The sequence below is a fragment of the Sinomonas notoginsengisoli genome (genome assembly GCF_021554725.1).
Taxonomy (GTDB): domain Bacteria; phylum Actinomycetota; class Actinomycetes; order Actinomycetales; family Micrococcaceae; genus Sinomonas; species Sinomonas notoginsengisoli.
The window spans coordinates 1-111,045 of sequence record NZ_JAIZDP010000008.1 but is presented as its reverse complement, the minus strand read 5'-3'; the positions used below and the strand labels follow the sequence as shown (position 1 = coordinate 111,045).

Below are 111,045 nucleotides of genomic sequence, written 5' to 3'. Positions count from 1 at the left end.
TGGCCATCTTGGTCAGCGGCTTGGCGATGGACTCGATGTCCACGGCCTGGAAGTCCTCCTTGTGCAGCTTCGCGACGGGCGCCTGGCCCGTGAAGCACAGCATCGGGATGGAGTCCGCCTGGGCCGCGTAGAGGCCGGTGATCATGTCGGTGCCCGCAGGGCCCGAGGTGCCGAGGCAGACGCCGATGTTGCCGGCCTTGGCACGGGAGTAGCCGTCCGCCATGTGCGAGGCGCCCTCGACGTGGCGGGCGAGCGTGTGGCGGATGCCGCCGTGGGCCCTCATGGCCGAGTACAGCGGGTTGATCGCGGCGCCGGGCAGGCCGAAGGCCTCAGTGGCGCCCTCCTTCTCCAGGATGGCGACGATCGCGTCGACAGTGCGCATCTTTGCCATGTCGAAAGCTCCTTTGGGATACAAAAAGTGAGGAAGGTGGGGGTGGGAAAGGGGCCGGCCCCGAGGTTGCGCGCCCGGGGCCGGCTGTCTGTGGGGAGGCGCACCCTCGAAAGGGGTGGCGCACGACGGCGACGGGTCGGCGTCGTGCGTCAGCTCGCCTCTGCGAGGACTACCTACTCCTTGCCGGAGAGCTCGGCCGTGAGCTTGAAGAGGCCCGAGTGGTCGAGGCCGCCGTCACCGCGGGCCACGAGGGCGGAGACGAGCTGGGCGACTGCCGCACCGAGCGGGACGACGACGCCGGCCTCCCGCGCGGCCGAGGTCACGATGCCGAGGTCCTTGCTGTGGAGGGCGAGTCGGAAGCCCGGGTCGAAGTTGCGGTCCAGCATCTTCTGGCCCTTCTGGTCCAGGACCTTGGAGCCGGCGAGGCCGCCTCCGAGGACCTTGAGGGCGGCGTCAGTGTCCACGCCGTAGGCCTCGAGGAAGACGATGGCTTCCGAGAGCGCCTGGATGTTGACCGCGACGATGAGCTGGTTCGCAGCCTTGACTGTCTGGCCCGAGCCGGAGGGGCCAACGTGGACGATGGTCTTGCCCACGGCCCTCAGGATCGGGAGCGCGGCGTCGAAGTCCGCTTTCTCGCCGCCGACCATGATGGACAGCACAGCGTCGATGGCGCCCTGCTCACCGCCGGAGACGGGGGCGTCGAGGGGGCGGAGGCCGGCTTCGCGGGCGTCGGCGGCGAGGCGCGCGGCGACATCGGGACGGATCGAGGAGGCGTCGATCCACAGGGCGCCCTTCGTGGCGTTCGCGAACACGCCGTCCTTGCCGTCGGCGACGCCGGAGACGACACTCTCGACGTCGGGGGAGTCTGGGACCATCGTGATGACGACCTCGGCGTCCTTGACGGCGTCCGCGACGCTCGAGGCGCCCTTGCCGCCCTCGGCGACGAGCTTGTTGACCTTGTCCTCGCTGCGGTTGTAGCCGGTGACCGTGTGGCCGGCCTTGACGAGGTTGACGGCCATGGGAAGGCCCATGATGCCGAGGCCGATGACTGCAATGTTACTCATGAGAATCTCCTTGGGGCGTCTGGGTGGGCGGGGCCGTGCGGGCAGCTCAGGCGACGGGGCGGATGGCCCACTTGAAGGCCTCTGCCTGGGGGGCCTTGTACTCGAGGCCGATGTACCCGGTGTAGCCGAGCTCGCGGGAGCGAGAGACCCACTCGCCGAGGGGGAGCTCGCCGGTGCCGGGGGCGCCGCGGCCGGGGTTGTCGGCGATCTGGATGTGGCCGAAGTCCTTGGCGTGCTCCTCGATGACGGCGGCGACGTCGTCGCCGTTGACCGCGAGGTGGTAGAAGTCCGCGAGGAGCTTGACGTTCTCCACACCCGCCTCCTTGGTCTTGGCGATGACGCCGAGGGCGTCCGCGGCGGTCTTGAGCGGGTAGGCCGGCGTGCCGGACACCGGTTCGAGCAGGACGGTACCGCCGACCTTCGCCACGCCCTGCGCCGCGGCGACGAGGTTGTTCAGCCCGAGCTCGTCCTGCTCCTGAGGCGTGAACTCGTCCCGGCGGTTGCCGTAGAGCGCGTTGAACGCCGTGGTGCCGGCGCGCTCGGCGATGCCGACGACAACGTCGATGTTGTCCGTGAACTCGCCGGAACGGCCCTTCCACGACACGAGGCCGCGATCGCCAGCGGGCATATCCCCGGCGAAGAAGTTCAGGCCCGAGAGCTGCACGCCCGCATTGTCCAGCGCCGCGATGAACGCATCGACGTCCTTGTCCGCGGGGACGGCCTCGGCGAAGGGCCACCAGAACTCGACGGCGTCGAACCCTGCGGCCTTCGCGGCGCCCGGACGCTGGAGCAGGGGCAGCTCGGTCAGGAGGATGGAGCAGTTCACCGTGTACGTCATGATTGGGCCCTTCTCAGTCAAGGTTCACGAAACCGATTCTCGGATCTGATATTCCAGATCGTGGAAGAAAAATATCTCTGAATGAAAGTTTAGGTCCGGATGTGATCCAGGTCAACCCGATTGGATACCAAATACCTGGTGCTTCACCTACTGGCTGACCGATGCGGTGTCGGGCAATGATGGAGGCATGGCCACGTACAGAGCAATAGAGCATTCCTCGAGCAAGGACCCCAACGACTGGGGCCGCGCGATGGCGGTAGCCCTCAAGCGCCTTCTCGAGGAGGCCCAGACCGACCGCAGCTACCTTGAGCACCAGCACCTGATCGGCCAGGACATCGTGATGCGCATCGAGGCCGAGGAAGGCGGCGTATGCGTGCACCTGAGCTGGCGGCCGCAGAACCAGGACGATGCACCGAAGGACGAGGACGAGACGGCAGCCGGAGCACGCGACGACGAGGGCTCGTCGGAAGTCGCCGAGGGCTCCGGCCGAGGCGGGTGACTTTCGTCGGCCTCGGCCTCGGCCGCGGCGGCGGCCGGCCCACTCGCGAGGGGCGCGCAGCCGGCGCCGTGTGCGGGGTACCCGAAAGGTTCAGGGGCGGAGGGTCCGCCAGCCTACGGCCGCAACGCCGAGCAGCACCCCGGTTGCCCCGAAGACTCCCGCTGACCCGAACCCGGCCGCGAGCAGGCCCACGGCCGGCGGGATGAGCGCCTGGCCGAGCCGGTTGGCCGTGATGCGGGCCGCGAGCCACGTCGCCGCGGTGCCTGCCGGCGCCGCGAGCGTGACCACGGTCATGGTGAGCGGCTGAACGATCCCGAGCGCATACCCTGCCGCCACGAGCACCAGGGCCAGCGCCCATACGGGCAGGGGGGCCGCGATCACGAGGACGCCTGCTGCACCGGCTGCGGTTCCCCACAGGATGAGCTGCGGCCGCCCGAACCGCGTGACGAGGCGGCCCATCGCCAGCCGCGAGGCCATGGTCGCCACGGCACGGCCGGTCAGGAGTGTTCCGACGACCGCCGCCGGCACGCCGCGGTCGACACCGAGCGCCGGCAGGTACACCTGGATCAGGTCGATCGAGCACAGGACCATCATGGACACCCCGATCGAGGCCACGAGCGGGCGCCGGGCGTCTGGATCCGCTGCAAGGGCCGCCCGCATGCCGAGCCGTGGGGGGCCGACAACGGCGCGGCCGGCGTCCCATGCCTCCGCCGCCGCGGGCGGTTCCCGCCGCAGCGCGATCGGCAGCGTGACGGCGAGCATGCCCACCGCGGCGGCGAGGTACCACCCGAACAGCTGGCCGGTGTCTGGGAGGACGGCACCGCCGCCCACAACGGCGAGGAGCGACGGCGCGACCGCCTGGCCCGCCGAGCCGGTGAACGTGTAGATGCCGAACAGCGAGTCGAGGCGCCTTCGCTGGCCTGCATCGGCTGAGGTCGAGGCGATCCGGCTCTGCTCGCCGAGGAGGCTGATGAGATGGCCGAGGCCGAGCGCGACGTTCCAGCCGAGAAGCCACCACACGTCCGGCGTCGCCGCGAGCAGCCCGATCCCAGATACCACCATGAGCCCCGCACCGGCGAGCAGCAGCGCGCGGCCGTGGCCGGCGTCGTCCATCCGCCCCACCCAGACCGCGGCGAGGAGTGGAAGGAGGGAGAAACTCGCGACCACGAGCCCGAGCAGCGCCGGGTCCACGCCGAGCTCGAGGGCCCGGTAGGAGGCCGTAGGACGCACGGTGTACACGGCGAGCTGCAGGAAGAATGCGTGCGCGAGCACGGCCCAGGGGTAGCGGCGTTCGGTCATGGTCATGGCGAACCAACCGTAGCCGGTGCGGTGGGAGCCTGAGGCATGGGGGCCCCGGCGCGGGCGGCATGAGAGCAGCCGCAGACCGGATGTCGCACGCCCATCCCTTGATGCCGGCCGCCGTGGGGTGAAACGGTGGAGGCATGGGACGCCTCATAGTTCAGGAATCGCTCAGCGCCGATGGCTTCGCGGCAGACGCCACTGGGTCCATCTCCTTCATGGAGTCCTTCACCGGCGGCTCCGCCGAGGACTTCGCCCGGCGGCAACTGGCGCTCATCGAGGGGCTCGGTTCGATCGTGATGGGCGCACGGACGTACGAGGGGTTCTCCGCGTTCTGGCCGACCGACGATGCCGCGGATGAGCTCATCGCGCCAGCCTTCAACGCGCTCGATCGGTACGTGTTCACCCGTTCGCACACCGAGGCCCCCTGGGGGTCACTCGGCGATTGCAAGGTGGTGGCGGGGGACACGGGAGACACGATCCGCCGCATCAAGGCCGAATCCGAGGGGGATATCGGGTGCTGGGGGAGCCTGGACCTCGTAGCGGAGCTGCTTGGGCTGGGCGAGGTCGACGAACTCCGCCTTGTCATCGCCCCGTCGATGATCGGCGAGGGGCGCCGGTTCGGGCCAAAAGCCCCGGTGCAGCTCGAGCTGGTGGACTCTGGAACGTTTGACGGCGCGTTGGTTGAGTTGGTCTACAAGGTCAGCCCCGCGCGCTTAAGGGAGCCCTGAGGCATGGCCACCGAGGACGATGTGCGGCAGCTGTGCCTGACGCTGCCCGGTGTGACCGAGCGGCCCAGCTGGAATCAGCCCGCGTGGTTCGCCAAGACCCTGTTCGCCAGGATCTGGGAGCCCGGGGTCGTCACGCTCAAGACCGAGGAGCGGGAGGCGCTCGCGGCCACGGACCGGGAGACTTTCTACTGGGAGATCCCGCATCACCTGAACTCCCCGCAGATCGTCCTCGTCCGGCTCGAGCGGATCTCCCGCGGCGAGCTCGGCGAGATGATCCAGGAGTCCTACCGGATTGCCGGCGGTTCGGGCAGCGGGGACTGACCCGTCACTCAGGGGACGTGCGCGTCAGGTGAGCTTCACCTGGCGGTTGACGTCCTTGTAGAGGAGATAGCGGAATTCCCCCGGGCCGCCCGCATAGCAGGCCTGCGGGCAGAAGGCGCGCAGCCACATGAAGTCGCCGGCCTCGACCTCGACCCAGTCGTTGTTGAGCAGGTACATGGCCTTGCCCTGGAGCACGTACAGGCCATGCTCCATGACGTGGGTCTCGGGGAACGGGATGACGCCCCCGGGCTGGAAGGTCACGATATTCACGTGCATGTCGTGCGCCAGGTCGTCTGGGTCCACGAAGCGCGTTGTCTTCCAGACCCCGTTCACATCCGGCATCTCGCGAGGGGCGACCTCGGCATCCGAGGTCACGAAGCTCTTTGCCTCGTATCCCTCGAGCCGCTCGTACGCCTTGCGGACCCAGTGGAAGGAGACCGGCGCCCCTGAGACGTTCTCGAGGCCCCACGCGTCGCCGGCGGCGAGGTACGCGTAGCCGCCCTCCTCGAGCGCGTGCACCTCGCCGTTGAGCGTGAGGTTGACCTTGCCGTTGACTACGAACACGACGCCCTCGACCCCGGGCTCGAACTCGGCCTTCGGTGCGCCGCCACCCGGGCCGATCTCCACGATGAGCTGGGAGAACGTGGTCGCGAAGCCCGAGATCGGGCGTGCGATGATCCATGAGCGGGTGTTCGTGAAGCCCGGGAGGTTGCTCGTGACGATGTCCGTCAGCACGCCCTTCGGGATGACCGTGTAGGCCTCGGTGACGATCGCCCGCTCGGTGGTGAGGTGCGTCTGCGGCGGCAGGCCGCCTTCGGGGTAGTAGTACTTGCCCATGCGGGCCTCCTTCTAGTTCTTGGCGCCGGCGCCTGCGGCATGGTGGTCCTGCGCCAGGCGAGGATGCGCGAGGCGTGTCAGCTCGAGCTCAGTGAGTCCTGTCGAGGCCAGGACCTCGTCCGCGTCAGCAGCGCCGCACTGGACGCCGCGGAGCACGAACGCCGCGAGCGCACGGGCCGTGGCGGGCTCGTCAAGGACAGCCCCCACAGTCTGCTGCACGTAGTTGCGCAGTCGGGTCGTCGCGGCCTCGAGGCCCTCACGGTAGAACGCGTACGTGGCGATGTACCGGGTGGGCAGCTGATGCGCGTGCAGGTCCCAGCCCTGGTAGTAGCCACGGTCGAGGCTCCGGCGCACGAGGCGGGCGTGGAGCGCCCAGGCCTCCTCGCGCTGCGCTGCGTCCCCGAGCGGGAGGATGTTCGTGGAGCCGTCGGAGAGGCGGACGCCCGTCCCGGCTACCGCGAGCTGCATGACCTCCTTGGCAAAGTCCGCGACCGGGTGCTCCATCGACTGGTAGGCCGCGGCGATCTGCAGCGAGGCTGAGTAGTCGTACGTACCGTAGTGCAGTGCCGTGATGCGGCCGTCCGCGAGGTGCGGCAGCTGCGCGACCGGGTGGGTTCCGTCCGAGCCGATGATGAGCTGCGGCGTCTCCACCTGGACCTCGAACCCGAGCCGCCCCTGAGGTAGGGCGAGGGCAGATTCGAGGCGCTCGACGGCGAACACCATCGCCTTGACCTGGTCCACCGTGGTGACCTTGGGCAGCGTGAGGATGAGTCCGTCGCCCAGGGCTGCGAGCGCGCCGTTCTGGGCGAGGCGGGCGACGAACAGCTCGAGTGTGCGCAGGCCGCGTCGGCGGGTGGGCTCTTCGAAGCACTTGAAGCGGATGCCGATGAACGGCGTCGTGCTTGCCGTACCTTCCGCTGCTGCGGCAACTGCGGCGGCGACTGAATCCGCCGCGCGCACGGCCTCGGCGTCCTCGACCTCGTCCGGCTCCGCGCCGAAGGCAGCCGCCTTGCCCGGGGCGAGGTAGCCGTCCTCGAAGTCGATGCGCAGGTCCTCGATCGGCTCGGACTTCAGCTTCGCCTCGACTCGCGGCGCGACCTCGGCCGCGAGGGAAGGAGCGAGCCCCACGCGGCGGGCCAGGGCCTCGAGACCGCCGGCACCGTCCGCGGCCTCCAGCGCCGCGGCGCCCCACTCCGCAGCGAGCTGCGGGGTGAAGCGGTCCGCAGGCACGTAGACCGTGTGGACGGGCTGGCGGGTCCCCGAGTCGCCGGGGTATGCCTCGGCGAGCAGCCGGTCGGTGTCGGCGAGGCTGGCGTCGATGCGGTCGAGGTCGGCGTCGTCGAACACGCGCGCCGGGAGGCTCGCGTTCGCGTGGGGCTCGTTCATTCAGCCCACCAGCTCGTAGGCCGGGGTGGTGAGGAAGTCCGTGAAATCCGCGGACAGCACGATGTCCGCGATGAGGCGGCTGGCCGGCTCGTAGAACTTCGCGAACATCTGCGGGTCAACCTCGCCGCGGAGGCGTTCGGTCTCCTCAGCGAGGACCTGCTCGACGAGCTCGTGGGTCACCGTGTTGCCGGTGTCCGCGAGGACCACCTTGTTGTGGATCTGCTGCCATACCTGCGAGCGGGAGATCTCCGCGGTCGCGGCGTCCTCCATGAGGTTGTGGATCGCCACGGCGCCATTGCCCGAGAGCCACACCGCCGTGTAGGCGACGGCCACGTAGAGGTTCAGGCGCAGGCCGGCCTCGGTGGCCTCGCCCTCGGTCGCCGAGACGTTGAGGAGGTCCTCCGCCGTGACGCTCACTTCGGGGCGCTGACGGTCCACCTGGTTCGGCTTGTCGCCGAGCACAGCATCGAAGACCTCCTGGCAGGTCGACACGAGGTCCGGGTGGGCCACCCAGGAGCCGTCGAAGCCGTCGGTGGCCTCGCGGGTCTTGTCCGCGCGGACCTTCTCGATCGCGGCGGCCGTGGTCTCCGGCTCCTTGCGGTTCGGGATGAACGCCGCCATGCCGCCCATCGCGAAGGCGCCGCGCTTGTGGCACGTCTGGACGAGGAGCTCAGTGTACGCGCGCATGAACGGGGCGGTCATGACCACCGAGGCGCGGTCCGGGAGCGTAAACTTCTCGCCCGCATCGCGGAAGTACTTGATGATGCTGAAGAGGTAGTCCCAGCGGCCCGCATTGAGACCCGAGGCATGGTCACGGAGCTCGTAGAGGATCTCGTCCATCTCGAACGCGGCCGGGATCGTCTCGATGAGCACGGTGGCGCGGATGGTGCCCTGGGGGATGCCGAGGTAGTCCTGGGCGAAGGCGAACACGTCATTCCACAGGCGCGCCTCGAGGTGGCTCTCCATCTTCGGCAGGTAGTAGTACGGGCCCCGTCCGGACGCGATCAGGGGCTTGGCCACGTGGAAGAAGTGGAGGCCGAAGTCAACGAGTGCGCCGATGGCGGGCTCACCGTCGATCAGAACATGGCGCTCCTCCATGTGCCAGCCGCGCGGGCGGGTGATCACCACGGCGAGCGGTGCGTCCTTGCGCAGCGAGTACTCCTTGCCCTCGGGAGAAGTGTAGGAGAGCGTGCCGTTCGCAGCGTCGCGGAGGTTGATCACGGAATCGACCACGTTGGCCCAGTGTGGGCTCGAGGCGTCCTCCATATCCGCGAGCCACACCTTGGCGCCGGAGTTGAGGGCGTTGATCGCCATTTTGGCCGGGCTCGCGGGACCGGTCATCTCGACGCGGCGGTCAAGCAGCGGGGCCGGGGCCTCGGCGACCTTCCAGTCGCCGCCGCGGACATCGGCGGTCTCGGGCAGGAAATCGAGCCGACCGGTGCTCGCCGCCTCGGCGCGGCGGGTCTTGCGAGCCTTGAGCCGGGCATTGCGCTCGGCAGCAAAGCGCTTGTGGAGCTCCTCGACGAAAGCGAGCGCCTCATCGGTGAGGATCTCGTGAGCGCCCGCGATCGGCGCATTGTCGGTGACAGTGATGGCCATAGCCATTCTCCTTCTTCTCCCGGTGTCCGGGTTTCTCCCTCGGCCTGTGGAATTGCTTCTGCGGACTACGCCTGAGCGGCGGCCACGATCGCGGCCGCAACGTCCTGGGCGACGTGCGGATCGAACACGCTCGGCACGATGAAGCTCGCGTTGAGCTCCTCGTCCGAGACGCGGCCTGCGATGGCCTGGGCCGCAGCCACCAGCATCTTAGGGGTGATGTCGGCCACGCCAGCGTCGAGCAGACCGCGGAAGACTCCCGGGAACGCGAGCACGTTGTTGATCTGGTTCGGGAAGTCGCTGCGTCCGGTGGCGACGACGGCGGCGGTGTCCGCGGCGGCGACCGGGTCCGTCTCGGGGTCCGGGTTGGCCATCGCGAACACGATCGCGTTCTCGGCCATCGTGGCGACTTCCTCCGGGCCGAACAGGTTCGGTGCCGAGACGCCGATGAACACGTCCGAGCCCTTGAGCGCTTCGACGAGCGTGCCCGAGAAGGCCTGGGGGTTGGTGTTCTCGGCAACCCAGATGCGGTGCGCGTCCGTGAGCTCCCGGCCCTTGTGGATGGCGCCCTTGCGGTCGCACGCGATGATGTTCCGCGCCCCCTGTGCCTGAAGGAGCTGGATGATCGCGTTGCCTGCGGCGCCGACGCCGGAGACGACGATGCGGACGTCCTCGATCTTCTTGTTCACGAGCTTGAGGGCGTTCACGAGGGCCGCGAGCGTGACGATGGCAGTGCCGTGCTGGTCGTCGTGGAAGACCGGGATGTCGAGCTCCTCGCGCAGGCGGGCCTCGATCTCGAAGCAGCGTGGGGCCGCGATGTCCTCGAGGTTCACGCCGCCGTATACAGGGGCGATCGCCTTGACAATCTTGATGATCTCCTCGGTGTCCTTCGTGTCGAGGCAGACCGGCCATGCGTCCACATTGGCGAACTGCTTGAACAGCGCGGCCTTGCCTTCCATGACCGGCAGGGCGGCCGCGGGGCCGATGTCCCCGAGGCCGAGCACGGCGGTGCCGTCGGTGACCACCGCGACGGTGTTGCGCTTGACCGTGAGGCGGCGCGCGTCCTCGGGGTTCTCGGCGATGGCACGGCAGACGCGGGCGACGCCGGGGGTGTACGCGCGCGAGAGGTCGTCCCGGTTGCGGAGGGGAACCTTCGGGACGACCTCGAGCTTGCCGCCAAGGTGCATGAGGAAGGTGCGGTCGGAGACCTTGCGGACCGTCACGCCCTCGAGCGCCTCGAGCGCCTCGGCGACCTTCTCGGCGTGCTGCTCGGAGGTGGTGTTGCAGGTGATGTCGACGACGACGCCGTCGTGGTGCGACTCGCTGATGTCCAGTGCGGTAACGGGGGCTCCGGCCGCCGCGACAGCGGCGGCGAGCTCGCTGGTAATGCTGATGCGGCTGGGGGCGTCGACGCGGAGGGTGATGGAGTTGCCGGGGCTGGGACTCGCCATTGATCGTCCTTCGGTCTGGAGGCCTCAGCCTCGCTAGTATTTCCGTACTACGGATATTATTCTCTGTATCTTGGAAAAAACAAGTCCCTCTGACCGCCCGATGCCTACCTTTGCAGGGGTCCTTGCGGTATCGTGGAAAGGCCGCAGGTTTCCGGGATGCGGATAATTTTTGTCGGAATCTTCGGCTGCACCCCAGGAGGAACCATGGCAGAGAAGGCATCTGGCGGCGTCCAGTCCGTAGAGCGTGTCTTCGAGCTCCTCGAGCTCATCACCGACGCAGGTGGGGATGTGACGCTCAGCGAGCTCTCGTCGTCGACCGAACTCCCGCTGCCCACGATCCACCGCCTCCTGCGCACGCTCGTCTCGCTCGGCTATGTCCGCCAGCTCCCGAACCGGCGCTATGCGCTGGGCCCACGGCTCATCCGCCTCGGCGAGGGCGCGAACAAGCAGCTGGGCGCCCTCGCGCGGCCGCAGCTGAAGATGCTCGTGGACCGCTTGGGCGAGACCTCCAACATGGCCGTGCTGGACTCGGACATGGTCATCTATGTGGCCCAGGTCCCTTCGCCGCACGCGATGCGCATGTTCACCGAGGTGGGCCGCCGGGCCCACACCCATGACACCGGCGTGGGCAAGGCGATCCTCGCCCAGCTCGACGACGACCAGGTCCGCTCGATCGTCGCGCGGCGGGGCATGCCGACCCCGACCTCGTACAGCCTCGGGGATGTCGATTCGCTCCTGTCCGACCTCGACAAGATTCGTGCCCGCGGGTATGCGATCGACGAGCAGGAGCAGGAGATCGGCGTCCGCTGCTTCTCCATGGCCGTGCCCAACGCACCGACTCCCACGGCGATCTCGGTCTCGGGGCCCGTGTCCCGCGTGGACGAGTCCTTCGGCGACCGCGCCGTCCCGCTCCTGCGCGAGGCCGCAGCGCACATCTCTGCGGAGCTCAACCGCGCCTGACGATCCGCGCGCCGCGGGGCTGGGGCACAAGCAAAAATCCTTGACCCCTCGTGGGGTGTCGCGTAGGCTTTCATACATCAAGAAAACTTTTCCGTTATACGAAATTTCTGCAAGGACGGACGGAGAGGCAAACGCGATGACCACTGACCAAGAGCCTAGGAAGGGGAGAACAATGTCCACCACGACCTTCACGCGTCCATCCACCGGGGAGGCATCCGTCCTCCCGCAGGCGCCGGCAGAGCGCTACATTCCCACAGTCACCGGCGTCGATCCAGACCTCGCTGTCCAAGCGGACCGCCACCAGGACAACGGCTGGGTGTCTCGCCTGCCGGTCCTCGGCTGGTTCATCGCCCGCTGACCGCTCCAGGCTGCCGCCGTGCTCCACGGTGCCACTTCGCCGCAACGGCCCCGCAACCGCTCAGGTGCGGGGCCGTTCGCATCGGCCGTACGGGCGTCCCTGGCAGATAGACCGAGCCTCTGGGACGAAAGCCTCTGACGCCACCGCCCGGCCTGCGTTCTGATGGAGCCATGGCCGCGAAAGAGCAGGGACGGTCTCCACGCGCGGGCGCCATGCCCGGGATCATCGTCAACGGTGCAATGCTCGGCCTTGCCAACATGTGGCCGGGCTGGTGGGCTGTGCCTTTCCTGACCTCGAGCACAGCTCAGGTCATGGGAGCCGTGAACTCCGTGTGGATCGCCGCTATCGTGGCGAACGCGGTGTACCTCGTCGCGGGCTCGGCGGTGGTCCGCGCTCTGGGTGGGATCGTGGTGGCCATCTTCGGGCTCGTGGCCCTCTTCCGGATCTGGGACCTCTTCCCCTTCGACTTCCCGGACAGCTCATTCGACTGGGCACTCGCAGCCAGGATTCTGCTTGTCATCGCCATCGTCGGCTCGTTCATCGGGATCATCGCGCAATTGGTTGCGCTCGTGCGCGCGCTCGCGGGTCTCGGGCGAAAGGGCCGTGTCGCCCACCCGTGACGTCGTGGGGCCGCCCGCGTTTCCCGTAGTGCCCGGCGCACCCGCGCCGCCGGGGAACTGGGTAGGCTCTCCAGTCAACACGTCCAACCTCTCCCTGCTCGGGTACGGTGCGCCGGGTAGGGGTCGGATCGCAGACAGGAGGCCCTCATGGGAGAGCGCGCGACACCGCGTGTAGCAGTAGTGACCGGAGCAGGCAGCGGAATCGGTCGTGCCGTTGTGCAGCGCCTCCTGGCGGACGGGTGGCACGTGGTGCTCGCAGGCCGCCGGGAAGGCCCGCTGAAGGAGACGGCCGGTACCGAAGGCGTCATCGACGGAGACCACACGCTCGTGGTGCCTTGCGACGTGACCCAGCCCGCCGACGTCGAGCGGCTCTTCGCACAGACGGTCCGTGTCTTCGGGCGCCTGGACGTGCTCTTCAACAACGCAGGCACGTTCGGACCGTCCGGAGACGTCGGGGAGATCGACGTTTCCGCCTGGGAGTCCACGGTCGCCGTGAACCTCACCGGAAGCTTCCTGTGCGCGGCCGCTGCGTTCCGCACCATGAAGGCGCAGGTGCCGCAGGGCGGACGGATCATCAATAACGGCTCGATCTCTGCGCATTCTCCTCGGCCCAAATCGGCCGCGTACACAACGACGAAGCACGCGATCACGGGCCTGACCAAGAGCATCGAGCTCGACGGCCGGGCCTACGGCATCACTGCTGGCCAGATTGACATTGGCAACACGCGCACGGAGATCATGACCACCCTCGGCGTAGGCGAGGGTGCGCTGCAGGCCGACGGGTCGCGGCGGGTCGAGCCCACGTTCGACGTCGAGGAGGCCGCCAGGGCGGTCGCCTTCATGGCCTCCTTGCCTCGCGAGGCGAGTGTGGGCAGCCTGCTCATCACGGCTGCTGGCATGCCGTTCGTGGGCCGCGGCTAGGACGGAATGCTCAGGCGAGCGGCAGGTACTCGCTCAGGTCCGTCCGGGTGCCCGAGGCGGTGAGCTTCCCCGAAGCAAGCGCCTCGGGCCATCCGAGCCCGCCAGTAGCGAGCGCAAGCCACGTCTCGGCGTCCGTCTCCACCACGTTCGGGGGCGTTCCCCGCGTGTGCCGCGGCCCCTCGACGCACTGCGCGACCCCAAACGGCGGGACGCGCACCTCGACCGAGTTGCCTGGCGCTCGCGCGGCGAGCTCCTCGAGGAGGAAGCGCACCGCGGTCGCAAGAGTCTGCCGCGATGGGCTGTCCTGGCCCGAGCGCGGGGCGCGCCAGGCAGCGACGGCGGCGCGGCCGGCGTCGTGCGCGATCCTGCGGCGCCCAGCCATGCGAGTTCCTCCTACGAAGCCCAGCGAGTCTAGTCCAGCAGGGCCGAAACGGCGCGGCCGAGCCGGATGCGGCCGACTTGCCGTCCCCCGCCCATGACGGGTTCGACGACGCGTTCCAGGACGCGGGCCACGTCGGGGACGTCCACGGCGTCCGCCGCGGCGAGCATCGTCAGGCCCACGAGGGTCGTGGCACGGACGTTGCCGTCGAGGACCTTGACCGCAACCGTGGCACCCTGGGGCGTCGCGAGGACGAGCAGGCCCTCTGCGCCCACCTTGGCCAGGACACCGAGCTCCTCCATGACCACTGTGTTTGCACGGTCGTGGCCCTGCACAGCCCAGGGGTAGTCGAGCATCGACGTGGCGACGGTCGCGGCTCGGGCGTTGGCGTCCTCGTCTCCCGGGGACTTGGCGAGGCGGGAGAAGGCACGGGCGAGCCCGTGGAGGGACAGCGCCGCGACTGGGGCGCCGCATCCATCGATCCCCAGATGGGCGATGAGCTCCTCGGCGTACTCTTCGATTGTTGCCCGGATGCGCTGCTGGAGCGGATGGTTCGGCTCGAGGTAGTTGCGGCGGTCCCAGCCGTTCTCGGCGCAAGCCCAGAGGAACGCCGCGTGCTTGCCGGAGCAGTTGTGCGCGAGCCGGCGCTTGCCCTGGCCCGAACGCGCCAACCATGCGTGCGCGTTCTCATCCCTCGGCCACTCGGCCGGGCACAGCAGGTCGGTCTCCCTCAGCCCCGCCGCGTGGAGCATGCCCTCGACGACATCCATATGGTCGAGGGACCCAATATGCGAGGCACACGCGAGTGCCACCTGGGTGCCACGCAGCGGGACGCCTGTCTGCATGGACGCGAGCGCCTGGAGGGGCTTGAGGGTGGACCGCGCAAACACGGGGGTGCGGATGTCGCCGAGCTCTGTGACGACCGTGCCATCGCCCGCAAGCACCACCGCCGAGCCCAGGTGGCGGGACTCGATGAAGCCGCTGCGCTCGATCACGGCGAGCTCCACGGCGTCGTCCGCGGTGAAGGTTGCGTGGGCCATGGCCACAGTCTAGGGGCGCGCGCGGGCGCAGCTGTGATGCGACGGGCGAATCACGGGTGCGCCGCGCATGGGGCGCCCGATACCCTTGGGGCGTGAAGGTTCTCGTGATCGGCCCCGGTGGCCGCGAACACGCCATCGTCCGTTCCCTCCTCGCCGATCCGAGTGTGACCGAGGTACACGCTGCTCCCGGCAACGCCGGGATCGCCCAGGCGGTCCCCACTTACCCAGTCGACGCGAGCGATCCAGCGGCTGTGACCGCGCTCGCGACGTCCCTCGGAGCGGACCTCGTGGTGGTCGGACCGGAGGCTCCGCTCGCGGCGGGGGTAGCCGACGCGGTCCGTGCGGCCGGGATTCCCGTGTTCGGCCCGAGCAGGGAGGCCGCCCAGCTCGAGGCATCCAAGGCCTTCGCGAAGCAGGTCATGGCTGAGGCCGGTGTGCCCACCGCGATGGCCCGCGTCGCCGCCAACGCCGAGGAGGCCGCAGACGCCCTCGATGCCTTCGGCGCCCCGTACGTGGTCAAGGACGACGGCCTTGCGGCGGGCAAGGGCGTTGTCGTGACCTCCGACCGTGACGCCGCGCTCGCGCACGCGCAGGCCTGCTTCGATGCCGGCGGCTCGGTGGTCATCGAGGAGTTCCTCGACGGTCCCGAGGTTTCCCTCTTTGTGCTCTCCGACGGGCACACCGTGGTGCCGCTCGCGCCCGCGCAGGACTTCAAGCGCATCTTCGACGACGACGAGGGGCCCAACACCGGCGGGATGGGCGCGTACAGCCCCCTCGAATGGGCTCCGGAGGGCCTCGTCGCCGAAGTGGTGGACCGCGTTGCGCGGCCGACCATCGAGGCCATGGCCCAGCGCGGCACGCCCTTCGTGGGTGTCCTGTACTGCGGCCTCGCCCTCACCTCGCGCGGCACGCGCGTCATCGAGTTCAACGCCCGCTTCGGCGACCCCGAGACACAAGCCGTCCTGGCCCGCCTCAGGACGCCGCTCGGCGGGCTCCTCCACGCGGCCGCAACGGGCCGCCTCGAGACGGTAGAAGGCCTGCGGTGGGCGCCCGAGGCCGCGGTCGCCGTCGTGCTCGCATCGCAGAACTACCCAGACAAGCCACGCACCGGCGGCCGGATCCGCGGGCTGAAGAAGGCGGGGGCCCTCGACGGCGTGCATGTCCTGCACGCGGGGACCGCGCTCGACGAGGAGGGCAAGACTGTCTCCTCAGGCGGCCGCGTCCTCGCGGTCGTGGCGCTTGGCGAGGACCTCACGCACGCGCGGGAGAGGGCGTACGAGGGCGTCGAGCTCATCACCCTCGAGGGCGGCCAATACCGCCACGACATTGCCGCAAAGGCGGCGCGCGGGGAGATCAACGTCCCAGGAGTCACGAACAGCGCCGGAACGGGGGCCGAGAGATGACGAGCGAGAACACGAAGGGCTACCAGGCTGAGGTCGTCGAGCTGCCGGGATGGAGACACATCTACTCCGGCAAGGTGCGCGACCTGTACGAGCCGGCCGACGCGGAGCCGGGGGAGTCGGAGAGCGTGCTCGTGGTCGCGAGCGACCGCCTCTCCGCCTACGACTACGTCCTCCGCAGCACAATCCCGGACAAGGGCCGCATCCTGACCCAGCTCAGCCTTTGGTGGTTCGAGCAGCTCAACGTCCCCAACCATGTGCTCGGCTCGACGGTCGACGACGGCGTCCCCGCCGAGGTGGTTGGCCGCGCCATGATCTGCCGCCGCCTCGAGATGTATCCGGTGGAGTGCATCGCGCGCGGCTACCTCACGGGCTCAGGGCTGGCCGAGTACCGCGAGTCCGGCACCGTGTGCGAGATCCCGCTTCCCGAGGGCCTCGTAGACGGCTCTCGGCTGCCCCAAGCGATCTTCACGCCGTCCGCGAAGGCAGAGTTCGGGGAGCACGACCAGAACATCACGTATGCCGATGTCACCGGCATGGTGGGGGACGAGGCCGCTGCACAGCTCCGGGACCTCACTCTCGAGATCTACCGGGAGGCCGAGCGGATCGCGCGGGAGCGCGGCATCATCCTCGCGGACACGAAGGTCGAGTTCGGCGTCGATCCGGCCAACGGCTACATCACGTTGGGCGACGAGGTGCTCACGCCGGACTCGTCGCGCTTCTGGGATGCCGCCTCATGGGACCCGGGCCACGCCCAGCCCTCGTATGACAAGCAGTTCGTCAGGGACTGGCTGACCTCCGCGGAGTCCGGCTGGGACCGCACCTCGACGCAGGAGCCTCCCACGCTGCCCGAAGACGTGGTCGACCGCACCCGCGCCCGCTACGTCGAGGCGTACGAGCGTCTCACCGGCCGTACGTTCAGCTGACGACGTCCTTCGCTGCATCCTTCTGGGCGCGCTGGGCAGCCAACCGGATCTCCAGGATCGCGTCCATGGTCTGCTGGACCTTGTCCGACGCGCCTGCGTAGCTGAACTGCTCGCGGGCGTCGTTGAGGAGCTCCAGCGCCTCGTCGTTCTGGCCGAGCGCCTTGAGCGCGCGCCCGTAGAGGAGGGCGACCTCGCCTGCCGTATGGCGGCCAAGGGCGGCCTTCTCCGCGTGGATCATGCGCAGGAGCTCGATGGCCTCCGAGATCTGGCCGTTGAGGTAGAACCACCGGGCGCGGATGAAGCGCACTTCGAGCTGCTCGGCGTGCGATCCGCCGACGATGCTGAGGGCGAGCTCAGCGCGCTCGATCGCCGCGAGAGTCTCGGGCTCGATGATGCCGCCCGAAAGCCGGACAGCAGCGGACGCCTTGTTGAAGCGTGCCCAGAGCTCGATGTCATTCGCGGGGGAGAGGAGCTTGGCCGCGCGCTCGTGGTGCTTGACCCCCTCGTCGTAGTCGGCCCGCATGAAGGCGACGTTGCCGATCACCCATTCGATCTCGCCGGCGAGCTGCCCCATCGAGTCCTCGTCGATGAGGGTCGCGAGGATCCGGCACTGGTCCCAGGCCTCCTCGAGCCGACCGCTCTCGGCGAGCGCCGCGATGAGCGCCCTCAGGGCCCCGATGTAGATGGTGGATCCCGCCGGGAGCTCGGCCCCGAGCCGCACCGCCTCACGGGCGTGCTCGACCGCTGTCCCGAGCTGCCCCAGACCGTGGCATACCGCGGCAAGCATTTGGCGAGCACGCACCGCGAGCCCAGCTGACTCCGCGACGATCGGGTGCTCGAGGAGATGTTGCACGATTCGCTGGCATTCGGCGAGCTCGCCCTGCTTCATCAGGCACTCGGCCTGCATGTAGGTCATGTTCCACCACGCGCTGTTGTTCTTCCCGTCGAGCGCGAATTGGGCGGCGGTGGCGGCGTGGGTGGCGGCCTGCGCGTAGTCCCGCAGGTCCCAGGCCTGCCGCGCGTACAGGCCGGCGAGGACGTATTCGGCGTCGTTGGCGCTCACGGGCTGGCTCCAGGCCTCGAGCGCCTTCGGAGCGAGCTCAAGGCGCCGGGCGAGCTCTTGGATCACATCGGCCGTCGGTTCACGCCGCCCGGTCTCCAAGAGTGAGATGTAGCTGGGTGAGTACAGGTCCTTGCCGAGTTCGGCTTGCGTGAGCCCGCGTTCTAGACGCTCGGCCCGCAGCTTCTCACCGAATCCACTGCCCACTCTTACCTCCTGGCCCGCCCGGGACCTCACGAACCCGGGTTGTCTGCGTCTGTTATGTCCATCATGAGGCGTCCCCGGCCGACAGTTCTCCTTGACAGGCAATGTGGGAGACATTTTACTGGGCACGTCAATCATGGCAAAGCACGCTCTGCCCGAATAGTCGCACCCGTCCCCGAAAAGTGCGGGGACTGAATCTTTAAGGACACGATCATGCTGAAGAAATTGACTGCTGCACTCGCGCTTGGTGGAGCACTTGCCATTTCCGGCGTCGCTGGCGCGCCGACGGCCATCGGCAATTGGCCCGACCCGATGCAAATCGACGCCATCGGCAACTGGCCCGATCCCATGTCGGTGACCGGCGACGACATCGCGAGCTCGCCCAACCCCCTGTAGACGCGGCGGCGAGTTTCCGCCGCACCTACAGCGAAGGCTCCGCAGCACGTGCTGCGGAGCCTTCTGTGGTCGGGATGACAGGATTTGAACCTGCGACCTCTTCGTCCCGAACGAAGCGCGCTACCAAGCTGCGCTACATCCCGATCCATCGCCCGGGCCAAGCCCGAAGCAACTCATCCAGAGTACCCGATCCGACCATGAAGGTGAAATCGAGCGGGCCACGTTCGGGGTCGGTGCGGCGCTCAGAGAGGCCTCCGCGGGGTACCCCCTCAGCGCCGAGGGAACGCCGAAAGTGGAAGGTCTCCAGAGAGAGCCGCCGCTACTTGAGCGAGTCCCTCCACGCCCCATGCAGTGCGGCGAATCGCCCGCCTTCGGCCAGAAGCTCTGCGGGGGTGCCGTCCTCGACGATGCGCCCGCCATCCACCACGAGGACCCGATCCGCGATCTCGACCGTCGAGAGCCGGTGGGCGATGATCACCGCCGTGCGGGCGCCGTCAGGCGAGTCGGCCGCGGTAGGCGAGCCCTCGCCGTCGTGCGCTGAGGCGGCCCTCACCGCGGGCGCATCCCCACCGCCCAAGAGCTTCGCGAGGCCGGCCTGCACGAGCCGCTCAGAGGGGATGTCCAACGAGCTTGTCGCCTCGTCCAGGATCAGCACGGCGGGACTCGCAAGGACGGCCCTCGCGAACGAGATGAGCTGCCTCTGGCCGGCGGACACCCGGCCGCCTCGCTTCGTGACATCCGTGTCATACCCCTCGGGCAGGTCAGAGATGAACCCGTGCGCGCCCACCGCCCGCGCCGCAGCCTCGATTTCCGCCCGCGATGCCCCGGGTCGCCCGATGGCGATGTTGTCCGCAACGGAGCCCGAGAACAGGAACGCCTCTTGGGTGACCATGACGACGGCGCGCCGCAGATCTCGGGTCGACAGCCGGCGGAGGTCGACGCCGTCGAGCGTCACGGCACCCGAGGAAGGGTCGTAGAAGCGGGCGAGGAGCTTCGCGATCGTCGACTTCCCTGCGCCCGTCGCCCCGACGAGCGCGACCGTCTGCCCCGCGGGGATCCGCAGGGTGAACTCGGGCAGCACCTCGGGTCCCGACCCGTATGAGAAGGCGACCGACTCGAACGCTATGTCCCCGCGCGCAGCGGGAAGCGCTATGGGGTCCCGCGGCGGCTGCACTCGAGGCACCTCCTCGAGCAGCCCTGAGACCTTCTCGAGCGCAGCCTGGGCGCTCTGGAACGAGTTGTAGAACATCGCTATGGTCTCGAGCGGGCTGAAGAACCGCTTCGTCGAGAGGACGACGGCGAGCAGCACGCCCACGGCGAGGCCACCCTCCAGTACTCGGAACGCGGCGACAAGCAGGATCACGGCCACCGTCACGTTGCCCGTGAGCACGAGCCCGGGCTGGAAGATGCCGTTCAGCATGACGGAGCGCTGGGTTGCGGCGGCGAAGTCGTCGGCGAGCTCCCTCTACTCTGTGCTGTTGGCGCGTTCCTTGCGGAACGCTTTGACGGCACGGATCCCGGTCATCGTCTCGACGAAATGCACAATGAGCCGGGCGGAGACCACTCGTGAGGCCCGGTACGCGCGCTGCGATCGCACTTGGTACCACCGCGCGAGGAGCGTCATCGGCACCGCGGCGGCGAGCATGATGAGCCCGGACGGCCAGTCCAGCGCGAACACCGTGGCCGCCGTGAACACCATGAACAAGAGTCCGGACGCGAGAGCGCTCACTCCTGAGTCGAGGAGCTCGCGCAGCGACTCGAGATCCGAGGTCTGCCGCGAGATGATCCTCCCCGAGGTGTACGTGTCATGGAAGTCCAGGCTCAGCCGCTGGGTGTGTCGGAAGACCCAGAGACGCAGGTCCAGGAGCATCGCCTGGCTGAGCCTCGCCGTGGACGTCACGTAGCCGGCAGTAAGCAGCGCCGTCGTGAGCGCGGCGGCGAGGTACGCGCCGCCCGCGAGCCACACGAGTGCGGAGTTGCCCGAGACGAGCGCAGGCAGGGCGCGATCGATCCCGAACGCGATGATCGCGGGACCCGCCGCACGCGTGGCCTGCGAGATGACCACCATCGCGAGGGTTGCCCACAGCCGGGCCCGAACAGGGCGTATGAGGTCGCCTAGGAGCTTCAGCGAGCGACGCCGGACGGCGCGGCTCGCCTCGCGCGTGAGGTCGACCGCATCCTCGCCGCGTGTGCCGAGGGCTGGATGGGTCATCGGGCCTCAGCCTCCTTGGGAGAAGATCCTGTCCAGATCGGGCTCGTGGTCCTTGTCGAGATCGCGCGGCTCCGCCGGGAGGCTCGCGATCACCCATCGATAGTGCTCGCTGCGGGCCAGGAGCTCGGCGTGCGTGCCCACGTCCTCGATCACACCGCCGCGCAGGAGCGCGACCCGGTCCGCGAGGGCCACGGTGGAGGGGCGATGCGCCACGATGAGCGTGGTGGTGTGCGCGAGGGCCTCTCCGAGCCGGGCCGACACACGTTCCTCGGTGGCCACATCGAGCGCCGAAAGCGGGTCGTCGAGTACCAGAACCGAGGGACGCACGGCGATTGCCCGGGCAAGTGCGATCCGCTGCCGCTGTCCCCCGGAGAGGCTCAGGCCCTCCTCGCCGATCCGGGTGTCGAGCCCGTCGGGCAGCGAGTACGCGAACTGGGCCTGAGCGATGTCGAGGGCTTCCCCGAGGAGGGCCTCGGCGCCCGGACCGGCCTGGACAGGGGCGCCGAGCAGGACATTCTCACGCACCGAGGAGGAGAAGAGCGTGGTGTCCTCGAACGCGACCGCCACGAGTCGGCGCAGTTCGGCCAGCGGCAGCGCGCGGATGTCCACACCGTCGATCTCCACCCCGCCGCGTGCGACGTCGTAGAGCCGGGGGACCAGGGCGAGCAGCGTGCTCTTGCCAGTGCCTGTGGCTCCGACCAGAGCCATCGTCTCGCCGGGGCGGATCTCGAGGCTGATCCCGCGCAGGACCTCCCGGGGCCCGGCAGAGGGCGACCCTGTGCGCGATGGCGAGCGGGCGCCGTCATGCGCGGGATCGCCGAACGCGAAGTGCACGTCACGGAAGGCCAGAGCGCCCTTCGGCTCGGCGATGTGCCGCGGGGAAGCAGGCTCAGCCACCGTGTTCTGGGCGTCCATGACCTCGAAATGCCGGTCCACCGCGGACTTTGCCGTGAGCGCCATGCCCACGAGCATTCCGCTCGCTTCGACGGGTTGCGCGACCGCCGCGGCCGTGGCGAAGAACGCCGCAAGCGAGCCGATGCTCAACTGCCCGCTGGCCGTGAGCCACATCCCCGTCACAAGCCCGACGCCGAGTGCGAGCTCGGGCAGGAGCGTGACCATGAGGCTGAACTGGGCTTGATGGCGTGCCTTGGCGACCTCGGTCCCGCGCAACTGCTGCGCCTGTTCGGTGAAGCCCTCGAGCGCCTCCCGGCCCCGGCCGAACGCCTTGAGCACCCGGATGCCGTGCACGGATTCCTCGACGGCCGTTGCGAGATCGCCAGCCTGGTCCTGGCTTCGTCGCGTGGCGAGGGAGAAGCGCCGTCGGAACACGGCTCCGTACACCATGATCGGCACCGCGGCGGTGAGGAAGATGAGTGCAAGCTGCCAGGAGAGCGTGAACAGGAGTGCGACGCCGAGTGCCACCGTGCTGACCGAGGCCACGAGGAAGATCGCGCCGAACGCGAGCCAGCGGCGGAGAAAGCCGAGGTCGGCGACTGATCGTGAGAGCAGCTGGCCTGAGCCCCAGCGGTCGTGGAACGAGACCGGGAGGTCCTGCAGGTGCTCGTACAGCGCAACACGCATCTGCCGTTCGAGGCCGATGCTCGGCTCGATCACGAGCACCCGGCGGAGGTAGCTCATGCTCGCCTCGAGCGCGCCGAGGAGAAGCACGACGCCGGCCGCTCCCCACACCGCGGACGGCTCGGTTCCGCTGCGCACGAGTTCATCGATCACCAAGCGCAGCACCTGCGGAACGGCGAGCGCGAGTGCAGACGCCACGAGGGCGACGACGAGGCCCAGGAGCAGCCGCGGCGCAATGGGCCGTACGAGCGGCGCGAGGCGCCCGATCGAGGCCCAGTAGGACGTCTGCACTGCGGTGTTCCCTGCAGCGGGGGCGTGCTGTGGCATGCCTTGGCTCACCCCTCGTAGCTTCGGAGCAGTCAGCTGTGGCAACTACCCTACGCCCGCGGGCCCGACCTCGATCACGTCCGTGGCGCCAGCGTGAGCAGCGCGGCCTCTGGGCGGCAGGCGATGCGGATGGGTGCGAACCGTGAGGTGCCGATGCCGCCGGAGACGTTCAGCGGGACCGCATGTCCGTTGTTCTCCCATTCGGTCAGGCCCTTGGCGCGCCACGTCGGCAGATCGCAGTTGGAGACGAGCGCGCCATAGCCGGGGAGGCAGATCTGGCCACCGTGGGTGTGCCCGGCGAGGATCAGGTCCGCGCCCGCGTCAGAGAAGTGGTCCAGAACCCGCTGGTACGGGGCGTGGATGACCGCCACCTTCACGTGGGGCCTGTCCTGGTGGCCCGAGGCCCCCCGGGGCCAGTCCGCGTACCGTTCGCGTCTCAAGTGCGGATCGTCGACGCCTGAGAAGTCGAAGCGCACGCCGTTGAGGTTCATGGACTGGGACCGGTTGGTCAGGTTGAGCCAGCCCGCGGCGCCGAATCCCGTGAAGAGGCGGCGCCAGTCCAGCTCGACGCGGCGTGGGAGGGGCCGGCGCGACGAGGGCCCGAGCAGGTATGCGGCAGGGTTCTTCTTCACCGGCGCGTAGTAGTCGTTTGAGCCGGGGACGAACACGCCGGGGAATCGCAGGAGCGGCCGGAGGGTCTCGAGGAGCGGCACCACGGCGTCGAGATGGCTCAGGTTGTCGCCAGTGTTCACGACCAGGTCCGGCTGGAGGTTGGCCAGCGAGGCCAACCAGCGGGCCTTCGCGGTCTGGCTCGGCACGAAGTGGATGTCGCTCAGGTGCAGGACCCGGAGTGGACGGGCGCCCGGGGGAAGGATGGAGACCGTCTCCCTGCGGAGCGTGAACTGGTCCTTCTCCCACCAGCCGTACGCTGCGGCCGCCGCCCCAGCGCTTAGGCCCAGACCGGTGAGGAGTGCCGTACGGCGCGCGGCGGCGCCAAGGGCAGTGCTGACTGCGCCCACCGCGTCAGCCGTTGCCCTTGCCCTTGGTGGGCTGGGGGACGGGCTGTGGGATCTGGGCCGGTGGGTTCGGTGCAGGCGGGATCTGGGCCGGTGGGTTCGGTGCAGGCGGGATCTGGGCCGGCGGGATCTGGGCAGGTGGGTTCGGGGCAGGTGGGTTCGGGGCGGGCTGGTTCCCGTTGCTCTGCTGCTGGGACTGCGGCGGTGCGGACTGCGACGGCGTCGAGGAGTTGCCGGTGATCAAATTCTGCGGCGGTGCATCGAAGTTGCCGTGGTCGTACAGGGGCGCGGCGGCCTGCATGTACCGTGCCCATTGCGGGCCCGCGATGTATGCGCCATCGACCGACTTGTACAACTTCCCGTTGACGATCACGTTCTGGCCGACCTTGTCCGCGATGCCGCCCGTGGCGACGCCGAAGAAGGATGCCGTCGCGACGCCGCGCGTGTAGCCGACCACCCAGGTCTGGTTGTTGAACTGGTTGGTACCGGTCTTCGCGGCAGCGGGGGCGCCGACGTCGATGAACTTGCCGGAGGCGTCCTTGATATTGCGGCCCGAGCCCTTGGCCAGGACGTCCTGCAGGACGTTCGTGGCGGCCTTCGCCACATCAGGCTTGACCGCGCCCTGCTGGCACGTGGGCGCCTGGCCGCCAATCTTCTTGCCCTGCGAGTCCGTCACCTCCGTGATGGACATTGGCTGGCAGAACGTTCCATTGCCTGCGAACGTCGCAAAGGCGTTGGCCATCGTCATTGGGGACACGTTGGAGCCACCGAGGAGGTTGCCGAGGGTCGCAAGATCGAGCTTCTGGTCCTTGCCGGTACCGAGGTGGAGCCCGATTGCGTCTGCGGCACGCTGAATGTCGCAGTAGTCGTTCAGGCCCGCTGCGGTGGCGAAGGTCGCGGTATTGATGGACTGGTAGATGCCCTCGCGGACAGTCATCGGACGGTACCAGTCATCTTCATCGTTCTGCAGGTCCAGCGAGTCCTTGACCGTGCTGTCATACCAGCCCTGAACATGCTTGCACGTGGTCTTCCACTTGTAGTCGATCGGATAACGCCTCTTGGAGGCGTCGACGACCTGGTTGGTGGGCTTCCCTTCGCTGAGCCAGGCTGCGAGCGTCACGGGCTTCATCGTTGAACCGGGCTGCATACCGCCGACGCCGCCGACGTCATTTCCGTCCTTGTCCGCGGAATCGACATTGAAGTTGTACACGGTGACGTAGTCCTTGCCCTGACCCGGGAGCATGCGAGTGTTCTGGGCCATCGAGAGGACCTTGCCCGAGCCCGGCTCGATCGACACGAGCGAGGCACCCCACGGCCACGCACCGTTGTTCGCTCCCGCCGTCGAGTCAACCTCGGCCTGTGCGGGGGTCTGGAGGCGCGTGTCGAGCGTCGTCTTGATGGTGAGGCCACCACGGACCACCTTGGCGAGCCGCTCCTTCTCATCGGCGCCATAGGCCGGGTCGTTGAGGATCTGGTGCAGGACGTAGTCGCAGAAGTACTGGGCCGTCGCCGCGTACTGGCAGCCCTGCTTCGGCGGGTTGACCTTGGTCTCCACCGGGGCTGCCACAGCGTCGTCATGCTGCTTCTTGTCGATCTTGCCGTGCTCGAGCATCGCATCGAGCACGAGATCACGCCGCTTCTTCGCGTTGTCAGGATGGGTGATCGGATCGTACGCCGAGGGGCTGTTGACGAGCCCTGCGAGCAGGGCCGCCTGCGGCAGGGTCAGGTTCTTGGCATCCGTGGAGAAGAAGTACTGGCTCGCGGCCTGGACGCCGTAGGCGTTGGCGTTGAAGAACACGATGTTCAGATAGCCCTCGAGCACCTGGTCCTTCGTGAACTTCTTCTCGAGCGCGATCGCGAGCTTCATCTCGCGCAGCTTGTCACCCACACCCTTGTTCAGGCCATTGAGGAGGACCTCATCGTCCTTGCCCTGGGCCACGAGGTTCTCGTTGATGACGTTGTTGACGTACTGCTGCGTCAAAGTCGACGCGCCCTGTTTGTTGCCCCTTGCATTCGCTGCGAGGGCGCGAAGGATGCCGGTCGTGTCCACGCCACCGTGGTCGTAGAACCGGTAGTCCTCGATGGCCACGATGCCGTCCTTAATGAACGGCGACATCTGGTCCAACGCGACCTTGGTGCGATTCTCGGAGAACAGCGTGGCGATCTGGCTGCCGTCCGCCGCGAGGATCTTGGTCACCTGCCCCGGTGGCTCGACCGTGAGCTCGCTCGGCAGGCTGTCGAAGAACTGCACCGAACCGTTGGCAGCGCTTCCCGTCACCGCCGCGGCGGGCACCATGAGGCCTGCGACGAGCACGCCACAGATCGCGCTCACCCCAAGGAACGCGAGGATTTTGCCCAAGGTGGTGGCCGTGTCAAAGACAGGGTTCTTGCCAGACGCCATGTGTTCCAGTCTAACTGGAGGGACTACTCTGGCCTCATGACCCCCTGGGAATACGCCACCGTGCCCCTCATCGTCCATGCCACGAAGCAGATTCTCGACCAGTGGGGAGAGGACGGATGGGAACTCGTCCAGGTCGTCTCCGGACCCGGCGGCAACGGCCTCGTCGCGTACATGAAGAGGGAGAAGCAGGCATGAGCGAGCAGATCGGATCCGCCCCCGCAGAGGTGAGCAGCGCCGTCGAACGGCGCCTCGCCGATCTCGGCCTGAGCCTGCCCGAGGTCGCCGCGCCGGTCGCCGCGTACGTCCCGGCGGTCGTGACCGGATCCACGGTCTACACCTCGGGCCAGCTCCCATTCGTAGAGGGTCAGATGCCTGCCACCGGCAAGGTTGGCGCCGAGGTGAGCGCCGAGGACGCCAAGAACTACGCCCAGGTCTGCGTCGTCAACGCGCTCGCCGCAGTCAAGGCCCAGATCGGGGACCTCGACCGCGTGACGCGGATCGTCAAAGTCGTGGGCTTCGTGGCCTCCGACCCACAGTTCACGGGCCAGCCCGGCGTTGTCAACGGCGCCTCGGAGCTGCTCGGCAAGATCTTCGGCGAGGCGGGCACGCACGCCCGCTCTGCCGTGGGCGTCGCGGTTCTCCCGCTCGACGCACCAGTGGAGGTTGAGCTGATTGCCGACTTCGCATAGGCGCCGTTTCACCCTGCCGAAGCGCCTGCAGGGCGCGGCACGCAGCTGGCTCGAGGAAGCGGACCGCGCTGCCCGCAAACCCCGTCTCGCCTCGTCGGTCGCGCTGGTGCGGGATGCGCCGGACGGCACCGAGACGTGGCTCACCTACCGCGCGGCCGATTCGCCCCTGGGCGTTGTCGCCTTCCCCGGCGGGTCGGTCGAGAATGCGGACCAGGACTCGTTCGACTGGTTCGGGCCTTCGGTCGGACAGTGGGCCGAGCTGCTCGGAACGGACGACTACGCCTTAGCGCGCGTCCATGTAGTCGCCGCGATTCGCGAGCTCTTCGAGGAAACCGGCGTGCTCCTGGCCGGCTCGGACGAGTCCGTGGTGGTTGAGGGGACAAGCACAGCCGACTGGGTTCGCGCGCGGGAGGCGCTCGCAGACCAGGAGATCGGGTTCGCGGACCTCCTTGCCAAGCGCGGACTTGGGCTGCGGACCGACCTGCTCCGCTCGCTCGTTCATTGGGTGACTCCCAACTTCGCTCACCGGCGCTTCGACACGCGCTACTTCGCCGCGACCCTGCCCGTGGGGCAGACTCCCACTCTGCTGCCCAGCAAGGGCGTGTGGGGCCAATGGGTCAGCGCGGGCAAGGTCATGGCAGAGAAGGACACAACCGCCCTCGGCGACGAGATAGGCCAGCCTGACACGCGGGGACTCGTGCTCCCGGAGCTGCTCGTGCCCGCGACGGAGATCATCCTCACAAAAATGGGCAAGGCCAAGGGCTGCATCGCGTACCTGAGCATCAAGAGGAGCAATCATCTCTATCAGGCCGAGCTGGTGGAGGAGGACGGCCAGCTCTACCTCGAGGTCGAGGCGCCAGGCGGGGTGGCCCCGCCAACCGAGGCACTGCGCGTCGTCCAGCCATAGGCTCCGACAGCAAGCACTCGGCAAGCGTCGAGAAGAACAGGAGCCGAGCCCCGAAGGGCCCGGCTCCTGTCATGTCAGAGGTCGTGGCTCAGCCCGACCGCGGTCAGCGCGAGCGCTGGCGCAGGCGCTGCATGTCCAGGATCACGACGGCGCGCGCCTCCAGACGGATCCAGCCTCGCTGCACGAACTCAGCGAGGGCCTTGTTGACGGTCTCGCGGGAGGCGCCGACGAGCTGGGCCAGCTCCTCCTGGGTGAGCTCGTGGGCCACGAGCACACCGTCGGTTGCCGGACGGCCGAAGCGGTCCGCAAGGTCGAGGAGGGCCTTCGCCACGCGGCCAGGGACGTCCGAGAAGACGAGGTCCGAGAGCGAGTCGTTGGTGCGGCGCAGACGGCGGGCAAGCGCCTGCAGGAGCTGGGCAGAGACCTCCGGACGGGACCGGAGGAGCGCCACGAGCGCCTCGTTCTTCAGCCCCGCGAGACGGGTCTCCGAAACGGCCGTGGCGGTCGCGTTGCGGGGAGCCGGGTCGAAGAGGGCCATCTCGCCGAACAGCTCACCCGGGCCGAGGATCGCGACGAGGGATTCGCGCCCGTCAGGGGACGTGCGGCCCAGCTTCACCTTGCCGGAGACGATGAAGTAGAGCTGGTCGCCCTGATCGCCTTCCCGGAACACCGACGCGCCGCGGGAGAGGTCCACCTCGGTCAGCTCGTCCGTCAGCAGACGGAAGCCTTCGTCGTCGAGCGTGGCGAAGAGGGGTGCGCGGCGCAGTACCTCGAGATCCAATTCATTCTCCTAGTGTCGGTGGCGTTCATATGCTTGCGCTTGGCTCATTGTTTCAGATGTGCGGCATGTTTTGTGACGAACTTGGCATGCGACACAGCGATGGCCCCGCGCAATGGGGCTTGAGCACAGCGGCGGAGCGTGGGTGAGCCCTCAGCCGGGGCTCAGGACGCGCCGGTAGAATCCGAGGGTGAACCTCCTGGACGTCCTTCTCATGCTCGTCCTCGTGGGCTACCTGCTCAACGGAATTCGCGCCGGCTTCGTGGTGAGCCTCGGCGGGATCCTCGGTTTCGTGGTGGGCGGGATCGCCGCGTTCTTCGCGGTTCCGATCGTGAGCGGCTGGCTCGGCGATGCCGGGTGGAAGGCCGCCGGCATCATCATCACCGCAATCCTTCTCATGGCGGCGGGCAATGCCGCTGGTTCAGCCGTGGGCCACCGGATCCGGCGGGCGATCCGCTGGAAGGGGATGAGCGCCGTCGACCGCGGCCTGGGCGGCCTCGTGAGCGTGGGCATTGCTGCGCTCGTCATCTCGATGACGGCTTTCACCGTCTCCAGCATCGGCGTCCCGGTCCTCACGCAGCAGATCGCCGGCTCGGCGGTGGTGCGAGCGATCGACGACGCCACACCGGACCCGGTGAAGGAGCAGGGCGCCGCCCTGCGCGCCTTTGTGATCGGCGACGGGCTGCCCAAGCTCATCTCGGGCATGGCACCGGCGCAGCCGGTCCCGGTGCCAAAGTCGGTGGACACTAGTGGGCTCCGTGCCTCCGCGCCGTCCATCCTGCGGATCACCGGCACCGCATACCAGTGCGGTCAGAACCAGACTGGATCCGGCTTCGCGGTGTCGCCCGACCGCATCGTCACCAACGCCCACGTTGTGGCAGGCGTGGGGGAGCCCGTCGTCGAGCTTCCGGGCGGGGGCGCGCGGAGCGGACGCGTGGTGTACTTCGACGCAGTGCACGATCTCGCTGTCATCGCGGTGGACGGACTCCGCGTGGCACCCCTCGCGCTGACCGGCACCAGCCCCGCCGGGACGTCCGCCGCTTTCGGCGGGTACCCGCTCGGCGGGCCGTACCAGCTGCGTCCCGCAGCCATCCAGGGCACGACGACGGTGCTCGCCCCGGACATCTACGGCGCCAACGAGGTGCCCAAGCGGGTCTATCAGATCTCCGGGAACGTCCAACAGGGCAACTCCGGCGGCCCCCTCCTGACCCTCGACGGGCAGGTGACCGGCGTTGTCTTCGCGAAGAGCGAATCGACGGCTGACGTCGGCTACGCCATCACGATGGAGGAGCTCGCGCCCGTCGCCGCGCAGGCCGGCGGGCTCACCCAGCCCGTCCAGCCTGGGGCGTGCACGCGGAAGTAGTCTCCCTCCGCGGCATCGGTGCGCTCAGACGTCCATCGGCTTGCGGGTATGCGTGAGGTCCGCGAGAAACTCGATCGCGAAGCGGTAGCCGAGCACGCCCGCGCCCACGATGACCGCCTGCGCGATGTCGCTGAGATAGGAGTGGTGGCGGAACGGCTCGCGCGCGTGCACGTTCGTGATGTGGACCTCGACGAGGGGCAGTTGGACCGCCGCGATGGCGTCCCGGATCGCCACCGACGTGTGTGTGTACGCACCCGCGTTGAGCACGATCCCGAGTGCGGTGGTCCGCGCGGCATGGATCGCGTCCACAATTGCGCCCTCGTGGTTCGACTGGAAGCACTCCGCCGCGAGCCCCTGCGCCTCGGCGGCCTCTCGACACAGGCCTTCGACGTCTGCGAGCGTGTGCGTGCCGTACTTCTCGGGCTCGCGGGTACCGAGCAGGTTGAGGTTGGGGCCGTTGATGACCAGGACCGTGCCGCGGGGATTCTGCTCCGTCATGGATTCACTCTAGGCGGTTGCCCCCTAGTCCTTCCCTCTATGTCCTGGGCGGTCTATCCTTGCGGATGTTCCTGGGGAACGGGGAGCATGCACCCTGGTTCGGCGAATCTCGGCGCCGAAGCGGTTGAGCGTCTGCTGGGAGCGCACGACGCCGCGCGGCTGGCCTGCGCCGTTGGCGCGCGTGGCGTCTCTGAGCCGGACGTTCCCGCTGGAGGAACCTGGCCCCGCTGCCTCTCGTGAGGAGCGTTCCCTTGTCATCCCGCAAACCATTCCGCACCCCCGCCGCGGTGCTCACAGCGCTCGTGACCCTGATCATCGGCCTCTTGGGTATTGCGCCAGCCCAGGCTGCTGTCTCAACCAACCCCAACGCGCAGACCTGGCAGGTCCTCGTCGGCAACCAGACCCCGGACATGGCCATCCAGGGCATGAGGTTCCTGCCCGGCGAGATCTGGATCCACCAGACCGACTCGATCAAGTTCGTGTCCAACAGCGCGGAGATCCACACCGTCAGCTACGGCACGCCGCCGCTGCCGCCAACGTCACGCGAGAATCTGGAAGCTGACGCCTTCACACCCGTAGGCGGGCCGGTCTTCGATCCCACGGCACCATGGACCAACTCGGGCATCATCGCGCCGCCTGTTCCAGGGGCGCCGTTCATTCAGTCGTACCAGCTCAAGTTCGCCGCCCCCGGCACCTTCACCTTCTACTGCCTCATCCACAGCAAGGTGATGAACATCGTGGTCCACGTCCTGCACAAGCAGGCCACACTGCCCCACACCCAGGCGTACTACGACGGGCAGGCAAGCGTTCAGAGCGCGCAGGTCATCGCTGACGGCAAGGCGCTGTGGGCCAGCACGGCCGCCAAGGCAAGCCCGACCCATGTGTTCGCGGGCGCAGCGGACGGCCAAGCGATGGTCATGCGCTTCATCCCGTCGCTGGACACCGTGCGGAACGGTACCACCGTGACGTTCGACATGAGCGCGAATCAGGTGCTCGTCCCGCACACTGTGACATTTACAACGCTCATGCAGGGTGGGAAGCTCGTTGACTCCGGCACACTCCTGCCCGCGCCCGCGGGGCCCCGGGCCTTCAACGTGACCTTCGACCAAATAGGCAGGTGGCACTATCTCTGCGAGTTCCATGACGACATGGGCATGGTCGGCGACGTCGTAGTGACGCCATAGCGGCCATCCCGTCTCAAGAGACGACCGCGGCGCCCCACCCGTGAGGGTGAGGCGCCGCCGTCGTGCGCGGTTCTGACTCCGCTCAACCAGTGCTAGTTGCGGAGGTCCTCCGCGATCTTCTGCATCACCGTCGGGTCCGCGAGGGTCGTGGCGTCGCCGGGGTCGCGGCCCTCGGCCACGTCCTTGAGGAGGCGGCGCATGATCTTGCCCGAGCGGGTCTTGGGCAGCTCGGGAACTACGAGGATGTGACGCGGCTTGGCGATGGGGCCGATCTCGTGGCCCACGTGCGTCCGGAGCGTCTGGACGATGGCGTCTGTGGCGTCCTCACCGGTCGGGAGGTCGGCCTCGCCTCGGAGGATCACGAACGCCACCACGGCCTGGCCAGTGGTCTCGTCTGCGGCGCCGACCACGGCAGCCTCGGCGACCCACGGGTGCGAGACGAGCGCCGACTCGATCTCCGTGGTGGAGAGGCGGTGGCCGGAGACGTTCATGACGTCATCGACGCGGCCCAGGAGCCAGATGTCCCCGTCGTCGTCCTTCTTCGCCCCGTCGCCGGCGAAGTACGTGCCCTCGAAGCGGGACCAGTAGGTGTCTTTGAACCGCTCCGGGTCGCCCCAGATGGTGCGGAGCATGGACGGCCAGGGCTCGCGGACCACGAGGAAACCGCCGTGTCCATTCGGGACGGAATTGCCGGCCTCGTCCACGACGTCCACGGCGATGCCCGGAAGCGGCACCTGGGCCGAGCCCGGCTTCGTCGCGGTCACCCCCGGGAGCGGGGCGACCATGATCGCACCTGTCTCCGTCTGCCACCACGTGTCCACAATCGGGGCTGTGTTGCCGCCGATGGCCCCGCGATACCACATCCATGCCTCGGGGTTGATGGGCTCGCCCACGGAGCCGAGGACGCGGATCGAGGACAAGTCGTACTGGGCGGGGATGTCCGACCCCCACTTCATCATGGTCCGGATCGCCGTCGGGGCGGTGTACAGGATGGAGACCTTGTACTTCTGCACAATCTCCCACCAGCGGCCTTGGTGTGGGGAGTCCGGGGTGCCCTCGTAGATGACCTGGGTCGCGCCGTTGACCAGCGGGCCGTACGTGACGTAGGAGTGGCCGGTGACCCAGCCGATGTCCGCAGTGCACCAGTAGACGTCGGTCTCGGGCTTGAGATCGAACACCGCCGAATGCGTGAACGCGCACTGGGTCAGGTAGCCGCCGGTGGTGTGCAGGATGCCCTTGGGCCTTCCCGTGGTGCCCGAGGTGTAGAGGATGTAGAGCGGGTGCTCGGCATCGTGGCCCACAGCCGTGTGCTCGGGCGAGGCGGAGTCCATGACCTCGGACCAGCGCAGGTCTCGGCCCTCGGTCCAGGCCACATCCTGCTTGTTCCGCTCCACGACGACTACGTGCTCTACCGTGTGGCCGGACTCCGACAGGGCCTCGTCCACGGCCGGCTTGAGTGGGGAGGGCTTGCCGCGGCGGAAGGTGCCGTCTGCGGTGACGACGAGCTTGGCCTCGGCGTCGTCGATGCGCGAGCGCAGCGCCTCTGCCGAGAACCCACCGAACACGACCGAGTGGATCGCGCCGATGCGCGCGCACGCGAGCATCGTCACGACAGCCTCGGGGATCATCGGCAGGTAGACCGCCACCCGGTCGCCCTTGGCCACGCCGAGGGCCTCGAAGGCGTTCGCCGCGCGCTTGACCCGCTCGGTCAGGTCCGCGTAGGTGATGGTCTCGGTGTCTCCGGGCTCGCCCTCGAAGTGGATGGCGACTCGGTCGCCGAGACCAGCCTCGACATGGCGGTCCAGCGCGTTGTAGGCGGCGTTGACCTCCCCGCCCACGAACCACTTCGCGAACGGAGGATTCGACCAGTCGAGTGTCTGAGTGAAGTCCTTGGACCACGTCAGGTGCTTGCGCGCCTGTTCCGCCCAGAACGCAACCCGGTCCGCATTCGCCTCTGCGTAGATCTCCTCGTGGACGTTCGCCACCGCCGCGAACTCCTGGGACGGGGCGAACTGCCGCTCCTCGCGCAGCAGGTTCTCGAAGGCGTCTCCCCTGACGGTTTCGTTGGACATGGATGCCCTTTCGACTCGATCCTCGCGTGTTCCAGCCCACCGCTGCAGCCCCCGAGTGACGCCGCCGCTGGCAGACATCGCATGTGAGGCCGCGCGCATCGGCTGCCTGCGTCCACAGTAACGCCAACGGGGTCGCGGCGACGTTGCGTGCATCACATTATGGCGCTGGGCGGCCGGTTTGCTGCGGCAGACGGTAGAGGCCCGACGGCGAGCGGCGGCCACCCGCGGCCATCCTCCACAGCCTTCATGCACCCCACCGCGCTAGGTAGGCCGGAGCCGATGTGACTAGGCTGAATCTCAAGACCGAAGGAGTGACTCATGTCTGATTCCAGCAAGAGCCCGTCCGCGGGGCACCACAACGCGTCAGTGCTCGGGCCATTCACCGTCCGCGACCTGACGCTCTTCGGAGGCGTGCTCGTCACGTTCGTGGGCTCGCTCCTTCCCCTGCTGGACCGCTCTCTTCCTGCGAACCTGTGGAACGCGTCCAACCTGTTCTTCCTCACGATCGGCGTCCTTGCGCCAGTGGCCGCGGCTGCCCTGTTCGCCTGGCGCCGGTTTTCGCCCGGGCAGCGGCTGCGTGTGGGCTCGCTCTCTGTGGACCAGTTCGCCTCCGTCGTTGCCGTGCTCAGCGCGTCCTTCTACTTCGTCCTTGGCGTCACGTCCCTCACTGCGGGGGCAGTCGTGGGGCTGCTCGGCGGGCTGGCGATGCTCGCCTCGACGACCGTGGCGCGTCTCATCCCACCCTTTGCCGCGGATTTCGATGGCCGTCCTGAAGTTCCAGCCCATGTCGTGGCCCGCGACGCCGCCCCTACGGCTCACCGGCCCAAGCCTGCGTCGAAGCCCGCGGAGGGGTTCCGCGGGGCATCGTCGGCGCGCCACGGGGCCGCCGTCGGTGCCGCGGCCTGGGCCGGAGCCGGGCCCGTCTCGGAACGTCCGGGCGAGGCCGCGGGCGTTCCCGGTGCGGGACCCGCCACGGGCGGACCCGTGAGCCCCTTGGGCAGGGAAGCAGAGGACTCAGCCGAGAGCGCTGCGCCTTCCGCTGCCGGTGCGGAGACCATGGCCGATGCTCCACATCTGACGGTTGCCTCCGGTGCGACCGCGGCATCCGTCCGCCGCCGTGAGCGTTCCACCGAGGTCGATGAGGCGGATCTGCAGTCTTCGGCCGAGCCCTCCGCGAGGAGTGAGGTCTCGTCTGGGTACGAGTCGTTTGAGGATGACGGAGCCAGACACGAGGAGTTCGGGCGTCCGCATGATGACCATGGCGCCCGCGCTGGCGCCGTCGGCCACGCCGGTGACGCCGCTGCGCTTGAGGCGGCCGAAACACACGTTGCGGCCCCGACGGACTCAGCCGGGCCGGAGCCGGACCGGGCGACAGCGTTGCACTCCACTGCAAGAGATGAGACCGGCCCCGAGGAGGCGCCGGGTGGAACGTTCGGCGAGGCGGACGGGGAGGCCTACGGGGCGCCTGACCCGCTGCCCGAGGCCGCGGGTCCTGCCACAGCCGTCTTCCCATCACCGTCTTCCCAGCTGGCCCCCCAGGGACACGGTTCATCCGGTTCGGTCCCAGGCCCGCGGCGCGGTGCCGACATCGAGGACATTGGGGCGACCGCGCCGTACGAGGAGCCGGAGCCCTACGAGGCCTTCTGGTTCGCGGTGAGCCAGCCGCGGACGGCGGTGGAGCCGAGGACCGGTCATCCACTGTTCCCCCTTGAACCGGGCCAGTGGATCCTCGCCCTTCAGGATCGTGGACACGAGTTCGTGGTGCAGAGCCCCGACGGCCGAGTCGGCGTTCTGCGTGAGCTTTCGGGAATCGAACGCGGGTGAGCGCGGCTACGGGCGCGCCTCCGCGGTGTCGGCGGCGCATGAGCCCCGACGAGTCGCCCCTCGCGCTCAAGCGGCGCGCCCGCAGGATCAACAGGATTCTCGGGGAGGTGTACCCCTACGCGCACGCCGAGCTGGACTTCCGGAACCCGTTCGCGCTTCTCGTGGCCACTGTCCTCAGCGCTCAGACCACCGACGTCCGCGTGAACCAGGTGACACCGGTTCTTTTCGCTCGGTATCCCGATGCGCAGGCCTTGGCGGAGGGCGAGCTCGCGGACATCGAGGAGATCATCCGCCCGACCGGGTTCTTCCGGGCCAAGGCGAGAAGTATCCACACATTGGCGCAGAAGATCGTCGACGAGTTCGATGGCGTGGTGCCCGGCACTCTCGCGGAGCTCGTCACACTCCCAGGGGTGGGGCGGAAGACGGCGAACGTGGTGCTCGGCAACGCCTTCGGAGTCCCTGGCATCACGGTGGACACCCATTTCGCGCGTCTCGCGAAGCGGTTCGGCTGGACGGTTTCGGATGATCCGGTCGTGATTGAGCGCGACGTCATGGGACTTTTCGAGCCACAGGACTGGACCATGCTCTCCCACCGCGTCGTGTTCCACGGGCGGCGCGTGTGCCTCGCCCGCAGACCGGCCTGCGGGGCCTGCGCCGTGGCCTCGCTCTGCCCTTCGTATGGGGAAGGCGAGACCGATCCTGTCAAAGCCCGTAAGCTGCTCCGCTTCGAGCTGGCCCCGGGCAGGGAATTGCTCCAGGCCGAGATGGTGGCCAATGTGGCGTCCGCTGCGGAGATCCGCCAGCGAACCGAGGCCGCCCAAGCGGCGATCGCGGCTACCGCGCCCGTAAGCCGGAATACTGCCGCCACGGCCCCGAACCCAGGTGACGAGGGGTGAGCGCCCGGTCCGACCTCCGGGACCTGGTCAGCAGGATCCTCTCAGGCGACGTTGACCCGTTCGACCGCCGCTGGCATCCAGCCACACTCCCCGAGGGGTACCGGCAAGCCGCGGTCCTCGTGTTGTTCGGCATTTTGGACCACGTCCCGGCGGTGTCCCGTCGCCCGCTTGCCCCGGCCGACCTCGACGTGCTGCTCCTCGAACGGGCTGCGAACCTCGGCTCCCACCCGGGACAGGTTGCATTCCCCGGCGGCAGCAAGGATCCCGAGGATGCCACGCTCGTGGACTGCGCGCTCCGAGAGGCACGTGAAGAGACCGGCCTGGACCCGGAGGGCGTTGAGGTGCTGGGCGAACTACCGCCCCTCGGCATGGCCGTCAGCAGGTTCCTGGTCTCGCCGGTGGTCGGGTGGTGGGCATCGCCCTCTCCTGTCGATGTCGTTGACTATGGCGAGTCCGCTCAGGTCTTCCGGACCCCCGTGCGGGACCTCCTCGACCCCGACAACCGGGTCACCGTGGTCCTTCATCGTGGGGGGGCCCGATTTGCAAGCCCAGGATTCCTCGTCAACGACGTCCTTGTCTGGGGCTTCACGGCTATGGTCCTCGATTCGCTCTTCAACGCCTTGGGCTGGGCGGTGCCGTGGGACAAGGCGCGGGAGCACCGGCTGGACATGTAACTGTGGCGCCTCCGAATGCCTTCTCTTGGCCTCGCCTAATGCATCTGTCTGATTTATCCGTCTCCTGGTGTGTCAGGCAGTGCACAGGGCGCACGGCTTAGCGCATCTGGGGCCTGGATGCTGCGGCCGTTTCATATCGCTCCTTCCACCAGTTGTCCCCCAGGTCTGCCGCCTTTGCCGCATTCAGCCCGGCGTCCAGGAGCTGCCCTGCCGGACCGGGCAGCGTGACGTCGATGTCGATGCCCAAGGGAATCGCGAGCCTCTTCTCGAGCAGATCGACTTCTAGCACGGGCGTCAGGCCAACCATCGCCAGTCCCCCAGAGGGGGCACCTTCCGTTCCCGGGAGAGCGATGGTCCTCAAGTGCGCAGCTGAAATCCCGGAGCCGTTGCGTTCCTGAACGGTTTCGGTGCCCGGTGCCTCGCTGTGCTCGGTCTCCCCATTGGATTCGGCGTTCGTGCCCATCGCTTGTTCGACGCCTGTCGCCAGGCCGGACTTGGCAGAACCAGCTGGGACGTTGAGCACACGGGCAAGCCGGTCGCCGCCGGTGGCTCTGCCACCTTCCATGGCGTGGGCAACAGCCTCGCCAGGGCGTGACGACCAGCGCGCAATCCGCGGGCTCCCATCGGAGCGTCTGTCGGCCCGTTCGCAGGGAAGTGGTACCGGGTGCGCGGCACTGGTAGGGGCCGAGGGCGCTTCAGCATTGGCCGCGGTCCGTGCGAGAGCGCTGCGGAGGCCAGGAACATCCCACCGCCACCCTAAGACCAGCGCCCGCCGCGCCGCCGATTCACCGAGGCGCGTGCCGAGTGCTGCCGCCGGCTTCTCGAGGGCCTTGCTGAGAGCGGCCGCCGGGCCTTGGGTCAGAAGGGAGACGCACCAATTGTCGGTGAGCTTCTGTGCCCTCTCGGCGAGGCGGTCGACGGGAACCTGGCGCAGGGGTTGGGGCAGTCGTGGCGCGGCCCAGCGCCCGATGCGGCCTGCGAGCCTCTCGAGAGCGCCCTTGAGCCGGGCGACCTTGTCCGCGATCGGCCGCGCAAGCGCCGCAAGCCGCTGGAACATGGCGCTCACCCGGGCGATTGTCACCCCCACTCGACCGCCTACCACTAGACCTCCGACCACTGTGCTGGCCCCCGCAGAGATCACAGAGGTCAACGTCGAGATGACCATCGTCACGCCGATCTCCGTGGCGAGCGAAGCGACCTCCTTCTGCACCTCGTGGTGAGTGGAGTCGATGTGGTAGGCGAGGCCGGCGCACGCCTCTGAGAGCTGGACGGCGCCCTCACAGAGATCTTTGAGGGCAGAGTCGAACTCCCGCTCGCGGTCGACGGCGGCGAAGACGGCGGGCGACCACTGTCCCTCCAGCGACTGCGCGGCCATGGAGAGCGAGATGAGGGCAGCCGAGTCCAGAGTCGTTGCCATGGCACTCCAGTGGACCGATGCCGCCCGGAGGCGGTCCGTGTCACCGTTCGGCCAGACTGTCCCGACCACATTGACCAGCATCTGGGTCACCTGGTCGTGGGCGGCAAAGGGAATCCCGCCCCGCGCTTCGGGAAGGGCCCGTCTGGTGGCCCCATCATGGGCAAGCGCGGGGACCAGGTCTCCTGAAGTGCTTCCGTTGAACCACGTCTCGGTTCCTTGGTATGCCGCTGCCGACTCGTTGAGGGCTCCGACATGCGCTCCCAGACGGTCCGACACCTCGGCAGCGAGTGCGAGGAGATGTGCGGCCGCTGGATCGTAGGCAGCGGACCAGTCCGTGCCAGCGGGATCGGCCCCAGCCATGCCGCCACTTCCCGACAGACCCCCCGCGAGGACATCCATCGCCGTGAGAATCTTGCTCTGGGCGCCAGCCACGTGGTGGGCGCACTCTACGAGCCGCTGCGGGTCGACCACAATGGTTGTCATCTGCTGACGCCTTCCCCCAGAAAGTCCTGTGTCCCCACCAAGGTAGGGGTGCAGCGGAAGGCGATGCGACGCCGTCGTGCGTTATGTGGATAACCGGGCGGACCCGTCGTGGTGACGTCAGGGGATGGCCTATTTTGCCTGATCGTACGATCCACCACGGCAACGCTGAGTGGGAACCCGACGGGTGCCCCGGGAAACAGGAGCGTTCCCGCCGCATCGGCCGCGTCCTGCACCGCAGCGGCGCACGCCGCAGCTGCCGCCTCTTCGGCATGGACCACCACTTCGTCATGCAGGAAGTAGACGAGTTCAGCCCTCAGCCCCTCTGCGCTGATCCTGCGGAGCCTGCCCCGCAGGTCTGCCATCCAGCACTCAGCCCACTCCGCGGCCGTGCCCTGGACGACGAAGTTGCGTGTGAACCTGCCCCGGTCCCTCGCGATTGCGTCGGCCACGCGCTGCTCCTCGGCCGTAGTGGTGCGCTGCGACGCGGACCAACGACTGGACGGAGGGGGCGTGCTTCGGCCGAGGCGCGTCGTGACGGGGAGCCCGCGCTCGCCGTCGCGGGCGGCCTGCTCGACGAGGGCGACGGCGCGAGGGTAGAGGCGGGTGAGCTACGGCATGAGGCGCCCCGATTCACCTGTTGTCGAGCCGTAGATTGCCCCGAGGAGGGCTATTTTGGCCTGCGAGCGGTCCCCGCCGAAGCCGGCAGCAGCGATTCCCGCGTAGAGGTCGCGCCCTCGGGCCGCAGCCGCCATCGCCTCGTCTCCGGCGAGCGCGGCGAGGACGCGAGGCTCGAGCTGGGAGGCGTCCGCGACGATGAGCCGATGCCCAGGCAGGGCACGCGCAGCGGCACGAACCTCAGCGGGAATCTGCATGGCCCCCCTCCCCGAGACGCCCACCTGCCCGTGACGACCCCGCCCACCACGTATTCAGGACGGAAGCGTCCGCCCGTGACCCATGTGTCCAGCCATCCCCAGCCGTTGGCGCCTAAGAGGCGGGCCATCTTCTTGTACTCCAGAAGTGGCTGGATCGCCGGGTGTGTGTGGTGGCGGAGTTCGGAAGCCCGGGTGCTGCGAGTCTCTATGCCTGCCCTGTGGAGTGCGCGCACGAGATCCTGCGGGGAATCCGGGTTGAGTCCCGGCGCTCCGAGCAGTTCGCGGAGCTCAGCTGCCTTGGCCTCGAGAAGGTCTGGGCGATTGAATCCTTGAGGGCGCGGCCCGAGCCGCTCGGTGAGGAGGGCGTCGTGGACTCCGGCATCCCACGGGACGCCTGCGTCCTGCATCTCGGCCGCAATGAGCGACCCCGCGGATTCCGCCGCGAGCAGGAGTGTGAGGCGCCGCGCTTCGGGTGAGAGGGAAACTGCGTGCAGCTGGCTGCGAAGTTCGGCCGCCAGGACATCAGGACCCGGGCCCGTAGGCCCCGCCTGCTCGAAGAGGACGTCCTGTCGAAGCGCCGGTACCGGGCCGGGGTTCCGCGCGGCGGCGGCCTGCTCTGCCTCATGCATGCCGGTCACAGCGATGCCCGGCGTGTATCTGCTCGACGCGGTATAGGCGGAGTGCATGAGAATCGCGGCGCACAGGGACAGGTCGTGGCAGCGTGCGACCTCGACCCCCGCCGCCAGCAGCGCCGGGTACCACTCTGTGGTCCGCTCCCACACCCACCGGGGGTGCTCGCTCTCCTCGATCAGCCGAACTGCCTGCGGTAGGTCTGCGGGCGGGACGGCTCTGGCGTCTGCCGTCGGACGTCCCGTCCGATCCAAGCGCTGTATGAGTACGCGGCCGCTGTCCGGATCAGAGGCGACGAGCTCGTACATCCCTCCATTCTCGCTGGATCTGAAGGCCCACTCGTCCTCCACAGCCGCTGGCACGGTGTGTCGTCCACATAGCGGTCCGTGCAGGTTCCGGTGGTCACGGCGTCACGGAAGGCTGGGCGCATGGCAGGGAATGTGCAGGGAAGTGCGGCGGTAGGCGAGGCGTGGCTCCCGGACTCCGGGACGGTAGTGTGCTGCGTCACCGCTGACGATGCGCTCCGAGACGATTGCGCCCGTGTAGCGGCCGTTGCGGGAGTCCATTTCGAGGGCGTGCGCAAGGTCGAGGACTTCCCAGATGTCTGGCACCGTGCAGAACTCGTTCTGGTCGGGCCCGACGTCGTCGAGGTTCCGCCGCAGCGCCTTGGCTCTGCAGTGCTTCTCGGGAGGTCCGACCAGCGGCAGGCGCTCTGGGAACGAGCCGCCCAGATCGGGATCGACCACGTCGCCGAGCTGCCGGAGGCTGCAGCCTGGCTCGTGGAATTCCTCGGAAGGCGCAACGCTGAAGGCTCAATGGGAACCGTTCTCGCGGTCCTGGGGGGCTGCGGTGGCGCCGGTGCGAGCACCACGGCGGCTCTCCTCGCAGGCGCGGCCTCGCTCACCGGGGTGGGGACGCTGCTCGTGGACGGCGACCGGTTAGCCGGAGGACTCGAGGCCTCCGTGAGCGCTCACCCCGTCGAAGGGCTACGGTGGCCCGACCTCGGCTCAGCGAGCGGGGCCATCAATCCAGCGCAGTTGGCGGCGTCATTGCCCCGCATCGGAGGCATGTCGGTCCTTTCGTGGCCAGCTGGCGAAGGGTCTGCACAACGCGTCCCCCGATCAGCCACGGCCGGCGTCATCGACGCTGCCCGGGCCGCCTACGAGCTCGTGGTGGTCGATGTGGGCCGGGGACGGGAGGGGCTCGAGGACTTCGCGTGGACGAGTGACCGGATTCTCCTCGTGGTCCCCGGGACGCTGAGGGGTGCTCTCTCGGCCACACAGATCACTCACGAGCTTCCGCCGGTTCCACTTGGAGCTGTAGTGCGAGGCCCCACAGCGGAGGCCGTCGATGCCGAGCAGCTCGCCGATCTGATGCGATGTCCCCTCGTGGGGCGCCTTCCACACATCCGGCGTGCCGCGCCCGCGGCCGACGCGGGTCGCCTCCTAGAGCTCTCCCGTCTCAAATCCGTTCATCGGCTCGCCAGCGCGGTCCTTGAGGGAGCTCTGGACCGTGACCTCGGGGACCGGGCGGATGACGCCGCGGCGATCGCCTTGGGTGCGCGCCTCGCCGGGCGCGGGCGGCGGGCAGCGCGGTGAGGGGCATGCGCGGCCTCGATCCAGACCTCCTCGACACCGTCCGCCGTTCGGTTCTGGCACAGTCTGGACCTGTGACACCGGCGCGCATTGCCGCCGCGGTCCAGGACAGCGGCCGACTGCTCGGGACGTCGGGCGCCCTCGCAGCCGTCGAGCTGATCACCGCCGAACTGCGCGGGCTGGGACCTCTGCAGCCGCTGGCCAACGATCCCGGTGTCACAGACCTCTTCGTCAACGCACCCGACGAGGTCTGGCTGGATCGTGGGAATGGCCTCGAGCGCAGTTCGGTTTCGTTCCCCTCTGAGGAGGCCATCAGGGCGCTCGCTGTGAGGCTTGTGGCGGCGGGAGGGCGGCGGCTGGACGACTCGAGCCCGTGTGTGGACGTGCGCCTGCCCGGCGGTTACCGGGTGCACGCGGTCCTGCCGCCAGTCTCGACGAGTGGCACGCTGCTCTCGGTGCGCATCGCGCGGGAGAAGACGATGAGCCTCGACGAGCTCGAGCACACAGGGTGCGTCCTGAACGACCAACGACGGGTCCTCGAGGCCCTCGTGGCCCAACGGAGGAGCTTCCTTGTGAGCGGGGCGACCGGCTCAGGCAAGACGACTCTGCTCAGTGCCCTGTTGGGCCTCGTGCCGGCCACGGACCGGATCGTCCTTGTAGAGGATGCCGCCGAACTCGCACCACAGCACGGGCACACGGTCTGCCTCGAGGCGCGCCACAGCAATGTCGAGGGTACCGGCAGCGTGGACCTCGCACACCTCGTCCGCGAAGCGCTGCGCATGCGTCCCGACTGGCTTGTGGTGGGCGAGTGCCGCGGCGCCGAGGTGCGGGAACTCCTGTCGGCACTGAACACAGGGCACAGCGGTGCTGGCACAGTCCATGCCAACTCAGCCGGATCTGTTGTGGCCCGCTTGGCCGCCCTGGGAGCTCTTGCGGGGCTCAGTGCCGAGGCCACCGCACTCCAGGCCGCCAGCGCTCTCGATGCGGTGGTGCACCTCGAGCGGACCAATACGGGCCGACGGGTGGCGAGCATCGCTGTCGTATCCCATGGGCCGGACGGGCTCAGGGTCGAGGACGGCCTCGTCCGACGGGACGCCGTGGCGAATGTTTCTGAACGCGGAGCCGGATGGGACCGGCTCACGGCCCTTCTGGGGCTGGGACCTACTCTGGAGTCGGTCCCATGAGCGGCGCGATCGTCGGCGCCATTGCGCTGGCTGCAGCGCTCTTCACTGGATGGTGCCTGACAGCGCAGGCGGCCCGACCCACCGCAATTTCATGGTGGCCGGACAAGCCACTGCCCCGGGCCGCCGCATCGGGACACCCCGCCACCCGAGGCCGTCGAGGTTTCCTGCGGCCGAAGCCAAAGCCCCCCGGACCCGACCACGAGTTGCAGCGGGCCTCCCTCCTCGTGGCCCAGCTCGCGGCACTGCTACGAGCAGGAAGGAGCCCCGAGCAGATGTGGCGCCAGGCTGCGGAGATGTACGTCATGCCGGGCACTCATGCCACGGCCCCTTCGGATCAGGGTCGATGGCCGATGTGCGTGGGTGCGCGGTCCGTGCCTGAAGACCTTACTGCCCGGGTCCTCGGCTCGGCCTCACGCGCTGCGGCGCTCGGCCGCCCAGCTGCTGCGGCCATCCAGGACGCCTGCACAGCTGGCCGCGATAGCGGTGGGAGCCGCCGCCCCGCGACGACCGCCCAAGCCGGCGTCTGGTCCAGCGTCGCCGCCTGCATTGAGACCGCTGAGGCCTCAGGAAGCCCTTTGGCAGGTGTTCTGGATCGGGTCGCCGCCCAGCTGGAAGCGGACGCCGATGCAGCGGCCGCGCGTGCTGTCGCTCTCGCAGGCCCGCGTGCCACAGCCCAAGTACTGAGCGTCCTGCCCCTGGCAGGACTGGGTCTCGGGATGCTCATGGGAGCCGATCCCCTCGGCGTGCTGCTTTCGACACCGCTTGGGTCGCTGTGCCTGGCTGTTGGGGGAGCGCTCACCGTTGCTGGCCGGTCGTGGTCTGCGAGGCTGGTTCGTTCTGCATCGGAGACCCGATGAGTCTCATAGGGATCCTGAGCGTTGTGTGCATCGTGGCGGGTACGTCCTTGGCCTCCTCGGGACCTGCCCAGAGGCTTCGCGCGATGAGCACGCACAGATCGGGCGCGTCGGGGCGTTCGAGCGATACCCGGGGGTCCGGGCCACCTGTCCTGGGCAGCGGCTTGGAGACAACACGAGGAAATCGTGGTGCCCTCCCCGGACAGGACGAGGTACCACTCCTGCTTGAACTGCTCGGCACGATGCTGCAGGCAGGGCTCGCGTTGCCCCGCGCACTGGAGATCGCCTCGCGCGTTGCCGGTGCCTCTGGGGAGGCCCTCGAAAGGGCGGCCGCGGCGCTTCAGCTTGGCGCCGACTGGGACCACGCGTGGCCGGAGACCGAGCCCGGTGCTGACGCAGGCCAGCTGCGCGCCGCCCTCCACTTCGCGGCCTCGACAGGCGCACCGTCCGCTGAGCTCCTCTTCGCCCGAGCCCGACAGTTGCGCAGGACCCGTCATCGCGAGCTTGAGAAGCGCGCAGGTGCCCTCGGGGTCCGGTTGGTCATACCCCTCGGGGTCTGCTCGCTCCCCGCCTTCCTGTGCCTGGGGGTAGTCCCGGTTCTGCTCGCGATGATTCCCACCGGCTAACTGGCCACGAAGACTCCTGCCTATCGGGCAGGCGGCATCCTCAGACGCCACCGGCTGCGCTGGCGGTGCGAGGTGCCACGGGTCCTGCCGATCGGCACATGACCCACGTCCGGGCCAACCGTCACCGTACGGAAGGCCAGAGCAAGATCTGCAAGGAGGATGACCATGTCCGCAATGGCTCAAAGAACCAACCACACTGTCCCCCACAGCTCCCCTGACCACACGCTCCTCGAGCTGGCGGCCACTTCCGGACCCAGCCCAGCGTCGATCCATCCCACGGACAGCGGGGGCCGGGTCATCGGGCTCTTCGCGGCTGCCGCAGCCGCCCCGTGCCCGCAGCCGGACGCGGCGCCCCATCGAATGCCGGACTTGGGAGTCGATTGCCTCCAAGGCTCGACCGTCGCCCCTGACATGAGCACCGGAACCCTGTCTCGACTGGCCTCCGTCCCGCACCAGTCCGGACGCGCGGGCCGCCGAGCCGTACACCGATGGGCCGCCGTCCGGTTGCGGCTGCTACGCGTGTGGATGAAATCCCGGGCTGCCGGTCAGCAGGGGATGGCCACCGCCGAGTATGCGATTGCGACGCTAGGCGAGATGTCTATAGTTCGGCAGTTCTCTCGTCTAAAATGAGAGCATGAGCGGAACCGCGGTGTATGTGCGGCAGTCGAGGGACGCCACCGGTGATGCCGTGGCCGTTACCCGGCAGAAGGAGGACACCCTCGCGCTCGCGAAGCTCAAGGGGTGGGCGAAGCCGCGGGTGTTCCAGGACAACGACCTCTCCGCCAGCACGGGCAGGGCCCGCCCCGGCTTCGAGGCCCTCCTCGCCGAGATCGCAACCGGCCGCGTGACGCGGCTCGTGGTGTGGCACCTCGACCGGCTCAGCAGAACGACCCGCGACCTCGCACGCGTTATCGACGCTGGCCAGCCCCACGCCCTCGAGGTCGTCTCGGTCCATGGGACCTCGCTCAACATGGCGGACCCATCGGGCGTCGCCGTCGCCGAGATCCTGACGTCGATCGCCGCGATGGAGGTCAAGCACAAGGGCCAGCGGCAGCGCCGCGCGAACGAGCAGCGCGCCGCGGCCGGGTCGAGTTATTGGAGCGTCCGGCCCTTCGGCTACGACCTCCGCGACGGCGCTGTCGTCGTCGTCGAGGACGAGGCCGCATCGATCCGCAGCGGCGCCCAGGCGATCCTCGAGGGCGCCAGCCTTGCCGCCGTCACGCGCGACTGGAACGAACGGCACACGACGACGAGGGGCGGCTCCTGGTCCATCCGGAGCGTGACCCGCGTCCTCGCGAACCGCCGCTACATCGGCCGCCGCCTCCATCGCGGCCGCGACGTCGCCGCCGGCCAGTGGGAGCCCATCCTCAGCGAGGACACGTTCGAGCAGCTCCAGAACCGGCTCAAGGACCCCAACCGGCTCCCGCCACCGGACCGGGCGGTCCGCCACCTCCTCGCTGGGATACTCACCTGCGGCGTGTGCGGGAAGCCCTGCCACGGCCGCGGCGACGGGAACCCGATCTACAGGTGCCCGAGCGGCCACGTGCAGCGGCAGCGCGCCCCGATCGACGACCTCGTGCGGGCGCTCGTCCTCGCCAGGCTCCGGCCAGTCGCAGCGAAGGTGCTCCCGCGCAACGATGACCTCGCTTCGCTCCGGGCAAGGGCCGCCGGGCTCCGCGACCGCCGTGACGCCCTCGCCGCCCTCCTCGCGGACGGCGTGCTCGGCGTCGCAGCGGTGCGCGCCCAGTCCGCGAAACTGACCGCCGAGCTCACTGGCGTGGAGGACGAGATCCGCCGCGCTGAGGGAGCCGACGCCCTCTCAGCGATCATCGCGGCGGACGACCTCGGTCAGGCGTGGGACGCCGCACCGCTGACCGCCAAGCGGGACATCCTGCGGAGGCTCGTGGCCCGCGTCGAGCTGCACCCGGCCGGGAACGGCGTCCGCTTCCGCCCCGAGCAGGTGCGTTTCGAGTGGAAGCAGCCGTGATTATCCACATCTGTTAGTTGGTGCAAAGCCCCTGCGATCCCGCGCCGTCCGTGGCGGAAAGCGCTTTCTGGATGGAGCAGAATCTGACGCCAGTTACCGCCGAAAGCCCGAAGCGGCGCCTAATTGCAGCATGGCCAAGAACGAAGCCGACGAGCGCCGTGAGTACAGCTCGACCAAGGACATCTCGCTCAACTGGGGCGTCTCGGAGCGGACCGTCCGCAATCTCGTCCAGCGCGGCGTCCTGACCCCGTACCGGGTCGGCCGGCAGCTCCGCTTCAACCCCGCCGAGGTCGAGGCCGCGTTCCGCCGGGAGGCGGCGGCGCGATGACGATCGAGGAGTACGCAGCGCAGCTCGAGGCGTATGTCGAGCAGGTCGTGGCTGCTGCCCCCGCGCTCACGCCCGAGCAGATTGACGCGATCGCAGCCCTCCTCCGCCCGCGCGCAGACCGGGGCCAGGCAGCATGACCTGGACCAGGCTCTCGGACGACTTCGTGGACAGGCCCAAAGTCCTCGGCCTCTCGGACGCCGCCTTCAGGACGCATGTGGAGGCGCTCGTTTGGTGCAACCGGCAGCTCACGGACGGCGTGCTGCCGGCGGACCCCGCACTGCTCGGCAGGATACTCAGCCACCCGGAGGCGATCCCGGAGCTCGTCGCCGCGGGCCTGTGGGTGCACGCCGAGGGGACCTACATTCTCGACTGGGTCGACCAGGAACAGGCCGCGGATGTCATGGAGCGCAGACGCAAGCAACGGGAGCGGCAGCAGCGCTTCCGGCAGCGTAAGGCGTGACGTAACGGGTTACGTAACGCGTTAGTAACGGCGTTAGTAACGCTACCCCGACCCGGCCCGACCCCACCCGACCCGACCCGACCCGACCCGATTCTGTACTCGCCCCAGTTTTCAATCTCACCAATCGGAATTTCATAATAATAAATGAGAATAAGAATTATTATTATCATCCCGAGTAACGCGCGCGAGCTTCGAGCCGAGGAGCACCCGATGACCGACACAGTCCCGCCGGACTGGGCACCGCGGCCCTGGCTCGAGCCCTTCACCCGCCGCGAGCTGCAGTGGCTCGCCGAACGCCTCGATGCGGCGAACAGGCAGCTCCGCATCGCCAACCGGCGACTCGTTCAGCTGGCCGACACACAGGAGGACCCATGGAACGCCCGGCACACCGGCCCCGATATCAAGCCCGCCGCGATGATTGGGGACGGGCACAGGAGGACAGCACGACCGTCCACGTCCGCTCCGCCGGGCTCACCGACACTGTCGGCGAACAGCACGACGGCGTCCTGATCATGACCGGAGGCAGGGCCCGCATCCTCCTCGACCTCCCAGCCGCCTACCGCCTCGCCTCCGCTCTCGCCGACACCCTCGACGCGCTGCACACCAGCACTCACCAGGAAGCAGACCGATGACCCTCGACCCCCAGGCGATCATGCGCGACGCGCAGGCGCTCGCCACCACCATGCTCAACGGCGAAGATCCCGTGCCCCTCTACCGCCAGCTCAGACGCGAGGCAGACCCCGCCGCGCGGCGGCGATGGGCCGAGGCCGTCACCATGACGCTGCTGCCCTGGTTCGCCGCCGCCATGCACCAGCACCACGGCACCCAGGCTGCAGCGCTCGAGGCCTTCCGCAGATGGGTGGAGATCGCCGGCGCGGACAGCGGACAGGCACGCGAGGCGTTCGGCGGCGACGGCCCCGGGCAGGCACGACCGGGCGGGGACGCGCCAGCGTGAGCCAGACGCGCCACACGCCCCGCAGGGCCGCCCACATGCCCAAGCAGTGCACTCGGGCGCATCCGCCCCCTCCAGCGCCCACAGCAGCGCACTGGGCGCGCCACGGCCCAGGTTTTTTAGGAATCGAGCACGCGGCAGACCCACGCCAGTCGACCAGTTTTTCTCTCCCCGATCTGACCCGGCCTAACGTAGCGTATTCAAGGCTCAGTGATTAGTTCGAGGACTGCATCCCTTGGAACTGCCGTCCATCGAAAGTCGGCAACGGAAACGGAGGAAGAGCCATTCTCGAATTCATATCAGAAATCAGCTGACGGTGATATGGGTAGATGTAATTCAGCATCCATGCGTTGACGTCTGCTCCCAACGGCGATCCCTCAGAGAGATCGATGTTATCAGATGAACCCGTGACGTTGAATCTGGCCCGGTACTGCGAGATCAAGAGAGCGAAATCGTCGTCACCATTCTTCACTCTGAACGAGCAGACGCTACGGGCCTCCACCATTCCGTCATCTAGAATCGCAGTTCCATTTTCAATGGAAATCGATAAGTCCATAGGCTCGCTCCACGCCACGCCATCATAGCGAACTGCAGTGGCCTCATATAGATAAACACCCTGCAATACAAGAATGTCGTTCATGGTCTGGGTGGCAGTCACAGTGTCCCCGATACTTCAGGCGTTCGCAGCCGCATATCTTCAGCCGCACGTGAGGGCTGCGAGAGCTCCTGGAGTGTCCCCACTGACACCCTAACCGGAGCCTCCAGGAACACTGGGGCATGAGTACCCGAATGACCGGCAACTAAGAGAGTCTCGTCCCGCACGTCCCAGCCTCTCGCAACCTTGACCTTGTACTGGTGGAGTGCCTGGCGGAATGCCTGCTCATCACGTCGCCTGACGCCCCGCGAGGATCGGCGGGGAGACTCTAGTGGTTGCGCACTAGGCTCGACTGGCTTAGCCGTAATCTCGATCTCGTACCCGAGTGCGGCGAGGTATCTGGCCAGTGTTGCAACATGAACGTTTCCATCCCCATGTAGAACCTGCGAGACACGGCCCTCGGAAACGCCAATCAACTCAGCAAGCGATTTCTGGTCAATATCGCGACGGGCAGCAAACGCTGAACTCAGGAGATGGGCCGCCTGCACAGCAAGCCGGGCAGCGGCTATGCCGAGTCGCCCAGAGTTAGAAGATTGTCGCTGCTCAATGAGCGTTGGCTTATCCGCGGTCATGTTCCAGATCCTCCTGTCTCACCTGTCGACAACGCCTCAGGTCCTTATCAGTCGTTGACTGAGTATCCTTGCCGAAGCAATGGCCCAAACGAATGAGCTTCTGAAAATCGGGTACGTGCCAGAAGTATTCATCATAAGGATCGAGGCTTTGATCGCGATCGGTGATCTTTCTCGTGTCGAATTTGCCGCCTCGCCCATCCGTTTCATAGAACGAGAATCTCTTCCGACGGACCTTGAACTCCCAGATCCCATAATTAAGCGAGTTCATTTTGACGGACGGGCTATGAGGCACCCCGTTGTTTGCGAAAAACTCCAGTCCAGTCAAGAACAGATCGGCGTCGGAAATTTGAGCGTCGTCCGGTAGAGTCTCGGCATCCGGGTCGGCCTCCCACATCCCCTGGGTCAACTGATTCAGCGCCTCACCCGCAGGCGAACGGCCGTCCTTGATGACCGCGCACGCGATCTCGTGGCAAGAACCCTTGACCACTATCGTTCGATCCACTTTAGAGTACCCTAAACTGCATCAGACGTGAACCCCCGGCTCCCCCCGCCACGTGTGTGGTGGCTGTGGCCTGAGTCTACGACTTGCTCGCCGCAATTAGTTACACCTTTGTAGTTCGAGGCGTAGAATCTGTGCTACAGCTACACGGGGCGCCCCGGGCGTCAACGGGCGCTACGGCCTCCGCCCTCCGAGAGGAGCCTCGTGTCGGCGACCGGATAGCCAGCGACGGCCGGTATCTGGTGGCCAGGCTCGCGCGGGGTGGAACCTACGGGTCCCCCGTCTGGGCATGGGAGTGCGGCTATCCTCCCGCGAAGCACGACACGCGCGCCACAGTGCCCGCACCCACGGTGCCGGTCCTGGTGCGCCCCGGCTCGAGGCTTCACCCTCTTTCAGCAACCCATCTATCCCCACGGGGAGTGTTTGCCATGACTACCATCCCTGAAGTGATCCAGACCACGAAGGACAGCATCCGGCGCACGCTCGCGACGCGCAACGGCCTCGCAGACCAGCTCGCCGGCTTCCGTGACGCGCAGGCGGCCGGCCGTGAGGTCGACCCCGCCCAGGTCCGCGCGGTGCGCGCCCAGAAGGACGCGCTCGACGGCGAGCTCGACACCATGAAGGACCGCCTCCGCATGTACGAGGCCGAGCAGGAGGCCGACGAGGAGGTCCGCCGCGCGCAGGCGCAGGTGGTCCCCACGGCCGCGGCGACCCGCGCGGCAGGCGTCGGCGGCGGCGAGTACGAGTACCGGGTCGGGGGCCGCGCCTACGATTCGGTCATCCGCACCGGGGACACGCGCGAGCCGCGTACGTACGACCGGCGGACGAACGCGCAGGGCATCTCGTTCTTCGCCGACGCGTTCCGGTTCATGCAGGGCACCGACGGGGGCGCGCGCGACCGCGTCGAGCGGCACGCGCGCGAGGTCGAGCACCACCGCGAGATGAGCGCCCGCGCGACGTCCACCGGCTCGTTCGCCGGCCTCGTCGTGCCCCAGTACCTCGTCGAGCAGGCGGCCCTCGTGCTCCGCAACGGCCGCCCGCTGGCGAACGTGGTCCAGCGCCTGCCGATCCCCGAGCAGGGCATGTCCCTGGTCATCCCGCGCGGCACCACCGGCGCGTCCGCGGCCGTGCAGTCGTCCGAGAACTCGGCGGTGTCCTCCACGGACGAGGTGTGGGCGAACCTCACCGTGCCCGTGGTGACAATCGCCGGCGCGCAGGACGTGTCCCGCCAGTCCCTCGAGCGCGGCGCGGGCGTGGACCAGCTGATCTACATGGACCTCGTCAAGGCCTACGCCGCGGCCGAGGACACGCAGATCATCAACGGCTCGGGCGCAGCAGGCCAGGCCCTGGGCATCCTGAACACGGCCGGTATCGGCGCGGCGACGGCGTTCGGCGCCGTGGCCGGGCCGGCGAACTTCAACCTCAAGGTCGCCGGCGCGAACAACGCGGTGTACTCCGCGGGCATGGGCCTCGCGCCCGAGCTCCTCGTGATGCACCCGCGGCGCTGGTCGTGGCTGTGCGGCCTCGTGGACACGACCAACCGGCCCATCGTCCAGTCCAACCTGAACGTCGCGTACAACACGATCGCCCAGGGCGGGCTCGGCAACCAGGACCTCGCGAACGTCGAGACCCCGTTCGTGGGCGTCCACAACTCGGGGCTCCCGGTCCTGCTGGACCTGAACGTCCCGACCACCGTGGGCACGCTCAGCGAGGACCTGGTGCTCTCCGTGGACGCGGACCAGCTGCTCCTGTGGGAGGACGGCGACGGGATGCCCCGGCAGCTGTCCTTCGAGCAGACCACCGGCGGGTCGCTGACGACGAAGCTCGTCGTCTACGGGTATGTCGCCTTCACGGCCGGGAGGTACCCGCAGGCGGTCGCGAAGGTCGGCGGCGTGGACACGACGGCCGGCAACGGCCTGATCGCGCCGACGTTCTGACAGACCGCGGCGTCAACGCCACCCCCACCGGGCCGAGCTGGGCCGGGTGGGGGAACGATGGCGGGACGAGAGGGGCCCTTTCACCCCCTCGCCCGGAGTCCCGCCAGCGCCGCCCCCCCAAACGAAGGGGACGGTCCACCGCGGCTAGGGGACCGTCCCCTTCTAAAAGAACTCGTCGCTCATGGCTTCCGTGTGGTGTCGGACCTCTGGCAGAGAATTGGCCCATGGCCCGCAAATCACATCTACCCGCAGACCTGTCTCCCGCACAGGTGATTGCACTGCAGGATGCCCTGCTCGCGAACGCCGATCAGCTCCTCCACGCCGCGCTGACAATGCTCGACTCCGGCAATGTCACGCTGGCCCGCTCGCTTGCGATTCTCGGCATGGAGGAGTCCGGGAAGGCGATCGCTCTGCACAATCGCCGTGTTCGCATGGCCGACGTCCCTGAGGGAGAGGCATTCCTGGACGCGGGCCTCCGGAGGTTGTGGGGCGATCATGTCCTCAAGCTCGACGAGGTGCATGGCTTCCTCGTGCGCGAGCAGTACTGGTTCGGCAGCGATTGGCCTCTCCCGGAAGAGAACGAAAGGGTACTCGGCACTATCGATGAGTGGAAGCGCGACCACAACACGTTCAAGCAGCGCGGGTTCTATGTGGATGTAAGCCCGGCAGGCGACCCGATCACGCCCCAGGACACTGCCGACGCGCAGATTGTTCGGGCCGTGGTCGGCCACATTCATCAGATCGGGTGGCAGCTCCGTCTCGGCGAGCACATCGAGGGGAAGAGACGCATGGAGCGAGAACGGGACGTACCGCCCATGAATGAGGACGACATCCAGGGCATGCGTACCCTCATGCGACGGGTCGATCAGGACATGTCAGAGCGCATACTCGAGTCGATGCGCAAGGGCACCCAAGGCAAGAAGCTTAACAATGAGGCTTATGCATTTCGGCTGCCGGACAACCCCCTCGAGAATCTCGGCCGATCAGGCTATGAGGCGCACGACCGCGAGCTTTGGGCATTGATGCAGGACCCAGGGGAAGCTCCCGACGTCTGACGAAAAAGGGCCCCCGCCTGAGCCCCGCAGAGTGAGAAGCGACGGCGCGTCCGCATGGGGGATACGAGACGCGCCGCAGCTTCGGGCAAGCGTACATCAAGCCGAAGGCCGGTCGTCGTCGCCTTGTTTGCCATCACCCCACGCCGAGCGGTTCTCAGCAGCATCCGCCGCCGCTGCATCAAGTACGGCCCGGGTCTCGAGGCCGTTCTCGTGCGCGTAGTCGGCGAGCTGGACCAGACAAGGCATCTTCCTCAGTACCTCGGGCGCTAGGCGCTTGTCGTTGCACATTGCCGGGCACTCCTTTCACTCTCGCGGGCCCCGGGGGTTAGCGCCCGCACCTCCCTATAATTGGCGACTCTCGGCGCAGTGGCGTTCGCAGGCCTCCTCGTGGTGATCATGCGAAGCGACGAGGTCCGAGGCTTCCTCCTCGGAATCATCCGCGCGGCCCTCGCACTCCCGTGAATCGGGCTCGCGGGGGCGCCGGCAGGATCGGAGGCCGGGCGCCCCTGCGGGGCTCGGTCACGGCGGAGTTCGCCGTGGCTGTGCCCGCAGTCATTCTGCTTTTGGGCATGCTCCTGAGCGCTGGAACGGCAGCAATGTGTCAGGTCAGGGCCGAGGAGTCTGCACGCGCCGCTGCCAGGGCCATTGCCCGAGGAGAGGCGGCCGCCGCGGTGGCGCAGGAGGTTGCGCGGGTGGCGGGGCCAGAGGCCCAACATGCCATCGAGTCCTCGACCGGGATCGTCACCGTGCGGGTTACCGTCCCTGTGCCCGGACCTGTGGCCGCGCTGGCGGGACTGCAGGCCAACGCCAAGGCCAGCCTCAGTGTGGAAGGTGGCCGATGACCTACAGGAGTCAGGCCTGGCGGCGAGGGCTCGGTGGGCTGCGGGCTCACCGCGATCAGCACGAGCGCGGGTCGGGCACGGTGCTCGCGCTCGGGGTGGGGCTGGTCCTGATCGCCGCTTGTGCAGCTGTCGTGCTCCTTGGCCAGGCCCTCGCCGCGTCAGCCAGGGCCGCGGCGGCAGCGGATCTCTCCGCGCTCGCCGCAGCGGACACCGAGCGCGGTCTGCGCCTTGGCAGCGCATGTGCCACGGCCCAGGATGTAGCCAGTCTCAACGGCGCTACCCTGGTGGGCTGCGAAGTCGAGATACCCGGGAGCGTTGTCCGCGTCCGGGTGGAGGTTCACACGGGTGCGCTGTGGGGGCCAGCAGCCGGCCATGCCAGAGCCGGACCGCCCAACGACCACGGCGGGTAGCCGCATTGAGGAGAAAGCCCCGGGGGTCAGCCGCCCTGCGCCCGTACCCCTACCATCTCATCGGCGAGGCTCGCCTGCCTGAGGACCGCTGAGAGGAGGGCCACCGCCCCCGCCTTGTCGAGTGGGTTGTTCTTGTTGCCGCACTTCGGGCTCTGCACGCATGAGGGGCAGCCGGCGTCGCATTCGCAGGCCTCGATCGCATCCTTGGTTGCCCCGAGCCACGTGCGCATGCGGTCATAGCCTCGCTCAGCGAAGCCGGCCCCGCCAGGGTGTCCGTCGTAGACGAAGATGGTGGGCTGTTCAGTGTCGGCGTGTAGCGCAGTGGAAACGCCGCCCACATCCCACCGGTCGCTTGATGCTACGAGTGGCAGGAGTCCGATCGACGCGTGCTCAGCGGCGTGCAGAGCCCCCGGGAACTGCCCGGCGATGAGGCCCGCCGCCGCCAACGTCGGCTCGGGGATGGTGAGCCACACCGCCTTCGTGACCAGGTCCCGGGCACCGAGATCGAGGGGCTCTTCGCCGAGGACCTCGTTCGACACGATCGCCTTGCGTTGGAAGGAGACGACCTGCGTGGTCACACGCACCTCGCCGAAGCGGACACCGATGGGCCCCCATTGCTGGGAGCGAAGCTCAGTGAGTACCTCAATGGTCGTGATGTCCCGCGCTGTCGTGTAATAGTCCGGATTCACCCTGCGTGCCACCACACAGTGCTCAGCCTCATTGAGCTCTTCGACCAAGTAGCTGGCGCCCTGATGCACGTAGATCGCCCCCTGATGCGCCTGGTAGTGGGTCTGGGGAGAATCCATCGAGCCTAAGAGCTGCCCAGTCTCGGCGTCGATGATGCTCACCGGCCCGCCGCCATCGCCCCGGAGGCTGACCATGCCGGCCGCGCTCTCCGGATGGGTCCAGTACCACCCGGAGGGGCGCCGGCGCAGGTAGCCCTGAGCTTCCAGCTGGCCCAGCAGGGCTTCCGCCGGTGGGCCGAAGAGCTCCAGATCGTTCGGCGCGAGCGGCTTCTCCGCCGCGGCGGCGCACAGGTGCGGGCCAAGCACGTAGGGATTCGAGGGATCCAGAACTGTCGCCTCGACCGAGGTGTCGAAGATGGCCTCGGGGTGGTTCACGAGGTAGGTGTCGAGGGGGTCGTCGCTCGCAACGAAGGCGGCCAGCGCGTCCTGGCCTGCACGCCCTGCCCTCCCAATCTCCTGGAACAGGGAGGCCCTGGTCCCCGGCCAGCCGGCCACGAGTACGGCATCGAGCCCGGAGATGTCGATGCCCAGCTCGAGGGCAGAGGTACTTGCGACACCCAGCAGCTCACCGGAACGGAGGCGTCGCTCGAGCTCGCGACGCTCTTCTGGCAGGTAGCCCGAGCGGTACGCCGCGATCCGAGCCGGAAGGCTGGGGTCCACCTCATTGAGGAGCCGCTGTGTGATCGACGAGATGGCCTCCGCACCGCGGCGGGACTTGATGAAGGCGATCGTGCGGACACGCGCTGAGACGAGGTTCGCGAGGAGGTCCGCCGTCTCGGCGATCGCTGTCCGCCTCTGCGGAGCTCCGTTCTCCCCTCTTGCCTCAGTGAGTGCCGGTTCCCAGAAAGCGACTTCGGTGGCTCCATGGGGCGAGCCGTCGTCCGTGACGGCTGTGACCTCGTTCCCGATCAGGCGACTGACCGACCCCTCAGGGTCACCCGAAGTCGCCGATGCCGCAATGAAGACGGGGGACGACCCGTAGTGCTCGCAGATGCGCCGCAGGCGTCGCAGGAGGTTGGCAACGTGCGAGCCGAAGACGCCTCGGTACGAGTGGGCCTCGTCGATCACCACGAACTGCAGACGTCGGAAGAACGACGACCACCACGCATGGTTCGGCAGGATCCCGAAATGCAGCATGTCCGGATTGGCGAGGATGACGTTCGCATGGTCGCGGATCCAGCGCCGGGCGGCCTGCTCCGTGTCGCCGTCGTAGGTCTCGGCCCGAACAGTCTGGAGCCCAAGCGCCCGGATCGCGGTGAGCTGGTCGGCGGCGAGCGCCTTGGTGGGAGACAGGTACAGGACCGCGGCGCCGTCGTGGTGGATCCGGCCCGGCTCTGCGGTGATCCTCAGCTCGGACCGATGGACCGCGTCGAGGGCCGGCAGTTGGTACGCAAGGGACTTTCCGGAGGCAGTGCCCGTCGCGAGCACGACGTGGCGGCCGGAGTGGGCGAGGTCGGCGGCCTCAGCCTGATGGGTGTAGGGCAGGTGGATCCCCAAGCGCTCGTACGCGCCGATCAGGTCCGCGTGTGCCCATGCCGGCCACTCGCCATGGCGGGCAGGACGCGCGGGGATGGTGCGCAGATGTCGTAGCTCCTCGGGGGCCGGGACCCGGCCGAGGAAGGAGAGGAGAGAATCATGCGCGGCCACGGGAGCATTCTGCCAGTACTGCATTCGCGTCCCGCCCCTGAGCGGAGCAGCGTTCCCTCAGTCGGACAGCGAGCCACCCTTCAGGTTCCCGGGGTTGGTCAGGATCAGCACGCCCGAGACGTCGCTCCAGCCAAGGTGGTGGTAGAGGTGCTGTCCATCGGTCGAGGCGATCAGGAGTCCCTGATCGAGGTCATGCTCGCTCATCGCGGCGGTGAGGGCGCGCATCACGAAGCTGCCGAGGCCACGGCGGCGGAAGTCCGGCTCGGTAATGATCCGGTCGAAGACCGCGTAACCATGGGCCACGGCAACGTGCCCACGTGCTGCAAGCGTGCCGTCGGTCGTCGCCACAGTGACGGTCGCGCTGTGGTCCTCGTACTCGGTGGTCAGCTTGAGCTCGTCGTCATTGAGCCACGGCGACTCGACGTCCTTGCCCTCGAAGTCCATGATCATGAGCTCCTGATCGGCGGCGAGCTCGGCCAGGCTGTGCTTCCCGGCGAGTCCGCGGTATGCCGGGAGATCGTCCGTCAGGACAGTGAGCAGGCGCTGCGGCGCCTCTGCGATGAACGACGCGAGGTCTGCGAACTCCTGCTCGTTCGGGTTGGCGGCGAAGGCTTCCCAGTCGCCGGACTTGTCGGTCAGCTGAACCGTCTTGAACGCCCCCAGATCCTGCACAGGATAGTGGCGCGTGGAGGCCCAGCCCTCGACCCAGATACCCAGAAGTTCGCTCAGCGATGCCTCTCCCATAGCCATGACGATAACCGGTACCAGAGGAGCCTGATAAGGGCTGTGACAGAACTGTCACCCGCCCCAGTCCCCGCCGCCCCGGTACCCTTGATGGGTGGCTCTGCACCGTATCGTCCTGTTCTACTGCTTCACCCCTCTTCCCGATCCCGAGGCGGTCAGGCTGTGGCAGCGGACGCTGTGCGAGGGTCTCGGCCTGAAGGGCCGCATCATCGTCTCCAGAGACGGGATCAACGCGACCGCTGGGGGCGAACTGGACGCCGTCAAACGCTACGTCCGCGCCACCAAGGAGTACCCGGGCTTCCGGGACATCGACGTGAAGTGGTCCGAGGGCACTGCCGAGGATTTCCCCCGCCTCTCGGTGAAGGTCCGCCCGGAACTCGTGTCATTCGGTGCCCCGGACGAGCTCGAGGTGGGTCCGGGCGGCGTCGTGGGCGGAGGTGCCAGGCTGAGCCCCCACGAGCTCCATGAGCTCGTCGCCACAGGAGCCGAAGACGGCGATCCGCGACGCGAAGTGGTGTTCTTCGACGGGCGGAACGCCTTCGAGGCGCAGATCGGACGGTTCAAGGGCGCGGTAGTTCCCGACACGTCCACGACGCACGACTTCCTCGCGGAACTAGACTCCGGAAAGTACGACGACCTCAAACACCGCCCGGTCGTCACGTACTGCACTGGAGGCATCCGGTGCGAGGTGCTCACGGCGCACATGCGCCGCCGCGGCTTCCGGGAGGTCTACCAGCTCGACGGCGGGATCGTGCGCTACGGGGAGACGTTCAAGGATGGGGGCCTGTGGGAGGGTTCCCTCTACGTCTTCGACCGCCGGATGCACCTCGAGTTCAGCGAGGAAGCCACCACCATGGGCCGGTGCATCCGCTGCGACGCCCCCACCAGCGAGTTCCACAACTGCTCCGATCCGGCCTGCCGGCAGCTCACGCTCTACTGCTCGGACTGTGCGGCATCGCCCGAGACTCTCCGCTGCCCGGATGGCTGCATAGCGTGATCCCACGGGCCTCACGGCCGTGTGAGCCTGTAGGCCACGTTCGACGCCGTGTCCCCAGCGGAACTGAACTGCACGTCGAGGTGTCCGGACGCCGGGACCTCAAGGTGCCGCGACCAGGCCCGGTTGCACGCGAACGTCGTACTGAGAAGCTCCACCCCATCGCCTGTCACCCTTACCGCCGCGAGCCCAATCCCGCGGCAGGCAAAGTGCAGTGTCGCCGGACCAGTCCCAGTGTCCGCGCTCATTCCGGGAGCGTCCTTGTCGGGCCACACGGCGTCCGCGCTGAAGCCGAGGGACTGCCCCGAAACGTCCGGGAGCATGAGGTTGGACCACTCTTGGAGGGCCGGACCGGCGAGGAGCCGGTCCAGGGGCGCTCTCGCGGCCAGCTCGCGCTGGATGCGGGACTGACGCGCGATCTCTGCCGCGGCCGCCGAGGCCGATGCCTGTTCGGAGGCAGCCGCGGAGGCGCTCGCTGCAGCGCGCCGCTGCCCGAGCGGCGCCTGCCCGTCGTCATAGGAGTACGCGCAGCCCGTGAGGGGGGCGGACGCGAACACCGCGGCAGCTAGCGCTAGGCACAGGCGCGTGCGGGTCCGCCTGCGCGTGCACTCCCTGGAAGAGGCCGTCATTGGCTCGTCCCGCCTCTGCCCATGCCACCATTGTGCTTCGGTCCCGAGGCCTCGCACAGCCCGCCTAGACTTCCTAGGTGACCCGCCCGCAGATCGCCGCCCCCGCCTTCGACCGTCCGGAGCTCCTGCGCGCTCTCGCCGAGGACTTCGCCATGGCGGATTACACCGTCGATGCCGTCGCAGACCTCTTGGGCCACGAGGCTCATGCAGCCCTCGCACGCGACCAGATCGTTCCGGCGCTCGTGGCGACCCGCGCCGCAGCCGAGGACCCGGCCGGGGAACCACTCGGCGCGCTCGTGCGCTTCTTCCTGCTGGCCTGTCCGTTGCCGGCCACGGCGGTCGACGACGTCCTTCCGCGCACCCGCTCGGAGGGGCTCCTCGCGCTCGGGCTCGCGGAGCCGGTCCCGGACGGCTCCGAGCACCACGGCTGGGCACCCGACGGCGCCCTCGCCGCCGCCGTCGACCTCCGCCCCTATGCGTGGGACGCCGAGGGCGGACAGAAGGAAGTCTGGGTCGCGTCCGACCTTGCGGCGCACCAGCGCGAGGGGGTACTGCGCACGGACCACGTGCTGGGCATCGGCCAGGCCTCCACCACCCTCGTCCAGACCACCGCTCGGCGCCGGGTGGACCGTGCCCTGGACCTCGGCACCGGGTGCGGGATCCAGACGTTCCACCTGCTCGGCCATGCTCGCCATGTGGTCGCGACTGACATCTCGGACCGCGCGCTGGCGTTCACGCGCTTCAATCTCCTCCTGAACGCGCACACCCTTGAAATCGACCCGGAGCGTCCCGAGGACCGGGTCGAGCTGCGGAAGGGCTCGCTCCTCGAACCCGTTGCGGGAGAGCGGTTCGACCTCGTGGTCTCCAACCCTCCATTCGTCATCACGCCGCGCACCTCGCAGGAGCGCGCCGAGGACCAGTTCACCTACCGGGACGGCGGCCTGCCCGGGGACCAGCTCGTGGCCACTGTGGTAGCGGGCATGGGGGAGGTCCTCGCGGAGTGCGGAACCGCTCAGATGCTGGGCAACTGGGAGATCCCCGCAGGATCCGCATGGCACGAGCGCGTCCGTGCCTGGGTGCCCGAGGGCGTGGACGCCTGGGTGCTCGAGCGCGAAGAGGTGGATCCGGGCCAGTACGCCGAGACGTGGCTCGCCGACGTGTCACAGCACCGCGAGCCGCACTCCTATGAGGCGGCTTATGCCGCGTATCTGGCGGACTTCGCGTCCCGCGGCACAGCCTCGATCGGCTTCGGCGCACTCTGGCTCCGCCGCCCCGCCCCGGGCCAGGCATGGCTGGACCGCTTCGAGGAGCTCACACATCCGCTCGAGCAGCCGATAGGGCCCCACTGGGCCGCTGCCGTCGAGCGTGCTGACTGGCTCGCCTCACACCCGGACCTGGCTCGTGAGCGGCTGGTTGTTGCCGCAGACGTCACCGAGGAGCGCCACCAGCGACCGGGCGCCGAGCACCCCGGCGTCATCCTCCTGCGGCAGGGAGCGGGATTCCGCCGGACGAATCTCATGAGCACCGAACTTGCAGGCTTCGTCTCGGCGTGCGACGGCGAGCTGACGGCCGGACAAATCGCGTCGGCCCTCGCGGCGCTCCTGAATCGGGACGAGCCAGGGTTCCGCTCGGGCCTCCTCGCGGAGGCGGCCAACCTCGTCGCGGACGGCTTCCTGATTCCCGGCGTACTCCATGCGCGGGAGTCGGAGGACGGCGCCAGAGGGTGAGCGACGGCAGCACCGGGGGAAACCCTGAAAAAACAGCTTGACATCGCCCCTTGTGTGGCGTTTATTACACAGCAAGATCGGCACGACGAAATACGGCGAAAAGCGGCATGACTGACAAGAAGCGCAGCTCGCGCAGCGAGAACCCCGTCCGCATCACGGACCCCAAGGCCATCCGCGCCCTGGCCCACGCCGCCCGGCTTGAGGCCATCAACGAGCTCTACTCGAGCCAGGAGAGCCGTACGGCTACCGAACTCGCCGCATTCACAGGGCTTACCCCGAGCGCCATGAGCTATCACCTGCGCGCGCTGAAGAAGTGGGGAATCGTCGTCGATGCGCCGAGCGACGGCGATGGTCGTGAGCGGCGCTGGAAGGCCGCGGGCACCGACCTCAACCTCGATACGGCGACCACCGGGCAGACGCCCGGCCTCGCGATCGTGGACATGGAGATCGAGTCGCTGCGGACCCGGATCGCGAGCCATGCCAGACACCGCGAGACTGCACGCCGGAAGGGGGAGCCGGACGAGTCGCCGGTCATGATGATCTCCGGCAATGTCATCAAGCTCACCCTCGAGCAGCGGGCAAGGTTCAAGCAGCGGATGCTCGAGCTTCTGGACGAGTTCGAACTCGAGGAGCCCCAGGAGGGAACCGACGCCGAGCGGATGTACTTCGTCTGGTCGATGCTCCCTGAGGTGCGCGAGTCCTCGAAGCCGGTGGCACCCCAGACCACAGGGCGGAAGTCCAGTGGGCGCAGCGCGGGGGCCGGCCTGCCTGCCGCGGGCACCGAGGCCACCGCGGCGGCGAGCGTCGGAGCTGGCACCAAGGCAGGGCAGAAGGCCTCGGTCGCGGACTCGTGAAGACTGCCGACTGTCCACATGCGACGGGCCTCGGCTTGCATCAGGACCGTCGTCGTATGGTGAACTAGGGAATTGCGCGGCCACCTGCCGCGCTCCCCTCGCGCCCAGGCGTCCGGCCCAGCCCGGTTCCCGAAGCGCGGGAGTTCTGAGGAAGTTTGGCGAGGAGTACCGTGGCCACGAAGGCTAGAACCGGCAAGAAGCTCGTGATCGTGGAGTCGCCGGCCAAGAGCAAGACGATCGCCCAGTACCTGGGCGACGGCTTCGAGGTCGACGCCTCCATGGGCCACATCCGCGACCTCCCGCAGCCCTCAGACCTCCCCCCTGAGCTGAAGAAAACGTCACTGGGCAAGTTCGCCGTCGACATCGACAACGGGTTCGAGCCCTACTATGTGGTCTCCCCTGACAAGAAGAAGAAGGTCGCCGAGCTCAAGGCCAAGCTCAAGGATGCTGACGAGCTCTATCTCGCCACCGACGGTGACCGCGAGGGCGAGGCCATCGCGTGGCACCTGCTCGAGGTCCTCAAGCCCAAGGTGCCCGTGCACCGCCTCACCTTCCCCGAAATCACCAAGGAGGCCATTCAGCGCGCGATGGCCGAGCTGCGCGATGTCGACGAGTCGCTCGTCGACGCCCAGGAGACCCGCCGCGTCCTCGACCGGCTCTACGGCTACGAGATCTCCCCCGTGCTGTGGCGGAAGGTGGCAGGCGGGCTCTCGGCCGGGCGTGTGCAGTCGGTCGCGACGCGCCTTGTGGTGGAGCGTGAGCGTGAGCGCATGGCATTCCGCACCGCGAGCTACTGGGACCTCGTGGCGACGCTCGCCCCCGTGGCGGAGGCGGAAGGTGCGCACATCGGCGTAGCCGGTGAAGGCGGGCGCCCCCAGAGCTTCCAGGCCCGCCTCGCGCAGGTGGACGGCAAGAAGGTGGCCACCGGCCGCGACTTCGATGACCGAGGCCGGCTCACGGCGAAGAACGCGGAACTCCTCACGGAGGCAACAGCCACCGCGCTCGCCGAGGGCCTCGACGGTGCCGCATTCGCGGTCCGCTCTGTCGAGGAGAAGCCCTACACTCGCCGTCCGGCGGCGCCCTTCACCACCTCGACGCTCCAACAGGAGGCTGCGCGCAAGCTGCGCTTCTCCTCGCGGGTGACGATGCAGGTGGCCCAGCGCCTGTACGAGAACGGCTACATCACCTACATGCGTACGGATTCGACGGCACTGTCCGACCAGGCCGTCACGGCTGCGCGGCGCCAGGCCTCAGAGCTGTATGGGTCCGAGTATGTTCCGGGCCGCCCCCGCGTGTATGCGTCGAAGGCCAAGAACGCCCAGGAGGCCCACGAGGCGATCCGCCCCGCCGGTGACTCCTTCCGGACACCGGCCCAGGTTGCCAAGCGGCTCTCCGGCGACGAGTTCCGCCTCTACGAGCTCATCTGGAAGCGCACAGTTGCCTCTCAGATGGAGGACGCTAAGGGCTCCACCGCGACCGTCCGGCTCGGCGCCACCGCAGTCTCCGGCGAGGCCGCGGGCCGGGACGCCGAGTTCGCGGCCTCGGGGACCGTCATCACGTTCCGCGGCTTCCTCGCCGCCTACGAGGAGGGCCGGGACGAGGTCCGCGAAGACACAGAGAGCGCAGTGAACGGAGCCAACCGGCCCACAGGCTCTGGCGAGGGCGGCCGGCTGCCCGTCCTCGCCAAGGGGCAGTCCCTCGACGCGCTCGAGATCACCTCGAACGGCCACCAGACATCCCCGCCCCCGCGATACACCGAGGCCTCGCTCGTCAAGACGCTCGAGGAGCGGGGCATCGGCCGACCTTCGACGTACGCGGCCACGATCTCCACGATCATGGACCGCGGCTACGTGCGGTCACGCGGCACAGCGCTTGTGCCGAGCTGGATCGCGTTCTCCGTGGTGCGCCTCCTCGAGGAGTACTTCGGCAACTACGTGGACTACGACTTCACCGCGGAGATGGAGGAGGACCTCGACCGCATCGCCGCAGGCGAGGCGGCCGGGTCAGACTGGCTGAGCCACTTCTACTTCGGGGACGCGACGAGCCCGGGCCTCACGACGATCGTCAACGGTCTCGGCGAGATCGATGCGCGCGAAGTGAACTCGGTGGAGATCGCCCCCGGGATCGTGCTGCGCGTGGGCAAGTACGGCCCGTACCTCGAGAAGCCGCTTCCGGCCGATGCGCCCGAGGGCGCCGTGCCCGAGCGGGCCAACGTACCCGAGGACCTCGCGCCGGACGAGCTCACCGCCGAGAAGGCGCTCGAGCTCATGGAGAGCGCTGGTCCCGAGGAGCGTGTGCTCGGAACCGACCCCCATACCGGCCATCAGATCGTGGCGAAGAACGGCCGCTACGGCGCGTACGTCACCGAGGTTATCCCGGAGATGACGCCCGAGCAGCTCGCGGCCCAACCGGTCGAGTACTACAAGAACGGCAAGCCCAAGCCCCCGAAGAAGCCAGCCAAGGTCCGGCCCCGCACGGCCTCCCTGTTCACGTCCATGAGCCTCGAGACGGTCACGCTCGAGCAGGCGCTCCAGCTCCTGACGCTCCCACGGCGTCTCGGCGAGGACGCCGAGGGCAACACCATCACCGTCCAGAACGGCCGGTTCGGCCCTTACCTGAAGAAGGGCACGGACTCCCGGTCCATCGGGAGCGAGGAGGAGATCTTCACGATCACCCTTGAGCAGGCCCTCGAGATCTACTCGCAGCCCAAGGCCCGTGGCGGTCGCACCGCGGCGTCGGCCCTCGCGGAGTTCGGCGAGGACCCGACCTCGGGCAAGCCGATCGTGGTGAAGGAGGGCCGATTCGGCCCGTACATCACCGACGGGGTCACCAACATTACGGTCCCGAGGGCCACGGCGATCGAGGAGCTCACGCGCGAGCGCGCCGTCGAGCTCCTCGCGGAGAAGCGCGCCAAGGGCCCGGCCAAGAAGCCAGCACGGCGGACCGCCGCCGGGCGAACCAAGGCCGGTGCGAAGTGAGCACGCATGATGGCGAGCCGGCCACCTCGGGTGCGGACGCGGCGTCGTCCGCTCCGGGCCAGGCTGTGCCCCCGCACGTGGACCCGGTCCCGCTGACAGAACTCGAGGAGTCCCTCCGCGCAGCGACGGAGGCCGGTACCGAGGATGCGGGCCAGGAGTCGATCCTCGTGTTCCTGAACAGCTTCGTGTTCCTGCTAGTGCCGGAGCCGGTGCCGGGGGAAACCGAGTACGTCGAGCCGCTCGTGCTGAACAACGGCGAAGGGAAGCCGGTGGTGGCCGCGTTCACGCACCGCCAGCGCATCCGCCCCGACTTCCTCGAGCACGCGCCGACGGTGGTCGAGACGGAGGGCGCACTGCTTCTGCAGAACCTCGGCAGCGAACTGGGACTCGTCCTCAACCCGGGCAGCGCCTACGGGTTCGAGCTGAGCACCGAGCACGTCGCCGCCGTCCTGCGCGACTTCCGTCCGGCACAGCCCGGGGAGACTGAGCCGGGGGAGACACCGGGAGCGGTCGGCGGGGAATAATGGGCTCATGCGGCTAGGCGTCCTCGACATCGGTTCGAACACCGTGCACCTGCTCCTGGTGGACGCCCACCCGGGTGCGCAGCCTGTCGCCTACGCCTCCCACAAGCGGCCGCTGTCCCTCGTCAGGTACCTCGCGCCGGATGGTAGCGTCAGCGAGAAGGGCCAGTCGGAGCTGATTGCCTTTGTGAAGGAGGCCTGGGCCTTCGCCGGTCGGCACAACGCCGAGGACCTGCTGGCCTTCTGCACCTCGGCCATCCGCGAGGCGACCAACGGGGATGCAGTCCTTGAGCGCGTGCGGCGGGAAGCCAATGTGACGATGCAGGAGCTCACAGGATCCGAGGAGGCCGCGATGACCTTCTTCGCGGTGCGCCGCTGGTATGGCTGGGGCGCCGGCACGATCCTCGACTTCGACATCGGCGGTGGGTCGTTCGAGATGGCCATGGGCCACGACTCCCTCCCCGCAATCGCAACGTCCGTTCCGCTCGGCGCTCAGCGCCTCACCCGTGACTGGCTGCCGGAGGACCCGCCGACAGCCAAGAGCATCAAGGACGTGCGCAAGTACATCCGCGACACTCTACGGCCGGCAGTCAAGGGCTTCGGGAAGCTCGGCGCACCCAACCTCGTCACCGGGACGTCGAAGACGTTCCGTTCGCTTGCACGCATCGCCGGGGCCGCGCCGTCTGGCGCCGGACCCTATGTGCGGCGCATTCTGCAGAGGACGGATCTCGGCCTCTGGGCGCAGCGGATCTCCGCCATGGCGGCCTCGGACCGAGTCCATCTCCCCGGAGTCTCGGAAGCGCGCGCACAGCAGCTCCTTGCTGGCGCGCTGGTGGCCGAGGCCGCCATGGAGCTGTTCGAGGTAGAGGAGTTGGAGATTTGCCCCTGGGCCCTGCGCGAGGGGTTGATCCTCCGGCGGCTCGACCAACTCGTCTTCGACGGCCCGCTCGAGCCGCCCGCACATGTCGGCCCCATCCAGAGCGAGCGCCTGCGCTCCGAGAGCCTTCATCCTTCGAGGGCGCGCGTGTGAACACCTCCAACAGCTCCGAAAAGGAGATCAAGATCGAGACGTCCGAGCTCTCCGGCCCATCCGACAACGGGAACGAGATCCCAGTTGCGCTATCGAGCGCATCCGTCTATCCCCTCAGCGTGTACGACGCGTTCGCCGTCGCCGCGGATCTGGGGTTCGACGGCGTGGAGGTCATGGTCACGAACAACGCCACGAGCCAGCGTGCCGACGAGCTCATCCACCTCGCCCAGCGCTACGACCAGCCAATCGTGTCCATCCACGCTCCGACGCTCCTGCTGACGCAGCAGGTCTGGGGCTCCGCGTGGAACAAGATCAGCCAGTCCTGCAAGATGGCGGTCGAGGTGGGCTGCGACACCGTGGTGGTTCACCCGCCCTTCCGCTGGCAGGGCAACTATGCCGAGACGTTCGCGCAGGGCGTCCGTGACCTGGCAGGCGCGTACGGTGTGCGGATCGCGGTCGAGAATATGTACCCGTGGCGCGTCCGTGGCCGCGAGACGCTCGCCTATCTCCCGCACTGGGATCCGGTGGGCCAGGGGTACCAGGACGTCACGTGGGACTTCTCGCACGCCGCCACCGCCCGCGAGGACAGCCTCGCGGCGATCAAGGCCCTCGGGAGCACCCTGAGGCACGTTCACCTGACCGACGGCTCGGGGCGGTCCTTCCGCGACGAGCACCTGCTGCCGGGACAGGGGACGCAGAGGGTCGCCGAGTGCCTCTCGCATCTGGCGCAGAACGGGTTCGAGGGTGTGATCGTGGCCGAGATCAGCACCCGCAAGGCCAAGGTCACGGGTGAGAGGGAGCGGATGCTCGCCGAGACCCTCGAGTTCGCTCGGACCCACCTGGGCCATCGCGCCCAGCTCGACGCCGGCGGCGGAATCTAGCCCCGCGCGTTCTCCGCCGGGTCGGAACTTGACTGGGCCCTTAAAAGGGTTCGGCACTGGCAGTTCGGAGAAGGTTAGGGGACCATGCATCCGAACTGCCAGTGCCTGGCGGTCAGTCTTGGGGGGAGACTGACCGCCCCATCACTCGCACCCTGTGAGGTAGTTACTACTGTAGGGACCGACATTGGGAGGAACCCGGGTCCTGCATGGGAAAAGGCTGGGAATGCACCCCACCCTCGCGTGCAGGCCGCGCGTCCCTGCTGGCAGGATGGAGAACATGAGCAACCAGATCGCATTCCTCGGCACCGGCTCAATGAACGGGGCCATCATGGGCGGCCTGCTGGCAGGGGGATTCCCCAAGACGGACATCGTCGCCACGGTCCGCCGTCGGGAGAGCGCCACCGAGATCGCCGAGCGCTACGGCGTCACTGTGATGGCCTGGGAGGAGGAGAGCGACTCCAACGCCCAGGCGGCTCGCGGGGCGTCGGTGGTGGTGATCGGGGTCAAGCCGGTGGGGGTCGCCGCAGTGGCACGGGAGATTGCCCCCGTGCTTGAGCCGGGGGCCCTAGTGGTGAGTGTGGCCGCAGCCGTCCCGATCGCCCAGCTGGAGAGTGAACTCCCCCAGGGCCAGCCGGTGATCCGCACCATGCCCAACACCCCTGCCCGCCTCGGCAAGGGCGTCGTGGCCCTCTCGGGCGGTACCCACGCGACCCGGGAGCACATTGCCACGATCATGGAGCTCTTCAAGGGCCTCGGGATCGTGGCGGAGGTGCCCGAGGAGCAGATGGAGGCGGTGGGTGCGTTGAGCGGCTCGGGCCCGGCCTACGTGTTCTACTTGGCCGAGGCCATGGCCAAGGCCGGCGAGGCCCTTGGACTCGATCCCAAGCTGTCGCTCCGTCTGGCCCGCGAGACAGTGGTCGGTGCCGGCATGATGCTCGCCGAGCCGGGGGCGGACCCGGTGGCCCTCCGTCGGGCCGTGACCAGTCCCAATGGCACCACCGAGCAGGCCATCAGGGTGTTCGACGAGCGCGGCCTCCCCGCGGTCATCGCGGATGGCGCCAAGGCCGCCTCCGAGCGCTCGCGCCAGATCACCCGCGAGCTCGACGCCGCGCGCAAACTCGACTGAGCCGGTCGCCGACGGCCGTGGTTCGGCGCGCACGACGGCGGGTCCGCGCCGTCGTGCGCGCGCTCGCCGCAGCGTCCGCTCGCCGCAGCGTCCGCTCGCCGCAGCGTCCGCTCGCCGCAGGGGCGTACGAAGCTCAGAGGAGGTCGTGCTCGACCGCGAAGAGCGTCGCCGCGGCGCGCGAGGAGACGCCGATCTTGGTGTAGATGTGCCTCACGTGGTGGTCGGCGGTGTTCGGCGAGATCGCGAGTTTCGCGGCGACGTCCTTCTTCGTGGCGCCGCGGCAGATGAGTCCCAGCACCTCGACCTCGCGCTCCGTGAGCCCGCTCGGCCATCCCGGGCGCGACCGCCGGTGGTGGAGGCCGGCGGCGGCGAGGACGGCATCGACGGCGTCCCTGTCGAGCTTCTGCGGCACCTGGCGGGCGAGCGAATCGGCGGCCCGGGCGAGCGGTGGGTCGGGTCGACCGGACGCAGGCACTAGAAGCTCACGGAACGCGTCTGCCGCCGCGAGGATGCGGGCCGCCCAGGGCAGCTCGGCACCGGCAGCCCCGCGGTAGTAGCCGGACCCGTCGAGGCGCTCGTGGTGCATTCCGGCGATCCGCGCGAGCGGGGCCATGGCCGGGACGCGGGTGAGGATCCGCTCGCTGTAGTACGGGTGCAGGCGGATCCGTTCGTCGTCGCCGGGCGAACCGTGGATCCCGCCCGGAACGGCCACGCGCCCGAGGTCTTGGACGAGCCCGGTCCGGCGCAGCGTCTCGGCGTGGTCCGGGGCAGCGGAGGAAGCGAGCGCGGCGACGTCCCGTGAGAAGCCCGCCCGAGCGGGCCACTTGAGGTCGGCGAAGTCGGCGAACACCTCGAGGACCTCGTCGACGCGCTCGTGAGGGATTTCCGCGAGGGGGCGGGGCTCACGCCGCAGTGTCTCCTCCCACGGCATCTCGGCGCGCGCGGCGTCGAGCAGCCGGTCGAGAGAACGCCGGGCCACGTCCGCCAGTGCCGGGTCGAGCGAATGGCCGGCGCGGTCCCGGAGCGCTGTCCGGAGAGCTTCCGGACCGTGGAGCCTGCCGATGATCTCGACGTCCCGGGCCAAGAACACGATCCGCGCCGGCAGGGGGATGTCCTCGCCGGCCACCCCGGACGGGAAGCCGTGCCCGTCCCAGGTCTCGAAGGTTGCGGCCAAGGATCGCCGGATTGCCTCGGGGAGCCCGAGCCGCACCGCGAGCATCTCCGCCGCCTCGCAGTGGGCACGCACGCCTGCGCGCATGCGCGCCGACCCGGTGGCGAGGAACACCGCCGTCGTCCGGAGCCGCCGCGGCGCCCCCAGCCCCGCCGCCAGGGACGGCACGACGCCCCCCAGGAACTCCCGCGGAGGGGCGCCGAGCACCGGGGCGATGGCCGCACGGAGGGCGATCTCGTCGCCGCCCGCGAGTTCCGCTGACTCGTGCGCGTCCGCTGTGCAGCCCAGGAAGCGCAGGAGCGCCGTGTAGTAGACCTCAGGCAGCGCGTCGCGGTCGACGCCGGCCGCCTCTGCCAGTTCGAGAGCGGCCAGGCACGTCCGGAGGCCTTGCTCAAGGGGCTGGCCCATGCCGAGATCGGTGGCGAGGGAGACCGCGGCGATGAACTCCGCGAGCCTCAGCGGGCGCGTCATGGGTCGATCATGGACCCGCGGGTCGCTGCCGTACAGTGGGCGCGCGACGGCGCCTGGAGCGGCTCCGCTGCACGCGGATCGCGAGCATCGTAAGCATCGCGCGATGTGTTGCCCCGGCCTACGGGCGATTCTTGCACCATGACAACTACCACCGAACAACACGTCATCCTCCTCCCCGGCAGCGTCCTGCCTGCGGCCCTAGCGTACGGCGCCCTCATCGGCGCCCTGTGGGCCCGGCTCGGCGACGGAGTCCACGCTGTCGCGAAGGACCTTGAGGTCTACTCCGGTCCCACCCCGCCGACCGGCTATTCGCTCGACACTGAAGTGGCCGGCGTCGTGCGCGCCGCCCGCGGGCTCGGGTGGGAGACCTTCCACCTCGTGGGGTACTCGGGGGGCGGCGCGTCGGCGCTGGCGTTTGCAGCGAAGCATCCAGAGATGCTCGAGTCGCTTGCGCTGCTTGAGCCAGCCTGGGCCGGCAACTGGGGCTGGAGCCCTGCCCATCATGATCTGTGGGCCCGGTACCAGAAGCTCGAAGCCCTCCCACAGGAGGAGTTCATGGCCGAGTTCGTCCGGCTTGGCGTCCGCCCGGGTGTCACGGCCGGTCTGCCGACAGGCGGAGGGGAGCAGCCGCCGTGGATGGCCCTGCGGCCCGCCGGGATCAGGGCCTTCATGGCCACGTTCGCGACCTACGACCTCGACAGGGACGCTCTGGCCCGCTTCGATCGGCCCGTGTACTTCGCCCTCGGCGCCCTATCCAACCCGGACGAGTACGACGAGATCGCCGATCGGCTCTCCGGCGTGTTCCCGCGCTTTAGGCTTGAGGTCTTCCCTGGTCGCCATCACTTCGATCCGCCGCACCGCGTCGAGCCCGATCGCATTGCCGCATCCCTCGCGCAGCTCTGGGCCGAGGCCCAGACGCCAGCCGCACTCCTGCCCCGACGGTTCGAATAGCGCGATCGCGCGATGCGAGAGCGCCGGGCCGCGCGCACCCTGAAAGGCATGGACACCATCAAGCCCCGCGTCATCCTCCTCCCGGGCGGCGGCGCCCCTGCTGCCCTCGAGTTCTCGGCCCTCCTCACCGCCCTTGGCCCTGATGTGGACGCCGTGGCGAAGGACCTCGAAGTCTTCGCCGGCCCTACCCCTCCGCCCGCGTACACACTCGACGATGAGGTCGCCGCCGTCTTCCGCTTCGCCGACGAGCGGGGTTGGGACCGCTTCCACCTTGTGGGGTATTCAGGGGGCGGCGCCGTGGCCCTCGCGACGGCGGCCCGGGTGCCCGGGCGCCTCGAGAGCCTCGCGCTGTTCGAGCCCGCGTGGGCGGGCAGCTGGGGCTGGACCGAGCCGCACGAGAGGCTCTGGCGCCGCTACGAGGAGTTGCGGAGCCTCCCGCCTCACGAATTCGTCCCCACCTTCCTGGGCCTCCAGGTCGGCCCAGGAATCGCAGTCCACCCGCCGTTCGACCCCGCAGATCCGCCCGTCTGGATGGCCAACCGTCCTGCGGGGATCCTCGCATTCCTCGACACGTTCGCAACCTACGACCTCGACCGTAACGCCCTCGCCGGCCTGGCTGCGCCGGTGTACTACGCCCTCGGCAGCGACTCGAACCCCGACGAGTTCGAGGAGATCGCCACCAAGCTCGCGGGCGTCTTCGATGACTTCCGCCTCGAGGTCTTCGAGGGCCGCAACCACCTCGCTCCGCCTCATGCGCTCGAGCCGGACCGCGTCGCTGGATCCCTCGCGGCGCTCTGGGACGGGGCCTCGCGGACGCCTGCCGGAGCCGGCGCCGCACAGACGGGGGAAGATCCATGATGCAGACACGCTGTGAGACCGTCGCCTCGACTGACGGCACGCCCATCGCCGTGTGGATCACCGGCGAGGGGCCGAGCCTTCTCGCGATCCACGGGACGGCGGCGGACCACACGGCCTGGGACCGCGTGATTCCGCTGCTCGCACCGACAATGACGGTCGCCGTTATTGATCGTCGCGGCCGCGGAGCAAGCGGGGATGCGGAGCGGTACGAGATCGAGCGCGAGGTGGACGACGCCGTAGCGGTGGCCGCCGCGCTCCCCGGCCCGGTGCACGTGTACGGCCACTCCTTTGGCGGATACGTGGCGATGCACGCCGCGCCGCGCATCCCGAACCTCGCGGCCCTCACCCTGTACGAGGGCGGGATCATGCCCGCTGGCATGGAGCTCGCTCCAAGTACGTTCCTGGACGACCTCGACGCGCTCGTCGCCGCCGGGCAGCGGGAGGAGGCCCTCGAGGCCTTCATGCGGCAGAACGTCGGCCTTGACCCGGCCGGCCTCGACGCGCTCAAGGCCCAGCCCAGCTGGCGCGGCCGCGTGGACGCGGTCCACACCATCTCCCGCGAACTCCGGGCCCTGGGAGTACACGGTGCGGATCCGGTGCCCACCAAGGACGTCACGGCACCCGTACAGCTGCTGGTCGGAGGAACGACGGACTCAATGCGCCGGGCATGGTTCGAGAGCCTCGCCGGGCTCTTTCAGGATGTCCGAGTCACGGTCCTGCCTGGCCAGGGGCACATTGCCCATGTGGCAGCACCGGAGCTCCTCGCCGGCGCCCTCTTGGAGTTTGTGGGCCAGCGTGCCGCTGGCTGAGCTGGTGGCCTGCCGCGACGGCGACTGACGCACGACGGCGCGCGCTCGGCGTCGTGGGTCAGTCACCTCCGTGTGGGGTGCTCTCAGATGGTGCGTGGCGCCTTGGCAAGGTTGGCCGTGAGCTCCGCGGCGGTCTGTCGGCCGGCGCTGTACGCAGGGCGGTCGCGCTCGACGCGCCAGCTGTCCGAGCGGCCCGATGTTGACGGTGTCGAAGCCGAACTCGTCGTAGAGTTTTCTCACGAGCTCGCCGGCCTCGTGGGAGTCGCTCGCCGTCGCGAGGGCGCGACGGCCTGGGGCGCCAGCGGGCGTGCCGTCGGTGGTGATGTCCGTGTAGAGGATGTGGTTGAAGCCCTTCGCCACCTTGGACGTCGGGAGGTGTTCCTGGAGGAGCCCAGAGGTGGTGGCCTGCCCTTCGTCGAGGACCTCGATGTGACCGTCGCGCTCCCAGTAGTAGTTGTTCGTGTCGATCACGACCTTGCCCGCGAGCGGCCCCACCGGGACCCGTGGGAGGCTCTTGAGGGGGACCGTGACGACGGCGAAATCGCCAGCCGCTGCGGCGTCCGCGGCTGTCGCAGCTCTAGCCCGGGGACCGAGCTCAGCCACGAGGTCCGCTAGCGTCTCCGGCCCGCGGGAGTTGCTGACCACGACGTCGTAGCCGACCTCCACGGCCTTCCGCGCGATCTGACTGCCGATGCGTCCTGCGCCGATGATTCCTATCGTTGTCATGTCTGGCGCAACCCGCCGCGGGGCACGGCGTATTCCTGTGGGCGGCGCGCGCGCCGTGCGAGGCATACCGTGATGGCATGCACGCTGAGCCACACCCCATGACGGGACAGCCCTTCGACTCACCCGTCCCACCCGGGACGGGGTGGCCCGGGGATCCCGCGACGCGCGGGACACCGGTGGCACTCACCGCAGTGGACGTCGCGCGGCTCGCGGCCGACGCCGCCACCGTGCACGAGGTCGACGCGATGAGCTCCGTGTGCCGAGCGTGCCCGCGGCTCGTCGCATGGCGGGAGTCAGTGGCAACCGGGAACCGGCGGGCGTCCTTCGCGCACCAGCCGTACTGGGGCCGGCCGGGACCCTCGTTCGGCGACCCCACGGCGTCGAGGCTCATCGTGGGCCTGGCGCCCGCCGCCAACGGCACGAACCGCACGGGCCGCATGTTCACGGGGGACCGCTCCGGTGACTGGCTCTACGCGGCCCTGCACCGCACGGGGTACGCGAGCCAGCCGACGTCCGTCGCGGCTGGCGACGGCATGACACTCACGGGGGTCCGCGTGGTCGCCTCAGTGCGCTGCGCACCTCCAGAGAACCGGCCGACGCCGGCCGAGCTCGCCACCTGTGGGCACTGGCTCGACCGCGACCTTGCCCTCACGGCCGCCTCGCCCGCGGGGCTCGAGTCGATCCTCGCGCTCGGCGGGGTGGGGTGGAATGCGGCGCTCGCCGCAGCCCGCAGGCTCGGCTGGGCCGTGCCGCGCCCCAAGCCGATGTTCGGACACGGCGCCGAGGAGCACTTGGGGCTCCCGGACGGCGGCGCAGTCCGGCTGCTCGGCTGCTACCACGTGAGCCCGCACAACACGTCGACGAGGCGTCTCACCGAACAGATGCTCGACGCCACGCTGCGCCGGCTCTGAGCCCGGCTACCGCGGGCGTCCCGAATGGCTGGGAAGGCGGCTACGGACGCGCGGCGAACCGCTCCAGGAGGTCAACGTGGCCCGAGACGATGAGCATGTCCCGGCCCGAGACCTTGGTGTGGGGCTGGGCGTAGGTGAAGTCCTCGCCGGGGCTCTTGACCCCCACGATCGTCACCCCGTACTTCGAGCGCACGCTCGATTCGGCGAGCGTGAAGCCCTGGGTCTCCTTGGGCGGGTACATCTTGACGATCGCGAAGTCGTCGTCGAATTCGATGAAGTCCAGCATCCGCCCCGAGACCAGGTGCGCTGCGCGCACCCCTGCATCCGCCTCGGGATAGATCACGTGGTTCGCCCCGATACGGGCGAGGATCTTGCCGTGGGAGGGCGTGATCGCCTTGACCCAGAGGTGCTCGATGCCGAGATCCACGAGGTTGGCCGCGATGAGCACAGAGGACTCGATGGAGGTGCCCACGCCGACCACGGCGGACTGGAACTCCTGGGCGCCGAGTTGGCGGAGCGCATCGATGTTGGTCGCGTCTGCCTGGACCACGTGTGTGAGCGTTCCCGACCATTTCTGGACGAGGTTGATGTCCCGTTCGATGGCGAGGACCTCGCGACCCTGCTTGACGAGCTGCTCGGCGGTTGCGGCGCCGAAGCGGCCGAGCCCGATCACGAGGACGGGCGCGGAGGGATTCGGGCGCCGGTTTGCCGCCGCCGTGCTGGGCGTGGGATTAGCCAATGATCGGCCTCTCTTCCGGATAGTGGTACAGCTGGATGCGCTGGCGGACGGACAGCGCGGAGGCGAGCGTAATCGTGCCGAGGCGGCCGGCGATCATGAGGCCCGTCAGCACGTACATGCCCGCTGGGGGAGACTCGGCGCTGAGCCCGGAGCTCAGGCCGCACGTGGCGAAGGCTGAGATCACCTCGAACAGGACCCGGTCGAGGGACTGCTGTGTGATGGCGGACATGAGGAACGAGCCTACGAGGACAAGGGTGGCCCCGGCCACGATGACCGAGATCGCGACCCGCAGCGCGCTCTGCGGGATGGTGCGCCCGTACACCTTGACGTCCGCATCTCCTCGGGCCTCCGCAAGGATGGCGAGGAAGAGCACGGCGACCGTGGTGACCTTGATGCCGCCTGCGGTCGAGGCCGAGCCGCCGCCGGCGAACATGAGGGCATCAGTCAGGAGCTGGGTGGTCCCCTCCATGTGGTTCTGGTCCACCAGGTTGAATCCGCAGGAGCGGGTCATGATGGACGCGAAGACCGCGTGGATGAGCTTGTCCCCAACGCTCATGGAGCCGATGGTGCGAGGGTTGTCCCACTCCATCCATCCCCACAGCACACCGCCGATGAGGACGAGGATCGCCGAGACCTGGATGGTGAGCTTGACGTGCAGGCTCCACCTCCGCCAGCGGAAGCCCGCCTGGCGCAGGCCGAGGATCACGGGGAACCCGAGCGAGCCCACGAACGCGCCGACCGCCAGGGGCACGAGGATCCACAGGTCTTCCTCGTAAGGGACAATTCCGTCCGAGTGCGGTGTGAAGCCGGCGTTGTTGAACGCGGAGATCGAGTAGAACACCCCGTGCCACAGCGACTGCCACAAGCCCTCGCCGAGTGCCAAGAACCTGCCGGTGAGCACAACCGCGAGGGAGCCCTCGATCACCACCGAGGTCATGATCACCACGCGCAGGAGCTCGCCGACCTCACCGAGACGGCTCGAGTTGTTCAGTGCCTCTTGGGCGATCAGCTTGCTGCGCAGGCCGAGCCGCCGGCTGACCATGAGCGTCAGGAGCGATGCGATGGTGAGCGTGCCGAGGCCTCCGACGAAGATGCCGAGCAGGATCACGAACTGGCCGAAGAACGTCCAGTGCGTCGCCGTGGAGACAACCGTCAGCCCCGTCACGCACACAGCCGAGGCCGCTGTGAACAGAGCCTCGTGGAGAGGAGTGACTTTGTCCTCTGCGGAGGCGACGGGAAGCGAGAGCAGGAGCGTGAACACTATGATCACGGCCGCGAACGCGAGCATCGCGAGCCGTGCGGGGGAGGATGCAGCAACCCGGTCGACGACGTCCCGCAGCCCGGTCAGGGGGCCGAGTCCTTCGCGCTGGGGTGCCGGCTGCCACGTCGGCTTGATCTGGGCCATCGAAAGCGTGTCCTGTGTGTCCTGGTCGCCCAGAGGGGCCGGGCGGCGGCTTCGTGTCACAGTAAACCACCAACCATGCCCCCGGGGCCGCATGGGAGCGGCCGTCCGGTAACCTAGCTGCATGTCCGAGGGTGCAGCGCAGCAGGCCAGCGGCCCGGCCAGCGCGATCCGGCGGGTCGAGTACCCCACCCTCGTAGCCTGGAGTGAAGACCTCCTGGCCTACAACTTCGGCAGGCACCACCCCATGAGTCCCGCACGGCTGGATCTCACCGCGCGCCTGTGCGAGGCGCTCGGGCTGTTCGGCCTCCCGTTCGTGCGGCTGGCCGAGCCGGCTGTGGCCACTGACGACGAGCTCGCCACGGTGCACACGCGCGAATACATCGCCGCCGTCCGCCGCGTGAGCGAGAACCCCGAGGTGCCTGACCCCGATCGGGGCCTCGGCACCGAGGATGATCCGGCCTTCTCCGGCATGCACGAGGCCAGTGCACGCCTGGTCGGCGGCTCGCTCGCGGCAGCCGAGGCGATCCTGTCAGGCTCGGCGCTCCACGCCGTGAACTTCGGGGGCGGCATGCACCATGCGGCTGCGGACCGGGGCAGCGGCTTCTGCATCTACAACGACGCCGCCGTCGCCATCCAGCGGCTCCTCGACCGCGGGGTGGCGCGCGTGGTCTACATCGACACCGATGCGCACCATGGCGACGGCACCGAGCGGATCTTCTGGGACGAGCCGCGCGTCATGACCATCTCGCTCCACGAGAGCGGTCTGACGCTGTTCCCGGGGACGGGCTTCCCCACCGAGGTGGGCGGCCCTTCGGCCGAGGGCACCGCCGTCAACGTCGCGCTGCCGGCCGGGACCAGGGATGCCGGGTGGCTGCGAGCCTTCCACGCGATCGTCCCCCAACTGGTCGAGGCGTTCCGCCCCGAGGTGATCGTGAGCCAGCACGGCTGCGACGCACACCACCTCGACCCGCTGACGAACCTCCAGGTCACCGTGGACGCCCAGCGGGAGGTGGCCCTGTCGGTCTCGGCCCTCGCGCGGAGGTTCTGCGAGGGCCGCTGGATCGCCACGGGAGGCGGTGGGTACGAGGTTGTGCAGGTGGTTCCGCGCTCGTGGGCGCACCTCGTCGGCATCGCCGCGGGCCACCCGGTGAGCCTGCAGACACCAACGCCGCAGCCTTGGCGCGACTACGTGCGCGAGGAGTACGGCAAGAACGTCCCGGCGCTCATGGGCGAGGACGCCGACCTGTGGTGGCGCTCATGGGAGATCGGCTTCAACCCGAACGATCCCGTGGACCGCGCTGTCATGGCCACCCGCAAGGAAGTCTTCCCGCTGCACGGGCTCGATCCGTGGTTCGACTGAGATGGGTAGGCTGGGAGCATGGTGACTGACATCTTCGCCGTCATCGCGGACCGCACACGCCGGGACATCCTGGAGACGCTGCGCGGCGGCGACAAGGCAGTGGGCGAGCTCGTCGATGCTCTCTCCGCGAGCCAGCCCACGGTGTCCAAGCACCTCAAGGTCCTCCGCGACGCCGGCCTCGTCACCACCCGGGCCCAGGGCCAGAAGCGCTTCTACACACTCCGGCTCGAGCCGCTCGCCGAGGTGGGCGGCTGGCTCGAGGCACTGCGCACGACGGCGCCGTCCCCGGCTGACACCGCCGTCCCACCGGCCGCCCCAGCGGCTCCGGCATCGTCCGCTGAGCTCGCCGCGTCAGAAGAGCCGGCGGTGCTCGCGCCGTCCACGGGGCCGAGACCCCTTGACCACCCCACCGGTCCAGGCGAGGACGCCGCGCTGGTGGCCGCCGCCTTTGTGCCTCATTCCGGGGAGAGGGGTACGGAGGCGAGCCGCCAGGGGCAGATCCAGCGCTCGGTCGAGCGGGCTGCAGCCCGGGCCACGGAGCTCATGGCGAACCTGCCGAAGTTCGGCCGTCGGAAGTAGGCCTCACGCCGCCGGGGCGCCGTCCCACCAGTCGAGTGCACGGGCGGCGTAGAACGTGAGCCACTTCGAGGGCTCGCCGGGTGGAACGTCCACCTCGAACCACACCCTCCCGGGAAACCGGTGTTCCTGGAGCCATGTGCCGTCCTCGCTCCGCTTGTCCCGCAGGATGCCGATCACCTCGGCCATCCGGGGGTCCGGAGGGGTGGCGTCGTGCAGGGAGGCTTCGCGGAAGTAGTCCGCGGCGCGGAGCGCTGTGTACTGCCAGCGGAACGGATAGGCGAGGACGCCGAACCAGGGCTGGACGAGCTCGCCAGTGGTTTGGCGGCGGAGGGCGCCGCGGGAGAGGAGGTATTCCTCGCCCGCCTTCCGGGCCTCGCGCAGCGGTTCCACCAGCTCCCACGGGCTGAGGCCCGAGTTCTCGTAGTACAGGATCGCCCTGAGCGCGTTGAGGGTCGAGTTGAAGGACGAGCGGACCGAGCCGTTGACCCATTCGCAGTTCCATCCGCCCTCGTCCATCTGGTGCTCCACGAACCACCGGGCCAGGCCCTCCACGTCGGCTCCGAGCCAGGCTCCGTTGGCGAGAGTGGCCGCGTTGATGCACACATCCACCTCGCCGCCCCAGTACGGGAGGTCCTCGTACTCCCATCGGCTGTTCGCGGCCAGCTTCTCAGCCGTCCCGGTCAGGGCAGTGGCGTCGAGGCCCCATTCGCGCAGGGTGGTGAGGGTCCAGGTCGTGGCTGTCCAAGGCTGCCCTGCGTCTGTGGAGGCCTCGGGGCCGTGGAAGTCGAAGTCAGAGGGGAAGAATGCGCCGCCGGCCCATTGGCCGTCCGCGTCCTGGAGCGCGAGCAGCCGCGCGCCGAAGCCATCCGCGGCGACCCTCGTCCGGGTTTCCTGCCAGATGTCCGACGGCGCGTGGAGCAGATCGCGTTCGACCTGCCAGCGGAGCGCCGGGTCGGAGTCCAGGAGCCAGTCGGTCAGGGCGGAGTCGACCATGCCGCCTACCCTACGCGTCGCGGCGGATGCCGGGGGAGGGCGCGGGGACTATCGCCCCTAGTGCCGCGGATGCGCAATCCGCTCAGGCCCGCGGCGCGGCGATGGCGGTCGAGAGCCGGTGCGCCTCGGCCATGAGCAGTTCTCCGAGCTCCTCCCGCCGGCCGGGACGGAAGCGCGGTTCGATGCCCGTCAGTGACAGCGCCCACCCTGGTCTGCCTGCCGGGTCGAACACGGCTGCGCCGAGTCCGTAGGAGCCCTCGACGATGAGCCCGGGGTTGACCGAATACCCCAGCTCGCGTGTCTCTGCAAGCTTCGCCCGGAGGGGACCCGCCGCGTGGGAGGGGCCGTACTCGGCGGCGCGCTCGCCGTCGTCGGTGATGATCGGCTCGGCCTCTTCTCCGGGCATGAAGGCAAGGATCGCGATCCCGGCCGAGGCGACGCCGAGCGGGAACCGCTTGCCTTCGTAGAGCACGAACGAGCGCACCGGGAAGCTGCCCTCCTCGCGGGCCAGGCACACCGTCTCGTCTCCGCGGCGGATTGACAGGAACGCCGACTCGCCGGTGGCCTCGGCGAGGTGGCGGAGGGCGGGCCGCGCGAGATGCTCGACGGCGAACCGGCCGGCCGCGACCGTCCCCATGACGTACAGTTCTGGGCCCAAGTGCCAGCGTCCTGTGTCCTCGTCCAGGTCGAGGAGGCCGTTGCCGGCGAGGGCCTTCAGGAGGCGGTGGACCGTGGGTCGGGTCAGGCCGGAGGCGCGGACGATCCCGGCGAGTGAGAGTCCGGCGCCTCCGGCCTTGGCGATGATGTGCAGCAGGAGCGCGATGCGTCCCACTACCTGCGTGCCCTGGATGTCAGACACCACGCCCTCAGCCCCTCCGGAGAAATACGCCACAATGTGGACAGGATAGGCCAGATCTGCCACTAGGTGAACACATCAGCGCCCATGTCCTTGTGATCGCCGTCATATCCCGCCTACGCTCACAGACCAGAAGAGTCCATAAAGTGGCGCCGACGGATACGCGAAGGCGCAGCGAGCTCGAGGAGGAGCACATGCCCACGATCCACACCGACGCTGCAGAGGCCCTCGCCGGGGCGCTCGCCGACGGGATGACGCTCGCCGTCGGGGGATTCGGCCTCAGCGGAATTCCGGCTGATCTCATTGACGCCGTCCGCGATTCCGGCGTCAGCGGGCTCACGGTCGTCTCCAACAACATGGGCGTCGACGGCAAGGGGCTCGGCGTCCTCATCGAGGCCGGCCAGGTGGCGAAGGTGATCGCGAGCTACGTGGGAGAGAACAAGCTGTTCGCGCAGCAGTACCTCGCCGGTATGCTCGAGGTCGAGTTCACCCCCCAGGGTACTCTCGCAGAGCGGCTGCGCGCCGGCGGTGCGGGGATTCCCGCCTTCTACACGAAGACCGGGGTGGGCACGCTCGTGGCTGAAGGCAAGCCGCATGAGACGTTCGAGGGCGAGCTGTACGTCCAGGAGCGGGGGATCGTGGCCGATGTCGCGCTCGTCCATGCCCACACCGCGGACGCTGCGGGCAACCTCGTCTACCGGTATACCGCGCGGAACTTCAACCCGGTCGTGGCCACGGCCGGGCGGCTCACGGTCGCCGAGGCCGAGCACATCGTGCCTGCTGGCGAGCTCGACCCCAACCTCATCGTCACCCCCGGCGTGTTCGTCCAGCGGCTCGTGCCCGCCACGGACCGGGTGAAGCACATCGAGCAGGTCACGACTCGGCCCCGGCCCGCCGCCGCGGTGGCCTGACCTCATACGAGCAAGAAGGAGACCTCCATGTCCTGGACCCGTGACGAGATGGCGGCCATCGCCGCCACCGAGCTTTCCGACGGCGACTACGTGAACCTCGGGATCGGCATCCCGACCCTCGTGGCCAACAACCTCCCCGACGGCGTGACCGTGCACCTCCAGAGCGAGAACGGCCTGCTCGGGATGGGCCCGTTCCCCTATGAGGGGGACGAGGACCCGGACCTCATCAACGCAGGCAAGCAGACTGTCACGGTGCTGCCGGGCGGCTCGATCTTCGACTCTGCGACGAGCTTCGGCATGATCCGCGGCGGCCACGTCAAGGTCGCGGTCCTCGGCGCGATGCAGGTCTCCGGCTCGGGGGATCTGGCCAACTGGCAGATCCCCGGCAAGATGGTCAAGGGGATGGGCGGGGCCATGGACCTGGTGGCGGGGACACCGCGCGTCGTCGTGCTCACCGAGCACGTCGCCAAGGACGGCTCGCCCAAGATCGTCTCCGAGTGCACCCTCCCGCTCACCGGCGTCGGCGTGGTGGACCGGATCATCACGGACCTCGCCGTCTTCGACGTGGTTCAGGATCCAGCGCACGACGGCGCGCGGCGGCTCACGCTCGTGAGGCTCGCCCCCGGCGTCGGGCTCGACGAGGTGCGGGGGAAGACCGAGGCGGAGTTCGACGTCGCGCGAGAAGCGGGCGAGGCGGACGAGGCGCTCGCGGAGGTGGTGCGCTGATGGCATTGAAGGACCAGTTCGTCAAGGACGTCCTGCTCACAGGGTGGGGCCACACTGCCTTCGGCAAGCTCGAGGGCGAGACGCTCGAGTCCCTCATCGTGTCCGCGGCCGCGGAGGCGATCGGGAACTCGGGTCTCGAGCCGGGCCAGATCGACGAGATCTACGTGGGGAACTACAACGCGGGCATGGTGCCTCTTGCGTTCACGTCCTCGCTCGCGCTGCAGGTCTCAGACGAGCTTGCCAACGTCCCGGCCACACGGGTCGAGAACGCGTGTGCCTCCGGGTCCGGCGCGTTCCAGCAGGGCGTCAAGGCGCTCCTGGCAGGCACGGCGCGCAACGTCCTGGTGATCGGCGCCGAAAAGATGACCGCCGCGGGAGTGGACACCGTGGGCGCCGCGCTCCTCGGAGCCGGATACGAGTCGGCAGGCCACCCGTCGAGCACCGGCTTCACCGGCCTGTTCGCCGAAGTGGCTCGCGCCTACGAGGAGCGGTACGGGTCCGTCTCCGACGTGCTCGGCTCGATCGCCGCCAAGAACCACCACAACGGCATGGCCAACCCGTACGCGCACATGCACCGCGACTTCGGCGTTGAGTTCTGCCGGACGGTCTCCGAGAAGAACCCGATGGTCGACGCGCCGCTGCGGCGCACCGACTGCTCCCCGGTGTCCGACGGCGCCGCCGCCCTCGTGCTCTCCGCCGACCACGCGCCGTCGGCCGTCGCCGCACCCGTTCGCCTGGCCGGGTTCGGTCAGGCGAACGACTTCCTCCCGTCAGCCAAGCGCGATCCGCTCGAGTTCGCCGGCTCCCGCGCGGCATGGGCCAGGGCGCTCGAGATGGCCGGAATCGGACTCGCGGATCTGGACCTCGCCGAGGTCCACGACTGCTTCACCATTGCCGAGCTCCTCATGTACGAGGTCATGGGCCTGGCCGAGCGCGGCAAGGGCTCCGTGGCCATCGAGGACGGCTCCGTCTTCCGTGGTGGCCGGTTCCCGGTGAACCTCTCGGGCGGTCTGAAGGCCAAGGGGCACCCGGTGGGTGCCACGGGGGTATCGCAGCATGTCGTCGCCGCAATGCAGCTGTCCGGGACGGCCGGGGAGATGCAGCTCCCGGGCGCGCGCAGGGCCGCGGTCCACAACATGGGCGGCCTCGCGATCGCCAACTACGTGAGCGTGCTCGAGGCTGTCTGAGCGACTGTCCCCGTGAGCGGAAGAGCCGTGGTCTCCCCGCTACCCGGCGGTGATGATCACCTTGAGCGCACGCTCGGCGGCAGCATTGGAGAACGTCTCGTAGGCATCCATGATCTGCTCGAATGTGAAACGGTGCGTGACAAACTTGGCCGGGTCGATCGCGCCTGCAGTGATCTTGTCGAGGAGCTCAGGGGCCGTCGTCGCGTTCACCAGGCCAGTCGTGACGGTGATGTTGTTGATCCAATCACGGTCGATCGGGAACTCGACCGGCTTGCCGTGGACGCCCACGTTCGCGACGCGGCCACCGGGCCGGATGGAGTCGAGGGCAGCGGTAAAGGTCGCCGGAATGCCGACGGCCTCGATGGCCACGTCGACGCCGAGGCCGTCACGGCTGAACTTCTTGAGCTCGGCCACGACGTCGACTCCCTCCCGCACAGTGACCGTGTCAGTGGCGCCGAACTTCTTCGCCTCCTCGAGCCGGTACTCGTTGCCGTCCACGGCGATGACCTTCGACGCTCCGGCCGGGCCCGCCGTCATGATCGCCGCGAGGCCCACGGGACCCGCCCCGACGACCGCGACGACGTCGCCCTCCTTGACCTGTCCGTACAGGACCCCGATCTCATAGCCGGTGGGGAGGATGTCGCTGAGCATCGCACCCTGCTCCGCACTGACGCCGTCCGGGAGCGGAATGAGACCGTTGTCCGCGAACGGCACGCGCACGTACTCGGCCTGGGTGCCGTCGATGAGGTGGCCGAAGATCCAGCCGATGCCGCCCACCCGCTGGCAGTGCGAGGTGAGGCCCGCCTTGCAGAAGTCACAGTCCATGCACTTGGTGATGCACGAGACGATCACCCGGTCGCCGACCTTGACCTTCGTGCAGTCCGGGCCCACTTCGGTGACCACACCGACGCCCTCGTGGCCGAGGATGCGGCCGTCTGTGACCGCGGGAACGTCCCCCTTGAGGATGTGCAGGTCCGTGCCGCAGATCGTGGTGGTCTCGATCCTGACAATTGCGTCCGTGGGATCGTGGAGGGTGGGATCCGGGACCTCCTCCCAAGCCTTCTGGCCGGGGCCGTGGTAGACGAGTGCTTTCATGGCGGGATCTCCTCGACACGCAGATGGTTGCACTGAGCTCGCAGAGGGCAGGGCCTCCACTCGTGAACTTATAGCGCCCAGAGGCGTCCGGATACGGCCCTTGGACCCTCTACGGCCGGGCCCCATGGCCCTAGAGGCCAGAGGGGAAGGCGTAGGAACTCGGAGTGGGGACCGTGCTGGCACCGCTGCCGTGCACAAGGGCGATCTCGGCATGGGGCTTGAGGACAACATCCCGGGGGTTGCCCGACTGCTTGGTCCCGTTCACGTAGACAGTCCAATCCGTGACATCGGAGTGTGGCCCTGCGGATGCGCTCGAGGTCCCGTCGAGGACACCCCATTCGGCCAAGACCTGTCCCAGAGTGTAGGTCTGCCCCGTCGTGGGGGCTTCGATGTGGATGACACCGGAAGTGTCGTGGGTGTGGAGGGCCGAGATGCCGTTCGGCCGTCCGTTGGCGCCGAAACTGAAGCCGATCTCGGCGGGAACGGGGACGGTCTTGCCGTCGGCGATCACGTCGAGGTGGGCATGGAAATGCTCTGCGGTGCCCTCCTCGGTCAACACGGTGAGCCCTGCGGCCTTGATGTTGGTGGCACCGTTGGCCGGAACTAGGCCCCATTCTGCCCCCGCAGACGTGGACGGGCCCGCAGTGGCCCCGCTTGTTGCTGCAGGCGTGGACGGGGCTGCAGCAGCTCCGCTTGATGATGCAGGCGTGGTGCCCGTCGGCGTGCCCGAGCAGGCCGACAGGGCGACGGCCATGGCCGAGAGCGCGATGAGGATGGCAGGCTTGTGCTCCACGAGCGGCCCCTTTCGTTCGACAGGAAGGAAGGATGGGCTTTCCCGCCGTCCGAAGGTCACGCCGGACGCCCGTGCCACTGCGGCCCCACGGTCCGGCGCCGCACCTGGTGGGCCTCGACCCAGAACTCCCGTGCTCCTCGATAGTAGGACAGAGACCAGAGCACTTGCACGAGCACGTGGGCGCCGGTCCACGCTTGGGCGAAGCCCTTCTCGATGCGGTCCGGGCGTTCATCGTCGAACGTCAGGCGCACCCACACGGGCGGGGCGTGGCGTGAGCGGACCGTGCGAAGCGCGTTCAGGGTTTCCGCTGGGACGACAACGGGATACGGCTCGGGCTCGCCGAGCAGATTCAGCCCACTCATGGATGGATCATCACAGCGGGCTCCGACACTCCCGGGCCTACTCGGTGAACACGGTCTGGGGCAGATTCGGATGGACGCGCTGGACGAGGTCTGCGGCGACCTCCCGGAGCTTGATGTTCCTGTTGTTGGACGCCCTCCGCAAGACATCGAACGCCTCGTCTGCGGAACAGCGGTTCTGGGCCATGATCACGCCGACGGCCATGTCAATGATCGTGCGGCTCTGCATCGCCAGCGCTCGATGCTGGGCGATCTCCTCGCTGTCCGCCAAGCGCACGGCGAGCCGCAGCACCCCCGAGGCCTCGTTCCGCACCCGGCCGATGCCTGCAAGCAGCGCCCGCCTGTGGTCCGGATCTGCCGGCACCCTCCCGATGATGGCCAGCGCGGCGCGCGCGGTGGGGCCGGCGTTGGCCGGGACAACGAGGAGCCCGGCCTGCGCGCCCCATGCGATGCCCGAGGCCCACGTCGAGGGTAGCCCGAGCCTCGCCGCAGTTCGGGCGCGGTCCAGTGCGGTGGCGAGGTCGTCGTCGTCGTCCGCGAGCCGCTTCTCGACCACACGTGCCAGCGCGGGGCTGCTGCCCGCGGTGAGCGCCGGCTGGTTCCGACGCCGCAGCACGAGGGCGCAGTCGGAGGCACCGAGGCGCTGGAGGTGCTCGTGGGTGTGGGCGGTGAGGGCGGTCAGGAGTGCTTGGGGTTCCGTGACCGCCAGCAGGAGGTGGACCAGTTCGTGCATCGTGCGGTGCGGGGGCCGGGCGGCGATGAGGGCGCTCCTTCGGACGCGCGGACTGCTGGGAGCGCATGCCGCGATGAATGGAAGGTGCCCGGTTCTTGAGCGCACGGCACCACGGCTCGGCCAGTGGTGGTCCTTTGATCATCTTTGATGACGTGCCCAGACCCGGTCAAATCGACGGGCTGGCCGCCGACCCGGTGTTCGGGCCCGGTTCATCCCGCGGTCCGGATTCCCCGAGGGGTATTCCGTTCTGGAATACTTGCCATGCCCGTTGGGGGAAACAGCGGGCACGCACCATCCATTGTGAGGGGTCACCATGCACGCCGAGCTGCTTGCCGTCCGAGACCAGGTCCACGCCCGGAACCCCGGCGAAGTCGAGTTCCACCAGGCCGTCGACGAGGTCTTCGAGAGCCTCGGGCCCGTCATAGAGCGCCACCCCGAGTACGTCGAGGCCGCCGTCCTCGAGCGGCTCTGCGAGCCCGAGCGCCAGATCATCTTCCGCGTGCCGTGGACCGACGATTCCGGCAGGGTCCAGATCAACCGCGGCTTCCGAGTCGAGTACAACTCCGCACTCGGCCCGTACAAGGGCGGCCTTCGCTTCCACCCCTCCGTCTACCTCGGCATCGTCAAGTTCCTCGGCTTCGAGCAGATCTTCAAGAACGCCCTCACCGGCATGCCGATCGGCGGCGGCAAGGGCGGCTCGGACTTCGACCCGCGGGGCCGCTCCAAGGCCGAGGTCATGCGGTTCTGCCAGTCCTTCATGACCGAGCTGTACCGGCACCTTGGCGAGCATACCGATGTCCCGGCCGGCGACATCGGCGTGGGCGGGCGCGAGATCGGCTACCTGTTCGGCCAGTACAAGCGCATCACCAACCGCTACGAGTCCGGCGTGCTCACCGGCAAAGGCCTCAGCTGGGGCGGCTCACTCGTCCGACCGGAGGCCACGGGCTACGGCACCGTGCTGTTCGCCAACGAGATGGCCAAGACCCGGGGCCGCAGCCTCGAGGAGCGCCGGGTCGTGGTGTCCGGATCGGGCAACGTCGCGATCTACGCGATGGCCAAGGCGCAGCAGCTCGGCGCCAACGTCGTGGCGTGCTCCGACTCGGACGGCTTTGTGGTCGACGAGGGCGGGATCGACGTCGACCTAGTCCGCCAGATCAAGGAGGTCGAGCGCGGGCGGCTCAAGGAGTACGCCGTGCGCCGGGGTGCGGGCGTCTCCTACGTGGAGGGCGCCAGCGTATGGGACGTCAACGCCGAGGTCGCGCTCCCGTGCGCCACGCAGAACGAAGTCGGCGAGGCAGCTGCCACGCGCCTCGTGGCATCGGGTGTCACCGTCGTGGCCGAGGGCGCAAACATGCCCTGCACACCTGAGGCGATCGCCGTGTTCCAGAGCGCCGGGGTGCTGTTCGCCCCCGGGAAGGCCGCCAACGCTGGCGGCGTCGCCACGTCTGCGCTCGAGATGCAGCAGAACGCGAGCCGTGACTCCTGGACGTTCGAGTACACCGAGCAGCGCCTTACTGAGATCATGGTGGGCATCCATGACCGGTGCGCCCAGACTGCCGAGGAGTACGGTGCGCCCAGCAACTACGTGCTCGGCGCAAACATCTCCGGCTTCGTCAAGGTCGCCGAGGCGATGCTCGCGCAGGGCCTCGTATGACCTCCTTCTAGCGAACCGCCGCCCGTGATCGATGTCCACGATACGGGCGGCTGTTTGCATCTTGGACCGCGCGGCTCTTACCGTAGGTCCATGTTCAAGCGTTGGTATGCGTATTTTGCGTTGGCTCTGGAGGGCCAAGCGTAGATTTCGTCGCGTACCGACTCCAGAGCCAACAGGGCAGGGACCTCATGGTCCTTGCCCTTTGCCATATCAACGGCAGGCTCTGGCCCACTCGGGGCCTGTCAGGACAAGGACAGACCATGAACCCGAGCAGTACTGCCGCCACTGACACATCGACGAGCAACCTCCGCGTCGCCGAGTTCACCCCGCTTCCCACCCCGGGTGACCTCCTCGAGGAACTGCCGTTGAACGAGGCCGCCGCGCGTGCGGTCGCCCGCGGCCGCGACGAGGTGCGTGCCATCATGGACGGCGTCGACGACCGGCTGCTCGTGATCGTCGGCCCCTGCTCGATCCACGATCCCGAGGCGGGGCTCGAGTACGCGTCCAGGCTCGCCGCAGTCGCCCGCGAGGTCCGCCAGGACGTGCTCGTGGTGATGAGGACATACTTCGAGAAGCCGCGCACCACGGTGGGCTGGAAGGGCCTCATCAACGACCCGGACCTCGACGGCAGCCACGACATCGCCGGAGGCCTGCGGGCGGCGCGTCGCTTCCTCCTGGACGTCCTCGAGCTCGGCCTCCCCACGGCCACGGAGTTCCTCGAGCCGATCAGCCCCCAGTACACCGCGGACGCCATCGTGTGGGGGGCCATCGGCGCCCGCACCACCGAGAGCCAGATCCACCGCCAACTCGTCTCCGGCCTCTCCGTGCCGGTCGGGTTCAAGAACGGCACGGACGGCGGGCTCCAGATCGCGATCGATGCGTGCGGCGCCGCGGCCGCTTCCCAGGCCTTCCTGGGGATTGACGACGCCGGGCGGGCGGCTCTCGTGGCCACTGCCGGCAACCCGGACACGCACCTCATCCTGCGTGGGGGCTCCGACGGCCCGAACTACTCCGCTGCGCACGTGCAGGCTGCCTCGGCAAAGATGGCGGGCAAGGGGCTCAACCCGCGGGTGATCGTGGACGCGAGCCACGCCAACAGCGGCAAGGACCATCATCGCCAGGCCGAGGTGGCACTTGAGATCGGCGCGCAGCTGGCCGCAGGCGGTGAGGCCGCGGAGGCTGTGGCCGGCGTCATGCTCGAGAGCTTCCTCGTGGGTGGAGCGCAGGCACTCGATGTCGCCGAGCTCGCCGCCGGCCGTTCGCAGCTCACCTACGGGCAGAGCGTCACGGACAAGTGCATGGAGTGGGGCATCACCGCGCAGGTCCTCGGGCACCTCGCCGGCGCCGTTCGTCATCGCCGCATTCACAACGGTCACTCCAACAACTAGAGTATTCGCATGGCTGCGGTGGACTTTTCCTCCTCGCGTTTCCTCACGGTCGCTGAGGTTGCCGAGATGATGCGTGTGTCGAAGATGACGGTCTACCGCCTCGTGCACTCGGGCGAGATGCCGGCGGTGCGGTTCGGCCGTTCCTACCGTGTTCCTGAGGGGGCGGTAGAGGAGTACCTGCGCAAGGCCGTGGTGGACGGACGGAGCGAGACTGCCTGACGGGTGCTGTATTCTGTTCAGGAACGTTTTACGTCACGTCACCAGCAGTTGGTTGCCAGGCGCCTTGAGCGCGGCCGGCCAGCAGCCCGGGGCATCAACTATCTGTAAGGAACTTACGTGGGTTCGGTTATCAAGAAGCGCCGCAAGCGCATGGCCAAGAAGAAGCACCGCAAGCTGCTGCGCAAGACTCGTCACCAGCGCCGCAACAAGAAGTAGGCGCCCCTCGCGGGCATTGGTGTGAAGTGAGGCCCGTCCCGGTCGCGGGACGGGCCTCACGCGGCTTTTGGCCACACTGCCCCCACCGTCCCGTCGAGGCCACTTGACCCTTTGAGGGCCGAGGCCAGGGGCAGGAGTGCTAGCGGCGGATCCGTGCGTATCCGCGCCACAGTCCGTACAGCGCTCCGCCCACGGTCGCCGCCTTGAGCCCGAGCGTCGCGGCACGGCGGCCGGCCCGGAAGTCGTAGATCGGCCAGTTGTGCGCGTTCGCATGCGCGCGCAACCGGATGTCCGGGTTGATCGCCACGGGGTGTCCCACGAGGGTCAGCAGCGGGATGTCGTTGCGCGAGTCGGAGTACGCCCAGCACCGCCGCAGATCGAGCCCCTCGCGCTCGGCGAGCCCGGACACGGCCGAGGCTTTGGCCGCTCCGTGCAGGATCTGCCCGACGAGGCGTCCCGTGTAGGCGCCGTCCTCGATCTCGCCGACAGTCCCCAGGGCGCCCGTGAGCCCGAGGCGCTCGGAGATCACCGACGCAACCTCGATCGGCGTCGCGGTCACGAGCCATACCCGGCGACCCACACGGAGGTGCTGTTCGGCGAGGGCCTTGGTGCCGGGCCAGATCCGAGACTCGATGAACTCGTCGTACACCTCGTGCCCGATTGTCGCCACGTCCGCTGTCCGAATGCCCGCGGCCAGCGCGAGCGCTGAGGACTGGATCGAGCGGACGTCCTCGAGGCTCTCGCCACGGAAGAGGAACGCGGCATGCTTCCACGCGTACCCGACGGCGTCCCGGAGAGTGAACGCCTTGCGCTCGTACATCTTGCGAGCTACATGAAACAGGCTCGCGCCCTTCATGAGGGTGTTGTCCACGTCGAAGAAGGCTGCCTCGCCGGCGCGTTCAAGCGGTGCAGGGCGGGCCGGGGCCTGCGCCTTCTTCTCTCCGGGCATGGGTCAGAGTCTAGCGATTCACAGCTGGCCCACAGACGCGCGCTACCGTTGACCCATGCGTGAACCCGAGATCGTCCTGGTGACCAAGAACCAGTGCCACTTGTGCGAGGCGGCGCGGGAAACGGTCGCAAAGGTGGCCTCGGAGGCCGGCCTCGGCTGGGCGGAGCGGCGCATTGACGACGACGCCGCCCTCCGGGACCGCTTCGCGGAAGAGGTCCCGGTGGTGCTCGTGGACGGGATCCAACGCGACTTCTGGAAGATCGACGAGGCCAGGCTCCGCCGCACCGTGGAGGCGGCGCGGCGCGGCTGAACGACATTTGGCCCGTGCCGCGCCCGGAACTTAGAGTGAGTGCGGTCCGCCGACACGGCGCCGGGATTGGAGTGGCAGTGGTACGACGGGCGAGGAACGGAGGGGACACCCCGGGCTCGGCGCCCGACGAGAAGGGACTTCCGCCCGCCGTCGTCGCGCGCCTCACCGTCTACCTGCGCGCACTTAACTCCTACCTGGCCGACGGCGTGGACAGGGTCTCCTCTGATGCCCTCGCGGAGGCATCCGGGGTGAGCTCCGCGACGCTCCGCAAGGACCTTTCGCAGCTGGGCTCGTACGGCACCCGGGGCGTGGGCTATGAGGTCGAGAACCTCCTGCAGCACCTCTCCGCGGCGCTGGGCCTCACGCGAGACTGGCGTGTGGCGATTGTTGGCGCCGGGAACCTGGGGCGGGCCTTGGCCCGCTACGGCGGCTTCGGTACCCGCGGGTTCGATGTCGTGGCCCTCCTGGACAGGGACCCCCAGATCATCGGAAACGAGATCGGCTGGCTGCGCGTTTCTGACGCGGCGAAGCTCGAGGCCGTCTTTGCGCGCACCCGAACCAACATGGCCGTGCTCGCACTCCCGGCGTCCGCGGCGCAGGGGGTCTGCAACCAGGTCGTCGCCGCAGGGGTCCGCAGCATCCTCAGCTTCGCCCCCACGATCCTCCAGGTCCCGCCCGGCGTCACCCTGCGCAAGGTGGACATGGCCACCGAGCTCCAGATCCTCGCCTACCATGCCCAGCGCGGCGAATCGGGCGGTGAGACGGGAGAGCCCGCGGCGGGCGCGCAGGAATCCTCGCCTGTCGGGCACGACGCCGCCACCCCCCACCGGGGGCGTCCCGCCTGAGGCGCCTACCGCCGTCGTGCGCCGCGGTGTGCTGATGGTCGGGAGGGACAGCCCGGGTGGCGGGGAAGGTCAGCGGAGGTATCCACCGCCGAGCTTCGCGGCGCGCCGAGCGGCGAAGTACCGGCTTGAGGGGCGCAGCCACATGAGCACGGCGGCCGCCAGATACAGGAGAGCGGCGGCGGCTGACGTCACGTAGACGAACACGGGGAACGGGAACAGGACCGCAGTGGGTACAGAGATGGCCGTGAGGATGACCGCGTTCATGAGGTAGCCCACGAGCGAGAGGCCAGTCATCACCGTCAGCAGGATCCGGACCCAGCCCATGCCCGCGCGGATGCCCAAGGCGAGGAGCACGGCGATTGCGACGGTTGCGATCGACGAGATCCACACGATCGGTGCCGAGACCGTGACGAACTGCTCGGCGAACGCCCCCGCAGTGCGCCGGCCGGAAGCCGTGATGGCTTCTCTTGCTGCCTCCTGGATGTAGAGGCGCATCCAGTCGAGGACCGCAGGAATGGTCGCGAGCGGCAGGACAGCAGCTGCGATGAGCATCCAGAACGCGAGCGTAATGGTCGTGGGCCGGGGAATGCCGCCTACCGGTGACATTCCGGGGAACGTACCGCTCGGCATCTGGCTGGGCCATGGGCCTTGGTATGCGCCCTGGGGAGGGAGGGGGGCGTAGGCCGGCCGGTCCGGCTGGTTGGGCTGGTACGGCTGTTCCTGATACGGGGGCGGCGTCGGCTCAGGGCTCATGTCACTGTCCGTAGGGGTTGCCGAAGGTGGGTCCCTTCGGGGTGTTGTACGGGTTGGCGAACGAGTTCTTGGCGTTCAGGAACGCGGTGACTCCGGGCCGGAACATCGTCACGACTCCGGCGACGGCCAACCCGATCGTGATGAGCGAGAACAGGCCCCCTGAGAAGAAGGCGCCGAGGGTGAGGCACAGGAACACCGTTCCCAGCGCACGTGCCCAGCGGCGGCCTCTTGAGAGGAAGACGCCGCACAGGACGAGGACGATCGCGTTGACCACCGCACCCGCCACAGCGAACCACACGAGCGTGCCGAGGATCTGACGGAACTGCTCAAAGGAAATGCCGGACGAGGCGCCTCCGGCCTGGTTGAAGAGGTCCCTGAGGGCGCCCGTCGGAGTGTTGAGGGTGACCATCGTGGCGAAGAAGCCGATCACTACCTCCGCGGCAGCGGTGGCGAAGAGCAGGATCGATGCCTTCCGCACCGCCGAGCGCTGCTCCTGCGGACCGGGTACACCGTAGCCCGGCGCCGAGCCGTACATCCCCGGTTGCTGCCACTGCGACTGGCCGTACGAGGGCTGCTGCCAAGGCTGCTGGCCGTAGCCCTGGCCCTGCTGGCCGTAGCCCGCGCCGGGCTGCCCATGGGCCGGGGGCTGCTGCCCGCTGCCGTCGTACCCCGGGGCGTACTGGCCGTAACGGGGTGCGGGACGCCCCGTCCGTCCCTCAGGGTCCTGCTGCTGGCCTCGGGCCTGCGAGCCCTGCGCGCCGGGCTCCCGCTGCGGAGGTTCCTCGGGCCCGGGCTGCTGCGAGCCGTTCGGAGGGACGTCAGGCGTGCTCATGGGGGTCCAATCGTTGAAGGTGGCCCGGCGGGAGCATCTGGCGCGCCCCCGACGCGTTGCCCTCACTGTATCGCCCGAGGCCGCCGCGCCGGCACCCCTGCCCTGAGGCTGGAAGCACCCCTGGACTGTGGAAGGATGCCGGTGCAGCCGCCCTACCGGGTTCGGCCGTGCGGGCTTCAGCCGCGACCGGACATCTGCCTGAACCATGTCCGTGATTTGGGCAGCCACAGGAATACGGTGCCGACCACGGCGAGCAGGGACGGGATCATGCTCAGGCTCGGGCCACCGAGCTGGCCGAGGAAGCTGAAGACGGAGAGGACTCCGAGCACGGTCAGGACGATCCGGCCCCACTTGGCACCCTCCTTGGCGCGGATGGCGCAGAAGAGCCAGAGGGCCGAGAAGACTACGCCGAATGCGAGGCCGATCAGGGCCGCCACGAAGACGAACGCGCCGTACCGGCCCGGGAGCACGAACAGGTTGATGAGCCCGGCGAGGACGTTGAGGGCGGAGGCGGCGAGCCACAGGTAGTAGGAGATCTTGACTTCCTGCTGCACCCCATCAGTGTTGGTGAGGCGAATGCCGAAGACGCGCCTGTCGAGGCCGAACGTGTTCACGGGCGGGGCCGGGTAGCCGAGCCCGGCAGGCCCTTGCGCCGCACCGTACGGTGGGAAGGGGGGCTGCTGCGGGTACTGCGGTTGCTGGTACTGGGGGGCCTGGGGCGGGCCGGAGGGGTTCTGGCCATAGGGGCTCTGGCCGGACGGGTTCTGGCCGTACGGCTCCTGGCCGTAGGGGTTCTGCGCGTGCGGGTCCTGGGGTGCAGGAGGGATGGGTTCGCTCATGCGGCCCACTGTATCCGCGCAGAGGCATCGTCACGAGGGCGGCGCGGGAAACCAGCCGACGTAAACGGCCCCGCCGCCAGATGTTCACTGGCGGCGGGGCCGCAATGGGCCCGGCCGTTCACACGGTCCGCGGGCGCCGCGCCTGCTGGCGCGGCAGGGCTCAGGCCTGCGGGGCGACGAACGCGAGGTCGAGGGAGATGACGACCTTGTCGGAAACGAGCACGCCGCCGGTCTCGAGGACAGCGTTCCAGGTGAGGCCGAACTCCTTGCGCGAGATGGTCGTCTCGCCGGAGACGCCGGCGCGGGTGGCGCCGAACGGGTCGACCGCGATGCCGGTGAACTCGGTCTCGATGGTGACCTCCTTGGTGACGCCCTTGATCGTCAGGTTGCCGGTGACGTCGTAGTCGTCACCCTTGGCCACGATCGAGGTCGATTCGAAGGTGATCTCCGGGAACTGCTCCACGTCGAAGAAGTCGGCGCCCTTGACGTGGCCGTCGCGATTGGCGTCACCGGAGTCGAAGGAGGCGGTCTTGATGGCGGCAGTCGCCTTCGTCTCGGCGGCGGTCGAGCCGACCTGGACGGTGGCGGACGCCTCCTGGAAGCGGCCACGGACCTTGCTGATGCCCGCATGGCGGACGGTGAAGCCGATCTCGCTGTGGGAGCCGTCGAGGGTCCAAGTGCCGGTGGTGAGGCCATGGGGGAGGGTCACGGGATTTCTCCTGTCTAGAATTTGATTGAAGCGTCAAGCAACTGCGTGTATCCATGAAAACATGCAGGTGCATGGACCGCAAGAGCGTGTGTTCGAGGTTACACAGGGAACTCTAGGGTGCCCGTGGTAGTTCTACTACCTGTAGAATCTTCGGGGTGGTTGTCTGGCCGCGCCGTCCCGGCGATTTCGCCGCCGCCCGCAACCTTTGAGAAACTGGATGACATGCCCTCCTCTACCGTCCATCTGCTGCGCCACGGCGAGGTGCACAACCCGGCCGGCGTGCTCTACGGCCGGCTGCCGGACTTCCATCTCTCCGAACTGGGCCGTCAGATGGCGGAATGCCTCGCCGATCACTTCGCCCAGCGGGCGCACGACGGCGCGCGGTTCGTCCTGCTCGCGGCCTCACCTCTGACGCGGGCCCAGGAGACGGCCGCGCCTACCGCGCGGGCCCTCGGCCTGGAGATCGAGACGGAACCGCGCATCATCGAAGCGGAGAACCACTTCGAGGGCCTCAAAGTGACCCCGCGTGAGCTTCTCCGGCCCAGGCACTGGCGCTACCTCCTCAATCCGCTGCGCCCCTCGTGGGGGGAGGCCTACGAGGCTCAGGCGGAGCGTGTCCTTGACGCAGTGGGCGACGCGGCCCGCACCGCCATCGGCCGTGGGGGAGAGGGCGCCGAAGCCATACTCGTGGCGCACCAGCTCCCCATCTGGGCCGCCCGGCTCAAGGCCGAGGGCCGTAGCCTCGCCCACGACCCGCGCCGCCGCGAGTGCACCCTCACGTCCCTGACCTCGCTCACGGTCGACACCGCGACGGGTGCCGTCATGGACGTCCGTTACACCGAGCCCGCCGCCCGCCTCCTGCCAGGCGCCGCCGCGACACCGGGGGCCTGAATGGCCCAGGAGCAACGCATGAACCACCCCGAGCCAGTCCGCGCCGCGAGTCCCGCGGCCGGTACGTTCTCCCGCCGTCGCCTGCTGGGCGCGGTCGGCGCGCTGGGCGCAGTCGGACTCGCCGCAGCCCTGGCAGGGTGTGCTGCCGACGATCCGCTCGCGAAGCAGGCTCGCGCAGGCGACAACAAGAACTACGTGGCCGGCGACGGCTCGGTCACCGAGTACGCGAAGGACACCCGCAAGCCGCCCGTCCAGTTCAGCGGGACGCTGTACGACGGCACTGCCGTGAGCTCGAAGGACTTCGCCGGTCACGTCACGGTGCTCAACTTCTGGTTCGCGGCGTGCGCTCCGTGCCGCGTGGAGGCGCCCGAGCTCGAGTCGCTGCACAGCGAGTTCAAGCCGCAGGGCGTGGCGTTCTACGGCGTGAATCTCCGCGACGAGAAGGGCACAGCGGAAGCCTTCGAGCAGAGCTTCAACCTGACCTATCCGAGCTTCAACGACAAGGACGGCCAAGTGCTGTTGGCCATGTCCGGCATGGTGCCCCCGGGCGCAGTGCCCACCACGCTCGTGCTCGACAAGCAGGGAAGGGTCGCGTCGCGAGTGCTCGGCCAGCTCGAGCGCGGGACGCTCAGGGCCCTCATCACATCCGCGGCGGCCGAGTAGCGTGGGCCAGGTCTTCAGCGACATCATCCTCAACGGGTCCCTCCTGCTCGCACTCCCCGTGGCCCTGCTCGCAGGCCTCGTCTCGTTCCTCTCCCCGTGCGTGCTCCCGCTCGTGCCCGGATACCTCGGCTACGTCACCGGGCTGACGGGCGTGGACCTCGCGAAGCAGAGGCGCGGGCGCATGGTCGCGGGAATAGGCCTGTTCGTCCTCGGCTTCACGGCCGTGTTCGTCGCGACCGGCGCCCTCTTCGGCGAGATCGGCCGCGTTCTGGCCATCTCCTCGGGATGGCTGACGCGCGTGCTGGGAATCGTCGTCGTGCTCATGGGGATCGTGTTCATGGGCGGGCTCGGCATCTTCCAGCGCGAGGCCCGCGTCCACGCACGCCCGCCCGCGGGCCTGTGGGGGGCGCCGCTGCTCGGGGTCACATTCGGCCTCGGCTGGGTCCCCTGCATCGGCCCGACGCTCGCCTCCGTCCAGGTCCTCGCCTTCTCCGAGGGCTCGAGCGCGTACAAGGGCGCCCTGCTGACATTCGTGTACTGCCTCGGCCTTGGGGTGCCGTTCCTGCTCATTGCCCTCGGCATGCGCCGCGGACTGGGAGCCATGGCGTTCTTCAAGAAGCATCGCCGCGCGCTCCAGGCCGCGGGCGGTGGACTGCTGATCCTGGTCGGCGTCCTGATGGTCTCGGGGGTCTGGACCTACTGGATCAGCCAGGTGCAGATTTGGATCGGAACCGTGGAGATGCCTGTCTGATGAGTGAGACGAAGCCCAAGGCGCAGGTCAAGGCCCATGCCGCCGCCGAGGACCGCCCCCCGGGCAACGGCGCCACCAAGGTGCGGGGCAAGCAGGCCAAGCGCACCGACGTCGCCCTTCCCTCGCTCGGCGTCCTCGGCATGCTGCGCTGGGCCTGGACCCAGCTGACCAGCATGAAGACCGCGCTCTTCCTGCTCCTCCTGCTCGCCGTCGCAGCCGTCCCGGGCTCCCTGTTCCCACAGCGGCCCGCGAACCCCGCGATCGTGACGCAGTATCTCAAGGACCACGCCGACTACGGCCCGATCCTGGACAAGCTCCAGATGTTCGACGTCTATTCGTCAGTCTGGTTCTCCGCCGTCTACCTGCTGCTCTTCATCTCGCTCATCGGCTGCGTGGTTCCGCGTGCCATCGCACACTGGAAGTCGTGGCGTTCGAAGCCCCCGCGCACCCCAGCCCGGCTGAGCCGCCTGCCCGTGTACGGCACCCTTGTGGTCCCGGCAGAGCAGCGCCTCGCCGCCGCCGAAGCTGCTGAGCAGGCCGCCGGGCTGCTGAAGAAGCGTGGCTACCGGGTGGACCTGCGGTCCGCGGGGGACCTTCCCTCCGTCGGGGCCGAAAAGGGGTACCTCAAGGAGCTGGGCAACCTCTGCTTCCACTCGGGCCTCGTGGGTGTGCTCGTCTCCGTCGCGGTCGGCGGGCTGTTCGGGTACAGCGGCCAGCGCACCCTCGTGGAGGGCGAGACCTTCGTCAACACCCTCGTGGGCTACGACACGTTCAACCCTGGCTCGAACTTCCAGTCGGGTTGGCTCGCGCCGTACTCCTTCCGTCTGGACAAGTTCGACGTCCGCTACGACCGCGAGTCGGACAAGCAGTTCGGTCAGCCGCTCGACTTCAACGCCCGCGTGACCACCAAGGACTCCCCGGACGCGCCCGAGCAGGAGCGCGACCTCAAGGTCAACGACCCGGTGACAATCGGCGGCACGAACGTCTACCTCGTGGGCAATGGGTACGCGCCCGTCATCACAGTCCGCGGCGGCGACGGGAAGATTGCCTTCCAAGGGCCAGTTCCGGCCATCCCGACGGACCGCGTGTACACCTCGACGATCGTAATCAAGGCGCCGGACGCCGCTCCCGCCCAGCTCGGGTTCGTTGGCTTCTTCCTTCCCACAGCGGACAAGGGGGCCAACAACGTCGCCTTCAGCGCCGACCCGGACCCGCTCAACGTCCAGCTCAACCTCAACTCCTATGTGGGCGACCTAGGGCTGAACAAGGGCACCCCGCAGAACGTCTACGCGCTCGACGTCGCCAAGCTCACCCAGGTGAACGGCAGGGACAAGCCCGCAGGGGGCATCGTCCTCGGCGCTGGCCAGTCCTACACGATGCCCGACGGCCAGGGCTCCATCAGCTTCGACGGGCTCAAGCGGTACGTGGCCCTCGACATCCACCACAACCCCGGACAGGAGTGGGCCCTCGGCTTCGCCCTGTTCTCCCTCGCCGGCCTGATCGCCTCCCTCTTCCTCACGAGGCGCCGACTCTGGGTCCGCGTGGGCCAGCACGAGGACGGCCGCACGATGGTCGAGTACGGACTGCTGACCCGCGGCGAGGACCACGGGGGCCTCGCGGCCGAGGCCCGTGCCATATGGGCCGTGCTCGCCGAGGCGTGGGGAGTTCCCGAGGCCGAGCAGGACGAGCAGACTAAGAACCCGAAGACCACATCGGACAGCAATCAGAAGGACGCCTGATGCCGACCATCAATTTCACCCTCGGTTCCTACAGCGAGCTGTTCATGCTGCTTGCCGCCGGAACCTACGTCGTGGCATTCCTCGCCTTCGCGTGGGACATGGCCACGAGCGGCAAGGTCGCCCAGCGCGATGCCGCCCTGATCGCGGGGGAGAAGGCGAAAGCCGGTGCGGCGGTGAAGGAACCGGCCCTCGCCGGGACCGCGGGCGGGCGGCAGGGCTCCTCCGACGCCGGAGGGGGCCGCACGCCGTCGTCCTCGCCGAAGTCCTCCGGTGCCGGCTCGGGCGCTGTCGTGGCGGACGCGGACCTGAAGTACCGCTCGCGCCGGGTGGCTGCCCGCGTGGGCGTGAACCTGAGCATCCTGGGCCTCCTGGTCCACGCTGCCGGTGTGCTCACGCGGGGCATCGCAGCGGGCCGCGTGCCGTGGGGCAACATGTACGAGTTCTGCACCACGGGCGCGTTCCTCGTGGTCGCCGTCTTCCTCGTGGTGCTCATCAAGCGCGACCTGCGGTTCCTCGGCACGTTCGTGCTGGGACTCGCGGTGGTCATGATGGTGGCCGCTGCCGTCGCGTTCTGGATCCCCGTGGGGCATCTCGTGCCGGCGCTGCAGAGCTACTGGCTCATTATCCACGTGTCCATCGCCGTCATGTCTTCGGCCCTGTTCACGTTGACGTTCTCGATGGCCGTCCTCCAGCTGATCCAGAGCCGGCGTGAGGCAAAGATCGCCGCCGGCGGGCTCGACACGGGCGGCTTCATGCGCCTCGTTCCGGGATCCATGACGCTCGAGGCCCTCTCCTACCGGATCAACACCATCGCGTTCGTCGGGTGGACCCTCACCGTCATGTTCGGCGCGATTTGGGCCGAGAAGGCCTGGGGGCGGTTCTGGGGCTGGGACACGAAGGAAGTCTGGAGCTTCGTGATCTGGGTGGTCTACGCGGCCTACCTGCATGCCCGCGCCACCCGCGGCTGGACCGGAGCCCGCGCCGCGTGGCTCTCGATCGTCGGCTACCTGTGCGTGCTCTTCAACTTCACCGTGGTCAACATCTACTTCTCGGGCCTGCACTCCTACGGCGGCGTGAGCGGCTGATCCGGCCTCAGAGCCCGCGGAGGAAGTCAGGGTCGTCGTCCGGGGCTACCGGATGGCGGCTCTGGTTGCGGCCCGTGCGCGGCGGCGTGGTGCCCCGCGGGCGTCCGAAGATGAACCACAATGCCGTGCCCACGGCGGGCAGCACGGAGATGAGGAACCACGCTGTCTTGGAGATGCCGCCGCGCACAGCCTGACGATCGCTCATGACGCAGTCGACCATGCCGTACAGCCAGGCGACGAGGACGATGAGCCAGGGCAGAACGCGGATCATAGGGCTATTTTAGTAGACTCGTCCAGTGGCATCCCTCAAGTACCTCCTGATCCGCGCAGTCCTGTTCGTCGTGCCGTTCGCACTGTTCATGGTGCTGGAGATCGGGGTCATCCTTTCAGCTGTCTTCGCGGTCCTCATCGCGTTCGCGGTCAATTTCCTGTTCCTGAGCCGCCAGCGAGAGGCTGCGGCCGGCGAGGTCCGTGACGTGTTCAGCGGGCGCAAGCAGACTCGGTCCAAGAAGGAGGTCGCCGACTCTGAGGCCGAGGATGCGATCGACGAGGCCCAGCGCGCGGACGACGACGGCTACCAGGGCCGGTTCGAGCAGGGCGACGGGCCAGCGCGCGCCTAGAGGAGCACTCCGAGCACGATCGCGAGCGAGAACAGTCCCGCGTAGCCGAGGTTGATGAAGCCCGTCTGGGCCAGGACCGGGATGAGCCGCGGGCCGCTCTTGCCGCCGAGCATGAGCCACGTCGGCGTGAGACATGCCGGCACGAGGAGCAGCACGACGAGCATCCACGGGTTCCACGGGACGAGCACGAGGGAGCCTAGGACGGCGACGCCGAGCATGAGCACATACGCCCTGCGGGCGCGCGAGTCCCCAAGCCGTACCGCCAGCGTGCGCTTGCCGGAGACACGGTCCGTGGGGATGTCGCGCACGTTGTTGGCCATGAGCAGGGCGTCAGCGATGAGTCCGGTCCCGATCGCGCCGACCCACGACGCCGCGCTGAGCGTGCCAGCCTGCGTGTAGGTGGTGCCGAGGGTGGCCACGAGGCCGAAGAACACGAACACGAACACGTCGCCCAGCCCCAGATACCCGTACGGGTTCTTCCCGCCGGTGTAGCCCCACGCGGCCGCGACGCAGCCTGCTCCGACCAGGAGCAGCCACCAGGTCTGGGACAGCACCACGAGGAACAGGCCGAACACCATCGCGGCCCCGAACGCGAGGAAGGCAGCGCGCTTCACCTCGGCCGGCTCAGCCGCCTTGGATCCCGTGAGCCGAAAGGGTCCGACCCGGTTGTCGTCCGTGCCGCGGATGCCGTCGGAGTAGTCGTTCGCGTAGTTCACGCCCACCTGCAGGAGGACGGCCACGAGGGCCGCGAGCACCGCGTTCGCCGGCTTGAACGCGTCGAGCCCGAACGCGGCCGCACTGCCGATCACCACGGGGGCGGCCGCCATCGGCAGGGTGCGCGGGCGTGAGCCGGAGATCCATTGGGCGAGGGTTGCCACGGGTTTGTTCCTTCGGGGTGCTCGTAGGGTTGAAGCCAGCGGGGGTGCTCAGGTGAGGCCGTGCCGCTCCCGCAGCAGCTCGGTGAGCGCGAGCCGGTCCGGCTTGCCGTTGGGCAGGTGGGGGAGCGCGTCCAGCACGAGCCAAGTCTTCGGAGCGAGGCGTCCCAGCCGAACGACGGCGGCCTCGCGCACCGCGTCGAGCCTTGCCTCCTGCGGGCCCTCCGCCGGGACGAGCACCAGCGCGGCGGCGAGCGCCTGGCCCCACTCGGCGTCGTCGATGCCGGCCACGAAGGCCTCGCGCACCCCCGGAAGCGAGTCGAGCTCCGCGGCAACACGCGCGGCCGAGGCCTTGACGCCGCCGGTGATCACCACGTCGTCAGCGCGCCCCAGGACGCGCAGTCGGCCGTCCGGCCCGAATTCCCCCACGTCCGAGCTCACGTACCAGCGCTGCCCGTGCTCGTCGGTGCGGAAGTGCTCTGCGGTGCGCTCCGGGTCGCCCACGTATCCGGCCGCGACCACGTCTCCGCCGAGCCACACCCGGCCGTCGACGAGTTCGACCTCGACGCCCTGGAGCGGCTCGCCGTTGTACACGCATCCGCCGCACGTCTCCGCCGAGCCGTACGTGGTCACGACCCGGATCCCGAACCCCTGCGCCCGCTCGAGCAGGCCGGGCGGGATCGGGGCGCCGCCGAGGAGGATGGCCTTGAAGCGTGCGAGCGCCAGGAGGACCCGAGGCGAGCCGTCATCGAGGAGCCTCCGCAGTTGGGTCGGCACCAGCGACGTGAACCGGACTGGATCGGTGAGCGCCTCGGCTGCGTCGGCGAAGGCCTCGGGAGTGAAGCCGCCGGACAGGTCCATCACGGAGGGCCGGGTGCCTGCGTACAGCGAGCGGACCAGCACCTGCACGCCCGCCACATACTCGAGCGGCAGTGCCAGGAGCCACTGGCCCTCGCCCTTGAGCGCGATGGCTGTGGCCATCGAGGAGGCCGCGAGTGCGTCGATCGTCAGTGCCGCCGCCTTGGGCACACCCGTGGAGCCGGATGTGCGCACCACCACGGCCGTCCCCGCGGGCAGGGCCTCCGCGCTGGCCGATGGCTGCCAGAGCCGCCACGCGGCGTCGTGCGCCCGGGCGCGCGCGGCGAGGGAGGGCTCGCGGGTGCGCCCCGTCTCGCCGCCCCCGGCGGGCCCGAACTCGACGGCCGGGCCCTCGCCGGCCAATGCGGCGGCGAGCGCGGAGAGCACTGGGTCCAAGTTCACGGGGCACCTCTCGTTGCGGGGTCTCTGGCGTGCCGTTGCGGGGTCACATCCCTGCGTTGAGGGGTCATATCCCTGCGTTGAGGGGTCACATCCCGGCCGCCAAGGGTCAGAAGTAGTACGGGAACGGGCTCCAGTCCGGATCGCGCTTTTGCAGGAACGCGTCCCGCCCCTCCACGGCCTCGTCGGTCATGTACGCGAGCCGCGTGGCCTCCCCGGCGAAGACCTGCTGGCCTGCGAGCCCGTCATCGGCGAGGTTGAACGCGAATTTGAGCATGCGGATCGCCTGGGGGGACTGCCGGGCGATGTCCGCGGCGTACTCAAGCGCCACCTCCTCGAGCCTGGCATGGTCGACGGCCTCGTTGACAGCGCCCATAGCGACCATGTCCTCGGCGGAGTACTCGCGGGCCAGGAAGAAGATGGCGCGCGCGTTCTTCTGCCCGATCTGGCGGGCCAGCAGGGCCGAGCCGTAGCCAGCGTCGAACGAGCCGACCGTCGCATCGGTCTGCTTGAACTTCCCGTGCTGGCGGGAGGCGATCGTGAGATCGGAGACCACGTGCAGCGAATGCCCGCCGCCCGCGGCCCACCCGTTCACCACCGCGATGACCACCTTCGGCATGGTGCGCATCAGCCGCTGGACCTCGAGGATGTGCAGGCGGCCGGCCCGGGCGGGATCGATCGTCTCGGCAGTATCTCCCGAGGCGTACTTGTAGCCCTCGCGGCCGCGGATGCGCTGGTCGCCGCCGGAGCAGAAGGCGTAGCCGCCGTCCTTGGGCGAGGGCCCGTTGCCGGTCAGGAGCACGGTCGCGACGTCCGGCGTCATGCGCGCGTGGTCCAGCGCGCGGTAGAGCTCGTCCACGGTGCCGGGGCGGAACGCGTTGCGCACCTCGGGCCGGTTGAAGGCGATGCGCACCGTGGCCAGGTCGCGCATGACGGCGCCGCTCGCCTCACGCTCGACCTGCCGGTGGTAGGTCAGGTCCTCGAAGTCGAACCCCTCGACGGCACGCCAGCGGCTCGGGTCGAAGGTGTCGGAGACTTTCTCGGGCAGGAGGGGCTGTTCACCCGACGCAGTGGTGGTCACTGGAAAGAGTCTAGTCTGGGCCCATGGCGGCGCACGCAGGAAGGCTCGTGGTGGTCGGGGCCGGGGCGGTGGGGAGCTCGACGGCGTACGCGGCGCTCATCCGCGGATCGGCCCGGGAGGTGGTGCTCTACGACATTGACGCGCCCAAGGTCGAGGCGGAAATCCTCGACCTGGCCCACGGCACGCAGTTCACCGGGGCGTCGAGCATCAGCGGCGGCGCCGATCCCGCGCTCGCGGTGGGCGCCGACGTCGTCGTGGTCACCGCCGGCGCGAAGCAGAAGCCCGGACAGACGCGCCTCGAGCTCGCCGGCACGAACGCGCGCATCCTCGAGGACCTCCTCCCCACGCTCCTCACCCACGCCCCCGACGCCGTGTATGTCCTCGTGACCAATCCGTGCGACGTCCTCACGGTGGCGGCCCAGCAGGTCTCGGGCCTGCCGGCCGGGCGGGTCTTCGCGTCCGGGACCGTCTTGGACACATCGCGGCTGCGCTGGCTCCTGGGCGAGCGTGCCGGCGTGTCCCGCGGGTCGGTGCACGCCTACATTGTGGGCGAGCATGGGGACACCGAGTTCCCGCTGTGGGCGTGCGCGACGATTGGCGGCGTCCCGCTGCGCGACTGGACCGACGACGACGGCGTGCCGGCCTTCACACCGGATTCGCTCGAGGAACTCGCGCACGAGGTCCGGACCGCGGCGTACAAGGTGATCGCGGGCAAGGGTGCCACCAACTATGCGATTGGGCTCTCCGCCGCGCGCATCGTCGAGGCGGTGCTGGGCCGCGAGGATACGGTGCTGCCCGTCTCGACCGTACTCACCGGTCAGTGCGGGATTGACGGCGTCGCGCTGAGCCTGCCCTCCGTGGTGGGCGCCGGGGGCGTGCGGCGCGTCCTCGAGGTGCCCATGGACGACGGCGAGCGGGCGCGGCTCGTGCGCTCGGCCGACGCGCTGCGGGCTGCCGCGCAGTCATTGGGCTACTGAATCGCGGCGGCCCACCCGAGGATCGCGAATTGCGCGCCGTGGTACGCCGCCATGACGTGCCAGTCCTTGAGGACGGGGCGCACGAACGCGCGCCAGCCGAGCAGCAGGTCCGAGGCGAGGAACAGTGCCGCCCCGACGAGCGCCCACAGCGAGCCGGTCGTCCCGGCGGCGAGCACGAGGGCCGCGAGTGCCGCGACGTAGATCGCCACCGGCACGGACAGCCGCGGGTCCGTGTCATGGACCGCCCGCAGCAGCGGCGGTGCGGCGAGCGGCAGCACGACGGCGAGCAGCGCGGCGGCGAACAGCGTTCCGGCCACGGACGAGGCGCCGGTGACGAAGGCGGCGACGAAGAACACATGCGCGACCAGGAACGCCGCGAGGCCCGGCGCGAGCGGGCGGCCCGGCAGTAGCAGGACGTCACCGGCGAGGGACGCCGCGAAGGCAGCGAGCAGCAGCACCTGAGTCCACCCGTGCCACGGCTGCACCGCTGCCGCGGCGGCGATCAGCAGGACCATCGGGGCAGGCTTGGTGCGGTGCTGGACACGGTCGGCACCACGCGCCGTCGCCCGCCAGTCGATCAGCGCGGCGAGGGCCGCGAGTGTGGCGAGCGCCCCGACGAGCGGCGTCACGGTGAGGTCCCCAGAGTGCGCACAAGGGGAGCCTAGCCGGTCACGAGATGCAGAACTCGTTGCCCTCAGGGTCCGCCATCGTGTACCAGCTGTGCGGCCCCTCGCTGGCCTCCCACAGGAATGCCGCGCCGCGGGCCTCGAGCGCGGAGCGGACCTTGTCTTTGTCGTCGCCGTCGAGCCGGACGTCCCAGTGCACGCGGTTCTTGACGGTCTTGCCCTCGGGCACGGTCTGGAAGAGGAAGCGCTGGCGGTCCTTCCGGCCCACCTCGTCGGGCGGGCAGATGGCCTGCGCGCTTGCCCAGACGAGCACCCCGTTGTGCGTGATGGTCTCGTCCTCGGTCGCGTAGCCGTCGGTGACCATGCGGCGGATGAAGTCCTCGTCGCTCGGCTCCACCGTCCAGCCGAGGGTCTCCGCCCACCAGTCGGCCTGAGCGTGCGGGTCGCGGCTGTCGATGACGACCTGGAATCTGTATGCCATGGCACCACGCTAGGGTCGCCGCGCCGCGGGCGGAAGGCGGAAGCGGACAGCAAGTGTCCGCAGTGTCCGGCTGGCCTTGACACCGGGTATGGCCGCCGCCACCCTTGAAGGCATGCTCCGCTGACCGCTTCCCCGATCCCCGTCCGCCCGGGCGCACCCTGCCCGCCGCCCAAGCGAGTCCAGCCATGCATGCACCCCTGAACCGATTCCAGCGCAGCCGCCCCGAGCTGGGCGAGCCCGGCCGCGCCACGCGCCGCCGGTCCGTCCACATCTCCGTCACGGAGGTGAGCCATGGATACGGCGACCGACTCCTCCTGGATCGTGTGAATCTGGCGATCGCCCACGGCGAGCGGATTGCGGTGGTGGGCGAAAACGGGGCCGGAAAGTCCACGCTCCTGCGGCTCCTCGCCGGCCATGAACGCCCCGACTCGGGGACAGTCGCCGTCCACGGCCGCACGTCGCGCCTAGCCCAGACGCTCGACGCCGCTGCCACCCTGGGCGCGCTCCTCACCACGGCTGCTGAGCGGGCCGCGGAAGCGGAGGCCGCCGACCGCGGCGAGCCCAGCGGCGAGGAGGCCGACCCCTCAGAGGCGGGGAACGCCGTCGTCCGTGCGGAGGTCGCCGCCGCGATCGCCCTTGAGCGGCTCGGCGTGGGCCATCTGGCGCGGGAGGGCAAGGACCGCACGCTCGGCAGCCTCTCGGGCGGCGAGGCGGAGCGCGTCGCGCTGGCCCTCGCGCTCGCGGATCCAGCGCCGATCCTGCTCCTCGACGAGCCCACCAACCATCTCGATGCCGCTGCGCTCGCATGGCTCGAGGCGGAGGTCGCCGCCCGGCCCGGGATCGTCGTGGCTGTTTCCCACGACCGTGACTTCCTCGACCGGTTCGCCCGGGTGATCCTCGAGGTCGACGGCGACACCCGTTCCGTGCGACGCTACGGCGCCGGCTACGCGGGGTACCGCGCTGAGAAGGCGCGGGAGCGGCGGGACTGGGCGCGCCGTTACGCCGCGTGGGTCGAGGCGAAGGAGCGCGAGCGCGGCAAGGCCGCCGACGTCACAGACCGCGTGGCGTACGGGCGCAGGACGGACGGCGACAAGTCCGGGTACAACTACCTCGGCCAGCGGGTCTCGGGGGCTGTCGAGAGCCAGATTCGTTCGGCGCGCGAGCGGCTTCGGCGCCTCGAGGCCGATCCTGTGCTGCCCCCGCCGCGCCCTCTGCACCTCGCGGCCGCGTTCGAGGTCGAGTCGGGCGCGCGCGTGGCATTGGCCTGCCCCGGAGTGCCGGGCCGGCTCGGGCCCTTGGAGCTTGAGCTGGTGCCTGGGGAGAGGCTGCTTGTCACGGGTCCCAACGGTGCGGGGAAGACCACGCTCCTGGGGCTCATCGCGGGCGTGGCGGCTCACCGGAGCGCAATGGAGCCGGGACCGGCGGCGGCACTCCTCCCGCAAGAACTCCCCGCGCCGGCTGACCCGCACGTCCGCCTCCTCGCCGCGTACGCGGCCGGGCTGCCCGGCGACCTTGACGACCACGCCGAGCGGCTCATGCACACGGGACTGTTCCGGGTGCAGGACTTCTTCGTGCCCGTAGGCTCGCTCTCTGCGGGCCAGTACCGGCGCCTTGCGCTGGCACGGATCCTCGCGGGCCGGCCCGAGCTGCTCCTGCTCGACGAGCCGACCAACCACCTCGCGCCGCTGCTCGTGGGGGAGCTGGAGGAGGCGCTGACGCGCTATCGGGGAACGCTGGTGGTCGCGAGCCACGACCGGGCGCTGGCCCGGTGGTTCTCGGCCGCGTTCGACGGCGGGCGGCGGCTCGCGCTCGAGCCGGTCGGCTCCGGCAGCGGACACCTCCACGCCCACCACTGACCCCCCGACGGTTGAGGGGTCACTTCCCAAGGATGAGGGGTCACTTCCCTGTGCTGAGTGGTCACGGATATGACCCCTCAACCCGGAAGTGACCCCTCAAGCCATCAGCCCGGGCCTAAGGCTTGTGATCCAGATTGACCCGGAACTCGACTGTCGCGTGGTCCTCGACCTTGACGAAGCCGAGGTTCGGCGGATCGATCCCGAAGTCCTTGACGGCGATGGGGACTGACCCGGCGGCAGCGATGCGATCGCCGTCGCGCACCACCTTCATCTCTGCAGCGACCACCCTCTTCTCGCCGGCGAAGGCCAGAGTGCCGGGCATCGTCACCGCCACCGGCGCCCCGCCGATCTCGGGGAGGGCAACAGGCGAGTCGAGGATGAAGGTGGCCTGCGGGTACTTGCCCGCGGAAATCACGGTGAAGCGGAAGTAGTTGTCCCGGCCAGAATTGTCCGTGGCGATGCTCCCCGCCTCGACCACGACGCTCGCGGCCGTCAGCTTCCCGTCCGCGACGGTGGCCGATCCGGCGACCCGCTCGGTACGGCCCACCACGGTCAGGGCTTCCCCGTTGAGCACCTCGTTGACCCGGTATCCAGCCTGCGATCCGCTGCCCACCGCCCAGACGCCGTTGTCCGCGCCGGCGGGGCGCGGCGTCGTGCTTCCCGAGGAAGCGACGCCGGTGATGGTGAAGGGGTCCACCTGCTGGGGCCGGATCGCGGAGGCGATGATCGGGCCACCGATCACGACGGCAAGGATCACCGTCACCACAATGCCGAGCGGGACGAGGAGGATGCGCTTGCTCAAGGATTCCTAGGAAGTCAGCGAACTGATGTCCACCGTATACATGAGCACCACGGACAGCAGGTTCTTTAGGGCGTGCAGGGAGTAGCTGAACATCAGGTTGTTGGCCGTCCAGGCATACGCGAACACGAGCACGAAGCCCAGCCCCAGATAGGGCGCGAGTGCCTGGACCGTAATGGCCTCTCGGCCCGCGATGTGCAGCGATGCGAACAGTACCACCGATGCCGCGTAGCACGCCCACCGGTTTAGGTACTGGCTGAGCTTGCCGATCATGAGGTGCCGGAAGATGTACTCCTCGACGAACGGCCCCACAAGCACCAGGAGCGGGGCCGTGAGCCACCACGGCACGTGCGCGGTCATGTCCTCCAGGCCGGACTGGTTCACCGAGATCTGGACTCCGCCGGAGAGGGCCACCACGATCGCCGTGACGATGAGCATGGCCACGAGCAGGAGCGGCAGGATACCTAGCGTGAACAACGGCCGGGTCGCGAGGATCCGCGCGTCTCGGACCACGTATCGCCGCGCGGCCACGATTGCCGCGACGAACACCGCAGCGTACAGCACGAGATTCAGCAGGTACGAGCCCAGCAGCGGGTCCCTCGTGAGCCACGCGAGCCGGTCGACTGGCAGGAAGACCAGAGCCAAGGGCAGACCGAGGTACAGCACGACGGCGAGTGCGTCCGCGGACGTGTAGCGGTCGAAGCGCCGTGGCCGGGCAGGCGAGAAGGAGGATGATCGGAGCATCACCGATGTGAACGAACGCCGTACCCCGCAGGTTCCGGCCCACCCGTCGACACAAGGTTGACCACGCGGGGACGGGGTGAGAATCTTTATAGAACGAACGGTCGGTAACTATTGTGGGATTCTGTGCCCTCTGCCGGCCGGATCCAGCGCGGAACAGAGCATAAGGGAGTGCACATGGCTGAGGCGTTTCTGGTCGGCGGGGCCCGGACCCCGGTGGGTCGGTACGGCGGGGCGCTGTCCTCGGTGCGTCCGGACGATCTCGCGGCGCTGACGGTCCGTGCGGCCGTGGAGCGTGCCGGAATCGACCCGGCCGCGGTCGAGGAAGTGATCCTGGGCAACGCGAACGGCGCGGGCGAGGAGAACCGGAACGTGGCCCGCATGGCGTGGCTGCTCGCCGGGTACCCGGATGCTGTCCCGGGCATCACCGTGAACCGGCTGTGCGCCTCGGGCCTCTCGGCGATCATTATGGCCTCGCACATGGTCAAGGCCGGCGCTGCGGACCTCGTGGTGGCCGGCGGCGTCGAGTCCATGAGCCGCGCCCCCTGGGTCATGGAGAAGCCGGACAAGGCCTTCGCCATGCCCGGAGCGGTGTTCGACACGTCGATCGGTTGGCGCTTCACCAACCCCAACTTCCTCTCCGGCGAGCTCTCCCGCGACGGCAAGGCCACGTACTCCATGCCGGAGACGGCCGAGGAAGTCGCCCGCGTCTTCGACACCTCGCGCGAGGACTGTGACGCCTTCGCGGTCCGCTCCCATGAGAAGGCCATCGCCGCGATCGAGGCCGGCCGGCTCAAGGACGAGATTGTCCCCGTGACCGTCACCGGCCGCAAAGGCGCCCAGACGATCGTCGACACGGACGAGGGCCCGCGCGCGGGCACCACGATGGACGTGCTCGCGAAGCTGCGCCCGGTGGTCAAGGGCGGCTCCGTGGTCACCGCGGGCAACGCCTCCTCCCTCAACGACGGCGCCTCCGCGATCGTCGTGGCCTCCGAGGCCGCGATCGAGCGCTTCGGCCTCACCCCTCGCGCCCGCATTCTCGACGGTGCCTCGGCCGGTATCGCCCCCGAGATCATGGGCATGGGCCCGGTCCCGGCGACCCGCAAGGTCCTCGAGCGGCAGGGCGTGTCCGTGGCGGACCTCGGCGCTGTGGAGCTGAACGAGGCGTTCGCGTCCCAGTCCCTCGCGGTGATGCGCGAGCTCAAGCTCGAGGCGGACATCGTCAACAACGACGGCGGCGCTATTGCCCTCGGCCACCCGCTCGGCTCCTCGGGCTCCCGCCTGGTCGTCACCCTGCTGGGCCGCATGGACCGCGAGCTGACCGGGCCGGCCCGCAAGCTCGGACTGGCCACGATGTGCGTGGGCGTCGGCCAGGGCACCGCCCTCCTCATTGAGGGAGTCTGATGACGGAGACGAGTACCGCCTCAGGGGAGGCCACGGCGGCGGGAGAGGCCGCGGCGTCGTCCGCGCCCTCCGCTAAGACGGACGACGGCGGGCCGCGCCTTGACGCGTCGGGTTTCGGGACGTTGGTGGTCCAGGAGCGGGGGGATCGGCTGCACGCGCGGCTGGACCGGCCCGAGGTGCGCAACGCGATCGACCAGTCCATGGTGGACGAGCTGCACGCGGTCTGCGCGCACCTCGAGCAGTATCCGAAGGTGCTGATCCTCTCGGGCACCCCCGCCGGGGAGGCGCCGGGGGCGAAGGGGGTCTTCGCCTCGGGGGCGGACATCGCCCAGCTGCGTGCCCGGCGCCGGGACGATGCGCTCGCGGGGATCAACTCGGGCGTGTTCGACCGGATCGCGCGCCTGCCGATGCCGGTGGTCGCGGCGCTGGAGGGGTTCGCGCTGGGCGGTGGGGCGGAGCTGGCCTACGCGGCGGACTTCCGGATCGGCACGGAGTCCCTGCGCTTGGGGAACCCGGAGACC

At 68.8% G+C, this 111,045-nt stretch carries 112 protein-coding genes, 1 tRNA gene and 4 pseudogenes (1 of these 117 only partly in view); 66 read left to right on the top strand and 51 right to left on the bottom strand.

All coding sequences use genetic code 11. From position 1 onward, the window contains the following. From gcl to LF262_RS13410, 3 genes are all read right to left on the bottom strand, one after another. Positions 1-391: the beginning of a glyoxylate carboligase gene (gene gcl, locus LF262_RS13420; protein WP_235780899.1), read on the bottom strand. It extends 1,400 nt beyond the left edge of the window; only the first 391 of its 1,791 coding nucleotides appear in the window; it begins with the start codon at positions 389-391; its stop codon lies beyond the left edge, outside the window. Positions 392-564: 173 nt separating this feature from the next. Next, a complete protein-coding gene (locus tag LF262_RS13415) occupies positions 565-1,455 on the bottom strand; it encodes a 2-hydroxy-3-oxopropionate reductase (RefSeq protein ID WP_235780898.1) in 891 nt (296 codons plus the stop codon). A gap of 46 nt (positions 1,456-1,501) precedes the next feature. After that, positions 1,502-2,293, bottom strand: a complete 792-nt coding sequence (locus LF262_RS13410) for a hydroxypyruvate isomerase family protein (RefSeq protein ID WP_235780897.1) — start codon at positions 2,291-2,293, stop codon at positions 1,502-1,504. Positions 2,294-2,480: 187 nt separating this feature from the next. Between LF262_RS13410 and LF262_RS13405 the strand changes: the two genes are divergently transcribed. Then, positions 2,481-2,792 carry a hypothetical protein gene (locus LF262_RS13405; protein WP_235780896.1) on the top strand — a complete coding sequence of 104 codons (312 nt, stop codon included), beginning with the start codon at positions 2,481-2,483 and terminating at the stop codon, positions 2,790-2,792. A gap of 90 nt (positions 2,793-2,882) precedes the next feature. Here LF262_RS13405 and LF262_RS13400 read toward each other — a convergent pair whose 3' ends face one another. Then, entirely contained in the window at positions 2,883-4,097 is a 1,215-nt protein-coding gene (locus LF262_RS13400) for an MFS transporter (RefSeq protein WP_235780895.1), read from the bottom strand. 137 nt (positions 4,098-4,234) lie between these two features. Here LF262_RS13400 and LF262_RS13395 point away from each other — a divergent pair, with 137 nt between their 5' ends. Both LF262_RS13395 and LF262_RS13390 read left to right on the top strand, forming a co-directional pair. Continuing rightward, positions 4,235-4,822, top strand: a complete 588-nt coding sequence (locus LF262_RS13395; RefSeq protein WP_235780894.1) for a dihydrofolate reductase family protein — start codon at positions 4,235-4,237, stop codon at positions 4,820-4,822. Positions 4,823-4,825: 3 nt separating this feature from the next. Next, complete coding sequence (locus LF262_RS13390; protein WP_235780893.1) at positions 4,826-5,143, top strand: MmcQ/YjbR family DNA-binding protein; 318 nt, start codon at positions 4,826-4,828, stop codon at positions 5,141-5,143. Between the two features lie 24 nt (positions 5,144-5,167). On the opposite strand, the gene LF262_RS13385 is transcribed toward LF262_RS13390, so the two are convergent. The 4 genes from LF262_RS13385 to LF262_RS13370 all read right to left on the bottom strand — a co-directional run bounded on the left by LF262_RS13385 (position 5,168) and on the right by LF262_RS13370 (position 10,413). After that, positions 5,168-5,980 (bottom strand): bifunctional allantoicase/(S)-ureidoglycine aminohydrolase, encoded by an 813-nt coding sequence (locus tag LF262_RS13385; protein ID WP_235780892.1) that lies wholly within the window; start codon positions 5,978-5,980, stop codon positions 5,168-5,170. Positions 5,981-5,992: 12 nt separating this feature from the next. Then, the gene (locus tag LF262_RS13380; protein WP_235780891.1) at positions 5,993-7,366 is read right to left on the bottom strand and encodes a DUF6986 family protein; all 1,374 of its coding nucleotides are present in this window, start codon (positions 7,364-7,366) and stop codon (positions 5,993-5,995) included. Beyond that, positions 7,367-8,965 (bottom strand): malate synthase A, encoded by a 1,599-nt coding sequence (aceB, locus tag LF262_RS13375; RefSeq protein ID WP_235780890.1) that lies wholly within the window; start codon positions 8,963-8,965, stop codon positions 7,367-7,369. Positions 8,966-9,030: 65 nt separating this feature from the next. Further along, entirely contained in the window at positions 9,031-10,413 is a 1,383-nt protein-coding gene (locus LF262_RS13370; protein WP_235780889.1) for an NAD-dependent malic enzyme, read from the bottom strand. 204 nt (positions 10,414-10,617) lie between these two features. On the opposite strand from LF262_RS13370, the gene LF262_RS13365 reads away from it, so the two are divergent. The 4 genes from LF262_RS13365 (at position 10,618) to LF262_RS13350 (ending at position 13,272) form a co-directional block, all read left to right on the top strand. Next, entirely contained in the window at positions 10,618-11,373 is a 756-nt protein-coding gene (locus LF262_RS13365; protein WP_235780888.1) for an IclR family transcriptional regulator, read from the top strand. A gap of 172 nt (positions 11,374-11,545) precedes the next feature. Continuing rightward, positions 11,546-11,731 carry a hypothetical protein gene (locus tag LF262_RS13360; RefSeq protein ID WP_235780887.1) on the top strand — a complete coding sequence of 62 codons (186 nt, stop codon included), beginning with the start codon at positions 11,546-11,548 and terminating at the stop codon, positions 11,729-11,731. Between the two features lie 170 nt (positions 11,732-11,901). Next, entirely contained in the window at positions 11,902-12,351 is a 450-nt protein-coding gene (locus tag LF262_RS13355; protein ID WP_235780886.1) for a hypothetical protein, read from the top strand. A 147-nt stretch (positions 12,352-12,498) separates the two neighbouring features. Then, the gene (locus LF262_RS13350) at positions 12,499-13,272 is read left to right on the top strand and encodes an SDR family oxidoreductase (protein WP_235780885.1); all 774 of its coding nucleotides are present in this window, start codon (positions 12,499-12,501) and stop codon (positions 13,270-13,272) included. Positions 13,273-13,282: 10 nt separating this feature from the next. Here LF262_RS13350 and LF262_RS13345 read toward each other — a convergent pair whose 3' ends face one another. Continuing rightward, the gene (locus LF262_RS13345) at positions 13,283-13,654 is read right to left on the bottom strand and encodes a sterol carrier family protein (protein ID WP_235780884.1); all 372 of its coding nucleotides are present in this window, start codon (positions 13,652-13,654) and stop codon (positions 13,283-13,285) included. 29 nt (positions 13,655-13,683) lie between these two features. After that, positions 13,684-14,691, bottom strand: a complete 1,008-nt coding sequence (locus LF262_RS13340) for an asparaginase (RefSeq protein WP_235780883.1) — start codon at positions 14,689-14,691, stop codon at positions 13,684-13,686. A gap of 92 nt (positions 14,692-14,783) precedes the next feature. Here LF262_RS13340 and purD point away from each other — a divergent pair, with 92 nt between their 5' ends. Both purD and LF262_RS13330 read left to right on the top strand, forming a co-directional pair. Then, entirely contained in the window at positions 14,784-16,094 is a 1,311-nt protein-coding gene (purD, locus tag LF262_RS13335) for a phosphoribosylamine--glycine ligase (RefSeq protein ID WP_235780882.1), read from the top strand. Continuing rightward, positions 16,091-17,017 (top strand): phosphoribosylaminoimidazolesuccinocarboxamide synthase, encoded by a 927-nt coding sequence (locus tag LF262_RS13330; protein ID WP_235780881.1) that lies wholly within the window; start codon positions 16,091-16,093, stop codon positions 17,015-17,017. Before purD ends, LF262_RS13330 begins: the two co-directional genes overlap by 4 nt. Here the strand turns inward: LF262_RS13330 and LF262_RS13325 are convergent. Beyond that, positions 17,010-18,284, bottom strand: coding sequence for a helix-turn-helix domain-containing protein (locus LF262_RS13325; protein WP_235780880.1), 1,275 nt, complete (start codon positions 18,282-18,284; stop codon positions 17,010-17,012). The genes LF262_RS13330 and LF262_RS13325 overlap by 8 nt on opposite strands. A gap of 210 nt (positions 18,285-18,494) precedes the next feature. Between LF262_RS13325 and LF262_RS13320 the strand changes: the two genes are divergently transcribed. Then, entirely contained in the window at positions 18,495-18,677 is a 183-nt protein-coding gene (locus LF262_RS13320) for a hypothetical protein (RefSeq protein ID WP_235780879.1), read from the top strand. A 66-nt stretch (positions 18,678-18,743) separates the two neighbouring features. Here the strand turns inward: LF262_RS13320 and LF262_RS13315 are convergent. From LF262_RS13315 to LF262_RS13295, 5 genes and pseudogenes are all read right to left on the bottom strand, one after another. Then, positions 18,744-18,820 (bottom strand) — tRNA-Pro (locus LF262_RS13315). Positions 18,821-18,996: 176 nt separating this feature from the next. Then, positions 18,997-20,889, bottom strand: a pseudogene (locus LF262_RS13310) (ABC transporter ATP-binding protein). Between the two features lie 6 nt (positions 20,890-20,895). Continuing rightward, positions 20,896-22,794 (bottom strand): ABC transporter ATP-binding protein, encoded by a 1,899-nt coding sequence (locus LF262_RS13305; RefSeq protein WP_235780878.1) that lies wholly within the window; start codon positions 22,792-22,794, stop codon positions 20,896-20,898. A 74-nt stretch (positions 22,795-22,868) separates the two neighbouring features. Then, complete coding sequence (locus tag LF262_RS13300) at positions 22,869-23,753, bottom strand: metallophosphoesterase (RefSeq protein ID WP_268933880.1); 885 nt, start codon at positions 23,751-23,753, stop codon at positions 22,869-22,871. Positions 23,754-23,817: 64 nt separating this feature from the next. Continuing rightward, positions 23,818-26,211: a transglycosylase domain-containing protein gene (locus LF262_RS13295; RefSeq protein ID WP_235780876.1), complete on the bottom strand. Its 2,394-nt coding sequence runs from the start codon at positions 26,209-26,211 to the stop codon at positions 23,818-23,820. A gap of 36 nt (positions 26,212-26,247) precedes the next feature. Here LF262_RS13295 and sp36 point away from each other — a divergent pair, with 36 nt between their 5' ends. From sp36 to LF262_RS13280, 3 genes are read left to right on the top strand one after another with little or no spacing between them, the layout of a single operon-like run. Continuing rightward, positions 26,248-26,406, top strand: a complete 159-nt coding sequence (gene sp36, locus LF262_RS13290; protein WP_235780875.1) for a Sp36 family protein — start codon at positions 26,248-26,250, stop codon at positions 26,404-26,406. Next, the gene (locus LF262_RS13285) at positions 26,403-26,900 is read left to right on the top strand and encodes a RidA family protein (RefSeq protein ID WP_235780874.1); all 498 of its coding nucleotides are present in this window, start codon (positions 26,403-26,405) and stop codon (positions 26,898-26,900) included. Before sp36 ends, LF262_RS13285 begins: the two co-directional genes overlap by 4 nt. Next, positions 26,884-27,807: an NUDIX hydrolase gene (locus tag LF262_RS13280; protein WP_235780873.1), complete on the top strand. Its 924-nt coding sequence runs from the start codon at positions 26,884-26,886 to the stop codon at positions 27,805-27,807. The genes LF262_RS13285 and LF262_RS13280 overlap by 17 nt, the downstream gene beginning before the upstream one ends. Before the next feature lie 103 nt (positions 27,808-27,910). On the opposite strand, the gene LF262_RS13275 is transcribed toward LF262_RS13280, so the two are convergent. Beyond that, positions 27,911-28,588: a Crp/Fnr family transcriptional regulator gene (locus LF262_RS13275; protein ID WP_066500145.1), complete on the bottom strand. Its 678-nt coding sequence runs from the start codon at positions 28,586-28,588 to the stop codon at positions 27,911-27,913. Positions 28,589-28,775: 187 nt separating this feature from the next. On the opposite strand from LF262_RS13275, the gene LF262_RS13270 reads away from it, so the two are divergent. Then, positions 28,776-29,948, top strand: coding sequence for a MarP family serine protease (locus LF262_RS13270; protein ID WP_308190538.1), 1,173 nt, complete (start codon positions 28,776-28,778; stop codon positions 29,946-29,948). 24 nt (positions 29,949-29,972) lie between these two features. On the opposite strand, the gene aroQ is transcribed toward LF262_RS13270, so the two are convergent. Continuing rightward, entirely contained in the window at positions 29,973-30,446 is a 474-nt protein-coding gene (aroQ, locus tag LF262_RS13265) for a type II 3-dehydroquinate dehydratase (RefSeq protein WP_235780872.1), read from the bottom strand. Positions 30,447-30,697: 251 nt separating this feature from the next. Here aroQ and LF262_RS13260 point away from each other — a divergent pair, with 251 nt between their 5' ends. Then, positions 30,698-31,630 (top strand): cupredoxin domain-containing protein, encoded by a 933-nt coding sequence (locus LF262_RS13260; protein WP_235780871.1) that lies wholly within the window; start codon positions 30,698-30,700, stop codon positions 31,628-31,630. Positions 31,631-31,722: 92 nt separating this feature from the next. On the opposite strand, the gene acs is transcribed toward LF262_RS13260, so the two are convergent. Further along, positions 31,723-33,702 carry an acetate--CoA ligase gene (gene acs, locus LF262_RS13255; RefSeq protein ID WP_235780870.1) on the bottom strand — a complete coding sequence of 660 codons (1,980 nt, stop codon included), beginning with the start codon at positions 33,700-33,702 and terminating at the stop codon, positions 31,723-31,725. A 318-nt stretch (positions 33,703-34,020) separates the two neighbouring features. Between acs and LF262_RS13250 the strand changes: the two genes are divergently transcribed. From LF262_RS13250 to LF262_RS13240, 3 genes are read left to right on the top strand one after another with little or no spacing between them, the layout of a single operon-like run. Beyond that, positions 34,021-35,526, top strand: coding sequence for a hypothetical protein (locus LF262_RS13250; RefSeq protein ID WP_235780869.1), 1,506 nt, complete (start codon positions 34,021-34,023; stop codon positions 35,524-35,526). Positions 35,527-35,564: 38 nt separating this feature from the next. After that, positions 35,565-36,422 (top strand): endonuclease III, encoded by an 858-nt coding sequence (gene nth / locus LF262_RS13245; protein ID WP_235780868.1) that lies wholly within the window; start codon positions 35,565-35,567, stop codon positions 36,420-36,422. Further along, complete coding sequence (locus LF262_RS13240; RefSeq protein ID WP_235780867.1) at positions 36,419-37,096, top strand: NUDIX hydrolase; 678 nt, start codon at positions 36,419-36,421, stop codon at positions 37,094-37,096. The genes nth and LF262_RS13240 overlap by 4 nt, the downstream gene beginning before the upstream one ends. A gap of 97 nt (positions 37,097-37,193) precedes the next feature. Here LF262_RS13240 and LF262_RS13235 read toward each other — a convergent pair whose 3' ends face one another. Together LF262_RS13235 and LF262_RS17140 are read right to left on the bottom strand one after the other, a co-directional pair. After that, entirely contained in the window at positions 37,194-38,996 is a 1,803-nt protein-coding gene (locus LF262_RS13235) for a WXG100-like domain-containing protein (RefSeq protein WP_235780866.1), read from the bottom strand. Beyond that, positions 38,993-39,868: pseudogene (locus tag LF262_RS17140) on the bottom strand (DNA polymerase). The gene LF262_RS13235 and the pseudogene LF262_RS17140 overlap by 4 nt, the downstream one beginning before the upstream one ends. A 218-nt stretch (positions 39,869-40,086) precedes the next feature. Between LF262_RS17140 and LF262_RS17135 the strand changes: the two are divergent. The 10 genes from LF262_RS17135 (at position 40,087) to LF262_RS13185 (ending at position 48,487) form a co-directional block, all read left to right on the top strand. Next, positions 40,087-40,344 carry a hypothetical protein gene (locus LF262_RS17135; protein ID WP_308190537.1) on the top strand — a complete coding sequence of 86 codons (258 nt, stop codon included), beginning with the start codon at positions 40,087-40,089 and terminating at the stop codon, positions 40,342-40,344. 582 nt (positions 40,345-40,926) lie between these two features. After that, entirely contained in the window at positions 40,927-42,096 is a 1,170-nt protein-coding gene (ssd, locus tag LF262_RS13225; protein ID WP_235780865.1) for a septum site-determining protein Ssd, read from the top strand. Positions 42,097-42,101: 5 nt separating this feature from the next. Beyond that, the gene (locus LF262_RS13220; protein ID WP_372462780.1) at positions 42,102-43,277 is read left to right on the top strand and encodes a TadA family conjugal transfer-associated ATPase; all 1,176 of its coding nucleotides are present in this window, start codon (positions 42,102-42,104) and stop codon (positions 43,275-43,277) included. A 940-nt stretch (positions 43,278-44,217) separates the two neighbouring features. Beyond that, positions 44,218-44,757 carry a type II secretion system F family protein gene (locus LF262_RS13215; protein WP_235780864.1) on the top strand — a complete coding sequence of 180 codons (540 nt, stop codon included), beginning with the start codon at positions 44,218-44,220 and terminating at the stop codon, positions 44,755-44,757. 634 nt (positions 44,758-45,391) lie between these two features. After that, positions 45,392-46,744: a recombinase family protein gene (locus tag LF262_RS13210; protein WP_235780863.1), complete on the top strand. Its 1,353-nt coding sequence runs from the start codon at positions 45,392-45,394 to the stop codon at positions 46,742-46,744. A gap of 130 nt (positions 46,745-46,874) precedes the next feature. Next, positions 46,875-47,072 (top strand): helix-turn-helix domain-containing protein, encoded by a 198-nt coding sequence (locus LF262_RS13205; RefSeq protein ID WP_235780862.1) that lies wholly within the window; start codon positions 46,875-46,877, stop codon positions 47,070-47,072. Further along, positions 47,069-47,209: a hypothetical protein gene (locus tag LF262_RS13200; protein WP_235780861.1), complete on the top strand. Its 141-nt coding sequence runs from the start codon at positions 47,069-47,071 to the stop codon at positions 47,207-47,209. Before LF262_RS13205 ends, LF262_RS13200 begins: the two co-directional genes overlap by 4 nt. Then, a complete protein-coding gene (locus LF262_RS13195; RefSeq protein WP_235780860.1) occupies positions 47,206-47,532 on the top strand; it encodes a hypothetical protein in 327 nt (108 codons plus the stop codon). Before LF262_RS13200 ends, LF262_RS13195 begins: the two co-directional genes overlap by 4 nt. 371 nt (positions 47,533-47,903) lie before the next feature. Further along, on the top strand, positions 47,904-48,164 hold the full coding sequence (locus LF262_RS13190) for a hypothetical protein (RefSeq protein ID WP_235780859.1): 261 nt from the start codon (positions 47,904-47,906) through the stop codon (positions 48,162-48,164). Continuing rightward, complete coding sequence (locus tag LF262_RS13185) at positions 48,161-48,487, top strand: hypothetical protein (protein ID WP_235780858.1); 327 nt, start codon at positions 48,161-48,163, stop codon at positions 48,485-48,487. Before LF262_RS13190 ends, LF262_RS13185 begins: the two co-directional genes overlap by 4 nt. A gap of 211 nt (positions 48,488-48,698) precedes the next feature. On the opposite strand, the gene LF262_RS13180 is transcribed toward LF262_RS13185, so the two are convergent. Genes LF262_RS13180 through LF262_RS13175 form a run of 3 tightly spaced genes read right to left on the bottom strand, consistent with a single transcriptional unit; the run spans position 48,699 to position 50,213 of the window. Further along, positions 48,699-49,142, bottom strand: coding sequence for a hypothetical protein (locus LF262_RS13180; protein ID WP_235780857.1), 444 nt, complete (start codon positions 49,140-49,142; stop codon positions 48,699-48,701). Beyond that, a complete protein-coding gene (locus LF262_RS17240) occupies positions 49,139-49,711 on the bottom strand; it encodes a helix-turn-helix domain-containing protein (RefSeq protein ID WP_372462779.1) in 573 nt (190 codons plus the stop codon). The genes LF262_RS13180 and LF262_RS17240 overlap by 4 nt, the downstream gene beginning before the upstream one ends. Then, a complete protein-coding gene (locus tag LF262_RS13175; protein ID WP_235780856.1) occupies positions 49,698-50,213 on the bottom strand; it encodes a hypothetical protein in 516 nt (171 codons plus the stop codon). The genes LF262_RS17240 and LF262_RS13175 overlap by 14 nt, the downstream gene beginning before the upstream one ends. A 425-nt stretch (positions 50,214-50,638) precedes the next feature. Between LF262_RS13175 and LF262_RS13170 the strand changes: the two genes are divergently transcribed. Both LF262_RS13170 and LF262_RS13165 read left to right on the top strand, forming a co-directional pair. Further along, a complete protein-coding gene (locus tag LF262_RS13170; protein WP_235780855.1) occupies positions 50,639-52,147 on the top strand; it encodes a phage major capsid protein in 1,509 nt (502 codons plus the stop codon). Between the two features lie 224 nt (positions 52,148-52,371). Next, complete coding sequence (locus LF262_RS13165; protein ID WP_235780854.1) at positions 52,372-53,202, top strand: AbiV family abortive infection protein; 831 nt, start codon at positions 52,372-52,374, stop codon at positions 53,200-53,202. A gap of 96 nt (positions 53,203-53,298) precedes the next feature. Here LF262_RS13165 and LF262_RS13160 read toward each other — a convergent pair whose 3' ends face one another. Further along, positions 53,299-53,490 carry a hypothetical protein gene (locus LF262_RS13160; RefSeq protein WP_235780853.1) on the bottom strand — a complete coding sequence of 64 codons (192 nt, stop codon included), beginning with the start codon at positions 53,488-53,490 and terminating at the stop codon, positions 53,299-53,301. Between the two features lie 60 nt (positions 53,491-53,550). Here LF262_RS13160 and LF262_RS13155 point away from each other — a divergent pair. The 3 genes and pseudogenes from LF262_RS13155 to LF262_RS13145 form a co-directional block, all read left to right on the top strand. Further along, positions 53,551-53,664 (top strand): annotated as a pseudogene (locus LF262_RS13155) (DUF4244 domain-containing protein); the annotation flags it as partial. Beyond that, positions 53,661-54,044 (top strand): TadE family type IV pilus minor pilin, encoded by a 384-nt coding sequence (locus LF262_RS13150; protein WP_308190536.1) that lies wholly within the window; start codon positions 53,661-53,663, stop codon positions 54,042-54,044. The pseudogene LF262_RS13155 and the gene LF262_RS13150, both read left to right, overlap by 4 nt. Beyond that, positions 54,041-54,454: an Rv3654c family TadE-like protein gene (locus LF262_RS13145; RefSeq protein WP_235780851.1), complete on the top strand. Its 414-nt coding sequence runs from the start codon at positions 54,041-54,043 to the stop codon at positions 54,452-54,454. The genes LF262_RS13150 and LF262_RS13145 overlap by 4 nt, the downstream gene beginning before the upstream one ends. 26 nt (positions 54,455-54,480) lie before the next feature. Here LF262_RS13145 and sftH read toward each other — a convergent pair whose 3' ends face one another. Then, a complete protein-coding gene (gene sftH / locus LF262_RS13140) occupies positions 54,481-56,847 on the bottom strand; it encodes a DEAD/DEAH box helicase (RefSeq protein WP_235780850.1) in 2,367 nt (788 codons plus the stop codon). A gap of 57 nt (positions 56,848-56,904) precedes the next feature. Continuing rightward, complete coding sequence (locus LF262_RS13135; RefSeq protein WP_235780849.1) at positions 56,905-57,591, bottom strand: GNAT family N-acetyltransferase; 687 nt, start codon at positions 57,589-57,591, stop codon at positions 56,905-56,907. Positions 57,592-57,685: 94 nt separating this feature from the next. On the opposite strand from LF262_RS13135, the gene trhO reads away from it, so the two are divergent. After that, positions 57,686-58,588, top strand: coding sequence for an oxygen-dependent tRNA uridine(34) hydroxylase TrhO (trhO, locus tag LF262_RS13130; RefSeq protein ID WP_235780848.1), 903 nt, complete (start codon positions 57,686-57,688; stop codon positions 58,586-58,588). Between the two features lie 11 nt (positions 58,589-58,599). Here trhO and LF262_RS13125 read toward each other — a convergent pair whose 3' ends face one another. Continuing rightward, complete coding sequence (locus LF262_RS13125; protein WP_235780847.1) at positions 58,600-59,214, bottom strand: hypothetical protein; 615 nt, start codon at positions 59,212-59,214, stop codon at positions 58,600-58,602. A gap of 152 nt (positions 59,215-59,366) precedes the next feature. Here LF262_RS13125 and LF262_RS13120 point away from each other — a divergent pair, with 152 nt between their 5' ends. From LF262_RS13120 to proC, 7 genes are all read left to right on the top strand, one after another. After that, positions 59,367-60,941 (top strand): DUF7059 domain-containing protein, encoded by a 1,575-nt coding sequence (locus tag LF262_RS13120; protein WP_235780913.1) that lies wholly within the window; start codon positions 59,367-59,369, stop codon positions 60,939-60,941. 107 nt (positions 60,942-61,048) lie between these two features. Then, a complete protein-coding gene (locus LF262_RS13115; RefSeq protein WP_235780846.1) occupies positions 61,049-61,795 on the top strand; it encodes an ArsR/SmtB family transcription factor in 747 nt (248 codons plus the stop codon). Between the two features lie 170 nt (positions 61,796-61,965). Beyond that, positions 61,966-64,773, top strand: coding sequence for a type I DNA topoisomerase (topA, locus tag LF262_RS13110; RefSeq protein WP_235780845.1), 2,808 nt, complete (start codon positions 61,966-61,968; stop codon positions 64,771-64,773). Then, on the top strand, positions 64,770-65,297 hold the full coding sequence (locus LF262_RS13105) for an SseB family protein (protein WP_235780844.1): 528 nt from the start codon (positions 64,770-64,772) through the stop codon (positions 65,295-65,297). Before topA ends, LF262_RS13105 begins: the two co-directional genes overlap by 4 nt. Positions 65,298-65,304: 7 nt before the next feature. Continuing rightward, entirely contained in the window at positions 65,305-66,324 is a 1,020-nt protein-coding gene (locus LF262_RS13100; RefSeq protein ID WP_235780843.1) for a Ppx/GppA phosphatase family protein, read from the top strand. Positions 66,325-66,356: 32 nt separating this feature from the next. Further along, positions 66,357-67,205 (top strand): sugar phosphate isomerase/epimerase family protein, encoded by an 849-nt coding sequence (locus LF262_RS13095; RefSeq protein WP_235780912.1) that lies wholly within the window; start codon positions 66,357-66,359, stop codon positions 67,203-67,205. Positions 67,206-67,482: 277 nt separating this feature from the next. Further along, entirely contained in the window at positions 67,483-68,331 is an 849-nt protein-coding gene (gene proC / locus LF262_RS13090) for a pyrroline-5-carboxylate reductase (protein WP_235780842.1), read from the top strand. 133 nt (positions 68,332-68,464) lie between these two features. Here proC and LF262_RS17235 read toward each other — a convergent pair whose 3' ends face one another. Beyond that, positions 68,465-69,973, bottom strand: a complete 1,509-nt coding sequence (locus tag LF262_RS17235; RefSeq protein ID WP_372462778.1) for an HD domain-containing phosphohydrolase — start codon at positions 69,971-69,973, stop codon at positions 68,465-68,467. Between the two features lie 138 nt (positions 69,974-70,111). Between LF262_RS17235 and LF262_RS13075 the strand changes: the two genes are divergently transcribed. Genes LF262_RS13075 through LF262_RS13065 form a run of 3 tightly spaced genes read left to right on the top strand, consistent with a single transcriptional unit; the run spans position 70,112 to position 72,591 of the window. Then, on the top strand, positions 70,112-70,924 hold the full coding sequence (locus LF262_RS13075) for an alpha/beta fold hydrolase (RefSeq protein WP_235780841.1): 813 nt from the start codon (positions 70,112-70,114) through the stop codon (positions 70,922-70,924). 48 nt (positions 70,925-70,972) lie between these two features. After that, entirely contained in the window at positions 70,973-71,782 is an 810-nt protein-coding gene (locus LF262_RS13070; protein WP_235780840.1) for an alpha/beta fold hydrolase, read from the top strand. Further along, a complete protein-coding gene (locus LF262_RS13065; protein WP_235780839.1) occupies positions 71,779-72,591 on the top strand; it encodes an alpha/beta fold hydrolase in 813 nt (270 codons plus the stop codon). Before LF262_RS13070 ends, LF262_RS13065 begins: the two co-directional genes overlap by 4 nt. Positions 72,592-72,674: 83 nt before the next feature. On the opposite strand, the pseudogene LF262_RS13060 reads toward LF262_RS13065, so the two are convergent. Beyond that, positions 72,675-73,317: pseudogene (locus LF262_RS13060) on the bottom strand (NADPH-dependent F420 reductase). A gap of 77 nt (positions 73,318-73,394) precedes the next feature. Between LF262_RS13060 and LF262_RS13055 the strand changes: the two are divergent. Continuing rightward, the gene (locus LF262_RS13055; RefSeq protein ID WP_308190535.1) at positions 73,395-74,228 is read left to right on the top strand and encodes a uracil-DNA glycosylase; all 834 of its coding nucleotides are present in this window, start codon (positions 73,395-73,397) and stop codon (positions 74,226-74,228) included. 40 nt (positions 74,229-74,268) lie between these two features. Here LF262_RS13055 and LF262_RS13050 read toward each other — a convergent pair whose 3' ends face one another. Next, on the bottom strand, positions 74,269-74,967 hold the full coding sequence (locus LF262_RS13050; RefSeq protein ID WP_235780838.1) for a potassium channel family protein: 699 nt from the start codon (positions 74,965-74,967) through the stop codon (positions 74,269-74,271). Further along, a complete protein-coding gene (locus LF262_RS13045; protein WP_235780837.1) occupies positions 74,960-76,372 on the bottom strand; it encodes a TrkH family potassium uptake protein in 1,413 nt (470 codons plus the stop codon). The genes LF262_RS13050 and LF262_RS13045 overlap by 8 nt, the downstream gene beginning before the upstream one ends. A gap of 121 nt (positions 76,373-76,493) precedes the next feature. Here LF262_RS13045 and LF262_RS13040 point away from each other — a divergent pair, with 121 nt between their 5' ends. Continuing rightward, positions 76,494-77,732, top strand: coding sequence for an acetoin utilization protein AcuC (locus LF262_RS13040; protein WP_235780836.1), 1,239 nt, complete (start codon positions 76,494-76,496; stop codon positions 77,730-77,732). Between the two features lie 18 nt (positions 77,733-77,750). Further along, positions 77,751-78,311: an ArsR/SmtB family transcription factor gene (locus LF262_RS13035; RefSeq protein WP_235780835.1), complete on the top strand. Its 561-nt coding sequence runs from the start codon at positions 77,751-77,753 to the stop codon at positions 78,309-78,311. A 3-nt stretch (positions 78,312-78,314) separates the two neighbouring features. On the opposite strand, the gene LF262_RS13030 is transcribed toward LF262_RS13035, so the two are convergent. Continuing rightward, positions 78,315-79,304, bottom strand: a complete 990-nt coding sequence (locus LF262_RS13030) for a squalene cyclase (protein WP_235780834.1) — start codon at positions 79,302-79,304, stop codon at positions 78,315-78,317. Positions 79,305-79,386: 82 nt separating this feature from the next. Beyond that, positions 79,387-80,166, bottom strand: a complete 780-nt coding sequence (locus LF262_RS13025; RefSeq protein WP_235780833.1) for an IclR family transcriptional regulator — start codon at positions 80,164-80,166, stop codon at positions 79,387-79,389. Between the two features lie 188 nt (positions 80,167-80,354). Between LF262_RS13025 and LF262_RS13020 the strand changes: the two genes are divergently transcribed. Genes LF262_RS13020 through LF262_RS13010 form a run of 3 tightly spaced genes read left to right on the top strand, consistent with a single transcriptional unit; the run spans position 80,355 to position 82,984 of the window. Further along, on the top strand, positions 80,355-81,071 hold the full coding sequence (locus tag LF262_RS13020; RefSeq protein ID WP_235780832.1) for a CoA transferase subunit A: 717 nt from the start codon (positions 80,355-80,357) through the stop codon (positions 81,069-81,071). 27 nt (positions 81,072-81,098) lie between these two features. Continuing rightward, on the top strand, positions 81,099-81,797 hold the full coding sequence (locus tag LF262_RS13015) for a CoA transferase subunit B (RefSeq protein WP_235780831.1): 699 nt from the start codon (positions 81,099-81,101) through the stop codon (positions 81,795-81,797). After that, complete coding sequence (locus LF262_RS13010) at positions 81,797-82,984, top strand: acetyl-CoA acetyltransferase (protein ID WP_235780830.1); 1,188 nt, start codon at positions 81,797-81,799, stop codon at positions 82,982-82,984. The genes LF262_RS13015 and LF262_RS13010 overlap by 1 nt, the downstream gene beginning before the upstream one ends. Positions 82,985-83,023: 39 nt before the next feature. Here LF262_RS13010 and LF262_RS13005 read toward each other — a convergent pair whose 3' ends face one another. The 4 genes from LF262_RS13005 to LF262_RS12990 all read right to left on the bottom strand — a co-directional run bounded on the left by LF262_RS13005 (position 83,024) and on the right by LF262_RS12990 (position 85,964). Next, positions 83,024-84,079 (bottom strand): zinc-binding dehydrogenase, encoded by a 1,056-nt coding sequence (locus LF262_RS13005; protein ID WP_235780829.1) that lies wholly within the window; start codon positions 84,077-84,079, stop codon positions 83,024-83,026. Positions 84,080-84,209: 130 nt separating this feature from the next. Further along, on the bottom strand, positions 84,210-84,872 hold the full coding sequence (locus LF262_RS13000) for a hypothetical protein (protein WP_235780828.1): 663 nt from the start codon (positions 84,870-84,872) through the stop codon (positions 84,210-84,212). 56 nt (positions 84,873-84,928) lie between these two features. Beyond that, positions 84,929-85,234, bottom strand: coding sequence for a hypothetical protein (locus LF262_RS12995; protein WP_235780827.1), 306 nt, complete (start codon positions 85,232-85,234; stop codon positions 84,929-84,931). Positions 85,235-85,271: 37 nt separating this feature from the next. After that, positions 85,272-85,964, bottom strand: coding sequence for an ANTAR domain-containing protein (locus LF262_RS12990; protein ID WP_235780826.1), 693 nt, complete (start codon positions 85,962-85,964; stop codon positions 85,272-85,274). Positions 85,965-86,277: 313 nt separating this feature from the next. On the opposite strand from LF262_RS12990, the gene gdhA reads away from it, so the two are divergent. The 4 genes from gdhA to LF262_RS12970 all read left to right on the top strand — a co-directional run bounded on the left by gdhA (position 86,278) and on the right by LF262_RS12970 (position 89,441). Beyond that, positions 86,278-87,618: an NADP-specific glutamate dehydrogenase gene (gdhA, locus tag LF262_RS12985; RefSeq protein WP_235780825.1), complete on the top strand. Its 1,341-nt coding sequence runs from the start codon at positions 86,278-86,280 to the stop codon at positions 87,616-87,618. 260 nt (positions 87,619-87,878) lie between these two features. Beyond that, positions 87,879-89,006 carry a 3-deoxy-7-phosphoheptulonate synthase gene (locus LF262_RS12980; protein ID WP_235780824.1) on the top strand — a complete coding sequence of 376 codons (1,128 nt, stop codon included), beginning with the start codon at positions 87,879-87,881 and terminating at the stop codon, positions 89,004-89,006. Between the two features lie 9 nt (positions 89,007-89,015). Further along, positions 89,016-89,225, top strand: coding sequence for a helix-turn-helix domain-containing protein (locus LF262_RS12975; protein WP_235780823.1), 210 nt, complete (start codon positions 89,016-89,018; stop codon positions 89,223-89,225). Between the two features lie 117 nt (positions 89,226-89,342). Continuing rightward, positions 89,343-89,441: a 30S ribosomal protein bS22 gene (locus LF262_RS12970; RefSeq protein ID WP_003792170.1), complete on the top strand. Its 99-nt coding sequence runs from the start codon at positions 89,343-89,345 to the stop codon at positions 89,439-89,441. Between the two features lie 139 nt (positions 89,442-89,580). On the opposite strand, the gene LF262_RS12965 is transcribed toward LF262_RS12970, so the two are convergent. Then, a complete protein-coding gene (locus tag LF262_RS12965; protein ID WP_235780822.1) occupies positions 89,581-90,390 on the bottom strand; it encodes an HAD family hydrolase in 810 nt (269 codons plus the stop codon). A 55-nt stretch (positions 90,391-90,445) separates the two neighbouring features. Here LF262_RS12965 and LF262_RS12960 point away from each other — a divergent pair, with 55 nt between their 5' ends. After that, positions 90,446-90,700: a glutaredoxin family protein gene (locus LF262_RS12960; RefSeq protein WP_235780821.1), complete on the top strand. Its 255-nt coding sequence runs from the start codon at positions 90,446-90,448 to the stop codon at positions 90,698-90,700. Positions 90,701-90,777: 77 nt separating this feature from the next. Beyond that, positions 90,778-91,545 carry a redox-sensing transcriptional repressor Rex gene (locus tag LF262_RS12955; protein WP_235780909.1) on the top strand — a complete coding sequence of 256 codons (768 nt, stop codon included), beginning with the start codon at positions 90,778-90,780 and terminating at the stop codon, positions 91,543-91,545. Between the two features lie 69 nt (positions 91,546-91,614). On the opposite strand, the gene LF262_RS12950 is transcribed toward LF262_RS12955, so the two are convergent. The 4 genes from LF262_RS12950 to LF262_RS12935 all read right to left on the bottom strand — a co-directional run bounded on the left by LF262_RS12950 (position 91,615) and on the right by LF262_RS12935 (position 94,678). Next, on the bottom strand, positions 91,615-92,298 hold the full coding sequence (locus LF262_RS12950; protein WP_235780820.1) for a hypothetical protein: 684 nt from the start codon (positions 92,296-92,298) through the stop codon (positions 91,615-91,617). A gap of 1 nt (position 92,299) precedes the next feature. Then, the gene (locus LF262_RS12945; RefSeq protein ID WP_235780819.1) at positions 92,300-93,130 is read right to left on the bottom strand and encodes a hypothetical protein; all 831 of its coding nucleotides are present in this window, start codon (positions 93,128-93,130) and stop codon (positions 92,300-92,302) included. A gap of 176 nt (positions 93,131-93,306) precedes the next feature. Further along, a complete protein-coding gene (locus LF262_RS12940; protein ID WP_235780818.1) occupies positions 93,307-93,969 on the bottom strand; it encodes a secretory carrier-associated membrane protein in 663 nt (220 codons plus the stop codon). A gap of 160 nt (positions 93,970-94,129) precedes the next feature. Then, positions 94,130-94,678, bottom strand: coding sequence for a YceI family protein (locus LF262_RS12935; protein ID WP_235780817.1), 549 nt, complete (start codon positions 94,676-94,678; stop codon positions 94,130-94,132). Positions 94,679-94,900: 222 nt separating this feature from the next. Here LF262_RS12935 and LF262_RS12930 point away from each other — a divergent pair, with 222 nt between their 5' ends. From LF262_RS12930 to ccsB, 5 genes are read left to right on the top strand one after another with little or no spacing between them, the layout of a single operon-like run. Further along, on the top strand, positions 94,901-95,569 hold the full coding sequence (locus LF262_RS12930; protein ID WP_235780816.1) for a histidine phosphatase family protein: 669 nt from the start codon (positions 94,901-94,903) through the stop codon (positions 95,567-95,569). 18 nt (positions 95,570-95,587) lie between these two features. Next, on the top strand, positions 95,588-96,232 hold the full coding sequence (locus LF262_RS12925; RefSeq protein ID WP_235780815.1) for a TlpA family protein disulfide reductase: 645 nt from the start codon (positions 95,588-95,590) through the stop codon (positions 96,230-96,232). A 1-nt stretch (position 96,233) separates the two neighbouring features. Then, complete coding sequence (locus LF262_RS12920; RefSeq protein ID WP_235780814.1) at positions 96,234-96,983, top strand: cytochrome c biogenesis CcdA family protein; 750 nt, start codon at positions 96,234-96,236, stop codon at positions 96,981-96,983. Beyond that, the gene (gene resB / locus LF262_RS12915) at positions 96,983-98,722 is read left to right on the top strand and encodes a cytochrome c biogenesis protein ResB (RefSeq protein ID WP_372462777.1); all 1,740 of its coding nucleotides are present in this window, start codon (positions 96,983-96,985) and stop codon (positions 98,720-98,722) included. The genes LF262_RS12920 and resB overlap by 1 nt, the downstream gene beginning before the upstream one ends. Then, positions 98,722-99,807, top strand: a complete 1,086-nt coding sequence (ccsB, locus tag LF262_RS12910; protein WP_235780813.1) for a c-type cytochrome biogenesis protein CcsB — start codon at positions 98,722-98,724, stop codon at positions 99,805-99,807. The genes resB and ccsB overlap by 1 nt, the downstream gene beginning before the upstream one ends. A 7-nt stretch (positions 99,808-99,814) precedes the next feature. Here the strand turns inward: ccsB and LF262_RS12905 are convergent, their stop codons facing one another. Continuing rightward, complete coding sequence (locus LF262_RS12905; protein ID WP_235780812.1) at positions 99,815-100,078, bottom strand: PLD nuclease N-terminal domain-containing protein; 264 nt, start codon at positions 100,076-100,078, stop codon at positions 99,815-99,817. Between the two features lie 25 nt (positions 100,079-100,103). Here LF262_RS12905 and LF262_RS12900 point away from each other — a divergent pair, with 25 nt between their 5' ends. Beyond that, complete coding sequence (locus LF262_RS12900) at positions 100,104-100,427, top strand: DUF4229 domain-containing protein (RefSeq protein ID WP_235780811.1); 324 nt, start codon at positions 100,104-100,106, stop codon at positions 100,425-100,427. On the opposite strand, the gene LF262_RS12895 is transcribed toward LF262_RS12900, so the two are convergent. From LF262_RS12895 to LF262_RS12885, 3 genes are all read right to left on the bottom strand, one after another. Continuing rightward, a complete protein-coding gene (locus LF262_RS12895; protein WP_235780810.1) occupies positions 100,424-101,305 on the bottom strand; it encodes a 1,4-dihydroxy-2-naphthoate polyprenyltransferase in 882 nt (293 codons plus the stop codon). The two genes, LF262_RS12900 and LF262_RS12895, sit on opposite strands and share 4 nt — an antisense overlap. 48 nt (positions 101,306-101,353) lie before the next feature. Beyond that, positions 101,354-102,562 carry an AMP-binding protein gene (locus LF262_RS12890; protein WP_235780809.1) on the bottom strand — a complete coding sequence of 403 codons (1,209 nt, stop codon included), beginning with the start codon at positions 102,560-102,562 and terminating at the stop codon, positions 101,354-101,356. A 106-nt stretch (positions 102,563-102,668) separates the two neighbouring features. Next, the gene (locus LF262_RS12885) at positions 102,669-103,640 is read right to left on the bottom strand and encodes a 1,4-dihydroxy-2-naphthoyl-CoA synthase (RefSeq protein ID WP_235780808.1); all 972 of its coding nucleotides are present in this window, start codon (positions 103,638-103,640) and stop codon (positions 102,669-102,671) included. A gap of 23 nt (positions 103,641-103,663) precedes the next feature. Here LF262_RS12885 and LF262_RS12880 point away from each other — a divergent pair, with 23 nt between their 5' ends. After that, positions 103,664-104,617, top strand: coding sequence for an L-lactate dehydrogenase (locus tag LF262_RS12880; RefSeq protein ID WP_235780807.1), 954 nt, complete (start codon positions 103,664-103,666; stop codon positions 104,615-104,617). Here LF262_RS12880 and LF262_RS12875 read toward each other — a convergent pair. Next, a complete protein-coding gene (locus LF262_RS12875) occupies positions 104,611-105,246 on the bottom strand; it encodes a lysoplasmalogenase (protein WP_235780806.1) in 636 nt (211 codons plus the stop codon). The genes LF262_RS12880 and LF262_RS12875 overlap by 7 nt on opposite strands. A 40-nt stretch (positions 105,247-105,286) precedes the next feature. Continuing rightward, positions 105,287-105,724, bottom strand: coding sequence for a VOC family protein (locus LF262_RS12870; protein WP_235780805.1), 438 nt, complete (start codon positions 105,722-105,724; stop codon positions 105,287-105,289). Between the two features lie 185 nt (positions 105,725-105,909). Between LF262_RS12870 and LF262_RS12865 the strand changes: the two genes are divergently transcribed. Continuing rightward, positions 105,910-107,580 (top strand): ATP-binding cassette domain-containing protein, encoded by a 1,671-nt coding sequence (locus tag LF262_RS12865; RefSeq protein ID WP_235780804.1) that lies wholly within the window; start codon positions 105,910-105,912, stop codon positions 107,578-107,580. A gap of 115 nt (positions 107,581-107,695) precedes the next feature. Here the strand turns inward: LF262_RS12865 and LF262_RS12860 are convergent, their stop codons facing one another. Beyond that, complete coding sequence (locus tag LF262_RS12860; RefSeq protein WP_235780803.1) at positions 107,696-108,382, bottom strand: YceI family protein; 687 nt, start codon at positions 108,380-108,382, stop codon at positions 107,696-107,698. A 6-nt stretch (positions 108,383-108,388) separates the two neighbouring features. Beyond that, on the bottom strand, positions 108,389-109,123 hold the full coding sequence (locus tag LF262_RS12855; RefSeq protein ID WP_235780802.1) for a CPBP family intramembrane glutamic endopeptidase: 735 nt from the start codon (positions 109,121-109,123) through the stop codon (positions 108,389-108,391). A gap of 174 nt (positions 109,124-109,297) precedes the next feature. Here LF262_RS12855 and LF262_RS12850 point away from each other — a divergent pair, with 174 nt between their 5' ends. Both LF262_RS12850 and LF262_RS12845 read left to right on the top strand, forming a co-directional pair. Beyond that, positions 109,298-110,524 carry an acetyl-CoA C-acyltransferase gene (locus LF262_RS12850; RefSeq protein WP_235780801.1) on the top strand — a complete coding sequence of 409 codons (1,227 nt, stop codon included), beginning with the start codon at positions 109,298-109,300 and terminating at the stop codon, positions 110,522-110,524. Further along, on the top strand, positions 110,524-111,045 hold a 522-nt coding region (locus tag LF262_RS12845; protein WP_235780800.1), incomplete at its 3' end, for an enoyl-CoA hydratase/isomerase family protein. The genes LF262_RS12850 and LF262_RS12845, both read left to right, overlap by 1 nt.

Coding starts and splice junctions, on each gene's coding strand:
- LF262_RS13160 (WP_235780853.1), bottom strand. CDS start 53,490: ATGTGCAACGACAAGCGCCTAGCGCCCGAGGTACTGAGGAAGATGCCT.
- LF262_RS13330 (WP_235780881.1), top strand. CDS start 16,091: ATGACGAGCGAGAACACGAAGGGCTACCAGGCTGAGGTCGTCGAGCTG.
- LF262_RS13395 (WP_235780894.1), top strand. CDS start 4,235: ATGGGACGCCTCATAGTTCAGGAATCGCTCAGCGCCGATGGCTTCGCG.
- LF262_RS12980 (WP_235780824.1), top strand. CDS start 87,879: ATGAACCCGAGCAGTACTGCCGCCACTGACACATCGACGAGCAACCTC.
- LF262_RS13355 (WP_235780886.1), top strand. CDS start 11,902: ATGGCCGCGAAAGAGCAGGGACGGTCTCCACGCGCGGGCGCCATGCCC.
- LF262_RS12865 (WP_235780804.1), top strand. CDS start 105,910: ATGCATGCACCCCTGAACCGATTCCAGCGCAGCCGCCCCGAGCTGGGC.
- LF262_RS12945 (WP_235780819.1), bottom strand. CDS start 93,130: ATGAGCACGCCTGACGTCCCTCCGAACGGCTCGCAGCAGCCCGGGCCC.
- LF262_RS13165 (WP_235780854.1), top strand. CDS start 52,372: ATGGCCCGCAAATCACATCTACCCGCAGACCTGTCTCCCGCACAGGTG.
- LF262_RS12940 (WP_235780818.1), bottom strand. CDS start 93,969: ATGAGCGAACCCATCCCTCCTGCACCCCAGGACCCGCACGCGCAGAAC.
- LF262_RS13075 (WP_235780841.1), top strand. CDS start 70,112: ATGACAACTACCACCGAACAACACGTCATCCTCCTCCCCGGCAGCGTC.
- LF262_RS13220 (WP_372462780.1), top strand. CDS start 42,102: ATGCGCGGCCTCGATCCAGACCTCCTCGACACCGTCCGCCGTTCGGTT.
- LF262_RS12975 (WP_235780823.1), top strand. CDS start 89,016: ATGGCTGCGGTGGACTTTTCCTCCTCGCGTTTCCTCACGGTCGCTGAG.
- LF262_RS13360 (WP_235780887.1), top strand. CDS start 11,546: ATGTCCACCACGACCTTCACGCGTCCATCCACCGGGGAGGCATCCGTC.
- LF262_RS13015 (WP_235780831.1), top strand. CDS start 81,099: ATGTCCTGGACCCGTGACGAGATGGCGGCCATCGCCGCCACCGAGCTT.
- LF262_RS13345 (WP_235780884.1), bottom strand. CDS start 13,654: ATGGCTGGGCGCCGCAGGATCGCGCACGACGCCGGCCGCGCCGCCGTC.
- LF262_RS13235 (WP_235780866.1), bottom strand. CDS start 38,996: ATGACAACCATTGTGGTCGACCCGCAGCGGCTCGTAGAGTGCGCCCAC.
- LF262_RS13350 (WP_235780885.1), top strand. CDS start 12,499: ATGGGAGAGCGCGCGACACCGCGTGTAGCAGTAGTGACCGGAGCAGGC.
- aroQ (WP_235780872.1), bottom strand. CDS start 30,446: ATGACGGAGCAGAATCCCCGCGGCACGGTCCTGGTCATCAACGGCCCC.
- LF262_RS13340 (WP_235780883.1), bottom strand. CDS start 14,691: ATGGCCCACGCAACCTTCACCGCGGACGACGCCGTGGAGCTCGCCGTG.
- LF262_RS13115 (WP_235780846.1), top strand. CDS start 61,049: ATGACTGACAAGAAGCGCAGCTCGCGCAGCGAGAACCCCGTCCGCATC.
- LF262_RS13120 (WP_235780913.1), top strand. CDS start 59,367: ATGGCGGATTACACCGTCGATGCCGTCGCAGACCTCTTGGGCCACGAG.
- LF262_RS12995 (WP_235780827.1), bottom strand. CDS start 85,234: ATGAGTGGGCTGAATCTGCTCGGCGAGCCCGAGCCGTATCCCGTTGTC.
- ccsB (WP_235780813.1), top strand. CDS start 98,722: ATGCCGACCATCAATTTCACCCTCGGTTCCTACAGCGAGCTGTTCATG.
- LF262_RS13250 (WP_235780869.1), top strand. CDS start 34,021: ATGTCTGATTCCAGCAAGAGCCCGTCCGCGGGGCACCACAACGCGTCA.
- LF262_RS13030 (WP_235780834.1), bottom strand. CDS start 79,304: ATGGTCGACTCCGCCCTGACCGACTGGCTCCTGGACTCCGACCCGGCG.
- LF262_RS13035 (WP_235780835.1), top strand. CDS start 77,751: ATGGTGACTGACATCTTCGCCGTCATCGCGGACCGCACACGCCGGGAC.
- LF262_RS13200 (WP_235780861.1), top strand. CDS start 47,069: ATGACGATCGAGGAGTACGCAGCGCAGCTCGAGGCGTATGTCGAGCAG.
- LF262_RS13215 (WP_235780864.1), top strand. CDS start 44,218: ATGAGCACGCACAGATCGGGCGCGTCGGGGCGTTCGAGCGATACCCGG.
- LF262_RS13305 (WP_235780878.1), bottom strand. CDS start 22,794: ATGCCACAGCACGCCCCCGCTGCAGGGAACACCGCAGTGCAGACGTCC.
- LF262_RS13010 (WP_235780830.1), top strand. CDS start 81,797: ATGGCATTGAAGGACCAGTTCGTCAAGGACGTCCTGCTCACAGGGTGG.
- LF262_RS17240 (WP_372462779.1), bottom strand. CDS start 49,711: ATGACCGCGGATAAGCCAACGCTCATTGAGCAGCGACAATCTTCTAAC.
- nth (WP_235780868.1), top strand. CDS start 35,565: ATGAGCCCCGACGAGTCGCCCCTCGCGCTCAAGCGGCGCGCCCGCAGG.
- LF262_RS12950 (WP_235780820.1), bottom strand. CDS start 92,298: ATGAGCCCTGAGCCGACGCCGCCCCCGTATCAGGAACAGCCGTACCAG.
- acs (WP_235780870.1), bottom strand. CDS start 33,702: ATGTCCAACGAAACCGTCAGGGGAGACGCCTTCGAGAACCTGCTGCGC.
- LF262_RS12870 (WP_235780805.1), bottom strand. CDS start 105,724: ATGGCATACAGATTCCAGGTCGTCATCGACAGCCGCGACCCGCACGCT.
- LF262_RS13285 (WP_235780874.1), top strand. CDS start 26,403: ATGAGCGAGCAGATCGGATCCGCCCCCGCAGAGGTGAGCAGCGCCGTC.
- LF262_RS13380 (WP_235780891.1), bottom strand. CDS start 7,366: ATGAACGAGCCCCACGCGAACGCGAGCCTCCCGGCGCGCGTGTTCGAC.
- LF262_RS12905 (WP_235780812.1), bottom strand. CDS start 100,078: ATGATCCGCGTTCTGCCCTGGCTCATCGTCCTCGTCGCCTGGCTGTAC.
- LF262_RS13385 (WP_235780892.1), bottom strand. CDS start 5,980: ATGGGCAAGTACTACTACCCCGAAGGCGGCCTGCCGCCGCAGACGCAC.
- LF262_RS13415 (WP_235780898.1), bottom strand. CDS start 1,455: ATGAGTAACATTGCAGTCATCGGCCTCGGCATCATGGGCCTTCCCATG.
- LF262_RS12855 (WP_235780802.1), bottom strand. CDS start 109,123: ATGCTCCGATCATCCTCCTTCTCGCCTGCCCGGCCACGGCGCTTCGAC.
- LF262_RS12880 (WP_235780807.1), top strand. CDS start 103,664: ATGGCGGCGCACGCAGGAAGGCTCGTGGTGGTCGGGGCCGGGGCGGTG.
- resB (WP_372462777.1), top strand. CDS start 96,983: ATGAGTGAGACGAAGCCCAAGGCGCAGGTCAAGGCCCATGCCGCCGCC.
- LF262_RS12960 (WP_235780821.1), top strand. CDS start 90,446: ATGCGTGAACCCGAGATCGTCCTGGTGACCAAGAACCAGTGCCACTTG.
- LF262_RS12930 (WP_235780816.1), top strand. CDS start 94,901: ATGCCCTCCTCTACCGTCCATCTGCTGCGCCACGGCGAGGTGCACAAC.
- LF262_RS13045 (WP_235780837.1), bottom strand. CDS start 76,372: ATGGCCCAGATCAAGCCGACGTGGCAGCCGGCACCCCAGCGCGAAGGA.
- LF262_RS13190 (WP_235780859.1), top strand. CDS start 47,904: ATGGAACGCCCGGCACACCGGCCCCGATATCAAGCCCGCCGCGATGAT.
- LF262_RS13365 (WP_235780888.1), top strand. CDS start 10,618: ATGGCAGAGAAGGCATCTGGCGGCGTCCAGTCCGTAGAGCGTGTCTTC.
- gdhA (WP_235780825.1), top strand. CDS start 86,278: ATGCACGCCGAGCTGCTTGCCGTCCGAGACCAGGTCCACGCCCGGAAC.
- LF262_RS13205 (WP_235780862.1), top strand. CDS start 46,875: ATGGCCAAGAACGAAGCCGACGAGCGCCGTGAGTACAGCTCGACCAAG.
- ssd (WP_235780865.1), top strand. CDS start 40,927: ATGGCAGGGAATGTGCAGGGAAGTGCGGCGGTAGGCGAGGCGTGGCTC.
- LF262_RS12925 (WP_235780815.1), top strand. CDS start 95,588: ATGAACCACCCCGAGCCAGTCCGCGCCGCGAGTCCCGCGGCCGGTACG.
- LF262_RS13170 (WP_235780855.1), top strand. CDS start 50,639: ATGACTACCATCCCTGAAGTGATCCAGACCACGAAGGACAGCATCCGG.
- proC (WP_235780842.1), top strand. CDS start 67,483: ATGAGCAACCAGATCGCATTCCTCGGCACCGGCTCAATGAACGGGGCC.
- LF262_RS13210 (WP_235780863.1), top strand. CDS start 45,392: ATGAGCGGAACCGCGGTGTATGTGCGGCAGTCGAGGGACGCCACCGGT.
- LF262_RS13320 (WP_235780879.1), top strand. CDS start 18,495: ATGCTGAAGAAATTGACTGCTGCACTCGCGCTTGGTGGAGCACTTGCC.
- sp36 (WP_235780875.1), top strand. CDS start 26,248: ATGACCCCCTGGGAATACGCCACCGTGCCCCTCATCGTCCATGCCACG.
- LF262_RS13040 (WP_235780836.1), top strand. CDS start 76,494: ATGTCCGAGGGTGCAGCGCAGCAGGCCAGCGGCCCGGCCAGCGCGATC.
- LF262_RS12965 (WP_235780822.1), bottom strand. CDS start 90,390: ATGCCCGGAGAGAAGAAGGCGCAGGCCCCGGCCCGCCCTGCACCGCTT.
- LF262_RS13400 (WP_235780895.1), bottom strand. CDS start 4,097: ATGACCATGACCGAACGCCGCTACCCCTGGGCCGTGCTCGCGCACGCA.
- LF262_RS13185 (WP_235780858.1), top strand. CDS start 48,161: ATGACCCTCGACCCCCAGGCGATCATGCGCGACGCGCAGGCGCTCGCC.
- LF262_RS13370 (WP_235780889.1), bottom strand. CDS start 10,413: ATGGCGAGTCCCAGCCCCGGCAACTCCATCACCCTCCGCGTCGACGCC.
- LF262_RS13020 (WP_235780832.1), top strand. CDS start 80,355: ATGCCCACGATCCACACCGACGCTGCAGAGGCCCTCGCCGGGGCGCTC.
- LF262_RS13410 (WP_235780897.1), bottom strand. CDS start 2,293: ATGACGTACACGGTGAACTGCTCCATCCTCCTGACCGAGCTGCCCCTG.
- LF262_RS13055 (WP_308190535.1), top strand. CDS start 73,395: ATGCACGCTGAGCCACACCCCATGACGGGACAGCCCTTCGACTCACCC.
- LF262_RS13295 (WP_235780876.1), bottom strand. CDS start 26,211: ATGGCGTCTGGCAAGAACCCTGTCTTTGACACGGCCACCACCTTGGGC.
- LF262_RS13125 (WP_235780847.1), bottom strand. CDS start 59,214: ATGACGGCCTCTTCCAGGGAGTGCACGCGCAGGCGGACCCGCACGCGC.
- LF262_RS12990 (WP_235780826.1), bottom strand. CDS start 85,964: ATGCACGAACTGGTCCACCTCCTGCTGGCGGTCACGGAACCCCAAGCA.
- LF262_RS13070 (WP_235780840.1), top strand. CDS start 70,973: ATGGACACCATCAAGCCCCGCGTCATCCTCCTCCCGGGCGGCGGCGCC.
- aceB (WP_235780890.1), bottom strand. CDS start 8,965: ATGGCCATCACTGTCACCGACAATGCGCCGATCGCGGGCGCTCACGAG.
- LF262_RS13145 (WP_235780851.1), top strand. CDS start 54,041: ATGACCTACAGGAGTCAGGCCTGGCGGCGAGGGCTCGGTGGGCTGCGG.
- LF262_RS13100 (WP_235780843.1), top strand. CDS start 65,305: ATGCGGCTAGGCGTCCTCGACATCGGTTCGAACACCGTGCACCTGCTC.
- LF262_RS13390 (WP_235780893.1), top strand. CDS start 4,826: ATGGCCACCGAGGACGATGTGCGGCAGCTGTGCCTGACGCTGCCCGGT.
- LF262_RS17235 (WP_372462778.1), bottom strand. CDS start 69,973: ATGACGCGCCCGCTGAGGCTCGCGGAGTTCATCGCCGCGGTCTCCCTC.
- LF262_RS13135 (WP_235780849.1), bottom strand. CDS start 57,591: ATGGGAGAGGCATCGCTGAGCGAACTTCTGGGTATCTGGGTCGAGGGC.
- LF262_RS13195 (WP_235780860.1), top strand. CDS start 47,206: ATGACCTGGACCAGGCTCTCGGACGACTTCGTGGACAGGCCCAAAGTC.
- LF262_RS12850 (WP_235780801.1), top strand. CDS start 109,298: ATGGCTGAGGCGTTTCTGGTCGGCGGGGCCCGGACCCCGGTGGGTCGG.
- LF262_RS13405 (WP_235780896.1), top strand. CDS start 2,481: ATGGCCACGTACAGAGCAATAGAGCATTCCTCGAGCAAGGACCCCAAC.
- LF262_RS13065 (WP_235780839.1), top strand. CDS start 71,779: ATGATGCAGACACGCTGTGAGACCGTCGCCTCGACTGACGGCACGCCC.
- LF262_RS13005 (WP_235780829.1), bottom strand. CDS start 84,079: ATGAAAGCACTCGTCTACCACGGCCCCGGCCAGAAGGCTTGGGAGGAG.